This is a genomic window from Chryseobacterium sp. ERMR1:04 (assembly GCF_001297705.1).
Classification (GTDB): domain Bacteria; phylum Bacteroidota; class Bacteroidia; order Flavobacteriales; family Weeksellaceae; genus Chryseobacterium.
Genome location: NZ_LIRF01000003.1, coordinates 1,499,460 through 1,614,802 on the forward strand (window position 1 = coordinate 1,499,460; position 115,343 = coordinate 1,614,802).

General features: G+C 33.3%; 103 protein-coding genes and 1 pseudogene (1 of these 104 only partly in view). 29 read left to right on the forward strand and 75 right to left on the reverse strand.

All coding sequences use genetic code 11. The features are described from left to right. On the forward strand, positions 1 to 661 hold the 3' portion of the coding sequence (locus tag AMQ68_RS06810; RefSeq protein WP_054509815.1) for an aminopeptidase C. Its footprint begins 542 nt before the window's first position; the window shows 661 of its 1,203 coding nt (coding positions 543-1,203); its start codon lies beyond the left edge, outside the window; it ends in the stop codon at positions 659 to 661. A 491-nt stretch (positions 662 to 1,152) separates the two neighbouring features. Here AMQ68_RS06810 and AMQ68_RS06815 read toward each other — a convergent pair whose 3' ends face one another. Further along, a complete protein-coding gene (locus AMQ68_RS06815) occupies positions 1,153 to 2,214 on the reverse strand; it encodes an NADH:flavin oxidoreductase (RefSeq protein WP_054509816.1) in 1,062 nt (353 codons plus the stop codon). Positions 2,215 to 2,580: 366 nt separating this feature from the next. On the opposite strand from AMQ68_RS06815, the gene AMQ68_RS06820 reads away from it, so the two are divergent. After that, positions 2,581 to 2,970 (forward strand): helix-turn-helix domain-containing protein, encoded by a 390-nt coding sequence (locus AMQ68_RS06820; RefSeq protein ID WP_054509817.1) that lies wholly within the window; start codon positions 2,581 to 2,583, stop codon positions 2,968 to 2,970. Positions 2,971 to 3,027: 57 nt separating this feature from the next. On the opposite strand, the gene AMQ68_RS06825 is transcribed toward AMQ68_RS06820, so the two are convergent. After that, on the reverse strand, positions 3,028 to 3,741 hold the full coding sequence (locus AMQ68_RS06825; protein WP_054509818.1) for a lipopolysaccharide assembly protein LapB: 714 nt from the start codon (positions 3,739 to 3,741) through the stop codon (positions 3,028 to 3,030). 101 nt (positions 3,742 to 3,842) lie between these two features. Further along, on the reverse strand, positions 3,843 to 6,275 hold the full coding sequence (locus AMQ68_RS06830) for a thiamine pyrophosphate-dependent enzyme (RefSeq protein ID WP_054509819.1): 2,433 nt from the start codon (positions 6,273 to 6,275) through the stop codon (positions 3,843 to 3,845). 836 nt (positions 6,276 to 7,111) lie between these two features. Here AMQ68_RS06830 and AMQ68_RS06835 point away from each other — a divergent pair. The 3 genes from AMQ68_RS06835 to AMQ68_RS06845 all read left to right on the forward strand — a co-directional run bounded on the left by AMQ68_RS06835 (position 7,112) and on the right by AMQ68_RS06845 (position 9,945). Further along, positions 7,112 to 7,897, forward strand: a complete 786-nt coding sequence (locus tag AMQ68_RS06835; RefSeq protein WP_054509820.1) for a hypothetical protein — start codon at positions 7,112 to 7,114, stop codon at positions 7,895 to 7,897. A gap of 528 nt (positions 7,898 to 8,425) precedes the next feature. Continuing rightward, positions 8,426 to 9,118 (forward strand): hypothetical protein, encoded by a 693-nt coding sequence (locus AMQ68_RS06840; RefSeq protein WP_054509821.1) that lies wholly within the window; start codon positions 8,426 to 8,428, stop codon positions 9,116 to 9,118. A 125-nt stretch (positions 9,119 to 9,243) separates the two neighbouring features. After that, positions 9,244 to 9,945: a hypothetical protein gene (locus tag AMQ68_RS06845; RefSeq protein ID WP_054509822.1), complete on the forward strand. Its 702-nt coding sequence runs from the start codon at positions 9,244 to 9,246 to the stop codon at positions 9,943 to 9,945. 82 nt (positions 9,946 to 10,027) lie between these two features. Here the strand turns inward: AMQ68_RS06845 and AMQ68_RS06850 are convergent, their stop codons facing one another. The 5 genes from AMQ68_RS06850 to queA all read right to left on the reverse strand — a co-directional run bounded on the left by AMQ68_RS06850 (position 10,028) and on the right by queA (position 15,367). Continuing rightward, positions 10,028 to 11,005 carry a polyprenyl synthetase family protein gene (locus AMQ68_RS06850; protein WP_054509823.1) on the reverse strand — a complete coding sequence of 326 codons (978 nt, stop codon included), beginning with the start codon at positions 11,003 to 11,005 and terminating at the stop codon, positions 10,028 to 10,030. A gap of 72 nt (positions 11,006 to 11,077) precedes the next feature. Beyond that, on the reverse strand, positions 11,078 to 11,956 hold the full coding sequence (locus AMQ68_RS06855; RefSeq protein WP_054509824.1) for a hypothetical protein: 879 nt from the start codon (positions 11,954 to 11,956) through the stop codon (positions 11,078 to 11,080). Between the two features lie 254 nt (positions 11,957 to 12,210). Further along, the gene (locus tag AMQ68_RS06860) at positions 12,211 to 13,143 is read right to left on the reverse strand and encodes a sterol desaturase family protein (RefSeq protein WP_054509825.1); all 933 of its coding nucleotides are present in this window, start codon (positions 13,141 to 13,143) and stop codon (positions 12,211 to 12,213) included. 74 nt (positions 13,144 to 13,217) lie between these two features. Continuing rightward, positions 13,218 to 14,252 (reverse strand): 23S rRNA (adenine(2503)-C(2))-methyltransferase RlmN, encoded by a 1,035-nt coding sequence (rlmN, locus tag AMQ68_RS06865; protein ID WP_054509826.1) that lies wholly within the window; start codon positions 14,250 to 14,252, stop codon positions 13,218 to 13,220. 65 nt (positions 14,253 to 14,317) lie between these two features. After that, positions 14,318 to 15,367, reverse strand: a complete 1,050-nt coding sequence (gene queA, locus AMQ68_RS06870) for a tRNA preQ1(34) S-adenosylmethionine ribosyltransferase-isomerase QueA (RefSeq protein WP_054509827.1) — start codon at positions 15,365 to 15,367, stop codon at positions 14,318 to 14,320. A 180-nt stretch (positions 15,368 to 15,547) separates the two neighbouring features. Between queA and AMQ68_RS06875 the strand changes: the two genes are divergently transcribed. From AMQ68_RS06875 to AMQ68_RS06895, 5 genes are all read left to right on the forward strand, one after another. Continuing rightward, complete coding sequence (locus AMQ68_RS06875; RefSeq protein ID WP_054509828.1) at positions 15,548 to 16,240, forward strand: AIM24 family protein; 693 nt, start codon at positions 15,548 to 15,550, stop codon at positions 16,238 to 16,240. A gap of 26 nt (positions 16,241 to 16,266) precedes the next feature. After that, on the forward strand, positions 16,267 to 17,340 hold the full coding sequence (locus AMQ68_RS06880) for a serine hydrolase (protein ID WP_054509829.1): 1,074 nt from the start codon (positions 16,267 to 16,269) through the stop codon (positions 17,338 to 17,340). A 194-nt stretch (positions 17,341 to 17,534) separates the two neighbouring features. Further along, positions 17,535 to 18,926 carry a Gfo/Idh/MocA family protein gene (locus AMQ68_RS06885; protein ID WP_054509830.1) on the forward strand — a complete coding sequence of 464 codons (1,392 nt, stop codon included), beginning with the start codon at positions 17,535 to 17,537 and terminating at the stop codon, positions 18,924 to 18,926. Further along, positions 18,916 to 19,824 carry a sugar phosphate nucleotidyltransferase gene (locus AMQ68_RS06890; protein WP_054509831.1) on the forward strand — a complete coding sequence of 303 codons (909 nt, stop codon included), beginning with the start codon at positions 18,916 to 18,918 and terminating at the stop codon, positions 19,822 to 19,824. The genes AMQ68_RS06885 and AMQ68_RS06890 overlap by 11 nt, the downstream gene beginning before the upstream one ends. Beyond that, complete coding sequence (locus AMQ68_RS06895; RefSeq protein WP_054509832.1) at positions 19,815 to 20,855, forward strand: phosphotransferase enzyme family protein; 1,041 nt, start codon at positions 19,815 to 19,817, stop codon at positions 20,853 to 20,855. The genes AMQ68_RS06890 and AMQ68_RS06895 overlap by 10 nt, the downstream gene beginning before the upstream one ends. Before the next feature lie 232 nt (positions 20,856 to 21,087). On the opposite strand, the gene AMQ68_RS06900 is transcribed toward AMQ68_RS06895, so the two are convergent. The 9 genes from AMQ68_RS06900 to AMQ68_RS06940 form a co-directional block, all read right to left on the reverse strand. Further along, positions 21,088 to 21,576 (reverse strand): DNA-deoxyinosine glycosylase, encoded by a 489-nt coding sequence (locus AMQ68_RS06900; protein WP_054509833.1) that lies wholly within the window; start codon positions 21,574 to 21,576, stop codon positions 21,088 to 21,090. Positions 21,577 to 21,688: 112 nt separating this feature from the next. After that, positions 21,689 to 23,683: a S9 family peptidase gene (locus AMQ68_RS06905; RefSeq protein ID WP_054509834.1), complete on the reverse strand. Its 1,995-nt coding sequence runs from the start codon at positions 23,681 to 23,683 to the stop codon at positions 21,689 to 21,691. Between the two features lie 190 nt (positions 23,684 to 23,873). Then, positions 23,874 to 24,218: a phage holin family protein gene (locus tag AMQ68_RS06910; protein WP_054510047.1), complete on the reverse strand. Its 345-nt coding sequence runs from the start codon at positions 24,216 to 24,218 to the stop codon at positions 23,874 to 23,876. Between the two features lie 211 nt (positions 24,219 to 24,429). Further along, positions 24,430 to 25,326, reverse strand: a complete 897-nt coding sequence (locus AMQ68_RS06915; protein WP_054509835.1) for a glycerophosphodiester phosphodiesterase family protein — start codon at positions 25,324 to 25,326, stop codon at positions 24,430 to 24,432. An 18-nt stretch (positions 25,327 to 25,344) separates the two neighbouring features. Continuing rightward, positions 25,345 to 26,745: a RagB/SusD family nutrient uptake outer membrane protein gene (locus AMQ68_RS06920; RefSeq protein WP_054509836.1), complete on the reverse strand. Its 1,401-nt coding sequence runs from the start codon at positions 26,743 to 26,745 to the stop codon at positions 25,345 to 25,347. Positions 26,746 to 26,787: 42 nt separating this feature from the next. Continuing rightward, the gene (locus AMQ68_RS06925) at positions 26,788 to 30,000 is read right to left on the reverse strand and encodes a TonB-dependent receptor (protein ID WP_241775068.1); all 3,213 of its coding nucleotides are present in this window, start codon (positions 29,998 to 30,000) and stop codon (positions 26,788 to 26,790) included. 101 nt (positions 30,001 to 30,101) lie between these two features. Continuing rightward, a complete protein-coding gene (locus tag AMQ68_RS06930) occupies positions 30,102 to 30,923 on the reverse strand; it encodes a FecR family protein (protein ID WP_054509838.1) in 822 nt (273 codons plus the stop codon). 111 nt (positions 30,924 to 31,034) lie between these two features. Further along, entirely contained in the window at positions 31,035 to 31,517 is a 483-nt protein-coding gene (locus AMQ68_RS06935; protein WP_054509839.1) for an RNA polymerase sigma factor, read from the reverse strand. A 195-nt stretch (positions 31,518 to 31,712) separates the two neighbouring features. Continuing rightward, a complete protein-coding gene (locus AMQ68_RS06940) occupies positions 31,713 to 32,738 on the reverse strand; it encodes a LacI family DNA-binding transcriptional regulator (RefSeq protein ID WP_054509840.1) in 1,026 nt (341 codons plus the stop codon). A gap of 181 nt (positions 32,739 to 32,919) precedes the next feature. Between AMQ68_RS06940 and AMQ68_RS06945 the strand changes: the two genes are divergently transcribed. From AMQ68_RS06945 to AMQ68_RS06955, 3 genes are all read left to right on the forward strand, one after another. Beyond that, complete coding sequence (locus tag AMQ68_RS06945) at positions 32,920 to 34,350, forward strand: mannitol dehydrogenase family protein (RefSeq protein WP_054509841.1); 1,431 nt, start codon at positions 32,920 to 32,922, stop codon at positions 34,348 to 34,350. Between the two features lie 11 nt (positions 34,351 to 34,361). After that, positions 34,362 to 35,708, forward strand: coding sequence for an MFS transporter (locus AMQ68_RS06950; RefSeq protein ID WP_054509842.1), 1,347 nt, complete (start codon positions 34,362 to 34,364; stop codon positions 35,706 to 35,708). An 80-nt stretch (positions 35,709 to 35,788) separates the two neighbouring features. Further along, entirely contained in the window at positions 35,789 to 36,526 is a 738-nt protein-coding gene (locus AMQ68_RS06955; RefSeq protein ID WP_054510048.1) for a hypothetical protein, read from the forward strand. A gap of 117 nt (positions 36,527 to 36,643) precedes the next feature. On the opposite strand, the gene AMQ68_RS06960 is transcribed toward AMQ68_RS06955, so the two are convergent. Together AMQ68_RS06960 and AMQ68_RS06965 are read right to left on the reverse strand one after the other, a co-directional pair. Further along, positions 36,644 to 37,066: a PaaI family thioesterase gene (locus AMQ68_RS06960; RefSeq protein WP_054509843.1), complete on the reverse strand. Its 423-nt coding sequence runs from the start codon at positions 37,064 to 37,066 to the stop codon at positions 36,644 to 36,646. Positions 37,067 to 37,345: 279 nt separating this feature from the next. Then, positions 37,346 to 39,466 carry a type IA DNA topoisomerase gene (locus AMQ68_RS06965; protein ID WP_054509844.1) on the reverse strand — a complete coding sequence of 707 codons (2,121 nt, stop codon included), beginning with the start codon at positions 39,464 to 39,466 and terminating at the stop codon, positions 37,346 to 37,348. Between the two features lie 176 nt (positions 39,467 to 39,642). Here AMQ68_RS06965 and AMQ68_RS06970 point away from each other — a divergent pair, with 176 nt between their 5' ends. Then, complete coding sequence (locus tag AMQ68_RS06970; protein WP_054509845.1) at positions 39,643 to 41,274, forward strand: DUF262 domain-containing protein; 1,632 nt, start codon at positions 39,643 to 39,645, stop codon at positions 41,272 to 41,274. Continuing rightward, positions 41,267 to 42,640, forward strand: coding sequence for an ATP-binding protein (locus AMQ68_RS06975; protein WP_054509846.1), 1,374 nt, complete (start codon positions 41,267 to 41,269; stop codon positions 42,638 to 42,640). Before AMQ68_RS06970 ends, AMQ68_RS06975 begins: the two co-directional genes overlap by 8 nt. Before the next feature lie 61 nt (positions 42,641 to 42,701). On the opposite strand, the gene AMQ68_RS06980 is transcribed toward AMQ68_RS06975, so the two are convergent. The 22 genes from AMQ68_RS06980 to AMQ68_RS07085 all read right to left on the reverse strand — a co-directional run bounded on the left by AMQ68_RS06980 (position 42,702) and on the right by AMQ68_RS07085 (position 60,435). Next, entirely contained in the window at positions 42,702 to 43,400 is a 699-nt protein-coding gene (locus AMQ68_RS06980; protein ID WP_241775069.1) for a M17 family peptidase N-terminal domain-containing protein, read from the reverse strand. 229 nt (positions 43,401 to 43,629) lie between these two features. Further along, on the reverse strand, positions 43,630 to 44,505 hold the full coding sequence (locus AMQ68_RS06985) for a pirin family protein (protein WP_054509848.1): 876 nt from the start codon (positions 44,503 to 44,505) through the stop codon (positions 43,630 to 43,632). Positions 44,506 to 45,254: 749 nt separating this feature from the next. Beyond that, entirely contained in the window at positions 45,255 to 45,833 is a 579-nt protein-coding gene (locus AMQ68_RS06990; protein ID WP_054509849.1) for a Crp/Fnr family transcriptional regulator, read from the reverse strand. Positions 45,834 to 45,842: 9 nt separating this feature from the next. Then, a complete protein-coding gene (locus AMQ68_RS06995) occupies positions 45,843 to 46,154 on the reverse strand; it encodes a hypothetical protein (protein ID WP_054509850.1) in 312 nt (103 codons plus the stop codon). Between the two features lie 241 nt (positions 46,155 to 46,395). Further along, on the reverse strand, positions 46,396 to 47,751 hold the full coding sequence (locus AMQ68_RS07000) for a WG repeat-containing protein (protein WP_123905631.1): 1,356 nt from the start codon (positions 47,749 to 47,751) through the stop codon (positions 46,396 to 46,398). Positions 47,752 to 47,847: 96 nt separating this feature from the next. Further along, complete coding sequence (locus AMQ68_RS07005; RefSeq protein ID WP_054509852.1) at positions 47,848 to 49,458, reverse strand: Na+/H+ antiporter; 1,611 nt, start codon at positions 49,456 to 49,458, stop codon at positions 47,848 to 47,850. A 498-nt stretch (positions 49,459 to 49,956) separates the two neighbouring features. Further along, entirely contained in the window at positions 49,957 to 50,583 is a 627-nt protein-coding gene (locus tag AMQ68_RS07010; RefSeq protein WP_054510049.1) for an alpha/beta hydrolase, read from the reverse strand. 4 nt (positions 50,584 to 50,587) lie between these two features. Next, on the reverse strand, positions 50,588 to 51,541 hold the full coding sequence (locus AMQ68_RS07015; RefSeq protein WP_054509853.1) for a VOC family protein: 954 nt from the start codon (positions 51,539 to 51,541) through the stop codon (positions 50,588 to 50,590). 290 nt (positions 51,542 to 51,831) lie between these two features. Continuing rightward, positions 51,832 to 52,128, reverse strand: coding sequence for a GNAT family N-acetyltransferase (locus AMQ68_RS07025; RefSeq protein WP_054509855.1), 297 nt, complete (start codon positions 52,126 to 52,128; stop codon positions 51,832 to 51,834). Positions 52,129 to 52,226: 98 nt separating this feature from the next. Then, positions 52,227 to 53,159: a ring-cleaving dioxygenase gene (locus tag AMQ68_RS07030; RefSeq protein WP_054509856.1), complete on the reverse strand. Its 933-nt coding sequence runs from the start codon at positions 53,157 to 53,159 to the stop codon at positions 52,227 to 52,229. A gap of 558 nt (positions 53,160 to 53,717) precedes the next feature. Then, positions 53,718 to 54,341 carry a hypothetical protein gene (locus tag AMQ68_RS07035; protein ID WP_054509857.1) on the reverse strand — a complete coding sequence of 208 codons (624 nt, stop codon included), beginning with the start codon at positions 54,339 to 54,341 and terminating at the stop codon, positions 53,718 to 53,720. Positions 54,342 to 55,215: 874 nt separating this feature from the next. Next, entirely contained in the window at positions 55,216 to 55,740 is a 525-nt protein-coding gene (locus tag AMQ68_RS07040) for a hypothetical protein (RefSeq protein WP_054509858.1), read from the reverse strand. Positions 55,741 to 55,871: 131 nt separating this feature from the next. Next, a complete protein-coding gene (locus AMQ68_RS25810; protein ID WP_262483893.1) occupies positions 55,872 to 56,006 on the reverse strand; it encodes a hypothetical protein in 135 nt (44 codons plus the stop codon). Positions 56,007 to 56,115: 109 nt separating this feature from the next. Continuing rightward, entirely contained in the window at positions 56,116 to 56,460 is a 345-nt protein-coding gene (locus AMQ68_RS07045; protein ID WP_054509859.1) for a hypothetical protein, read from the reverse strand. 83 nt (positions 56,461 to 56,543) lie between these two features. Continuing rightward, positions 56,544 to 56,954, reverse strand: a complete 411-nt coding sequence (locus AMQ68_RS07050; protein WP_054509860.1) for a hypothetical protein — start codon at positions 56,952 to 56,954, stop codon at positions 56,544 to 56,546. 201 nt (positions 56,955 to 57,155) lie between these two features. Then, a complete protein-coding gene (locus AMQ68_RS07055) occupies positions 57,156 to 57,542 on the reverse strand; it encodes a hypothetical protein (RefSeq protein ID WP_054509861.1) in 387 nt (128 codons plus the stop codon). A gap of 178 nt (positions 57,543 to 57,720) precedes the next feature. Continuing rightward, positions 57,721 to 58,041, reverse strand: coding sequence for a hypothetical protein (locus AMQ68_RS07060; RefSeq protein WP_054509862.1), 321 nt, complete (start codon positions 58,039 to 58,041; stop codon positions 57,721 to 57,723). Positions 58,042 to 58,284: 243 nt separating this feature from the next. Beyond that, a complete protein-coding gene (locus AMQ68_RS07065; RefSeq protein WP_054509863.1) occupies positions 58,285 to 58,674 on the reverse strand; it encodes a hypothetical protein in 390 nt (129 codons plus the stop codon). A gap of 153 nt (positions 58,675 to 58,827) precedes the next feature. Then, positions 58,828 to 59,361, reverse strand: a complete 534-nt coding sequence (locus AMQ68_RS07070; RefSeq protein WP_054509864.1) for a hypothetical protein — start codon at positions 59,359 to 59,361, stop codon at positions 58,828 to 58,830. A gap of 48 nt (positions 59,362 to 59,409) precedes the next feature. Continuing rightward, positions 59,410 to 59,652, reverse strand: a complete 243-nt coding sequence (locus AMQ68_RS07075; RefSeq protein ID WP_054509865.1) for a hypothetical protein — start codon at positions 59,650 to 59,652, stop codon at positions 59,410 to 59,412. Between the two features lie 64 nt (positions 59,653 to 59,716). Beyond that, entirely contained in the window at positions 59,717 to 60,001 is a 285-nt protein-coding gene (locus AMQ68_RS07080) for a hypothetical protein (protein WP_054509866.1), read from the reverse strand. A gap of 161 nt (positions 60,002 to 60,162) precedes the next feature. Further along, positions 60,163 to 60,435, reverse strand: a complete 273-nt coding sequence (locus AMQ68_RS07085; RefSeq protein ID WP_054509867.1) for a hypothetical protein — start codon at positions 60,433 to 60,435, stop codon at positions 60,163 to 60,165. A 494-nt stretch (positions 60,436 to 60,929) separates the two neighbouring features. Here AMQ68_RS07085 and AMQ68_RS07090 point away from each other — a divergent pair, with 494 nt between their 5' ends. From AMQ68_RS07090 to AMQ68_RS07110, 5 genes are all read left to right on the forward strand, one after another. After that, positions 60,930 to 61,928, forward strand: a complete 999-nt coding sequence (locus tag AMQ68_RS07090; protein ID WP_054509868.1) for an EamA family transporter — start codon at positions 60,930 to 60,932, stop codon at positions 61,926 to 61,928. Between the two features lie 25 nt (positions 61,929 to 61,953). Further along, entirely contained in the window at positions 61,954 to 62,982 is a 1,029-nt protein-coding gene (locus AMQ68_RS07095) for a methionine ABC transporter ATP-binding protein (protein WP_054509869.1), read from the forward strand. Beyond that, positions 62,975 to 63,631, forward strand: a complete 657-nt coding sequence (metI, locus tag AMQ68_RS07100) for a methionine ABC transporter permease MetI (protein ID WP_054509870.1) — start codon at positions 62,975 to 62,977, stop codon at positions 63,629 to 63,631. Before AMQ68_RS07095 ends, metI begins: the two co-directional genes overlap by 8 nt. A gap of 261 nt (positions 63,632 to 63,892) precedes the next feature. Beyond that, the gene (metQ, locus tag AMQ68_RS07105; RefSeq protein WP_054509871.1) at positions 63,893 to 64,702 is read left to right on the forward strand and encodes a methionine ABC transporter substrate-binding lipoprotein MetQ; all 810 of its coding nucleotides are present in this window, start codon (positions 63,893 to 63,895) and stop codon (positions 64,700 to 64,702) included. A 312-nt stretch (positions 64,703 to 65,014) separates the two neighbouring features. Further along, positions 65,015 to 67,273, forward strand: coding sequence for a glycoside hydrolase family 3 C-terminal domain-containing protein (locus AMQ68_RS07110; protein WP_054510050.1), 2,259 nt, complete (start codon positions 65,015 to 65,017; stop codon positions 67,271 to 67,273). A 276-nt stretch (positions 67,274 to 67,549) separates the two neighbouring features. On the opposite strand, the gene AMQ68_RS07115 is transcribed toward AMQ68_RS07110, so the two are convergent. The 8 genes and pseudogenes from AMQ68_RS07115 to AMQ68_RS07150 all read right to left on the reverse strand — a co-directional run bounded on the left by AMQ68_RS07115 (position 67,550) and on the right by AMQ68_RS07150 (position 80,629). Further along, positions 67,550 to 68,509 (reverse strand): Fic family protein, encoded by a 960-nt coding sequence (locus AMQ68_RS07115; protein WP_054509872.1) that lies wholly within the window; start codon positions 68,507 to 68,509, stop codon positions 67,550 to 67,552. Positions 68,510 to 69,613: 1,104 nt separating this feature from the next. Then, positions 69,614 to 71,788, reverse strand: coding sequence for an outer membrane beta-barrel protein (locus tag AMQ68_RS07120; RefSeq protein WP_054510051.1), 2,175 nt, complete (start codon positions 71,786 to 71,788; stop codon positions 69,614 to 69,616). Positions 71,789 to 72,017: 229 nt separating this feature from the next. After that, complete coding sequence (locus tag AMQ68_RS07125) at positions 72,018 to 72,578, reverse strand: DUF2652 domain-containing protein (RefSeq protein WP_054509873.1); 561 nt, start codon at positions 72,576 to 72,578, stop codon at positions 72,018 to 72,020. 58 nt (positions 72,579 to 72,636) lie between these two features. Further along, entirely contained in the window at positions 72,637 to 74,055 is a 1,419-nt protein-coding gene (locus AMQ68_RS07130; protein WP_054509874.1) for an efflux transporter outer membrane subunit, read from the reverse strand. 18 nt (positions 74,056 to 74,073) lie between these two features. Then, positions 74,074 to 77,246: pseudogene (locus AMQ68_RS07135) on the reverse strand (efflux RND transporter permease subunit). Positions 77,247 to 77,255: 9 nt separating this feature from the next. Continuing rightward, complete coding sequence (locus AMQ68_RS07140) at positions 77,256 to 78,404, reverse strand: efflux RND transporter periplasmic adaptor subunit (RefSeq protein ID WP_054509875.1); 1,149 nt, start codon at positions 78,402 to 78,404, stop codon at positions 77,256 to 77,258. A 377-nt stretch (positions 78,405 to 78,781) separates the two neighbouring features. Next, complete coding sequence (locus tag AMQ68_RS07145; protein WP_054509876.1) at positions 78,782 to 79,696, reverse strand: AraC family transcriptional regulator; 915 nt, start codon at positions 79,694 to 79,696, stop codon at positions 78,782 to 78,784. Between the two features lie 135 nt (positions 79,697 to 79,831). Then, positions 79,832 to 80,629, reverse strand: a complete 798-nt coding sequence (locus AMQ68_RS07150; RefSeq protein WP_241775070.1) for a metallophosphoesterase — start codon at positions 80,627 to 80,629, stop codon at positions 79,832 to 79,834. Between the two features lie 99 nt (positions 80,630 to 80,728). On the opposite strand from AMQ68_RS07150, the gene AMQ68_RS07155 reads away from it, so the two are divergent. After that, complete coding sequence (locus AMQ68_RS07155) at positions 80,729 to 81,496, forward strand: methyltransferase domain-containing protein (protein ID WP_054509877.1); 768 nt, start codon at positions 80,729 to 80,731, stop codon at positions 81,494 to 81,496. 53 nt (positions 81,497 to 81,549) lie between these two features. Here the strand turns inward: AMQ68_RS07155 and AMQ68_RS07160 are convergent, their stop codons facing one another. The 3 genes from AMQ68_RS07160 to AMQ68_RS07170 are packed head-to-tail and all read right to left on the reverse strand — an operon-like array spanning position 81,550 to position 84,779. Then, a complete protein-coding gene (locus AMQ68_RS07160; RefSeq protein WP_054509878.1) occupies positions 81,550 to 82,806 on the reverse strand; it encodes a hypothetical protein in 1,257 nt (418 codons plus the stop codon). Then, entirely contained in the window at positions 82,806 to 83,747 is a 942-nt protein-coding gene (locus tag AMQ68_RS07165; RefSeq protein ID WP_054509879.1) for a hypothetical protein, read from the reverse strand. The genes AMQ68_RS07160 and AMQ68_RS07165 overlap by 1 nt, the downstream gene beginning before the upstream one ends. Positions 83,748 to 83,750: 3 nt before the next feature. After that, a complete protein-coding gene (locus AMQ68_RS07170) occupies positions 83,751 to 84,779 on the reverse strand; it encodes a hypothetical protein (protein ID WP_054509880.1) in 1,029 nt (342 codons plus the stop codon). A 770-nt stretch (positions 84,780 to 85,549) separates the two neighbouring features. On the opposite strand from AMQ68_RS07170, the gene AMQ68_RS07175 reads away from it, so the two are divergent. Continuing rightward, the gene (locus AMQ68_RS07175; RefSeq protein ID WP_054509881.1) at positions 85,550 to 86,293 is read left to right on the forward strand and encodes a sensor histidine kinase; all 744 of its coding nucleotides are present in this window, start codon (positions 85,550 to 85,552) and stop codon (positions 86,291 to 86,293) included. Beyond that, positions 86,274 to 86,954 carry a response regulator transcription factor gene (locus tag AMQ68_RS07180; protein ID WP_054509882.1) on the forward strand — a complete coding sequence of 227 codons (681 nt, stop codon included), beginning with the start codon at positions 86,274 to 86,276 and terminating at the stop codon, positions 86,952 to 86,954. Before AMQ68_RS07175 ends, AMQ68_RS07180 begins: the two co-directional genes overlap by 20 nt. A gap of 102 nt (positions 86,955 to 87,056) precedes the next feature. On the opposite strand, the gene AMQ68_RS07185 is transcribed toward AMQ68_RS07180, so the two are convergent. The 10 genes from AMQ68_RS07185 to AMQ68_RS07230 form a co-directional block, all read right to left on the reverse strand. After that, positions 87,057 to 87,785 carry a hypothetical protein gene (locus AMQ68_RS07185; protein ID WP_054509883.1) on the reverse strand — a complete coding sequence of 243 codons (729 nt, stop codon included), beginning with the start codon at positions 87,783 to 87,785 and terminating at the stop codon, positions 87,057 to 87,059. A 100-nt stretch (positions 87,786 to 87,885) separates the two neighbouring features. After that, complete coding sequence (locus tag AMQ68_RS07190) at positions 87,886 to 88,152, reverse strand: RebB family R body protein (protein ID WP_054509884.1); 267 nt, start codon at positions 88,150 to 88,152, stop codon at positions 87,886 to 87,888. Positions 88,153 to 88,243: 91 nt separating this feature from the next. Next, entirely contained in the window at positions 88,244 to 88,510 is a 267-nt protein-coding gene (locus AMQ68_RS07195; RefSeq protein WP_054509885.1) for a RebB family R body protein, read from the reverse strand. A 90-nt stretch (positions 88,511 to 88,600) separates the two neighbouring features. Beyond that, positions 88,601 to 88,867, reverse strand: a complete 267-nt coding sequence (locus tag AMQ68_RS07200) for a RebB family R body protein (protein ID WP_054509886.1) — start codon at positions 88,865 to 88,867, stop codon at positions 88,601 to 88,603. Between the two features lie 92 nt (positions 88,868 to 88,959). Next, the gene (locus AMQ68_RS07205) at positions 88,960 to 89,226 is read right to left on the reverse strand and encodes a RebB family R body protein (RefSeq protein ID WP_054509887.1); all 267 of its coding nucleotides are present in this window, start codon (positions 89,224 to 89,226) and stop codon (positions 88,960 to 88,962) included. A 274-nt stretch (positions 89,227 to 89,500) separates the two neighbouring features. Then, positions 89,501 to 89,755, reverse strand: coding sequence for a RebB family R body protein (locus tag AMQ68_RS07210; RefSeq protein WP_054509888.1), 255 nt, complete (start codon positions 89,753 to 89,755; stop codon positions 89,501 to 89,503). Positions 89,756 to 89,781: 26 nt separating this feature from the next. Beyond that, complete coding sequence (locus AMQ68_RS07215; RefSeq protein WP_123905632.1) at positions 89,782 to 90,162, reverse strand: hypothetical protein; 381 nt, start codon at positions 90,160 to 90,162, stop codon at positions 89,782 to 89,784. Between the two features lie 52 nt (positions 90,163 to 90,214). Next, the gene (locus AMQ68_RS07220) at positions 90,215 to 91,030 is read right to left on the reverse strand and encodes a hypothetical protein (protein ID WP_054509890.1); all 816 of its coding nucleotides are present in this window, start codon (positions 91,028 to 91,030) and stop codon (positions 90,215 to 90,217) included. Positions 91,031 to 91,136: 106 nt separating this feature from the next. Beyond that, the gene (locus AMQ68_RS07225) at positions 91,137 to 91,640 is read right to left on the reverse strand and encodes a hypothetical protein (RefSeq protein WP_054509891.1); all 504 of its coding nucleotides are present in this window, start codon (positions 91,638 to 91,640) and stop codon (positions 91,137 to 91,139) included. A gap of 17 nt (positions 91,641 to 91,657) precedes the next feature. Beyond that, entirely contained in the window at positions 91,658 to 91,873 is a 216-nt protein-coding gene (locus AMQ68_RS07230; RefSeq protein ID WP_054509892.1) for a RebB family R body protein, read from the reverse strand. A 366-nt stretch (positions 91,874 to 92,239) separates the two neighbouring features. On the opposite strand from AMQ68_RS07230, the gene AMQ68_RS25295 reads away from it, so the two are divergent. Continuing rightward, positions 92,240 to 92,938: a hypothetical protein gene (locus AMQ68_RS25295; RefSeq protein WP_054509893.1), complete on the forward strand. Its 699-nt coding sequence runs from the start codon at positions 92,240 to 92,242 to the stop codon at positions 92,936 to 92,938. A 19-nt stretch (positions 92,939 to 92,957) separates the two neighbouring features. On the opposite strand, the gene AMQ68_RS07240 is transcribed toward AMQ68_RS25295, so the two are convergent. The 11 genes from AMQ68_RS07240 to AMQ68_RS07290 all read right to left on the reverse strand — a co-directional run bounded on the left by AMQ68_RS07240 (position 92,958) and on the right by AMQ68_RS07290 (position 108,454). Continuing rightward, on the reverse strand, positions 92,958 to 94,397 hold the full coding sequence (locus AMQ68_RS07240; protein ID WP_054509894.1) for a hypothetical protein: 1,440 nt from the start codon (positions 94,395 to 94,397) through the stop codon (positions 92,958 to 92,960). Further along, entirely contained in the window at positions 94,398 to 96,389 is a 1,992-nt protein-coding gene (locus AMQ68_RS07245; protein WP_241775071.1) for an AAA family ATPase, read from the reverse strand. Positions 96,390 to 96,483: 94 nt separating this feature from the next. After that, positions 96,484 to 97,443 carry an HNH endonuclease gene (locus tag AMQ68_RS07250; protein ID WP_054509896.1) on the reverse strand — a complete coding sequence of 320 codons (960 nt, stop codon included), beginning with the start codon at positions 97,441 to 97,443 and terminating at the stop codon, positions 96,484 to 96,486. Further along, entirely contained in the window at positions 97,427 to 99,322 is a 1,896-nt protein-coding gene (locus tag AMQ68_RS07255) for an ATP-binding cassette domain-containing protein (RefSeq protein WP_054509897.1), read from the reverse strand. Before AMQ68_RS07255 ends, AMQ68_RS07250 begins: the two co-directional genes overlap by 17 nt. An 18-nt stretch (positions 99,323 to 99,340) precedes the next feature. Beyond that, positions 99,341 to 101,506, reverse strand: coding sequence for a DNA/RNA helicase domain-containing protein (locus tag AMQ68_RS07260; RefSeq protein ID WP_054509898.1), 2,166 nt, complete (start codon positions 101,504 to 101,506; stop codon positions 99,341 to 99,343). 15 nt (positions 101,507 to 101,521) lie between these two features. After that, positions 101,522 to 101,842: a nucleotide pyrophosphohydrolase gene (locus AMQ68_RS07265; RefSeq protein ID WP_369678621.1), complete on the reverse strand. Its 321-nt coding sequence runs from the start codon at positions 101,840 to 101,842 to the stop codon at positions 101,522 to 101,524. Positions 101,843 to 102,241: 399 nt separating this feature from the next. After that, positions 102,242 to 103,627, reverse strand: a complete 1,386-nt coding sequence (gene mnmE / locus AMQ68_RS07270) for a tRNA uridine-5-carboxymethylaminomethyl(34) synthesis GTPase MnmE (protein ID WP_054509900.1) — start codon at positions 103,625 to 103,627, stop codon at positions 102,242 to 102,244. 399 nt (positions 103,628 to 104,026) lie between these two features. Further along, the gene (locus AMQ68_RS07275) at positions 104,027 to 104,605 is read right to left on the reverse strand and encodes an NAD(P)H-dependent oxidoreductase (RefSeq protein WP_054509901.1); all 579 of its coding nucleotides are present in this window, start codon (positions 104,603 to 104,605) and stop codon (positions 104,027 to 104,029) included. Next, positions 104,602 to 105,627, reverse strand: a complete 1,026-nt coding sequence (locus tag AMQ68_RS07280; RefSeq protein WP_054509902.1) for a saccharopine dehydrogenase — start codon at positions 105,625 to 105,627, stop codon at positions 104,602 to 104,604. Before AMQ68_RS07280 ends, AMQ68_RS07275 begins: the two co-directional genes overlap by 4 nt. Positions 105,628 to 105,680: 53 nt before the next feature. Beyond that, positions 105,681 to 106,247 carry a Crp/Fnr family transcriptional regulator gene (locus AMQ68_RS07285; RefSeq protein WP_054509903.1) on the reverse strand — a complete coding sequence of 189 codons (567 nt, stop codon included), beginning with the start codon at positions 106,245 to 106,247 and terminating at the stop codon, positions 105,681 to 105,683. A gap of 437 nt (positions 106,248 to 106,684) precedes the next feature. Beyond that, positions 106,685 to 108,454, reverse strand: coding sequence for an aminopeptidase P family protein (locus AMQ68_RS07290; protein ID WP_054509904.1), 1,770 nt, complete (start codon positions 108,452 to 108,454; stop codon positions 106,685 to 106,687). Between the two features lie 426 nt (positions 108,455 to 108,880). On the opposite strand from AMQ68_RS07290, the gene AMQ68_RS07295 reads away from it, so the two are divergent. Further along, positions 108,881 to 109,318, forward strand: a complete 438-nt coding sequence (locus AMQ68_RS07295) for a DUF6526 family protein (protein ID WP_054509905.1) — start codon at positions 108,881 to 108,883, stop codon at positions 109,316 to 109,318. Between the two features lie 206 nt (positions 109,319 to 109,524). Continuing rightward, positions 109,525 to 110,628, forward strand: coding sequence for a DNA topoisomerase IB (locus AMQ68_RS07300; RefSeq protein ID WP_054509906.1), 1,104 nt, complete (start codon positions 109,525 to 109,527; stop codon positions 110,626 to 110,628). Between the two features lie 203 nt (positions 110,629 to 110,831). Here the strand turns inward: AMQ68_RS07300 and AMQ68_RS07305 are convergent, their stop codons facing one another. Next, positions 110,832 to 111,338 carry a hypothetical protein gene (locus tag AMQ68_RS07305; RefSeq protein ID WP_054509907.1) on the reverse strand — a complete coding sequence of 169 codons (507 nt, stop codon included), beginning with the start codon at positions 111,336 to 111,338 and terminating at the stop codon, positions 110,832 to 110,834. Positions 111,339 to 111,473: 135 nt separating this feature from the next. Here AMQ68_RS07305 and pruA point away from each other — a divergent pair, with 135 nt between their 5' ends. The 3 genes from pruA to AMQ68_RS07320 all read left to right on the forward strand — a co-directional run bounded on the left by pruA (position 111,474) and on the right by AMQ68_RS07320 (position 114,149). Then, entirely contained in the window at positions 111,474 to 113,099 is a 1,626-nt protein-coding gene (gene pruA, locus AMQ68_RS07310; protein WP_054509908.1) for an L-glutamate gamma-semialdehyde dehydrogenase, read from the forward strand. 349 nt (positions 113,100 to 113,448) lie between these two features. Then, positions 113,449 to 113,670, forward strand: coding sequence for a hypothetical protein (locus tag AMQ68_RS07315; RefSeq protein ID WP_054509909.1), 222 nt, complete (start codon positions 113,449 to 113,451; stop codon positions 113,668 to 113,670). Positions 113,671 to 113,951: 281 nt separating this feature from the next. After that, positions 113,952 to 114,149, forward strand: a complete 198-nt coding sequence (locus tag AMQ68_RS07320) for a hypothetical protein (RefSeq protein WP_054509910.1) — start codon at positions 113,952 to 113,954, stop codon at positions 114,147 to 114,149. 107 nt (positions 114,150 to 114,256) lie between these two features. On the opposite strand, the gene AMQ68_RS07325 is transcribed toward AMQ68_RS07320, so the two are convergent. Then, positions 114,257 to 115,150: a hypothetical protein gene (locus tag AMQ68_RS07325; RefSeq protein ID WP_123905633.1), complete on the reverse strand. Its 894-nt coding sequence runs from the start codon at positions 115,148 to 115,150 to the stop codon at positions 114,257 to 114,259. Between the last annotated feature and the right edge of the window lie 193 nt (positions 115,151 to 115,343).

Sequence of the window (115,343 nt, forward strand, 5' to 3'; positions counted from 1 at the left end):
AGATGAATATTTAGGAAAAGTTCCTGCTAACTTTACGTATGAAGGAAAAAACTATACTCCGAAAACTTTTGCTAAAGAAGTTGTAGGAATTAACCCAGAAGATTATGTTGAATTATCTTCTTACAAAGATTATCCGTATTACCAGAAATTTGTAGTTCCAATTCCTGATAACTGGAGTCATGACTCTGACTGGAATGTTCCAATGAAAGATCTAACAGCTATCGTTGACAATGCAGTGAGCAAAGGATATTCTGTAGGTTGGGCAACTGATGTTTCTGAGCCTTATTTCTCATACAAAAATGGGGTGGCCTATGTTCCTGATGTAGATCTAGACCAGATTAATGCAGAAAACAAAAAAGACTTGTTTACTGAGCCTAAAAAAGATAAAACGATCACAGAAGATATGCGTCAGAAAGCGCTTAACAACCTTTCTACAACTGATGATCATGGAATGCACATCGTAGGATTGGCAAAAGATCAGTCTGGAAAAGAATATTATATGGTTAAAAACTCTTGGGGGGTAACCAATGATTTTGAAGGATATCTTTATGTAACAAGACCTTATGTTGAGTACAAATCAACGGCAATCTTGGTTCACAAAAATGCCATTCCAAAAAACATTTTAAAGCAACTGAAACCTAATCAAAATATTGGTTTATAAGAAATCACTGTTGTCATTTATTTGGCAATTTTAGATATTTAAATCTGTTAATAGACCGTTTCCATTTTTTGGGAACGGTTTTGTTTTTAAACTATTTAAACTTAGATAAAAATTAAACCACAAAAGGCACAAAAGATTTTAACACTTAAGTTTTTTTAAGTAAAAATCATTCTGTTCAAAAGTACACTTAAGTTTTTTTGAAAATCAAAGATTTTCATATTATGTGGACTTTACTATTTTCAATATTTTAAACTCTTACAACTAAAGTGATCTAAAGTGTTTAAACATTTAAATGGTTCCTTTTAGAATTTTCAAACATAGGAGATCAAATTCAAATATAAAAATTAAAACCCGCTTCCAAAAGATCTGAAAGCGGGTTTTGTTTAAAAAATAAATAGGTTGAAAATTTAATATAAATAAGTGAATTGTCAATTGGTTTACTACGCCGGTAATCTAACAACAAAGTAAATCAACAACTCATAATTGTCTTTTTAGTAAAGAACTCCTAAACTTTCAGCCGAAAAATTTAAAAGGTCGTCTGTATTTCCTTCTTTTACTTTTTTCACCCATTCTGGGTCTTGTAAAAGGGCTCTTCCAACTGCAACAAGATCGAAATCTCCTCTTTCCAGTCTTCTGATTAATTCTGATAAATCTGCTTTCTCCGTTCCCTGTCCTGCAAATGCTCCCATAAAATCTCCTTCAAGACCTACAGAACCTACCGTAATTGTTGGCTGACCCGTAATTTTTTTAGCCCAACCTGCAAAGTTTAAATCAGAACCTTCAAATTCAGGTTCCCAGAAACGACGCTGTGAACAATGGAAAATATCTACGCCAGCTTCTTTTAAAGGTAATAACCATTCTTCCATTTCTGCAGGTGTTGTTGCCAATCTGGATTTATAATCCTGTTGTTTCCACTGAGAAAGACGGATAATTATCGTGAAATCTTCTCCTACAGCTGCTCTCATTGCTTTAACGACATCAACTGCGAATTTACTTCTTTCTTTTAAGGTTTTCCCACCGTATTCATCAGTTCTTGTATTGGTTACTTCCCAAAAGAATTGATCAATCAAATATCCGTGCGCTCCGTGAATTTCAAGAACATCAAATCCTAAATCTTTAGCTGATTTTGCAGAAGCTGCAAATTGTGCAATCGTATCCTGGATATCTTCCAACGTCATGGTAGAAGCTTTTTCCATATCAACCAATGGATAATCTTCAGAACTTCTTGTATCTCCTACATGCCAGATCTGAGGCCCCATTTTTCCACCATTTTCATGAACGGCATCAATTACGTTTTTCCAACCGTTTAATGCTTCAGTTCCGTAAAAATCAGGAATATTCTGCATGTTTTTTGAACCAGGTCTGTTGATTACTGTTCCTTCAGAAAGGATCAACCCTACTTCTGAAGCCGCTCTTCTTGCGTAATAATCTGCGATTTGCTGAGTGGGTACTCCGTTATCAGATTGAGCTCTTGTCATCGGAGCCATTACCACTCTATTTTTAAGTTGAAGATTTTTATAACTAAATGGACTAAATAATGCGTCTATACTCATTTTGCAATTATTTTATATTTAACATTTTTAAATTGTTACACAAAGTAACTAATAATAGTTCATATTTGTATCTTATGCAGGGAAAAAAGTGGTAACTTCGCAGTAACTTACATTAGTAACTTAAAAGTAACGTATGAAAATCTAAATAAGTGGATGCTATTTTAACCACAAAAGTCACAAAAGATTAACATATAAATTATTTTAAGTTTATTCATAAACCGCATAATATAAGAACACATAAGTTTTTAAAAATCTTTGATTTTTATTTTTGTGAACTTCTTTTTTTCAAAATAAGAAAGCTTAAAAGATTATAACTTTTGTGTCTTTTGTGGTTTAATTTTTAATTAGTGTTAAATAAAATCTACCATGAAAAAGAATGAATTAATGAAATACAGCTGCCCTCTAGGTAAAGCAATGTCTGCTTTGGGAAGCAAGTGGAAACCAATCATTGTATTGGTGATCAAAGACCGTAAACTTCGTTTTGGAGAGCTTGCCGTACGAATTAATGTCATCTCAAGAAAAGTACTGACCGACCAGTTAAGAGAAATGCAAACCGACGGATTAATCATCAGAGAAGAGTTTAAGGAACTTCCTCCAAGAGTTGAATATTCGCTGACAGAAAAGGGATTAGCATTGTTGCCGATTTTATATCAACTGGAAGAATGGGAAACAAAATATCATGTTTATGATCCTGAGAAAGAAAAAGACTGTAAAACTCTTTTAGAGCAAAAGAATGCAAAAAAAGCTGTCGTTTGACAGTCTTTTTATATTTAATAAAATCAATTTTGAATTTTACTAAGTTTTTTAAAGAACCTATTTACAGTACTTTTCTAAGTAACTCTTTGCTTTAAAACCCACCTTTTCTGCATTATGAAAATCTTCACACGCTCCTAATTTATCATTTATTTGTAATTTAAATGTACCTCGATAAACATAAGCCATTCCATTATTTGGATTTAATTTTAAGGATGTTGATAGGCTTTTAACAGCATTTTCTAAATCGTTATTATTTCCCTGTAACACGCCTTTAACAAAGTATGAAACAGAACTTTTAGGTTCGAGGTTGATTGCTTTATCAATATTTTTAAGAGCATCATTGTAATTAGAATTTTGACTTTCAATATTAGCTAATAATTGATACGCAGAAGATAATTTATCATTCAATTCAATAACTCTTTCTATATCAGCTTTGGCATTTTTTAAATTTCCATTAATAAAAAAAATATTTGCTCTTCCATAATAAGCCAGTGTAAAGTTTTCATTCAATTCTATAGCCTTAGAATAGTTTTTTATTGATTCTGTAGTATTTCCCTCCAGAGAATAAGTATAAGCAAGTCCGTAATATGCATTTGCATTTTCAGGATGAGATCGTATGGAATTTTCAAACTCTTTTTTCCCATTTTCAAAATCGGAATTCAAAACAAAATTATTTCCACGAATAAATGCATCATCACAAGGCTGTTCTGTTTTCTGCGTGCAGTTTGTAAGCAAAATACAAATTGTTATTAAAAAGTATATTTTTCTCATAGTTAGGTTTTAAGTTTATCTATAAAATAATTTTCAGTTTTCTAATATAGAAAAAAACCGCTTCCAAAAGAAAGCGGTTTCAATTTTATCTAAAATTCCAATTAAAATATCGCAGGATATTTCTCAGGATTTGTTTCATTAAATAGTGCATAAATTCTTTCAACCATATCGTCTGAAGATGGCTTGCTGAAATAATCTCCATCACTTGCATACGCAGGTCTGTGATCGTTTGCAGCAATCGTTAACGGATCAGAATCTAAAAATCTGAATGCTTTTTGCTTTTCTAAAATTTGTTGAAGAATAAACGCTGAAGTTCCTCCTTCTACATCTTCGTCAATTACGACCAATCTGTTGGTTCTCTTTACGCTTTCAGCAATTTCGTTGGTTAAATCGAAAGGAATCAATGACTGAACATCAATAACTTCTGCAGAGATTCCTAGTTTTTCTAGTTCTTCTGCTGCCTCCATTACCACTCTCCAAGTTGAACCGTATGTTACCAACGTAACATCTTTTCCTTCTTTAGTTACTTCAATTTTTCCTACAGGAACAGTGAATTCACCTAAGTTATCTGGTTGTTTTTCTTTTAATCTGTATCCGTTCAGACATTCAACAATCACCGCTGGATCATCACTTTGAAGCATCGTGTTGTAGAATCCGGCAGCTTTCGTTAAGTTTCTTGGAACTAATACCAAGATTCCTTTTGAAAGGTTTAGAATTCCCGCCATTGGAGAACCTGAATGCCAAACTCCTTCTAATCTGTGACCTCTTGTTCTGATGATTACAGGAGATTTCTGACCTCCTTTTGTTCTGTACTGAACTGTCGCCAAATCATCACTCATTCCCTGTAAACAGTACAAGATATAATCTAAATATTGGATCTCAGCGATAGGTCTTAAACCTCTCATCGCCATTCCGATTCCCTGACCTAAAATGGTTGCTTCACGGATTCCTGTATCAGCAACACGAACGTCTCCATACTTTTCCTGCATTCCTTCTAATCCTTGGTTTACGTCACCGATATTTCCGGCATCTTCACCAAACACTAACGTTTCAGGATATTTTTCAAATATTTTATCAAAGTTATTTCTAACTACTACCCTTCCGTCTACATCTTCCGAAGCATCAGAATAAACGGGTTTGATCTCTTTAATATTTTCAGCTTTCCACTGAGACTGAGAATATAAGTGAGAAGAATAATTATCCTTTTCTACCTCAAAAATCTCATTGTATTTCTGCATCAACTGATTTCTTTCTGCAGAATTTGTTCCTCTTGTCGCCAATAAAGATCTTCTCACCAAATGGAAAACATCTTTCTTAGCTTTTGAAACTAATTTATTGAACTGACCAATGTAATTTTCAATCTCCGTATTCTGTCCTTTTAGATTTTCAACTAAAGGCAATACTCCATGAACTAAATCAGTAATTGTTTTCTGGTAACTTTCCCAAGCAATTTTTTGCCCTGCTTTTACCGTTTTCTTTGTTTCTTCATCTATCGCATCCAATTCTTCAACCGTTGCAATGATCTCTTCTTTTCCTTCAATTTCGATGGAATAATTTAAGATCCATTCTCTGAATTTCACCAATCCGTCAAACTGAGATTCCCAAGCTAAACGCTCTTCGTTCTTATATCTTTCGTGAGATCCTGAGGTAGAGTGACCTTGGGGCTGAGTAACTTCAATCACGTGAACCACTACAGGAACGCTTTCCATTCTTGCAAATTGTTCAGCTCTTGCGTACGCATCCAATAATGCAGGATAATCCCAAGCTTTCACCTGAATAATCTCACAACCTTGGTTTTCGCCTTCATTTCTCTGGAAACCGCTTAACATTTCAGCAATGTCAGCTTTTGCTCTCTGATTTTTAGTAGGAACAGAAATTCCGTATCCGTCATCCCAAATAGAAACAATCATAGGAACCTGAAGCGCACATGCCGCATTCAAAGTTTCCCAGAAATGCCCTTCTGCTGTAGAAGCATCTCCGATGGTACCAAAAGCAACTTCGTTACCCTCTTTTGAGAATTTCTCAGAACCTTCAAATTTTACTGATTTATAAACTTTCGAAGCTTGTGCCAACCCTAATAATCTAGGCATTTGTCCAGCCGTTGGAGAAATATCAGAAGAAATGTTTTTCTGTGCTGTAAGATCTTTCCAGCTTCCGTCTTCATTTAAACTTCTTGTTGCGAAGTGCCCATTCATCTGTCTTCCCGCTGATGCAGGTTCTCTTTCAACACTTGTATCTGCGTATAATTGTGCAAAGAAACTCCCAACTGTCAAAGCATCAATCGCTAATGCAAAAGTCTGGTCTCTGTAATATCCTGAACGGAAGTCTCCATTTTTGAAAACTTTCGCCATTGCCAACTGTGGTAACTCTTTACCGTCACCAAAAATACCAAATTTAGCCTTTCCTGTAAGAACTTCTCTTCTGCCCAAATAAGACATTTCACGAGAGATTCTCCCTAACTTATAATCTTCAAGTATCTGATTTTTAAAATCTTGAAAGGAAATCTGCTGAGTTTCAATATAGGTTGTTTGCATAGCCAATATAAAAAAAATTTTAGTTTTTGAAGTATTTTGCTAATATACACTTTTTAAATTAATTTTAATTTTTATTAATCTTTTTTAAAAATTTGATAATGAAGGAAATTCTGGTTTAGTTTGATTAAATTTACAATTATGGAAAAAAAGTCGCCTCATATCCTCAATGCATCAAGTAATTTGTTAGGGTTTTCCCTGCTTATAATTACTTCTTTGAAAATTACTAAAATAAGTGGCAATACTTATTTAGACGAGTTTGCAGCTGTTTCATGTATCCTTTTTGCCTGTAGCTGTTTCTTCTCTTTTCTGTCTATCCGAACGAATAATGAAAAGCAGGAAATTAAATATGAGACTATTGCGGATTATTTATTTTTAATCGCTTTATTTTGCGTCGTCTTGGCTGTTATTATTGTAACTATTAGGATTATTTGATTGAAAATTTCTAATAAATTAAATGATTTAACATAATAATTCTCACTTTTTAGCTACAAATACTAAGATATTATGATAAATTCAGGCTACCAAACTCAATTATTAAAAAAATATTCATTTTTTTTTCAATCCTATTCTTACACAAATACTGTTTTAATTTCATAGGTAGGTGATAAATACACATTCCATTATACTATCGTGAGCTACTCCTGATAAACAAAACAATAATAAAACAATTCATCGCTTGATGAATTAAATTATCAAATAAATCATTTTTAAGTGAAATCATTGAATTATATGTAAATAATTAACTTAAAATAAACTTAAAACGTATTTTTTACCGAATTTTTCTATTAAGTTTGTAAAATATTATCAATAAAAAAACATTTTACAAAACGCTCAAAATGAAAAAAATTATTTTAATTGCTCCTCTATTAGTGAGCAGTATCTATTATGCGCAAATTGGGATTAATACCAGCAATCCTCAAACAGCCTTTCATATAGACGGGGCTAAGGACAATGCAACATCTGGCGCACCCACCGCTACACAACAGGCGAATGATATTGCTGTAACTTCTACAGGAAATCTAGGTATTGCAACCATATCTCCTACTGAAAAGCTGGATATTGCTTCCGGAAACGCCCGTATTAGGGGAATTAATGCAAATATAGGGGTAGGAGGTACAGACAGAGTGGTTGTCGCAGATGCTACCGGTGTGTTGAAGACGATCAATTTTAATGCATATGGTTTATTTCATGCACGTTTAACGGGATCGCAAAGTCTCGCTGCTAATACGTTAACCACTTTATTATTCAGTACTCCGCTATCCACTTCTCCATATTATAACTACAACACAACTACCGGAACACTAACGTTCAATCAACCAGGAAACTACATCGTTACATTACAGGCAAGTTTCTCTGATTGTGCTGCCGGAACCCAGTTGGTTTTGGGGATAAGACCGATACCTGATGCCGCTTATCTGGGAAGAGGAAGTCATTACACAGGTGCTGCAACTGCCGGAACCATTGGAGAATTAATGAATTACACAACCTTAATAGTTGTACCGGCTGCTGGCTATCAAGTTCGATTAACTGCAGCTTCCAATGCAGCCTCTACCGTCTTAGCCACCGAAACAGGAGCTACAGGAAGTGGAAATGTAACCAACGTAACTATACAAAAAATTTAAAATCTGAAACAACATAAGTAAAAAACGGAACTTTATAAAGTTCCGTTTTTTTTATGATAACAATGTTTTGAAGCTAAATAATACTCTACTTCTATTGAATAGCATTTTTAATCGTTCGCTCGTCAACTGAGATAGGAATGGCAGTATATTAAAACATATTGTGCTTCGTATGAAATTCTATTTGCAATTTTCAATCATATCATTTTATTTATGACAATTAATGAAACTATGCAAAACATACTTATTTAGCTCTTATCGTTAAAAAAAGATACATTTCTCTACTTTTTAACAAAAATTAAATATAGATTAAATCTAAAACATGCATATTTAATAAATAATTTATTTCCCTACTTTTGCAAGCATAAACAAATGTAGAAATAAAACACTTTTATAATGAATTTCGAAGTTCTCTTAAAAAATTCCCCTCCCTCTTCTTGCACTCTTATAATTCCCTCTATTTCTATTCGTTTATAAAGATCTTTCTAATAATCGTCTCGATTAATTATAACATTTAAAAAAAACATTTTTATGAAAAAAATTCTCTCATTAGGAGCTTTAGCAATGATTTTATTCACTAAAGCTCAAGTAGGGATAGGAACGCCTACTCCCAACAATTCTGCTATGTTAGATATCCAATCTAGCAATAAAGGTTTTCTCCCTCCAAGAATGTCTCTTCTGAATGAAACTGATGGAACAACTATTCCTACACCGGCTAATGGTTTACTGGTTTTCCACACGGGAACAACACTTTCCGGTCCGGGTATTTATACTAATTTAGGAACACCATCATCACCCAAATGGTCTTTATTACAAGCACAAAACTCAAATTCTGGATCTACAGCTAGTAAAATGTCATATAAAGGCGAGGCAGATCCTAGCAAAACAGTCTCTGCAGGAAATCTCGAGTTTAGAATAAGATTTCAATCAGGAAGTGTTTATCTTGAAGCAAGAAGAAAATCTGCGCCAGCAGCTACAATAATTTATTATTCTACTGTATTTAATGGTAGTGGTAATTATACCATGACTTTTACTCCTGCTAACTGGAATACTTGGCAAACTTTTGATATTGCCGGAGGAAATGGAGCTTTACAATCACAAGGATTCTTGATTTATATCAGTTCTCTTGACGATCGTTTATTTTATCATGTAGAAATGAATTCAAGATATGGCAATGCAGATGCCAGTCAAAAATATTGGGCATTTGTTGTCGTACTATATTAAGAAGGGTCCTATTTAATTGTAAAGCATCATATACTGTACTTAAACTGGTGCTAAAAAAACGTTCTCTTTATTTTACGAGTCTCAATTTATTACGTACAATATTAATTACATTTTAAAACATTTTTATGAAAAAATACTTCTCTTTACTAGCAATCATATTAGCTACTTTTACACTAGCCCAAGTAGGCATAGGAACAGCTGTTCCCAACAATTCGGCTATGTTAGATGTACAATCTTCCAATAAAGGCTTTCTACCTCCAAGAATTTCTCTACTGAGCGAAACTGATGGAACAACGATCCCATCACCCGCCAATGGTTTAATCGTTTTCCACACAGGAGGAGGATTAAATGGTTCTGGTATTTACAGTAATTTAGGAACACCATCGTCACCCAAATGGTCATTATTGCAAGCGCAAAATTCTTCATCAGGTGCTACAACTGCTAAAATGTCATATTCTGGTGAACCAGATCCTACTCGAACGGTTACGATAGGAAATTTAGAATTCAGAATTAGAGCTAACGTTTATTTTGAAATGAGGTTGAGAAAAGCACCTACAGAAAATATAACTTATAATAGCAACAGATTGTCCTGGTATAATAACAGCGCAAATAGTGCACAAGCTTCAGTTACTTTCACCCCAGCCAATTGGAATACATGGCAAGCCTATAATACTTCGGGAAGTGGTGGATCATTTACAGTAGGCTATCAAGTCTATGTGAATTCATTACAAGACCCTACATTTTATGAAATAAAGTTGAATACAAGGTATGGAACTGGTTATGCGAGTTCAGATAAATATTGGAACCAAGTGTATATAGCCTATTAAAAATTGTATTTGATAAACTATAAAACTGAGTGCTAAGAACACTCAGTTTTATTTTATATACAATCGATGTAAATTAGTAGGATTAGAATTTTCTTTCAATTACATAATCCAACATATTATGCAAAGATCTTCTCACTTCCGTATCTGGAAATTCATTCAAAATATCTTTTGCTTTCTGTTGAAACTCTTTCATTATTTTAACAGAATACTCCAACCCTCCCGAGCTTTTAACAAAAGCAATAAGCTCTTTTACTCGTTTTTGGTCGTTGTTATATCGTTTTATGGTATTGAAATAGTATTTTTTGTCTTTTTCGTTGGCAATTGTCAGGGTATAAATTAAAGGCAAGGTCATTTTCTGTTCTTTAATATCAATCCCAACAGGTTTTCCAATAACGTTTGAACTTAGGTAATCAAACAAATCATCTTTAATTTGGAAAGCCATTCCTGTATAGGTTCCGAAATCCTGCATTTTCTTAGCCAATACTTCATCAGCATTATTGGATAAGACCCCGATTTCACAACATGCAGCAATTAAAGTCGCTGTTTTCTGACGGATAATTTCGTAATACACATCTTCTGTAATATCCAGTTTTCTGGCTTTCTCCAATTGAAGAAGCTCGCCTTCAGACATTTCACGTATCGTTCTTGAAATCACGGCTAATAAATCGTAATCTTTATGATCTGTAGATAATAAAACTGATTTTGACAACAGATAATCTCCTACCAAAACCGCAATTTTATTCTTCCACAACGCATTAATAGAGAAAAAATTACGTCTTTTAAAACTTTCATCTACCACATCATCGTGAACAAGAGTTGCCGTATGAATCAGCTCTATCATGGAAGCTCCACGAAAGGTCTTTTCATTTACATCTCCTATTAATTTTGCACATAGGAATACAAACATAGGACGCATTTGTTTTCCCTTAGTTGTAACGATAAAGCGAGTTACCTTATCTAATAAAGGGACTTTACTCTGCATAGATTCATAAAACTTTTGCTCGAAAAGTTTCATTTCCTCATTGATCGGTTGTTTGATTTCTTCTACAATATTCGCCACAATCTGTGTATGATAGATGTATAATTATTAATAATCACAAAGATAATTTTTTTCAGTCAATTTTAAGAGAAATTAATCTTTGAGTTTCTCTTTTGGAACAAAATAAAAACTCTGCTTTGCTCCTCCCAATGGAGAATTGAATTTTTCTCCGGAAATATAGATTCCTTTTTCATCCACAGCAATTCCTTCAATCTGCCCAATCGAGAGCGCACTTCCCAAATAATAATGCGTTGGCTGTTGTTTAAAAAAGACGCCAGGCTCAGTTTCATCAAAGATATCCAAAAACACTTCTGTTTTCTTTGTATACCCTATTAAATAAAGCTTTTTATCAAAATAAGAAGCGTCTGTAACCACAAAATTGGTCTTATAAGATTCTATTTTTTCAGCTTTTTGCTTTTCTGAAATTTCAGGATCTATGATATAATGCGAAGTTGATTTTGAAGCCCATTCTTTGGTGAAGACATGCAGCTTTCCGTTTAAATAAATCATCGCTTCTGCATCGAAGTCATTATTGGTATACTTAGGAATAAATTCCGTTTGTTCCGGATAATAGAATGAAATTATTTTTACCGAATCATTCTTTATTTCACTATTCTGAAAAGGAACTTTATAAATTTCTAAATCTCTTCTGGTTCCTCCATTATTTCCGAAATCTCCGATGTAAAAATTCTTTCCATCATTCGTTAACGCTTCCCAGTCTTTATTTTTAGCATTAATTTTAATTATATTGAGAATATCCCCAGTGTTTTTATCGATCTCAAAAAGTTCGGGAGCGTTTCCGCTGTCATTGAAACTGTATAACTTTCCATCAAAGAAACTTAATCCTGAGGTTTCTTTTAATTTCTCATCTAGATAATTGATTCTGTACTTTCTTATCTTAAGAAAATCAGATTGTTGGGAAAACGAGAGTGTGGAAACGGTTATCGTTATAATCAGAAGAAGCTTTTTCATACAGTAAAAATAAATCTTTTTTTAATTTTTATTTGAACACAAATTTATGCGTTTACTTTATCATTCCGCAGGAATCAAAACTCTACAATTCGTGTTGAGATTCTTCCTTCGTCAGAATGACAAACTGAGTGTTATTATAAGCGTCTAGAGTCATTCAGGTTTTAACTAAAGATATTCTTAAAACAAAAAAAATGGGCTAAAGCCCATTCCTATTGATAATTAATATAAGGTTATAATAGATTATATTTATTACATTAAGCCGATTTCTTATGCATCAGTTTTCGATTTTTCTTTTCCAAATGCTCTCTCTGATATTGTCTTACCGTCTTCCCCGTTCCGTCATGTCTCCAACCTGGAGAATTGAAAAGGTAATTAATTCGGTCAGAAAATTTAAGATTCGGTTGTTTGATGTCTTTCCAGATTTTTCGCCATTCATAGAAAAGAATGGTATCCGGTTTATTATCCGGCATTTTCGGGTAAATTCCATATTTTACAGGAACATTTGGATCTTCTTTTTCAAAGGTTCCAAAAATTTTGTCCCAAATAATAAGGCACATTCCCATATTACGGTCCAGATATTTTATATTACAAGCATGGTGAACACGGTGATGAGAAGGGGTAACCAAAATATATTCTAAAATCCCCATACTTTTTACCGTCTGCGTATGCACCCAGGTTCCGTACACTTGCCCAATTGCATACACTACCATAATATGCCACGGATTAAACCCTAAAAAGGCCAATGGAGAAAAATATAAATATCGGTAAAGTGGCTGTAAAACAGGACTTCTGAAGCCTGTGGTTAAATTAAAATATTCAGAACTGTGGTGCGTAATATGTACCGCCCAAAATGCTCTTGAATGATGGTCTACATAATGCAATACAAAATAGGCAAAATCTGTTACTACGAAACAAATCAACCAATACCAAATATTAAAATCCCAAGAAAACAGTCTGTGATTATAAAAGAAAAACATCACGCCCATGGCAAAGACCTTCATGATAAAGTCTAGCCCAAAGTTCATTAATGCAAGCAAAACACTGGTTGCTACATCTTTTCCATTATAAAGTTTAGCCTCGGAAACGTGGCTATAGATCATCTCAGCTAAAATAACACCGGCAATAAGCGGAATTGACCACGCATACACATTCTCCAACCCATTTTCGCCCAAAAAGTAATCCATCATTACTTATTATTTTTGGTGCAAAGGTAAGATATTAAGAAATCGTTAAGATAATTTTTTATTTTTTTAATAAAATTTTAATCAGCGACTTTATTAGCCAGCTGCCCGCATGCTGCATCGATGTCTCCACCTCTACTTTTTCGGATCATAACGGTAATTCCTGCATTCTCAAGCTGACGAACATAATTTTCTTCTGCCTGTTTGTTGCATTTGTCGTATTTTCCGTCTCCGATTGGGTTATATTGAATTAAATTAACTTTAGAAGGAACTTGCTTACAGTATCTGATCAAAGCTTTAATATCTTCATCACCATCATTAATACCTTTCCATACACAATATTCAAAAGTGATAACAGAACCTGTTTTTTGGTACCAATACTGAAGAGAATCCATAATATCTGTTAACGGAAACTTATCCGAAAACGGCATGATCTCATTACGCTTAGATTCAATAGCAGAGTGAAGGGACAACGCCAATTTCACACGCAATTCATCATCAGCCAACATCTTGATCATCTTTGGAATTCCTGATGTAGAAACGGTAATTCTTCTTGGAGACATTCCCAAACCTTCCGGCTGGGTGATTTTTCGGATGGCTTCTACTACGTTTTTGTAATTCATCATCGGCTCTCCCATTCCCATAAAAACAATATTGGAAAGCGGTCTGTCGAAATACATTTTACTCTGGCTATCAATCAGGGCAACCTGATCTACAATTTCAGCAACTTCAAGATTTCTCATTCTTTTCAGTCTTGCCGTAGCGCAGAATTCGCAGTTTAACGAGCATCCAACCTGTGAAGAAACACAAGCTGTAGTTCTTGTTTCTGTAGGAATCAAAACAGATTCTACCAATAAACCGTCGTGAAGCTTCACTCCGTTTTTAATGGTTCCGTCTGTACTTCTTTGAAGCTGATCAACAGAAACAGGATTAATAGTATATTCTTCGGAAATTCTTTCACGAAGAGTTTTCGAAAGATTCGTCATTTCATCAATCGAATGGAGATTTTTGCTCCACAACCAGTCATAAACCTGCTTAGCACGAAACGGCTTTTCTCCTAATGTCAAAAAGTAGTCATTAAGCTGGTTCAGGGATAAAGTACGGATATCTTTCATTATAGGGTTTAGGTATTAGGATCTAGGGACAAACTAAGCCCTAAATCCTATTTCCTATTATCTTTTTATAAAATTAACATGGCATCGCCGTAAGAATAAAACTTGTATTTTTCTTTTACAGCTTCTTCATAGGCATGCATAATAAACTCTCTTCCAGCAAACGCTGCAATCATCATTAGTAATGTAGATTTTGGCGTGTGGAAGTTAGTAATCATTGTATTAGCAACTCCAAAATCGTGAGGCGGATAAATAAATTTATTTGTCCAACCATTGAAAGCAGAGATTTTTTTGTTTGAAGAAACAGAAGTTTCCAATGCTCTCATTGTAGTTGTTCCTACCGCACAAACTCTTCTGTGCTCGTCTACCGCTCTGTTGATGATGTCTGCATTTTTCTCATCAATGATGATTTCTTCAGACTCCATTTTATGCTTAGAAAGATCTTCAACTTCAATTGGGTTGAAAGTTCCTAAACCTACGTGAAGCGTAACCTCAGCAAAATCAATTCCTTTGATTTCTAATCTCTTCATTAAATGTCTAGAGAAGTGTAAACCAGCAGTTGGTGCCGCTACCGCTCCTTCAATTTTAGCATAGATCGTCTGATATCTTTCAGCATCTTCAGGTTCTACTGATCTTTTGATATATTTTGGAAGTGGAGTTTCTCCTAATTCTTTTAATTTAGTTCTGAATTCTTCGTAAGAACCATCGAATAAGAATCTCAATGTTCTTCCTCTAGAAGTCGTATTATCAATAACCTCAGCTACCAAAGATTCGTCTTCTGTAAAGAATAACTTGTTACCAATTCTTATTTTTCTTGCCGGGTCTACCAAAACATCCCAAACACGAGTTTCTTTATCAAGCTCTCTTAAAAGGAAAACTTCAATTTTAGCTCCTGTTTTTTCTTTATTTCCGTAAAGACGTGCAGGGAAAACCTTTGTATTGTTGAAAATAAATAAGTCTTTTTCATCAAAATAATCAACCACATCTTTAAATAATTTATGTTCGATAGTTTGTGTTTTTCTGTCAAGAACCATTAATCTAGACTCATCTCTGTGCTCTGATGGGTGTTCTGCCAATAATTCCTCAGGAAGATCAAAATTAAAATCTGATGTTTTCATTTTTTAAATTACGGTTTAAAAATTTAATGAAATTACAAGGTGTAATTTTCGAGTTGCAAATATACGACATTGAATACCCCTTTGTCAAGTATTATTTAACAAACCTGTCAAATGGTTAAATATCAGTAGTCTTTTGAATGCAAAAAAGATGTAATTTGGCTCTTTAAAAATCAGTAATACATGAGTAAATATTCACTTGAAGCTTTCGTCAACGAAACAAAAGAAAATCCTTTAGAAAGAGATTATTTCGAACTTGAAAAACCTCAGCTTTTGGAGATTAACCTTAATAACCAATCGGTATGGACAAAAAAAGGAAGCATGGTAGGCTATGTTGGAAATATCAACTTTGAAAGACAGGGAATGATGTCTGGAGGATTGGGAAATATCCTGAAAAAAGCCATCAGTGGAGAAGGTTCTAAACTGATGAAAGCAGAAGGCTCAGGAAGATTATATGTAGCTGATGCAGGAAAAAGAGTTCGCATACTTTATTTAAACAATGAATCTGTTTGCGTGAACGGAAATGATGTATTAGCCCACGAATACAATATAAAAAGTGATATTACTATGCTAAAAAGTATCGCCGGAGTAATGTCAGGTGGATTATTTCAAGTGAAACTATCAGGAACCGGACATATTGCGATCACCACTCACGGAGATCCTATCACTCTATTGGTTACTCCAGACGCTCCCGTTTTCACAGATCCTAATGCTACAGTTGCCTGGTCCGGAAATTTAAAGCCGGAATTAAAAACAAATATTTCTTTTAAAAGTTTGATAGGAAGAGGAAGCGGAGAAGAATTCCAGATGAAATTTTCAGGAAACGGATGGGTTGTTATTCAGCCTTACGAAGAGGTGTATTCAATCGACAAGTAATTTACAATGATATAAAAGGTGCACTCATGAAAAATATATTCATAGCCTTAGTTTTATTAATCGCAAATACAGCGCACTCACAAATCCAGAATGTAGAAAAGGTAATCGATTCTTGTGTACAAAAAGATAATTTCAATGGAAGTGTATTGCTCGCAAAAAACGGTAATATTGAATTATTAACGTATAAAGGGTTGGCCAACCGACATTATAATATCAGCTTTTCAGACGAGACACGATTTCATATTTTCTCCTTAACGAAAACTTTTACCGCTGTGCTTATTATGCAACTGTATGAAAGAGGAAAAATCAATCTGGATGCTACGATTTCAACGTATTATCCCGAATATAAAGGAGAAGCGGCAAAAAAAGTAACCATAAGAAATTTATTGACCTACAGCAGCGGAAGAGATCATAAAGACATCAGCTCACCGGAACTCATTCATCAGGCTTATGATAATACCATTTGGGATCTGGATACTTTTATCAGCACTTTTTTATCTGAAAAACTGATTGATAAACCAGGAACAAAGTTTAGCTATAACAATGGAGATTTTATACTGCTCGGAAAAATCATCGAGAAGATCTACAACAAACCGTATGAACAGGTTTTAAAAGAACAAATATTAGATCCTCTGAAAATGCAGAACACCGGATTTTTGCATCATAATGATATCATTAAGAATATTGATGAAGGCTACACTGCTGATGAGTCTGATGCTTTTGCCCTGCATATGCCCACTAATGCCTATATAGACAATCTGTATTCGGCCGGAGCAATGTATTCAACTCCAAAAGATCTTTTGATTTTTGATCAGGCTGTATTTAACCATACTCTGATTAAAAAAACAACGTTGGACACTATGCTGACTCCCAATAAAAAGCTTGGAGATGTAGCTTTTGGTTTTTGGGTGTATCCTAAAAAATTTGGTTCAGTAGATACTTTATTTGCAGAACGCCAAGGCGAAGGCTACGGACACAGTGCTAATTGGGTACATCTTATCGACAAAAATGTTACGTTGATTATTTTATCCAATACAAAAGATATTAAATATTTAAACAAGATGAGAGAAAAAGTGATTGCAGCATACTATGGTCAATGATTGTGCACCGAAACAATAAGTTATTTAAATTTTTAAGCAAAAAGGTCTGTTTTATAATATAGAACAGACCTTTTGTTTAAAATAAAATAAAAACATTCACAGATAGCCATTAATTGCTTTATCCATGGTCATAATTTGATCCAATCAGCTTTTTACTATTAAAATTTTAATATCTTTAAAATAAAAATACATAGATGGATAATTCCCGTAGAAACTTTATTAAAACTACCGCATTGGCCACTTTTGGAGCCCTTGTTTTACCTAATTCTTTATTCGCTTATTCTGAAACTTTTACATCCGACAAAAAAATCCGTGTAGGTTTTATCGGAGTCGGACTGCGTGGGCGTGAGCATGTAAAATTATTGGCCAAACGCAATGATGTTGAAATTATAGCCTTTGCAGATCCCAGTAAAATCATGTTATCCGAATGTCAAAAAATACTGAAAGAGAATGGTAAACCTGTCGCAAAAGAGTTTTCTAATGGTGAATATGACTATCGAAATTTATTAAAGCTAAACAATATAGACGCCGTAGTAATTGCAACGCCTTGGGAATGGCATTTACCACAAGGTGTAGAAGCCATGCGTGCCAAGAAAATCGTGGGAATGGAAGTTTCCGGAGCAATCAAGCTGGAAGATTGCTGGGAGTTTGTAAAAGCTTACGAAGAAACAAAAGTTCCTATCTATATGATGGAAAACGTATGCTACCGCAGAGACCTCATGGCAGTTCTCAATATGGTTCGTAAAGGAATGTTCGGGGAACTCGTGCATGGAAGAGGTGGTTATGAGCATGATTTGCGTGGCGTCTTATTTAATGATGGAGTTACTCCGTATAACTCAGGAGTGGAATTTGGAGCAAAAGGATTCAGCGAAGCAAAATGGAGAACAGAACATTATGTGAAAAGAAATGGAGAACTCTACCCTACTCACGGACTAGGGCCAGTTTCTATGATGATGAACGTTAACCGTGGAAACAGATTAACAAGATTATCTTCATTTTCATCAAAATCTGTAGGACTTCATAAATATATTGTAGACCATGCAAAAGGCGGAGAAAATCATCCGAATGCCAAAGTAAAATTCAATCAGGGAGATATTGTAACCACCCAAATCGCCTGTGAAAACGGAGAAACCATTCTTCTGACTCACGATACAAGCTTGCAGAGACCTTATGATCTGGGATTCAGAGTACAGGGCACAGAAGGACTTTGGCAGGATTTCGGATCCGGAGAATTTAATGATGGACACATTTATTTTGAAAAAAAAATGAACCACAGTCATAAGTGGGACAATCCTGAAAAATGGCTCACCGAAAACGATCATCCCATGTGGAAGAAATATGAAAATATGGCCAATGGTGCGGGCCATGGCGGAATGGACTTCTTTGTGATGAATACTTTTATAGAATGTATCAAACAAAATATAGAATTCCCAATGGATGTGTATGATCTGGCGACATGGTACTCTATTACTCCATTAAGCGAAAAATCCATCGCACAGGGAGGTCAGGTAGTTGACATTCCTGATTTCACAAAAGGACAATGGAAAAATCGTAAACCTATATTCGGAATGACAGATGATTTCTAAAAAAACACTTCTTATATTGGCCGGAGGCTTAGGAAGCCGATACAAAGGTCTGAAACAAGTAGACGGAATTCTAGAGAATGGCTCACCTCTTATGGAATATTCTCTCTATGACGCTTTGCAAGCAGGTTTTAATAAAATAGTGGTCGTATTCAACCGCTTTATTCCTGAAAGTTATATTGAAAGACTTGAAAAAATATCGAAAAACAACCATTTCGAACTGCATATTGTTTATCAGGATCAGGAAATGTTTGTACCCGAAAGTTATAACCATTCTACCCGACAAAAGCCTTGGGGAACGGGGCACGCTATTCTTTGTGCAAAAAATGTCATCGATGAAACGTTCACCGTCATTAATGCAGATGATTTTTATGGAAAGGAAGTTTATCAGCTCGCTTCAACAGAAATTGATCTTGGAAATATCTCTGACTCACAATTTGAAATTGTTGCCTATCCATTAGCAACCACATTGAGTGAAAACGGGACAGTTGCAAGGGGAATTTGCACCCTGGATTCTGAGAATTATCTGATAAAAGTTGAAGAACAAACCTCCATTCGGAAAGAAGGCAATACCATTATTTATATTGAAAATGGAAAAGATATAAAAGTAGATCCTGAAACTTTGGTCTCCATGAACTATTTTGTATTTCATCCTACCATTTTCGATTCTTTGGAGCAGTATTTTAATGATTTTATTCAATCCGACCCTTTACCCAAAGAAGAATTTTATATTCCTTCTGCTGTTCAAAGAATGATGGATGAAAACAAAGTAAAAGTTCTGGTAAAATCTTCACCTTCACAATGGATGGGAATGACGTATGCAGATGATAAAGAAATTATTAAAAACTATCTTGAAAAAGAAATTCAAAAAAACCGATATCCTCAAAATTTATGGAAGTAGACCATATTGTTAAAAAATTTATTGCTACCGAAAACTATACGCTTACTCCTATCATCAACGGATTAATCAATGTAACTTTTATTGTAGAAAATAAAGACACTCATCAAAAATTTATCTTACAGAATATTAATAATCAAGTATTTAAGAATACAGATTCCATTATCATTAATCATTTACAGGTTAATTGTTTGCTACAATCCAATGACTATCAATTGGATATCATCAAACCTATTCTTTCGCTGTCAAAAGATTTTTTGGTACAGGATGAAAATTTACAACCCTGGAGAATGCAAAGCTTCGTGGAAGACAGTGTGACTTTTATTAAAGTTCCTTCATCGGATATTGCCTTTGAAGCTGCCAAAGCATTCAGTCATTTTCTTGACGTTGTAAACACAGGCACACTTCCCAATATTGAAGATACGTTACCCAATTTCCTTAATTTTGAGAAAAGAGTACAGGATTATAAAGAAGCATTGAAAAATGCAGATCCTCAATTTTCAGAAAAGGCCAGCGCTGAAATAGAACTTACCAACCAATTTTTGTCTTTACCCAATAAGTGGATTGAAATGGTGAATAATAATCAGCTTCCTAAAAGAATCATTCATGCCGATGCTAAAATCAGCAATATTCTTTTTGATGAAAATCATGAGGCATTGGCCGTTATTGATCTTGATACCGTGATGGTTTCAACCATTCTCTATGACTTCGGAACAATGATCCAATCTTACACCAACATCACCAATGAAGATGACGGAAGTGCTGAAAATAATTTTAATCCCGAAATTTATAATGCGGTTAAAAACGGATTTTTATTTCATTTAAAAGAAAAGCTAAGTCCGGAAGAATCTGCCCACCTTGATTATGCAGCTCAAGTTGCCATTTATATTCAGGAGATTCGTTTTCTGACGGATTATTTAAATGGAAGTATTTACTATTCAACCCAATATTCTGAACATAATTTGGATCGAACGAAAAATCAATTGGAACTTTTGAAAGGACTGAATGAGTTTTTGGGCCGAAGAGTGTTTTAGTGTTTTAGTGTTTTAGTGTTGGAAAGTTATAAAATTTTAAAGATGCTTCGACTTCGCTCAGCATGACATTTCTAATACTAACCGCCTAATTTAGCTGTAAATTTTTAGCGCTGTCATGCTGAGCGAAGTCGAAGCATCTCTACAAAATAAATCTAAATTCCTCTGGAATCACAAACTTACTGTTAAATTTCAACTATTTAACAGTAAGCTCAGCTCAGTATAGTTTAATCATTTATAAAAAATTCAAAATGGCCTTCCACTCTTCATACTTTTTTTCAAAAGAAACCGTGTGTAATGGGCTTGTTGAAGGCAATAAAATAATAGGAAGTTTATAGTTCTTTCCTAAAATTTTCTGCAGGTTTTTATAGGATTTTCCACCATTACAGAAAATGGCTTTTACGTTTGGATATTGTTCCAACAGTTCTCCAATTTGATTGGCTTCTTCGTTTTTTATTTCAGAGTCAAGGCTTCCTTTTCTTTCGCAGGAATCAATGACATCCCAAATAGCAATATGATGCTTTGTTAAGGTCGCAACTCTTTCAGGATAATTTTCTGTAACCTCTTCACTGAATAATTCAAAAATAATTTTCCAGAATTTATTTTGAGGATGCGCGTAATATTGTTGTTTTTCTAACGATTTCACACCGGGAATGGAACCTAAAATTAAAATCTTAGATTGATCGTCAATGAAGGGTGGAAATGATGAGATTCTGTTTTCCATGATTCAAATATATACATTTTGGCTAAAGCCAATCGATTACCAACAAACAAAAAGCGGGCTAAAGCCCGCTCCTATTGATATTTTTAAATAATTAAATTCGATTACAATTTAATTATAACGTTTCTTTCAACCAATCAAAGAATTCTCTCTGCCAAACTAAACCGTTTTGCGGATGTAGCACCCAGTGATTTTCGTTAGGGAAATAAACTAATTTAGATTTCAACCCTCTTAATTTAGCCGCTTGGAAAGCTTCCTGACCTTGTTCGTAAGGAACACGGAAATCTATTCCACCCTGGAAAATCATAATTGGCTTATTCCATTTGTCTACAAAATTACTTGGGTTAAATTCTGTATATGCTTTTGGAAGTGGCTTTTCCCATGGAGAACCTAAGTCCCAATTCGCAAACCAAAGTTCTTCCGTTGTTAAATACCAAGATTTCATATCAAATAATCCATCGTGAGCGATGAACGTTTTGAATCTGTTTTCGTGAATTCCAGCCAACATAAATACGCTGTACCCACCATAACTAGCGCCAACCGCTGCTACTCTACTTCCATCAACATATGGTAACGTTTTCGCATAGTCTGTTGCTGCTAAGTAATCTCTCATCGGTTGTCCGCCCCAGTCTTTAGAAATTTCTTCATTCCATTTTGTTCCCCATCCCGGCATTCCGCGACGGTTTGGTGCTACCACGATATATCCGTTCGCTGCCATTAAAGCAAAGTTCCATCTTGTGCTGAAAAATTGTGTTAATGCAGATTGAGGACCTCCCTGACAATATACTAATGTTGGATATTTTTTATTAGGATCAAAGTTTGGCGGATAATGGAACCATACGCCCATTTCTTTTCCGTCTGTAGTTTTCACCATCTTCAATTCAGATTTCCCCTGAGCCAATTTAGAATACATGTCTTTATTAGCTTCGGTAACCTGCTTCATTTCACCATTTTTCAGATTAACTGAGAAAAGGTCTGTTGCATGGTTTACATCTGTTCTTCCAACAACCAAAGAGTTTTTGTTATCTGCAAAAATCTCGTTGACATCAAAATCTCCTTTTGTAATTTGTTGAACTTTCGCATTTTTAGGATCTAAAGAAAACAATTGTTTTGTTCCTCTGAAAGCTGCTGTGAAGTAAATTACTTTAGAATCTCCACCCCAGAAAACATCTCCGGAAACACTTTCGTCCCAACCGCTTGTAAGATTTGAAGTTTTACCTGATTTCCAGTCCATCAATTTGATGTCATTTTTATCAGCCTCATATCCGTCTCTTTCCATACTCTGCCAAACCAACGACTTTCCATCCGGACTGAATTTTGGATTTACATCATATCCTTTATTCGTTTCCGTTAGGTTTTTAGTTGCTCCAGAAGCCAGATCGTAAGCGAAGATATCGGTATTGGTACTTGTTGAATATTCTTTACCACTTTTCGGTTTTGTAACATATAAAAGTTGAGAAGAATCCGGGCTCCAGATAAAATCTTCTGCACCACCAAAAGGTCTCTGAGGAGAATCCCAAGCTTTACCATCCAATAAATCTTTTGCAGCATCTGCTTTATCAGAAGTATTTACTACAAAAACGTGGTTATATTTTCCTTCATTAAAATAATCCCAGTGTCTGTGGTTTAGGTCTGTATAAACCTGCGCAGTAGTTTTTGGAGTATCAGCATATTTATCTTTCCCCATTAATTTTTCCACTAAAACCTGCTTGCTGAAAGCAATTTTCTTTCCGTCCGGAGAAATTACAATATTATCAGCTTCCCCGATCGTATAAAACTCAGTCCAGGTTTTTCCGCTGTCTTTTGAAAGATAGATAATATCTCCTTCCTGAGCGTAAATACCGTTCTTATCCCACTGAATAAGAGCTTTTTTACCAAAATCTATTTTAGAAGCTTGATTATTAAGAACATTTAGAAAATAGTTCTCACTTTTTGTTTTTTCCGTTTTTAGATCTACCTGCCCTACTTTATAAATAAGTGAAGACTGATCTGGTGAAACAGCCTGTACTCCTACTTTTTTCAAAGTCCAAAGAATTTCAGGCGTCATTAGTTGTTGTGCATTCATTAAAAGCGGAGCTGCCAAAGCCAGCAGACTGTACTTAAGTTTCATATATTGATATTCATTTTTGTTACGGACTTATGAAATCGCATCATGATTTCAGTAAATCCCTATTAATTCAAAGATGCCCAAAGTTAATGTTTATCTTAAAATTAAGCGAAAGAATTAACGTTTATGTTTGAAACAAAAAAATCCGCCAATAAAAAACTGGCGGATGTATATTTGATATGAATTTATTATTTTAATCCTTATCTGCAAACATTGAATTTGCAAGAGAGGTAATAAAGGAAAGCAAGATACTGAAAATAAATGCCCACCAGAAACCTTTTACATGCATACTGTCAATAAAATAATCAGTCATTAAAATCATAATCGCATTGATCACCAAAGCGAAAAATCCTAATGTTATAATCGTAAGAGGAAACCCTAATATACTTAATATTGGTTTAACGATAATATTAAGAACCCCTAAAACAATAGCAAAAATAATGGCCGTTGAAAAGCTTTCAAAATATACTCCCGGTAAAATTTTAGTTAACAGAAATGCAACGATTGCCGTTATAAAAAGTCGAATGATTAAATTCATAATAATTAATTTTAAAGTTGCCATTTAGCTTGCAAATGCTGTTCCATTCAGGATAAACATCTTTAATTAAATAACTTTTTTAACGAAAAACTAAAGCTTTTTAATTGAATTTTAAGTAATAATATTTTGATTATCAATTCAATTTATTAAAATACAAATAAAAACATTCATTTTCATTATTCAATCATTTTTCAGTGAAATACTCAATCTTTTATTGTACAGGAGAATATTTATTTATTTTTTTCAAATATTCTATTAATTCTTTAGGTCTGTCTGTCTGAATAATGTTGATATTATTTTTTATATACCACTCATACGCGTTGGGATTTTCAAGTACTAAATCATCATTATGCCCTGCACTGAGATTTGGCCATAAAGAGTTTATCCATACTTTTGCTCCTTTTTGCTGTACTTCTTTAAAATTGATTAAATGGCTTTCATCTAGCCCTAACGTAAATTCAAAACCATAAACCTTGTAATTTTTATAATACTCATTGATCTTGTCCCACCCTTCATTGGCTTCTAATTTTACAATGGGCATAAAGTGAATTTCATTTTTAAATTTCCCATATTTTGTATTGAATTCATTATAATCTACAGCACCTTTAAAAAGAATCTGATCTAATAGATTTCTTTTTTTAAGAATAGGATATACCAAATCAAAATAATCAAAAGCTTTATCTAAATTGATGAATATTTTATCTTTCGTTACTTCCAAAACCTCATCTAGCGTAGGAACTTTCATCTGAGTGGGTACTCCTAAACCGTCACGTAAAGTAAACTTCTTCATTTCTTCTAAAGTATAATCAGAAGGTTTCCCTTTTCCTGTAGTTGTTCTGTCAATGGTTTTATCATGCATTAGAATCAGAACATTATCTTTGGTGAGCGCTAAATCTATTTCTACCATATTTACTCCTTTTTCCATTGCTTTTTTTATAGCCATTATGGAGTTTTCGGGCGCTTCTCTCCAGTCTGCTCTATGAGCAACAACCATGATTTTATCACCTGGAAATTTACTTAGTGAAATCTGAGAATACCCAATTCCGTAGAGCAAGATGAAAAGTAAAGAGAAAAGATATTGCCTCTTATTTAAACTGTTTTTTTTCATATCGTTATATTTTCAATTTTAATAGCCGGGATTCTGTTTAATCGCCGGATCTGTATTAATTTGATCCTGAGGAACAGGCATGATAAGGTTATAGTTTTTAATGACAGCCGTATTGTATCCTAGTGTATGTTGGAAATAGTTGGTCATTACAGAAACAGCTTTCCCTGTTCGAACAAGATCAAACCATCGATGTCCTTCTCCCACAAATTCTTTTCTTCTCTCGACTTCTATTTCATCAAGCAACTGTTGTTGGGTTGTAATATCCACCGAAGCAAGTCCTGCTCTATTTTTAACCTTATTTAAATATAAATTTGAATTGGCAAAATCATTTGCTTTTGCATAACATTCTGCCATCAGAAGATACACATCTGCCAAACGAAGGACAACAACATTGCTACCACCATCTGCCACTGCATCAGAAGTTTTCACCAACTTTTTGGTATAGGGAATATCGTTTGGCGTAAGACCAATGTAAGCATCTCTTCTGCCATCTCCTGCTGTAAAAAGGTTGTAAATTTCTTTGGTGGGTAAGTTGTGTCCTTTTGCACCCGGAACAAATCCTGAGGGACTGAACATTTGATAGGCCTGGCTTCCTTCTGTATTGCCATTAAGTCCCGAACTAAACTGAACATCAAATATAATCTCAGCATTATTTTTATTCGTAACATCAAATATTTTGGTAACATCCGGCAATAAGCTATATCCCAAACCTTGCACCTGCTGCAAATAGGGTAAGGCTTCACTAAATTTACTTCTGGTTATTAATACTTTACCTAAAATTCCTAAAGCTGCACCTCGCGTCACTCTTCCTTTTTGGGAAGCTGTTATGGGTAGCAGATTAATAGATTCTTTTAATTCAGATTCAATAAAGCTGTAAATAGTTTCCACGGAAGTTCTTCCCTGCCCAAAATATTCATTGACATCTGTTGTTTCCTTTGTTGCTAATGGTACATCACCAAAAATTCTTACTAAATTGAAATACATAAGTGCTCTTAAAAATTTCACTTCACCCATCCGTGCATTTTTAAGTGATTCATCCATAGCCACAGCGCCTATTCTATTCAGAACGATGTTTGCCTGCTGTATCCCAATATAATTTTCTTTCCAGGTGCTGGACAGCAAAGTATTATTAGGCTGAATGGTAAAAAAATCAAATTCACCGTATGTAAAACTGTCGTTGGCAGGAACCTCATCATAGGTGTTATCTGATGGAAGCTCACCAATGGCAAGCATTGCCAATTGATATTGTCCCACATATTGTAATGATCCGTAGACGGCATTGACTCCCTGCTCCAACTGTGCCTGATCTTGGTAAAAAACAGCCGTTTGTTTAATACTTTCGGGTGAGGTGTTTAAAACATCTGAAGAACAAGATTGTAATAAAAACAAAGCTATAAAAGGTATATATATTCTTTTCATTTTGTAAATTTTATAAGTAGATATCAGATAAAAAAGGATTGGTTAAAATTTCATATTCATTCCGAAAGAATAAGTTTTGGCAACCGGATAATAGCCATTATCATATCCTTGTGTTAATATATTGTCTGAGTTGGCATCTAAATTTGCACCTTTATATGATGTGAGCGTCAGCAGATTATTTCCTACAAAATATACCTGTATGGCTTTCACTTTTAAGGCTGAAACTACATCACTTGGGAAATTATAGGCTAATTTTAATGATCTCAATCTTACATAATCTCCGTTTTTAAAGAAAATACTAGACGTTCTGGCTTCTTTTCTATTGTTTGAGAAGTTCATATTTGGCATTCCATAAAAACCATTAGGATTGGTTTGTGGGTTATATCTATTATCAAAATAATATTGTGTTGGCACCCCGAAACCTTCTCCCGATTCGGTATTATTCATTTGGCTGCCATTGTATATTTTTTTTCCTAGCTCGCTGTATAAAGTAAAATTCAGTTCAAAATTTTTATATCTAAATGAATTGGTAAAACCCATGATGTATTTGGGTATCCCTGAACCGAAACTTTTCTTATCATTGGTATCAATTTTACCATCCCCGTTCAGGTCTTCCATAATATAATCTCCAACTAAAGTTCCTGCAATATGTGGTGAATTGTCAATTTCTTCCTGACTTTTATAAACCCCAAGAATGTTATAGCCATACATTTCGCCAATAGAACCACCTACCTTTGTTACCGAAAAATTATTTACCCCTGTCACAATCTGCGTTTGGTTATTCCCTAGCGCTAAAACTTTGTTTTTATTGGTAGAAAAGCTGAAATTACTAGAATATTCAAAGTGCTCTCCCATATGAATAGGTCTTAAAGATAATTGTATCTCCAAACCATTATTCCTAATTTTACCAATATTTTGAAGGGACGTGGTGTATCCAGACTGCTGGGGAACAGGGACCTCCAGAAGCAAATCTTTCCTATTTAAGATGTAATAGTCTGCAGAAATATTCAGATATTTATTAAACAAAGAAAAATCGATCCCGAAGTTGGTAGATTCAGACTTTTCCCAAGAAAGATTCTTGTTAGCAGGTGTAGAAGACCTGTATCCCGGAGCTAAAATTCCTCCAAAAACATAATACTCTTTTTCCATTAAAGACATGGATCCAAAATTGGGAATCTGATTATTTCCATTGGTTCCCAAGCTAAATCTTAATTTCAAAGGATCCAACAATTTATTTTTGGGAAAGAAACTTTCATTACTTACCGTCCATCCTAAAGACAATGCATAGAAATTGCCCCATTTAGAATTAACTCCGAATCTTGAAGAGCCATCTCTTCGGTAAGAAGCCATAAAACTATATTTGCTCTGATAGCTATAATTAAATCTTGTAAAATAGGAAAGTAACGTCCATTTATATTGATTAACATCAATTTTAAAAGAGGTTCCTCCCGCTATATTTTCAATACTGTTATCCGGAAAACCTGTTGCTAAAGTAGTTATCTGATTAGATGATTCTTCCTGATAAGATTGTCCCGCTATCGCATTAAATGAATGATCATTGATCTTTTTATCATACGTGAGTAAATTTTCTATCAGATAGTTTTTAGTAATATACTCTGTTCTGCTTCCACTCGTCACGTCATTAGGAACAGGGGTTCTGTAGCTTCCTACCGTTGAAGGTTTAAAGAAATTATATTCATAACTCGTATAATCTCCTCCTGCAGAAGCTTTATATTTAAAATCTTTTAAAAATTTCCATTCTCCAAATATATTTCCAAAGGTCTTGAACAAGGTATACTTTCGTTTTGTCATCTCTGCAATCGCAACAGGATTTTCAACCAAAGCAGCATCTGTAGGCGTATTCATTTTTATCTGCTGAGAAATAAGAAGATTTCCGTTAGCATCTCTCGGTGCAAAAAAAGGATACATTACGGTAGAAGCCAGCAATGGATTATAGGTATTTCCACCATTCACCATATCAAACAATTCTCCTTTTGCAAAAGATGGAGTCATAGAGATCCCAAACTTCAGTTTATCCGTCACATTAGTAACTAAGTTGATATTGCCTGAATATTTTTCGTAGCCCGTACCAATCAGGATCCCTTTTTGATTCAGATAACTTCCTGTGAATGAATATTTAGTTTTTTCATCACCTCCTAAAATATTCAATGAAGTATTGCTTATTGGAGCGGGCTTTAAGACTGTGGAATACCAATCTGTATTCGTTAATCCAGGTTGTTTATTTAAGTAAGGAATAATATAATCCGGGATAAGTTCTCTTAGCGAAGCGCCTTTGGCAATTCTTGTGGCAGTATCATCAGAAGCACTTCTGTTAGGCCCTTTTGAAAGATAATTATTATCTCTTGCCTCTTTCATAAAAGTGGCCATATCATACGCGTTAACAAGCTTTTCGTTATCACTCCTGGTCTGGATTCCGTAATAAGAATCAAGCGTAAACTCCAACTTTCCCTTTTTTCCTTCTTTGGTTTGAATAAGAATAACTCCATTGGCACCTCTTGAACCATAAATAGCCGTAGAAGCAGCATCTTTTAGCACATCAATAGAAGCAATTGAATTCGGATCAATTGAATTTAGATTTGTTCCTTCTGTTAAAGGAAATCCGTCTACCACTATTAAAGGATTAGCTCCTGCCGTTAAAGTTCCGATCCCACGGATTCGAATACTTGGCGATGCACCAGGGTTTGCATTGGAAGAAGTTATCTGAATGCCGGTTGCTTTTCCTGCAATCATATCTCCGAAGTTTCCAGAAGCCACCCCTTTCAGATCTTTATCACCAATAGACGAGATAGACCCTGAAATATCTTTTTTATTCTGCTTTCCATACCCTATCAATACCACTTCTTCAATCTTTTTTTCTTTCTCCGGGATTGTATCGTTCTTGGAAAGATTGGAAAAGCTACTTTTAATTACTTTTTTGGGAATTACCTCGTTCTTATTAGCCGTTCTTCTTACGGTAACCGTATTATTCTGAACATTAAATTCTACAGGATAATTTTTTTCTAAATAACTTAAAGTTTCGCTCAAAGATGCATAATTGATCTTGTCATCATCTACTAAAATATCTTTTAAATCTGAAACTGAATAGAAGACCTGTGTTTTTGTTATTTTGCTCAGTTTTTCCAGCACTTTTGTTATGGGCCGGTTTCCAGTATAGGCTACATAGAAATCTTTTTGTATTTCTGAGGCATAAGATAATTGTGACATGCACAAAATACCAAGTACAGTAGCGCTCATCAATGTTTTTTTCATAAATTCGCAAATGTTAATTTGTTAAACTTTTATCGGTTTTATTTAAATTAATTTTCAGCATCGATAACCCCCATTATCGGTGCCTTTTATTTTAATTCTATTTGTTCTTCATTTATAATATCTGGTTTTAAATGAAATGGAAAACTTATTACAGAAAGAACCTCATTAAGATTTCCCGTAAAAGATCCGCTCACTTTTTTATTTTGAAATTGGTCAGGATACTTTATTTTTATGTTGTAAGTCTCTTCTAGCTCCTTAATGGCTTCAGAATAATTTTCATTACTAAAGGCAAAATGTTTTTCTTTTTCTTTATTAAAATAATGATGTTCTCTGTTTTGCTTATCATTCGTCCAAATCTCTTTTGGTAGCAAATAGGTTATATTTTTCTTATTTTCAATTTTTACTTTTCCTTCAAATAATTCTACTTTCTTTTCGGGAGATCTCTGATCTAAAAAAAACTGAGTGCCCAAAACCTGTACATGAAAATCTCCGGCATTAATTCTAAAAGGTTTGGTTTTATCTTTCGTAATCTTAAAATTTCCCTGCCCTGTAAAAATCACCTCTCTATTGCGCGCTCCAAATTTTTTGTTCAGAGTAAGTTTACTGTTAGGTTTTAATTGAATAATACTTCCATCCGGCAATGTAAAAGTTTTTGATTTCTCGAAAGTTTCAAATACATATTCTGATGCTGCTTCCGATTTTTTTTTTTGTGTTGATGAGTAGAAAAATAACATCGTCAACAAAGGAATAAGCACAGCCGCAGCCCAGTACATTTTCTTTACTGATCTTTTCTTGTTGATTTTATTTTCAATGCCACTCCAGATTCTTTGATCTGTAGCATCATCTATTCTCTTTTGTTCATCACCAACAGAAATCCATATTTCGTGATCTTCTTTTTCTGAATTCATAATCTGTCTAAAGCCATAAAAGCTCTTTATTAAGTAATACGCAGAAAAGTAAAATCGTAAACCTTAGAATTTAAGATTTAATATTTAGTTCATATAGAGAACTCAAAGAAATTATTGTAGGTTGATTTTTAGATAGCTAATAACCTTATTGACTTGCTTTCCAATAGCCGTTTTAGAAATATTATTTTCTTTGGCCAGTTTTGAATAGCTCAGATTTTCAATCTTATGTTGAATAAAAAGGTCTTTTGCTTTTTTAGGTAATTGATCCAATAGCATTTCTATTTTCCGGATCTGCTCTTCTCTTGATACTTCATCAAGAGTTTCATCCAATTGCTCAGGGTTATGGTTCTCTTCTGAGATGGTAAAAGCTTGTTTAGTTTTACGGTAAAAATTGGCGACTTCCTGTTTACAGGTTTTAAAAATAATAGCCTCAATGGGAATGTTCTGATTGTCATTCTGAAGATATTTCCAAATATGAACAAAAACATCCTGAACAATATCTTCTATATCCTCATCTCTCTGGACATATTTTTTTACATAGAAATAAACCCTATGCTTATATTCAGAATATATTTTTTTGAAAGACTTCGTCATTGTGATTCCTAAAACAGCCTCGCAAAAGTATTTATTATTAATTCTTTGTTGATTAATACTATATTAATTTTAGCGATTGTGCCTGAGATAAATATAAGAAAAAAACAACTAATAATCAATAAAAAAAGGAATCCTTAGAACAACGCAAACAACAGTAAAACAATTACAAATCAACAACTTATTCAATATATTATCCTACAATTTATCAGATTCAGAAAAAGTAGAAGCCCGGTATATTAATTCAGTATCCATCACAATTGTTTGGTTCGGCGCTGAAATATCTTTTATTTTTTCTAATATTAATTCTGCTGCGGCTTCCCCCATTTTCACCAAAGGTTGCTGTACACTGGTGAGTTTCGGATGAACGATGGTTGCCAATTCGGTTCCAGAAAAGCTTGCTACAGCCACTTGTTCGGGGATCTTTATTCCTTTCTCCAAAAGATAGTTCATGGCTCCGATTGCCAATGTATCACTGAATGCAAAAATACTGTCAAATTCAATTTTCCTGTCCAGTAGATGTTTTGCGGCATGCTCCCCTTCTTCGAACATCATTCCGTTTGTTTTTATGATCAACTCAGGATCAAAAATATTGTGTTTCTTTAAAATACGTTTGTAGCCCATTTCTCTTTCAACCGCATTACGGATCGTAGAGGGTCCCATGATATGGACAATTCTTTTTCTCCCTGTATTAATCAAATGTTCAACCACCAAAGATGCCTTGATATTATCATCTACTACCACTTTTGAAACCTCCAATGTTTTACTCGGAATTCTATCAAAAAAAACTAGCGGAATTCCCCTATCCATCATCTCTTTATACACATCTTCATTATAGGTTTCATGACAGAGATTAATGATAATTCCATCTACATTAAACTCTTCTAAAAGCTGTAGATTTTTCCTTTCAATTAAAGGGTTTTCGTCGGATTGTGTAATGATGACCCGATAGCCTAACGGGTATAAAATATTCTGAATTCCCTGCAATACTTTTGAAGAAAAAGGCGTGATCATTTCGGGAACCACAAGACCAATATTCTTTGTCTGGCCGTACTTTAAACTTAATGCCGTAGTGTTTGGCTTATACCCTAATTTTTCGGCTGCTTCCAATACTCTTTTTTGAGTTTCGGCATTGATATTTTTATCATTTAATAGCGCTCTTGATATCGTAGAGGTGGACAAGGATAAGAATTTGGATAAATCTTTAAGGGTAATTCTACTCATCACGTGTCTTTTTTAGGTATATTTTCATCAAAAATACATAAAAAATATGCAAATGGGAACGTTCCCAAAGTTTTGGGAACGTTCCCATAAAAAAAAATCAAATAAAAAACATTATCAACAAACAATTTAATATAAGTTTGAGAAATCGACTAATATTAAAAAAATATATAAAATTTTTCACATGAGTATACAAGCTTACCAATACGATTCCAAAGGCATACAATCAGGCATTCTGCACATTGGTGTAGGGAATTTCCACAGAGCTCATCAACAGTTTTATACCAATGAATTATTGAAGCATGAAGACCAGCAGCATTGGGGAATCTGTGGTGTTTGCCTACTCCCTTCTGATGAAAAAATTGTAACCAATTTGAGGTCACAAGATCTTGATTATACTTTAACGATCTGCGGAAGAGATGGCAAAGATGAAATATACAGCATCGGTTCTTTAACAGAATTAATCTGGGGTGTAGAAGACCCAAAAGCGGTGATCAATAAAATTGCTGATCCTGCGATTAAAATTATCACCTTAACGATTACCGAAGGAGGATATAATTTGGATAAAGAAACGAATGCGTTTAATCTAAATGATGAAAAAATTAAACATGATCTGGACAACCCGAACAGCCCAACAAGTGTTTTCGGATTTGTAGCAGAAGGACTTCGTAAAAGGAAAACAGATGGAAGCGGAAGCATTACCATCCTTTCTTGTGACAACCTTCAACACAACGGGAATACTGCAAAAAGAGCTTTTACCACTTTTATTGAGGCGCAGGATAAAGAGCTGGCAGAATGGGTAAAAACCAACGTTACTTTCCCTAACAGTATGGTAGATAGAATTACGCCGGCCACCACTCCGGAAGATGTTATCAGATTAAATGAGAAAAGCGGAACTGAGGATAAAGCGCCCGTTTACTGTGAAGATTTTACGCAATGGGTAATTGAAGATCAATTTATCGCGGGAAGACCTGCCTGGGAAAAAGTTGGGGTAGAATTTACTCAGGATGTAACCGCTTTTGAAAATATGAAATTAAGCCTTCTGAATGCTTCTCATACCCTACTTTCTTATCCGTCATTTTTAAAAGGATACCGAAAAGTAGATGAAGCTATGCAGGATCAGGACATTATCAAATTGGTTCGCAATTTTATGGATATTGATATCACTCCTTATGTTCCCGCTCCTGAAAATACCGATTTGGAAAAATATAAACAGACTTTGATAGAGCGTTTTTCGAATCACAGTGTGAGCGACCAGGTAAGCAGATTGTGTTTTGATGGCATTTCAAAATTTCCGGTTTACATTCTCCCGAATCTTACTAAAATGATTGGTGATGATAAAGACCTCATCCGTATTGCTTTTCTGTTTGCAGCTTACAGACATTACTTAAAATATAAAGTGGATGATAAAGGACATTCTTATGAAGTTGCCGAACCGTGGATCACTGAAAATGATGAAAAATTAATCTCAAGTGATGATCCTATTGATTTTTTACAGGTATCCGCATTTAAAAGTATTGATCTCTCTTCATCAGAAAAATTCACAGAATTATATATTAATTTCGTGAAAAACATTAAAAATGAAGGCGTTACAATCGTTTTACAATCTCTTTAAATACTCCTATTATGATCGTAAATTCAGATATAAAATCCCTCGATAACAAGACCAATAACAGCATATTTCCCTTTGCTATTATTACTTTTATCTACTTTATTGTCGGTTTTTTAACTACCGTCAATGAACAGTTGCAGGCTCCTTTGAAATTCACTTTCCTGTCTCATGCAGGAAGTTTAAAGAATACTTTTACCACCTTAATTTCCTTTTTTTTCTTTTTAGGATATCTTCTGAACGGAACACTGGGAAGTAAATGGGTAAACGCTTTTGGATATAAAAATACTATTCTGAGAGGACTTTTATTTATGATCTCAGGACTTTTCATGTACCTTTTTTCGTCTTGGTTTGGGTTTAAATTTCCTGATCTTGACTTTAGTATTGCTGATGCAGTGATCCCTTTTGGATTTGTCATTTTCGTAATAGGATCTTATTTAATGGGAACCTCGGCGGCGATCATTCAGGTGGTAGTGAATCCTTATGCAGCGTCTTATCAATTAAAAGGAACACAACCTGTACAGCGATTAAATATCTTAACAGCGATCAATTCCATCGGAACGACTTCTGCTCCGTTTTTCGTGACCGTTGTGATGTTCAGTGGAATTTCTATTGAGAATATTGAGATCAAACAATTATTATTGCCTCTTTCTGTTTTAATTGCCTGCATTTTAACTGTTATGCTCATCACCAGAAAACTGCACCTTCCGGATATTGAAAACACGAGAGCTGTGGCGGGAGAAAAACTGGAAAGAAGCATTTGGTCATTCAGACATTTTGCACTGGGCGTTGTGGCTATTTTCTTTTATGTGGGAACAGAAGTTGCTATCGGAGCCAATATCAATCTTCATGCTTTTGAATTAATGGAATCTGGCCATCCCATCACGTTTTTTGGAAAAACAGATATTATGATTGGTGGAATGGACCTAGGAATCCACGCATTATTGTCCACTTTATATTGGGGCGGATTTTTAGTAGGAAGATCTATTTCAAGCTTTCTGAGCCACATTTCTGCTAAAACACAGTTGGCTACCACCACTATCCTTGCAACCATTCTTGCGATCGCCTCCATGATCACTCAAAATCTTTGGTTCCTTGTTGCCATCGGACTTTTACATTCCTCTATGTGGAGCTGCATCTACTCTCTTTCTATAAAAGGATTGAATAAATATACTTCAAAAGCATCCGGCGTATTCATCTCAGCGGTATTTGGCGGAGCTGTATTCACGCTTGTTCAAGGTGGACTGGCAGATGCTTTAGGATCTTGGAGATGGACCTGGATATTAACTGTAGTTTGCGAATTACTGATGTTATCCTATGCCTTATTCGGATCTAAAATCAGAGAAAAAGACTTACTTACCTAACCTTTTAATTTTCAATTGCACATTCTATAATCCGGTATTGATGTATCGGATGTAGAATGCTACAACCAAAACACAATATCATGATCAGAACTCAATTACTGATAATCTTTAGCATTATCATGGGAAGCTCATTGCTGTATAGCCAAAAAATTCATTCTGCATTACAACTTAGAAACAGCCATTTGTGGCGCGGTTTGGAAGTTTCTTCAGGCTTAGTTTACACAGGAGATATTCATGTAGACGGCAAAAATTTCTATGGCGGATTTTGGACAGGAGGAAATGTAGACGGCTCATACAAAGAATTCAACAATTACGTTGGCTATAAAAATAAGCACCTTACGGTAGAACTTTGGGATATTTATAATTTCTCGCCCAATGCCACTTACAATAACAAAGAATTTTTCAATTACAATGCCAGCGAAACAGGCCGTTTCTGGGATTTAAGGTCTTTTTACACCATCAGTGATAAAATTCCTTTAACCTTAAGTGCCAACACCGTCGTTTTCGGTAGAGACAGAAATAAAGACAACACAGAAAACAAATATTCGTCATTCATTTCCGCAGAATATCCTGTTTATAAAAAAGAAGATGAAAATCTGGAAGTCCGCACAAGGGTTGGCTATGGTTTTGCCTTAAATCATGCCGGAGAAGAAAGCAATTTTTTCGCTAAAAAAGATGGTATTACTGAAGTAAGTTTAATCGTCTCTAAAACGTTCATGATTGCTGGTTACAAACTTCCTGTCGGAATTTGGGGAATGTGGAATCCTGTTGGGAATAATGCGTATTTGCAGTTTTCTGTTCAGGCTTATTCGTTTTAGAGGAGAGGTCCTACGATAAAAAAACCTAACAGGTTTTAAAAACCTGTTAGGTTTGAGCTTTTCCGAATACTATATTATTAAGAAAGAGCATTTAGTAGCATCTCTTTGAATAGATTTTTATTTTATCTTCATCATCGTAACCAATGAAGTGGCCACATGACTTTCTGATTCTCCATTTTCATCAACAACATAAATTTCTGTTCTGATGACACTGATCTTTGCCCCTCCTTTCACCACATACGATTTTGAAACCAAAGCCTCTCCAATCGCAGGACGAAGATAATTCACTTTTAATTCCACTGTGACTACATAACAATCTTTTTCATAGTGGCTCACCGCCGCATATCCTGAAGAAACATCCACTAAAGAAGCAATCATTGCCCCGTTGAACATTCCTGCTTTTCTGGTCATTAATTCCATTTTTGGAATTTTCATGGAAATGAAATCGGTGTCGACTTCCAGTAATTCTGCTTTGTAGAATTTTAAGGTTTCAGAGCGATTGAAACTATCGGTGATGAGTTGTTTTTTTTCGGGAGTCATTGATTATTATTTGAAGGGTAAAGATAGTGAAAAGTTGTTTAGACGCTTCGACTCCGCTCCTGTGACATCGCGACAAATTTGCGGTTAAATAATACGGTTAGTATTAGAAATGTCATGATGAGCGAAGTCGAAGCATCTCATTTTATTTACAGTAAGTTTTGGCTAAAGCCAATTGAAGGTATTTAAAATGAAAACGGGCTAAAGCCCGTTCCTATTGATATTGTTGAAAATAATATTGTGTTATTCGTGAAGAACATTCGTGTTATTTGCGTTTAAAACTTAGCCAAGCTGAACCTGAAAATCATCAGACAACAATAAAACTCCTTCTGCTAAACTTTCCGGATGGGTTGTAAATCCTTTCAATTTTGAAGTTTTTCCTTTTAACACTAAATCGAGTAGCTGCTTATCTGAAATCTTTTTCCCGAAAATATCGAAAGAAATCTTAAAGCCACAATTTTTAAAATCAGAACAGCCGACAGCGGTTTTTCCTTTAATTAAATTATGTTCTTTACACTTCGGGCACTTGGTTTCTTCCCAAGTCTGAAGTTCTTTTTTTACCGCAGGTTCTCTCTTTTTCTTTTCAACTACTTTTTCTTCTTCCTGCAACATGATGACCTTTCCTTTTCCGTCCACCACTTTTTTGGTCAGTTCTGTTACCATTTGGATCAATTCTTCTTTAAACTGATTGGCTTCATATTCACCACTTTCAATCTTACGAAGTTTTAATTCCCATTCCCCCGTTAATTCAGGACTTTTCAGCAATTCATCTTCAATCGTATCAATCAATTGAATTCCGGTCTGCGTGGCAATTAGATTTTTTCTTTTCTTTTCAATATACTGTCGTTTGAAAAGTGTTTCTATAATGTTGGCTCGGGTGGATGGTCTTCCGATCCCGTTATTTTTTAAAAGTTCACGAAGTTCTTCGTCTTCCACCTGTTTTCCTGCAGTTTCCATCGCTCTCAGAAGCGTTGCTTCTGTGTAAGGTTTTGGCGGTGACGTTTTACCCTGGTGAATCATCGGATCATGGGGTCCGGTTTCTCCGGCAACGAATTCAGGAATGGTTTGTTCCTCTTCCTTATCTTTTTCTTTATCAGCCGGTTCTTCTTTGGCGTCTTTTGCATAGACTGCTCTCCAGCCGGGTTCAAGGATCTGCCTTCCACTTGTTTTAAACGGAATGGTTCCTACCTTACCTTCAACCAAAGTATTTGAAATTTTACATTCAGGGTAAAATACCGAAATAAAACGTTTGGCAATCAGGTCATACACCAATTTCTCTTCCCTGCTCAAGTTTTGAGAAGGCGGAACTTCCGTTGGAATGATCGCATGGTGATCCGTTACTTTTGCATCATCAAAAACTGCTTTCGATTTTGGAATTGGCGCTTCTAATAAAGGGGTAATCAGTTCCTGATAGAAATACATTTTTCGAAGAATCCCTTCAATTTTCGGATATAAACTTTCCGATAAATAGGTTGTATCAACACGCGGATAGGTCACATGTTTTTTCTCGTAAAGACTTTGAATATATTTTAAGGTACTGTCTGCAGAATAACCATATTTTTTGTTGGCTTCCACCTGAAGTCCGGTCAGGTCAAAAAGCCTTAGATTCTTTTCTTTTCCTTCTTTAATTTCAAAAGAGACGATCTCAAAAGGATTTACTTTAAGATATTCCAAGCCTTTTTCTGCGCGGTCTAAGGTTTTTAAACGGTCAATTGCCGCGTTGAAAATAACGTCACGGTATTTGGTTTTCAGTTCCCAATATTCTTCCGTATTAAAAGCCTCGATCTCTTTCTGACGCTGAACCAACATCGCCAACGTCGGAGTCTGCACTCTTCCGATAGAAAGGACTACTTTATTTCCTCCAAACTTTTTGGTGAAAAGTCGGGTCGCGTTGATTCCCAATAACCAATCTCCTATCGCTCTTGCATTTCCTGCGAGATAGAGATTTTTGTAATCTTCGGCCGGTTTTAGGTTTTGAAAACCTTCTTTAATGGCTTCTTCGGTAAGAGAAGAAATCCATAAACGCTGAATGGGTTTGTTGCATTTTGCTTTCTGCAATACCCAACGCTGAATGAGTTCTCCCTCCTGCCCGGCATCCCCGCAATTGATCACCTCATCACATTCTTCCACCAATCTCTCAATCACTTTAAACTGATTTTCAACGCCTTTGTTGGGAATTAGTTTGATCCCAAAATTATTTGGAATAATCGGCAGTAAAAATAAATTCCAGGATTTGTACTGAGGACCGTAGTCGTGAGGTTCTTTTAGGGTGCAAAGATGTCCGAACGTCCATGTTACACAATAGCCGTTTCCTTCCATATACCCTTGTTTAGGCGTGGTTGCTCCCAATACTTTGGCGATATCTCTGGCAACACTGGGTTTTTCGGCAATACAAAGTTTCATGAATTTCGGGGATTATTGAAAGGGTTGCAAAAATCGGGATTTTTTTTGATATTCTCTAAACGGATTAAAAAATATTTTTGATATAAAAAATATTACAAAAATTAATCTAAGTTTTCTATCTTTACTGTTATTAAAATCTTTATAAAACTAGGATTTAAATTACAAAAAATATTCGAATGGCTCTTTCATTAAATGCTGAACAAAAAAATCTGCTTAAACTATTTAAGATTGAAGAACAATATATCATTCCTACATATCAAAGACCTTATTCTTGGGAATATGATCAATGCTTTCAATTATACACGGATATTTTAAATTCATTTAAAAGTAATGAAGATTATTTCATAGGTAATATAATAATAGCAAAAAGTGAGAAGACTCAAAACTCATTAGAAATTGTAGATGGACAACAAAGGCTTATTACATTATTGTTACTTATAAAAGTATTATCTCTTTTTCAACCTGAATTAAAAATTTTATCTCAACTTTTGGAAAAAGAAGATTGGGAAGGATCAAATAATATTCCCAGAATTAAATCCAACATTTTTGAAGCCGATGATAATGAATCCTTACAAAATGTATTAGCTTATACCTTAGAAAATCTAATAGATACTTTTAAAAAAAATTCTGATAAACATAAGAGAATAATTGAAAAAAAAAACAGAAATAAATTTGAAAAAAATATCTTGTATTTTTATTCTTGGATTAGCTTCTATAAATCAAATAATGATAATTTAAAAGATTTCATTTCTTATTTACTTACTCAAGTTTATTTATTACCAATAGAATTAACTGGAAAAACTCAAGACGAGGCTAATGAAAAAGCATTAACTATTTTTGAAACAATAAATAATAGAGGTCTAAACCTAGAAGATGCTGACATTTTTAAAGCTAAATTGTATGATAGAGCAAAAAAAATAAATGAACAAGAAATTTTCATAGACTTGTGGACCGATTTCAAAAGTGGTTGTGATAATTTAAATTTAAAGATTGATGATATTTTCAGATATTATTCTCATATTATTAGAGGAAAAGAAGCTATAACATCTGGTGAAATAAATTTACGAGAGTTCTTTATTAGAGAAAATTACTCTCCCTTTGAACTGAAAAAGTATAAAGAAGTTTTGACTGATTTGTTTAAAATTGTAGAAATTTTAGAGTTTTTAAATAAAGAAAAAATAATTGAAAATGAATCAGCAACTTGGTTACAAATTATTGACGCTTATACTAATCAGTACCCTAAATATGCTATTGTAAACTATTTATTTGTTAATGACATAAAAATTAATCCGAGTTTTATAGATTTCATTAAATCATTAGTAAGATATATTTATTATCAAGGTTCAACAACTTCTGTGAAATTTGAAATTTATAATATAATTAAACAAATATCCTTCAAACAAGAAATTAACAATTATTATCAAGATGTTCCATTTAACCTTTTTGACTATTTAGGAAGGTTGAAAAAAGGATTCTCGTTATTAGCTTTTTATTTATTGTACCCTAAAGCAATATCATCTTATAATGTTGATAGAATTGTTACTTTAAAAGATAAACCATTATTAAAAGGGGATTGGGAAAATGCTAACTTATCCGAAATAATAGAAAATTTAGGCAATTCTATTATTTTAGATATCCCAAAAAAAAGTATAGATATTAATAGAAAGAAAGAATATTATTCTACATCAAATATACATGAGGTTAAAACTCTTTTTTCAAATGGAGATTATACATTTTTAGAATTTTTGGAAAGAGACATTAAAATAAAGGAAACCCTAATAAATTTTTTCGAAGGTAACCATGAATAAAATCAAGTTTGAAAAATTTAAAGCTTTTCAGCAACAAATAACATTAGAATTAAATAATAAAAATATTTTATTATATGGAGAAAATGGATCAGGTAAAAGTTCAATTTATGAATGTCTAAAAATCATTTTTTTTAAAGACAGAATTGAGAAAAATTTATCTACTGAAATAACTCCTGAAGAATATGAACAAAATAAAAGTGATTTATGGGCATCATATAATAATAAAATTAATAATCAGAATTTTGAAATTATAGTTAATGAAATAAATCATAATACTTTTGATACGAAAAATTATCAAGCTTTTATGATATCTCTTGAAGAGATTTTCATTGAAAATAATATAAATTTAATTAGTTTATTAGAAAAACTACATTTAAATATAACAGACATTAGAAATCTATGTAATGAGCATTATTTACAAGTCCAAGAAAATGTAAATGAAACTTTATTACAGTTTAAAGAAGACATAAAGATTGAAATAGATAATGAAGATGATTTTGCTATCAAAATAATAGATCCAAAGAAAAATCTTGAAAGGAAATCGGATATAAAAAAATTTTTCAATGAAGCAAAACTTAATTTAATTGTTTTATTATTAATTTTCAATGTAATTTTAATTGCTCAAGATACTTCAAAAAAAAGAATTTTAATATTAGATGATTTTATAACTAGCTTAGATAGTTCAAATCGTACTTTTATTGCTAAATATGTATTAGAAAAATTCTCGGAATTTCAATCTTTTATTTTGACACATAATATTAGTTTTTTCAATCTGATAGTTTTTCTAGTAAGAGAAATTGTAAATAATCAAAATTGGATATTTGGAAATCTTTATGAAATAAATAATCAACATAAGTTATATTTAAAAAATAATATTGAAAGAGTTAGTAAGATTAAGGAAGACTATCTTAGTACTACACAAGATATAGAAGAAATTGGAAATAGAATCCGTAAAAAATTTGAAATTCTTCTTTATGAGTTCTCTAAAATATTAATGATAGGAGCTGTAGAAGATAGTAAAAAAATTTTAGAAAGATTAACAAATGGGAAGCCTGTTTATTATAAAGATGGGAACACAGCTTCTGATTTAATTGATGAATTACAAAACATTATTACAGTCAACAATAATTTATCTGCTAATTTAAATGTTAAAATTTCTCAGTATAAAAATGCTGAATTTAGTAATTTTCAACATATTCTCAAAGAACTAAAACTTTATCAAAAAGTTACGATGCATCCCATGTCTCACGGCACCCTTGGTATGGTTACATTTACAACTAATGAAATCACTCAATCACTAGAACTTTTAGAAAAAATGGAGAAATTTTTAAAAGATTTTGTAGAAAAAAACATTACTACAATTTAAATGTAATACGAGCCCGCCTTAAAAAAGAGAACTGTCAACAATATTAATGAATCTAACTTCATTATTTTTTATTCACTTCTACAATAGCATCTTTAATTCCGCCACCTGCCACTTCAAAGAAAGACGGACCAGCCAACAGATATACTTTTTCTAATTTCTTGGTATTTGAAAGTTTGTGTTCTTTTAAATAAGTTTCAGAACGGTTGGCCAATACAATCCCTTTGACTACATTTCCGGCTACCAGAGCGGTTGGAGAATCAATTCCAGCATCTTTCAGATCACTGGCAAATGCGAAATTGGTTACACCTAATCTCATTGCTTCACGAGCGGCCACTTCACCTACGGAAGTCATCAGTTCGGGAGTGAATTTATTTCGGTCACCCAAGCCAATCAACAACAGCTTTTTTGCTGATAGAGAACCTACGGGAGGCGTAATTAAAATCGTTTCCAATGAATGTCCATGAAATTGCCCTGACTGTCTGATCTTGGTGAACTCACCTTTCAAAGCCTCATCCAAATGGACTAATCCATTCAAGCTTGCGGGCAACGCCTGAGCGCTATGAATGTCATTTTCTGTATATTCAAAAACACAGGCAACCTGTAGTTGAGCATCCGCGGAAGATGGTCCCTGCACCAATCCAATCATTGAAATTCCGTCAACGGAGCCCCAGTTTTTTGATGTTCCGACAGGTGTTGTATTTTGGGCAGTTAATGTCAATGATAATAAACCAACTGCAAATGATAAAATGAAATTTTTCATGATTTTAATTTTTAGCATTAATTATTTTTGAGTGTCATTTTTAATAGAATATTTAGGTTCATTAAAAATTTAACCACAAAAGGTTTTAACACTTAAGTTATTTTTAAGTTAAAAGCATTCTATTGAAAAGTTCACTTAAGCTTTCTGAAAATCTTCGATTTCAATTCTTATGTGAGTTTTATATTCTCCATCTGATGAATTCAGATTGGGGATGAGCCTTGGAATCAAATTACATTGTCATTGGAACTTCCATTAATAGAATCTCCGTATTTTCTGCTGTTGCTTTAATATTCAAATCTGCAATATCCCAAACTCCAAAACCATCCTTCGTTTCCAATTGCTGACCTTCGATCTCTGCGCTTCCTTTTAAAATAAAGGCGTAGACTCCATTTCCTGTTTTCTTGATCTGATAGTTGGTTTCAATAGCATTTTCAAAATTCCCTAAGTGAAACCAAGCATCCTGATGAATCCAAACACCTTCGTCATCAGCATTTGGAGATAATATCTGCTGAAATCTGTTTTTACTTTTTGTTTTATCTAATGTGATTTGATCATATCTTGGTGCTACATTTCTCTTATTTGGATAGACCCAGATTTGAAGAAATTTAACCAAGCTATCTGTATTTTTATTGAATTCACTGTGCATGATTCCTGTTCCGGCGCTCATCACCTGGATATCTCCACTTTTGATAATAGCCGAATTTCCCATGCTGTCTTTATGCTCCAAATCGCCTTCCAACGGAATGCTGATGATTTCCATATTATCATGAGGATGTGTTCCAAAACCTCTTCCAGCTTCCACTTTATCATCATTAAGGACTCTCAATACTCCGAAATGCATTCTTTCCGGATTGTGATAATTGGCAAAGCTAAAAGTATGATTGCTTACCAACCATCCATGATCTGCCTTTCCTCGTGATTCCGCTTTATGAATGACTGAATTATCTTTGATTTTTGACTCAGGATTGGGTAAATGATTGTATCCGATGGGCTCTAAGGGTTCGATCTCGTCAATCTCATTTTTCATTGTATTTCCCAATGAAGCGGATGCTACAAACATTCCTGTTCCTAATAATCCTTTCTTTAAAAAATCTTTTCTGTCCATATCTATTCGTTATTTGTTCGTTATTGATAGGACAAATTTAGGGAGATGGAAAATGCTGGGCATTTAACTAGTTTAATAAATTACTTTTTTAAAGTATTTTTATGTGATTATATTCTTTGTTGGAATACGCAAAGGCGCAAGGGCATTATTTATAAAGCATAGATAAGGCGCAAGGATTTTATCTGCGATAAAATTAATTATGGATAATGTGTTGAAAATCTCTGATTTTCTTGCGCCTTAAAAACGTTTTTAATTGTAAAATTTTGCGTCTTTTGCGTCTTCCAACCAATTAAATTTCTTTTGTCTTGAAACCGAAGATTCGACGTAGTCAAACAAAAGGACCAAAAGTTCAAGACTTGGAAACTTCCGCTAAAAATAAATTCTGTTCTCTAAAAATTCTAAAACTTGCGCGAATTCACTGTTTGTTCTTCGATTCAATATTTGTCTCGCGCTTCAAACAGTAGAATTTTCTTACCGTTTACAGTATTTATTTTGCCTCAATATATTATATTTTTTTTATTTGAATCGGCGAACCTCTTCGAGGTTTCTTAACGCTCCATTTTCCTATGTCGATTTTATTATCGTTTTCAATTAAGTTTTGGCTAAAGCCAATTATCGAATGTATACTTGTTAAACAGGCTAAAGCCTGTTTCTATTGATCGGAAATTGGTCATTATTTATGAAAACAGTTGTAGAATTGAGGGTGAAAAATCAACTCCATTTGTGAAATGAAGGAAACAAAACCATTTCTATTTTGAGGCTAATCTTTTTCGGATCGTGCTTACAAATTCTTTTGAAACCCCAAGATAAGAGGCAATATAATACTGTGGAACTCTTTGTGGGATCGTAGGATATACTTTTACAAATTCTAAATATCGGTCTGATGCAGTTTTTGAAATGGTATTCACCAAACGGTTTTGAAGCGTTGATAAATTTCGTTGCACCAACATTCTGAACACTCTTTCGAATTTTGGATATTCTTTTAATAATTTTTCTTTTGCAGTGGGAGTCAGCATATAAATTTCTGAATCTTCCAATGTTTCAATATATAATTTGGATGGTTTCTGTTCCTGAAATGAAGCAATATCACTCGTCCACCAATCTTCAATGGCGAATAAAATAGTGACTTCAAAACCATTATCATCAAGGTAAAATACCCTCACACAACCTTTTTGAATATACCCTTCAAACTGGCAAATTTCTCCTTCTCTTAATAAAACCGTTTTCTTTGGAACAGTCTCGCAAGTGAGTAAATCTGTGAAAAATTTTTCTTCATCTTGACTAAGAGCAATGAATCGTGTTACGTTTTTGATGATATTTTCAAACATATAATAAGTTTACGGCTGCAAATTAGGGAAAAGCGCGTAAACTTCATTCTTTAATAATCCGCTTCCTCCGCCATAATGGTCGATTACCTTTACATCCTGATTCAAATTTTCACAAAAAACTTTGATATCTTTTTCAAATTGTTCCTTTAACCCTGAACTTAACAGCACAATATCAACCTGATTTTCTTTGAGATAATTGTAACAAACGTTTTCATCACTTTGAATCTCTGCTTTCCAACCTTCATTATTTTCAATGATTCTTTTTAAAGTATCCAGTATTTCCTGATTTTTTCCGATCACTAGGAATTGTAGTGTTTTCATTATTTTTTAATTATTTATTTTTTACTATTTTCATTTTTCATACCTTTAATAATGAAGTTAATAGCCTCTCTTTTAACACGAACTTTATTCAGCTTGTACAAAATTTTTAGCAATATTGGGAATCTGAGCTTACAATTATTTTAGTTCTTCAAATGTTACAATAAAACCTGTAATTCAAATCATTGACTTGTCGAAAATACAACAGTCCCCTTTATAAGCACATTGTTTTTATTCTATTAACCTACAACCCCTTATACAATTCCAAACCATTTCTGTATACCCATATTTTTTTGTTTTCTTTATTCAAAACTTCAAATACAAAAGTCTTCCCTTTAGGTAAAGAAATCTCTTTAATAAGTTTAGGTTTTGAATGATACTTAGGAGCTATATGAACCATTCTAAAAGGAGTATTATCCCAAATTCCGAACATTTTATTTTTGATTATAATATTCCGATCTATGATGTCATCATATTCAAAAGGAATCATATTAAAAAGCTTAATATTAAAATTATCCGCCCCATATTTATTTTTTTTACTGAAAACTAAATAAGGCATTTCATATGGCGGGGCAGAAGAATTAATATCATTTGCTGTATAATATTTCTGCTCTATTAGATCATATTGATCAGGATAAGGTAAATATTTATTTTCAGATCGATCAAATAATCCATAGCTATTCCCTTTTTTAAAGGCATAGGCTTTATATCTTTCTTTCTCACCTGATACATGATATTCTACAGCAAATATATCATCATATAGAAAATCTATTTTTTCAGGTTTAAAAGTAGCTACAATTCCAAACTTCTCACTGTTATTATCTTTTACTATAGCAGGTATGCGATCTCTGTAATAATAAACATGTTTATAGTTAATAAGATTATAAGACTCCTTATATAGCGCATCCATCTCTTTTCTTTCCAAAAGATTAGCATTTTTGTTTTTTAAAATTCCGGGAGGCGGAGGAAGGTCTATTCTTTTTGTATATTTTTTTGTCTGGGTAATTTTTTTGCTTCCATCTAATTGATAGGCACTAAATTCCCATACGTCCTGAGATTTTGTATAAGAAATCGAATCGTATTCCACAGGAATGATGATCTCCCCATTATAAAACATTAAGCCCTCCTTTTTATTGATTTCAACAAAGGTGAATAATGAATTAGTCTGCGGATAAGTGTAAATATTGTCATATTTATATGATGAAGGATCTCCCACAAGCTTCCATTTTCCATCTTCAAAAAAGGGACTTTGGATACCTATTTTCCCATTTTTTTTGAAAAATACTCCCCTTTCATTATTTTGAGATTTTACGATTTCGTAATCTTTAAAATATCTATTATTTCCGGCATCAATAAAAAATATTTCATTATTTTTTCTGACATAATAGAAAGAATATGGAGGTGTATTTCCATGCTTACGAGGCTCAATACTAAAGTCTATCATCTCATCATATTGAGGTTTTACCTTAATATTTCCCAAAGTATCCGCCAATCCCCATTTATCTCCAACTTGATATGGAAGCAAGAAAAGATCTTTTTTATTTTGTCCTTTACCAAAAAGGAACATAATCATTAATAAACAATAAATAATATTTTTCATTTTTCTATTTGCTGTTAAGTACAAACATGCTGATTTACTTTTTAATCCTTATATTTTTAGTCAATATCTTTATATTCTTTTAGCTCCCAAATTTCTCTAAAAATGCTTAGTTCCCGTGATTTTCAATTCATTTAAATCCAATTGAGATTCTGCTTTTCGAATTTCGTCATCACTGAAAACCTTCTCTCTTTTCATGGTAAATAATTCCTTTCTCTGCATGGCAAAAATATCAAGCATAATCTGATGGTACTCTTTCAAATCATTTTGTCTGTTGGAACACATTTCCAATGAACTTAAGTGTCCTTTATGTAATTTGATATCGTTTTGTAAACTGTCTTTGAAATTTTCAACCAAACTATTGCTCGTTACGCTCTTCTCATATTTTTCATTCAACCTTTCAACTGCCAGACTATCCAATCTTATCTGAATTCCAGCCTGTTGCTCATGTGAAGGTAAAATATCATCAATCTCTCCGATTTTGGTTAATTTAATAATCAAAGGAAGCGTTAAACCCTGAAAAACCAAGGTCACAAAAATAACAATAAACGTAATGAAGATTATTAAATTTCTCATTGGAAATTCGATCTGATCATTCATCATCACCGGAATCGACAAAGCCGTTGCCAATGAAACCACGCCACGCATTCCTGCCCAACCGATAATCAATGGATTTTTCCATCCCGGACTTGGATCTCTTCGTACTTTTTTACTCAACCATCTCGGAATATGTGCCACCGGATAGATCCATAATAAACGGACTACAATCACAATTAAACTTATGATTAACCCATATTTAATTCCTTCCATTAAAGAAGTCTCCCCCAACCCATTGATAATCTCCGGCAATTCTAATCCTATTAAGACGAAAACCAGCGCATTCATCACAAAAATCAACGTATTCCAAACGCCTGTCATATTGATTCTCGTAGTTCCTGTTTTAAAAATTTCATGGGAACGGAAAGACATGAATAATCCACCGCTTACGACTGCCATTACTCCTGAAAAATGAAAATGTTCAGCACTCAGAAATAAAATATAAGGGGTCGTCACCGTTAATGCTGCATCTATCGCTGGAGTTGTTGGTAAAAACCTATGAATGGCGTAGAAAATGTGAGCCCCTACAATTCCTACTACAATTCCCATTCCTGCAACGAGAAAAAATTGCCCCGTCGCTTCCTGCACTGAAAAAGCTCCTGTCGTCACCGCTACTAAAGCAAATCGGAAAACAATTAATGATGATGCATCGTTGATTAAACTTTCGCCTTCCAACATCGCAAGGGTTCTCTTTGGTACTTTTAATCCTTTTAAAACCGTTGTTGCAGCAACCGCATCGGGTGGTGAAACAATTCCGCCCAACAAAAAACCTAATGCCAACGTAAACCCCGGAATTAAAGATTGAGACGCAAAAGCCACAACAATAGAAGTCAGAAATACCAACCCAAAAGCCATTAATGAAATTGTTCTTTTCCATTTCCAGAAATCATTCCAAGACGTGTACCAAGCTGCTTCGTATAAAAGTGGGGGTAAAAAAATCAGGAAAATAATCTCCGGATCCAATTTCAAAATCGGAACTCCCGGAATAAAACTAATCCCCAATCCTGCCAATACCAAAAATATGGGATATGCAATTTTGATACGCTGTGCCAGCATAACGAGGAGCATGACGAGTAATAAAAGTCCGAGTATTAATAGTAAATGTTCGTGCATAATTAGTTTTATTAATTTTTCTTTTGTCTTGACACAAAAGAAAGAAAAAGTCAAGACTTGGAAACTGAATGCTAAAAATTAAAACTTAATCCTAAAATCCCCAAAACTTGCGCGAATTTTCTGTTTGTTCTTCGATTCAATATTTCTCTCGCGCTTCAAACAGTGGGAATTTTTTAACGGATTAATTTTTAATTTTATTAACGCTTCAGCTTCCTGTGTCGGTTTTAATTTATGAATGAAAAATGAAATTCACATTTTCCATCGCTTTATATTTTTTATGTTTTATTAAAATTTCTTTTGTCTTGAAACAAAAGAAACAAAAATTCAAGACTTGGAAGCTGAATGCTAAAAATAAATTCTGTTCTCTAAAAATTCTAAAACTTGCGCGAATTTATTGTTTGTTCTTCGATTCTAAATTTGTCTCGCGCTTCAAACAGTAGAATTTTCTTAACGTTCACAGAATTTATTTTCTTAACGCTTCAACTTCCTATGTCGATTTTAATTGTGTTTAAAAATAATTGAATTCGCCAATTCCATTTCTTCCTGGTTAATGGAATGACCAAAGTTAGCATATACTTTTTCGGTAACATCAGCATTCATTTCTCTTAAAATATTGGCAGTCGCATACACTCTTTCCACAGGAACATGGAAATCCGGATTGCTCGTTCCCAAGAAAATTGGAGTTTGGGCAAAATCTCCTTTGTAGTTTTCACGATTGATTTTATCACCGATCACACCACCAATAATCGCTACTGCTCCACCGAATTTCTGTGCATTTCGAGCTAAAAATTCCAATGTAAGACAGGCGCCTTGAGAAAATCCAAAAAAGTAAATATTATCCGGTTTAATTCCTGCTTCTATAGCAGTTTTTACGGTCTTGCCAATCGTTTCAATTGCTGATGATAACCACGGCTCGTTTTGTTCGACAGGAGCGATAAATGAAAGAGGATACCAACTTCCATTCGTTGCCTGTGGTGCTAATACTGCATACTCTTCAACGTTTAAATGTTGTGATAAGCTTAAAATATCCTGTGCACTTCCCCCTCGACCATGAATCATAATTAAAGCTTTTTCGGCTTGGTCTAGAGGTTTTCCTGCTGTCTTTATATCTAAAATATGACTCATTATTTTATCTGTATTTTTCTGTTGGATAATTAATTTTGGGAAGAACGTCAATCAAATGTTCTCTTTTTTCTTCAAACTGTTCAGGAAGCATTACATCTTCTCCCAGAGAGGCCAATTCTTCATCGATATCGAATCCCGGACCTGAAGTCGCAATTTCAAATAAAACCCCTCCCGGTTCTTTAAAATACACGGAAGTGAAGTACTTTCGGTCTTTCACTTCGGTATGCTCCAAGCCAAATTTGTTTAATTTTTCAATCATTTCAAGCTGAGATTGTGCATCGGGAGTCGCAAACGAAACGTGGTGAACCGTTCCTCTTCCGGCTAATCCCTTTAACGCATTGGGTGTACAAACCAAATCAACATATTTTCCAGGCTGATCATCTGTTCCGAATCTGAATCGATCTGAACTTTCAGCAATTAATTTATGATCCATTTGGGTTGTCAATAAAGCTGCGGTTCTTTCATAAGCATCCAACCAAATTTCAACATGATGAATTCCTTTGATGGTATAATCTTTTGGAATATATTCATTATCATAGCCTTTTCGAACATCTTTATCATTAAAAACCAACTCTAATCCCAATCCGTCAAAATCTTCAAGATAAATAAAAGCTTCCCCAGAAAACCTTTGCTGTGGCTGCTTGTAGGGAATATTAAATTGATCAAGTCGATTCAACCAATAATCCAGTCCATCCATTGAGATTGAAAAAGCCGTTGTATTCAACATTCCTTTTCCATGTCTCCCGTTTACCAAGCCTTTTCCATAAGGAAAAGTGGTCATAATCGTTCCCGGAGTTCCGAATTCGTCCCCGAAATAGAAATGATAAACATCAGAATAATCAAAATTGACCGTCTTTTTTATTAATCGAAGTCCTAAAACTCCAGTGTAAAAGTCTATGTTTTCCTGTGCATCGCCTGTGATGGCTGTAACGTGGTGAAGTCCTGTGATAAGTGGCATTTTTTTGTTGTTTGTTGATGGTTTCTAGTTGATGGATTCTAATGCGAAGACGCAAGATTTTTATTTTACCGTGCATATTTTTCGTTCACACAGCTATTTGAATACCTTGACATCCGATTTCAATCAGCAATGTCACGTCTGGTTTGTCATTCTGAATGAAGCGAAGCAAAATGAAGAATCTCTATTAATTATAATGAAATTTACTTTATTTATTGAGATTCTTCCTTCGTCAGAATGACAAACTTCATGGTATCGTATTGCGTTAAAACTTTGATTTTGTAAATTATTTTTTACAATTCTTCTTTCAACCAAACATCATTATATTCTTCCGGATTGCGTTTGAATTGGGCGTGAACGTATGGACACAACGGTACAATTTTCAACTCATTTTCTCGTGCGTAGGAAACCAATTTTTCTAATAATATTTTTGCGAAACCTTTTCCAGCGTATTCTTCATTAACTTCTGTATGATATACCGTTAATTTTTTTCCAATTACCGAGATATCCATTTTCCCTGCTTTGTTATCGTCTGAGAACAATTGAATTTCTCCTCTTACATTTCCTAAAACTACTTCTGTTCTTTCCATTGTATTATTTTTTGCTTGTTGCTTGTTGCTTGTTGCTTGTTGCTTGTTGCTTGTTGCTTGTTGCTAAGATATACCGTTTACTAAATTTGAGTAATGACCTATGATAACTTCGGTAAAGCTTCTGCTATTTTATTACGTAATCCTTCGTGTTGTTTTGGAAGTTTTAAGTTAGTTCCTAATTCATTTAAAGGCTCATCAACGGTGAATCCCGGATTATCAGTTGCCAATTCGAATAAGACTCCACCTGGCTCACGGAAGTATAATGAGTAGAAATAATCTCTGTCGATTTTTGGAGTGATGCTTAATCCTGCAGACATTACTTTTTCACGATATTCCATTAAAACATTGTCATCTTTTACTCTAAAAGCGATGTGATGATTGGTTCCTGCAGCATTTCTTCCTGTTATAATTTTATCATTTTCAATAATGTCAATTAAATTTGCAGTTTCTATTGCATCAGTTGTAAAACGGTATCTTTCACCTTCCTGTTTTTGAAGATCGTAACCTAAAATATCTGTCAGCACTTTGATCGTTGGATCTGCTTTTTTCAATGTCAATGTTACATTATGGAAACCTTTCAACGCATTTTCATCTTTAATATCATCAGTTGTCCAAACTTTTCTGTCATCCGGAGTTGATGATTCGATGAACTGTAATTGTAATCCGTCCGGATCTTTAAAAGAAATCATTTTCTCACCAAAAATCTCTCCCTCTTCAATATGTACATTGAACTGTTGAAAACGGTTCTTCCAAAATTCCAAGCTTCCTTTTGGAACAGAATATCCAATGTGTGTTGCCAATCCGCTTCCGTTTATTCCTTTTCCAATTCCTTCCCAAGGAAAGAAAGTTAGAATTGTTCCCGGTGTTCCGGTTTCGTTTCCAAAGTAAAAGTGATATGTTCCTGGATCATCAAAGTTGACGGTTTTCTTTACCAATCTCAGTCCCAAAACCTGAGTATAAAAATCTAAATTTCTTTTTGCATTGTCAGCAATTGCTGTGATATGGTGCAGTCCTAAAATTCTATTTTCCATTTTTTCTATTTGTTTAATTTTGATATGACAAATTTAGGGTGATGAGAAATACTGCACATTTAACTAGTTTAATAAATGATGGAAATTTATTTCGACAAAAAAAGATAATATCTAGAATTTTATAAAGAACTGGACTGAGTTTTAAATAACTCTTTAGAAAAAATAAAAACACCAAATTAATCTTCTTCTATAAGCGCAGAGGATAACCTCGGGTAAGATTTGTGCTTACAGGTGTTTGATTTGACATAAAAAATATTTTGTGTTGGGGGTAGTTGGAAGCTTTGCGTACAAAGCCCCATTAAAGTAAAAGATGACTTTAATTTAACCACAGTATTACATTTTCTCTAGAATCTTTCGGTTGTGAATCACCTTAGAATAGCAAAATTTTTAGTTCTGTAAAAGCATGAGGGTATAACCTCAGGTAATTTTGAGGATTATTGATCCTTGAACTGTATAGAAGGAATACTGAAGATTTTAGTTTTAACTATTTTATATTATTATCTATAATCTTTTTAATCTAAGATTTATAGCAATAAAATAAAGACCTAATTTATTTTATTATGGTAATAAATTACTATTTTTATAATAGTCAATGTTTATAGTAAATAAATCCTGTAAATCTTGAAAATTAGCAAGAGTATATTTATCCCAATTTTTATGATTACTAAAATCCGGTGTCATATCTATTGCATAATCTAAATTACCATCATTTTTGTAGAAAAATTCAACTCCAACCTCTTTTACTCCATTTTCATCTGTAATGTACCAATATTTTTTAGTTTTTTCATGTATTGGCTGTAAAGTATTACTATCTAAGGATTGTGTACATATTGGATATTCAGAGGCGTCATTCTTAAAGACAGATTTATAACTCAACAGAAATGTAGAATTAGGCTCTATAGCATATTGTTTATACGTAATTATTATAAAATTACTAACAAATTCTTTATTACATATAACAAACGAATTTGTTTTATTTTTTAAATAGTTATAAACCTCATTTTCATTTTCAGAATCAACTTTATAATATTCTATCCTAGTAATTGTATTATCAATTATATGATGTTCCTCCTTTACTGTATTCGTAATTTCATCAAATAAAAGTACATTGTATTGATTAATCTGTGTGGCTTGTTTTTCAGTAATTTTATTACCATAAATATTTTTGTATTCTCTTATCATAATATTAGTTTTTAAAATTGAATCTGAGTTTCTGGTGGAATACTTCTTCCATTTCTGGCAGCTTTTTGTGTCATAAAAACAAAATCTAACCTACATCTCTACTTGTAGATGTATCTACCTCAATAAATCAAATATATTTGTAGGAGTTCCTGTAATATTAGTAATCATTCCTAAGCTGTTATATTCATTTCCCATATTTAGTACATTAGACATCTTTCATAATTGAAAGTTGTCTACTATTTGATAGTCTGTATGATACTCATTTTATTTTATCATTTAAAAATCCGTAAGATAAATATTATTTGTTTCTATTGTTTTAGAAACCCTTTGTCTTGAGAATCCATTCCAACTTAAAATTTTAGTCTCAAGCTTTATATTATATGAATTTATAATATTCTGATTCATCATTTTAATTGTCTAAAATAACATTCCATTGTTGTAAAACATCTATAAACTCGTCCAATGGCAACTGTATAATGGGCAAATTGCTTAAAATAGAATTTTCTAAATAAAAGACTTTAGTATCAGCATTTACATATCCGTTTAGATCATCATAAGCAATAACTGAAAACCAGTTACCCGTTACATTATATGCATTTAGTCCTTCTCAATCCCAAAAACCACCTAAGTGATTTTCAACATAAGAATTTCTTATCTAAATATTATTCCAATTATCTTTTAAATATGATAACTGATTTAAGTAACTATTAAGTGTATTAATTTTATTAAAATTGGAATTTAATAGATTTTGCAAATTATTATATTGAGGATTATTAAAGTTAATTTTATGATTTACGATTGAATAATTGCTTAGATTCATTTTTTTATAAGAGTAAAGGTTCATTATTAATTAAATCATTCTTCATACATACAATTAAAAATTAGTATTAAGTTGATTAACATACTCATTTGAAGATAACGTAAAATCATTTACTTCTAAAACTAAGATAATATTTATATTGTTAATAGTAATAGTGTAGTGATAAATTGAATTTGAAGATATTTTATGGTTATTTGGATTTAATTTTATTGCTGAAAACGCTTGTCCAATAATATTCTTCAAGTTGTCTACGTCTTCATATTGCAATTTAAAATTTTTGATTTCGATTAATAAATCCCTTATTACATTAGTAGCAATATCAGCAGTTTCAATACCATTAATATTAGTAAATAAACTTCCTTCATGATCTGAATCTACCATACACCTATCAACTCCCCACGTAATAACACGGTTAGACTGTGTTATCACTTGATTAAGATCATTAATTATCTTAGTTATTGAATTTACCGATAACTCTGACAAACACCCTGAATTAGGAACTTCTTGATAACCTAAAGATATATTTGCACTTCTAGTAATATATTTTTTTGAAATTGAAATTGATTTAGAAATTATCATAATTTTTTAATATTAATTAGTGAAAAAATTATGGAAATGCTGATATAAGGTAGAGAGCTAGGAACAGAGCCAAAAGTGTAATCAATACCTATATACATCGCAACTTTAGTACCTTCACTGTTCATTCCATTTCATTCATTTGACCTTTCAACAGCATAATCTGTAAATAGCTCTTCATTATATCCTAATAATTCATCGGCTGTATTATTAGCCTGAACTAAGTTATCGAAATTAACTCTTACTTTTTCCGGTTGTTTTAATAACATATTTATATTCTTTCGATTGATTATTTTAAAAATATAATATTGGGCTTTGTAACACAACTGATATCCAACTTGATATAAATCATTAAACAATATATCTCATCAAAATTCATTAACTTTTAAGAAAGTTTACCCACTCTATACAGAGTAATTTAAAATCCTCTAAAGAGCATGTAACCGGATACTTATTTTGAGCATCTTGATCCCAGTATTCTATACCATTTGGTTCAATAAAAGCTATATCATCATATTTGTTTGTAAGGCCTGGATTATTAATTTGATTATATTGACCTGCAATTGCTAAGTTTAATTTTGCAATAATTTCTTCCAAAATTTCAATTGAGGTAAAAGCTGAAATGTGAGCCATATCCCAATCCGAAGTTTCTACATCTTTAAAGGTATATCCGTTAACGGTCTTTTTCACTAATTTGATACCTCTTTGTTCTAATATTCCCATATTTTAAAAAAAAATATTTCCAACTTAAAATTTAAATCTCAAGCTTTATATTATATGTATTCACAATATTCTGATTCATCATTTCAATTGTCTAAAATAACATTCCATTGTTGTAAAACATCTATAAACTCCTCCAATGGCAACTGTATAATGGGCAAATTGGTTAAAATAGAATTTTCTAAATAAAAGACTTTAGTATCAGCATTAATATAACCCGTAAGATCATCATAACCAATAATCATAAACCAATTACCTGTGACATTATTATCATGCAATGTTTCGCCATCCCAATACCCATTTAAATTATTTTCAATATAAGAGTTTCTTAATGAGATATTATTCCAATTCTTTTTTAAATATAATAATTCGTTTAAATAGCGATTAAGAGTTCCTAGATTATTGAAATTTGAATTTAATAAAGTTTGTAAGTTGATATATTGAAAATTATTAAAATCTATTTTATGATTAATTATATTGTAATTGTTAAGATTCATTTTTTTATAAGAGTAAAAGGATTACTTTAATTTGACCACAGTATTACATTTTTCTCTAGAATCTTTAGGTTGTGAATAACCTTAGAATGGCAGAATTTTTAGTTCTGTAAAAGCATGAGGGTATAATCTCGGATAATTTTAAAATTACCGATACTTGGTTTGACATAAAAATTATTCTGTGCTTTGGTGTTATCTTATAACTTAGGTTAGCAACCCACCATTACTATTGTCACTATTTACAAAATTTCTCCAAGCTTTTACGATCTCTTTAAAATCTGCTGTAGGCAAACTATAGTCAGGTGTAATATTTGGATTTGAATCGTATGCAACAGAATCATGATATATTTTAGTTGTAGTATATGAAATTGTTATAAGCTGTAAACTTTGAGTTGGATAAATTATATCTCCATTTTGAGATATATTTGATCTTCGACCAATTGCTTCTAGTAAATTATCACAACTAGTAATACTTACAAAATCAGCAATAATCGATTCTAAATAAAAATTACTGGAATGCATAAATTTGATATAAAAATTATTAATTTTTTTCATTTCAAAACTTACATTATAATCTGTTAAAGTACTCATATTATTTCATTTATAATATTGATCAACAAGTTCATAGGTTATTAACATAATAATTATATTTTTCTAATACTCTTTTGATTTGAAATTTAAGAGTCGATGAAACTAAGTAAAAAATTTCAAGGCTGAAAATCTTCCACTAAAAATAAACTACAGAAAATGGATTGCGCAATTTTAGAATTTAGGTTAACAACCCACCATTAGCATCATCACCCTTAACAAAATTTCTCCAAACCTTTACGATTTCCCTAAAATCTGTTGTAGGTAAAGTATAAGCAGCCGCAATATTTGGATTTGCATCATATTTATTTTCATCATGGTACAATTTAGTCTCAGAATATCCTATTTTTATCACCTGCAATCCTTGTGTAAAAATTAAAACATCTTCTAATTGTGGGGAACTATCAAGTACAAGACCTGTTGTTCTTATTAAACTATCACAACTCGTTAAACTACTAAACTCAAAAAGAATAGCATTTAAAGATGGGCTAATTGATGACATAAATTTAAAATCCGTGTTATGAATTTTTCTAATTCCAAAAAACTATTTGATAGTCTGTTATGATACTCATTTTATTTCATTTATAATGTTGGTTAAAGTTGGTAAATTATTTATATAATTATATTTTCCTAATACTATTTTGATTTGAAATTTAAGAGTCGATGAAACTAAGTAAAAAATTTCAAGGGTGAGAATCTTTCACTAAAAATAAACGATAGAAAATGGATTGCAAAATTTTAGAATTTAGGTTAACAAACCACCATTAGCATCATCACCCTTAACAAAATTTCTCCAAACCTTTACGATTTCTTTGAAATCTGCTGTAGGTAAAGTATAAGCTGCCGTAATATTTGGATTTGCATCATATTTATTTTCATCATGGTACAATTTAGTCTCAGAATATCCTATTTTTATCACCTGCAATCCTTGTGTAAAAATTAAAACATCTTCTAATTGTGGGGAACTATCAAGTACAAGACCTGTTGTTCTTATTAAACTATCACAACTAGTTACACTACTAAACTCAAAAAGAATAGCATCTAAAGATGGATTAATTGAAGATATTAATTTGTAATTCATATTATGAATTTTTCTAACTCCAAAAACTATTTTATAGTCTGTTATAATACTCATTTTAGTTTAGTTTATCATTTTAAAATCCTTAAGATAAATATTATTTGTTTCTATTGTTTTAGAAACTCTTTGTCTTTAGAATCCTTTCCAAATTAACACTTTAGCCTCAAGCTTTATCTTATATAAATTTATTAAAATCTGATTTATATTATTTTATTGAAAATCATTCTTTAATTGAGCTACATATTGTCCCTCAGATAAATTAAAATCATCCCCTAACAATACTAAACTAACTTCTATATTATTCACAGTAATATAATAATAATTAGACCATTTTTCATATTGAGACCGATTTGCTTTTATTTCCGTAAATGCCTGACCAACTATCGTTTTATAATAGCCTCCTGCTTTGCATTGCTGCTTGAGATTTTTTAGCTCAATCAAAAAATTTCTTAACCCAGTAGTAGGCACCTGTATTCTTTCTACTTTATCATAATTTCCATAGCGAGATACAGTAGCTTCGGAAGATACATAAAATAAATCCGTTCCCCAATCCAAGTAATCTAACTGCCCTGCAATAACAGCATTTAATTCAGTTAATGTTTCTGTTATCTCATTTAAATCCATATCGGACAAAGCTGATGCTTGATCCATATCTGAGGTGCTCACTCTAATAATTGCAGATCTGAGATGTGTAACGTGTATATGATATTTGTATGACATAGTATATTTTCTTTTATTGATCATGGTATTTATTTTACTAGTAGTTCTTATGAAAGAAAATTTAGTCTTTCACTACAGCTTATAATGGTCTATCAGATTTCCGTGATCATCAAATTTATATACTTCCTGAGTGGTTTCTCCTACTGAATAACATGAATAAATAAGGATACCAGCTTGATTATATTCATTCTCCCAACCTATATGGCTACCTGATTTATATTCAATTTCCGATTTTATCGTACTTTTTGGATGCTTTGAATAAACTACATAACCTGTGTATAATTGGCCATTACATAACAAGACTACTATCAGCATAATGTCCCCATTGTATATTACTCAAACATGTAAACTGACAATAAAAATAATAGTAAAAGTCTTTTCATATATATTTATTATCAAATACGGATAATATTTTTTCAATAGTTTCAGGCCTCTTAAGATCTTTGTTTTTATAAAATTTTTGCAAATCTTCAGGTAAAACAACTTTTTCACTGATTTTATTTATAGCCACAGTTTCATTTTTTATCATTATATAGTTATTACTATTTCCTATATTATAATATTTGGGCAAACCATCATTATTTAATTCTTCATTTTTTAAACAAAGAAGATAGGTCCCTGTTCTAAATTCTAAATTATCATAATAAATATTTGTATTTAACATATAGCTATTATTAGAAAATGGATTACAAATATTATTTATATGAAAATAAATCACCATATCCTCACTCCCTTTTCTAATTTTCGTAACATAATATGTATAATCAAAGAATGAAAAATTAACCCATCCATCATATAAGCCAATTATATTTTTATCAATATCTTCTAAATATTTTTTTCAAACATAATAAGTTTAGTATCTATAAAATAATCAATACTAATACTATCTATTTTCTTTGATACAGCAGCATACGAAGGAAATATTGAAATATCATTTTTTAACAATACACTATCTAGGCTCTTTTTATTTTTTAATAAAATCAGGGATTCATTATTTAATATTTTTGTAACATCTACATGAATTGATCCATGAGGAACCTGACCGAACTGTATTCCAAAAGTTAAAAAAATTGATAATAACAATAGCTTTTTAATCATAATGCTTCTATGTATTTCCTATTACAATATTTCTCATCCATTTATTTTAATTTAATTCACAATAATATGTAATTCTATATTAAAATAGGGTCACTACTCTCTGTCTCCTGCATATTTTAATGAATTAAATGATAATATTTGATTTTCATGTGCAGTCTCTGAATAAAAAACCATAATCAAACAATTGAAAAACAATATGTTAAATGCCAAGTAAAAATTATTTTTCAAAAAGTCTATAATTTTAGTAGACTAATAAGATATATGTTTTATATTTGCAACATATTAAGAACAAAAAATAAAATGAAGACAGAATTACAATATAATTCTTTACAGAAACATAGCATCAATACCATGATGATGGATTGTTGTATGCCTATGCTTTATCTAAATTCCTGTGGTTGACCTTACTTTTATATGACATATTTTTAAAGGCCTTACCACGTTGTAGGGCCTTTTTTATTTCTAAAAACAACATCAAAAAAACATAACTCACAATGACTCACTCAAAAAATAACTGGTTAGTCCCCGTCGCATTTGCCAACATATATGTAATCTGGGGAATTACATTTTTAGCCATCTCTTTCGGATTAAAAGGCTTTCCTCCTTTTATCCTTTCGGGGTTCAGATTTTTAGCTGCCGGAATATTAATGATTGGTTACTTAACGGCAAAAGGAGAAAAAGCCAATTCGTTGGTTAATTGGAGAAAAAATGGAATCACAGGAATTCTTATTCTTACCGGAGGAACCGGGCTGGTAGCTTGGGGAGAGCAATACGTCTCTGCTTCGGAAGCTGCAATTACGATTGCAACAGGACCATTTTGGTTTATTGCCATCGACAAGAAAAACTGGAAATACTATTTCTCTGATAAATTTATTCCTATAGGTTTAGCGATAGGTTTTATCGGATTGATTTTATTTCTGAAAGGAAGTGTAAATTCTAACGCCCATCATCCGGCAATAAGCGATTCTATTCGGGTGACCGCATTTATTGTTTTAGCCATAAGTTCAATAGCATGGGTACTGGGTTCTTTGTATTCTAAGAAAAATCCTGCCAGCCATTCTACTTTTATGAATATTGCGCAACAGCTCATTATTGCAGGGATTGCTTCTTTTATCATCGCCTTTTTCAGAAAAGAATGGAACCAGTTCTCAATCAGTGAAATTCCACTCTCAGCATGGCTGGGTGTAACATTCCTGATCTTCTTCGGTTCTATTGTGGCCTATCTTTCGTATATTTGGCTTTTATCTGTAAAACCGGCCGCTTTAGTAAGTACGCACACGTATATTAATCCCATCGTGACCGTAATTGCTGGCTGGATTATTGCTAATCAAACGATCAACGGAAATCAGCTGTATGGTCTTTCAGTAATATTAATTGGAGTTCTCCTCACCAATATTACCAAATACTTCAAACTTTCCAAAAGATCAAAAGTAAAAATAAGAAGGGTAATGAGGCATGTAAAGAAAAACAACAGACCTTATCAACCCGTATAAAGTGTAAGTAAGTAGCTTAAATATAATGATAGAAATTAAAAACATTTCAAAAACATTTCACCAAAAAAAACAGTCGTTTAAAGCACTGGATGATGTGAGCCTGACTCTTGAACAAGGAGATATTGTAGGAATTATAGGCTTTTCTGGTGCCGGAAAAAGTACTTTGATACGTACTGTGAATTTATTGGAAAGACCCGATCAGGGACAGATTATCATCAACGGAAAAGATTTCACCCAATTAAAACCTAAGCAGCTTGCTCATGAACGCAAAAAAATAGGGATGATCTTTCAGCATTTTAATCTGCTTTCTTCAAGAACTGTTTTTGAAAATGTAGCGCTTCCTTTAGAATTAGATAACAATAACAAATCGGATATCCAGAAAAAAGTCAATGAGCTGCTGAAGATCGTAGGATTGGAAGACAAAGCCAATGACTATCCTAAAAGTCTTTCTGGCGGGCAGAAACAAAGGGTTGCTATTGCAAGAGCTTTGGCTAATGATCCTTATCTCCTACTTTGCGACGAAGCCACAAGTGCATTAGATCCGGCGACCACTCAATCTATTTTACAATTATTGAGAGATATTAATCTAAGGTTGGGAATTACCATTTTACTGATTACCCACGAAATGGAAGTGATCAAATCAATCTGTAACCACGTCGCTGTGATAGACAAAGGTAAACTTTTAGCGAAAGGAACTTTAAGCGAGATCATCTCTAATAAAGAAAATCCGATCATCAAACAATTTTTAAACTCAGGTGTTATGACTATACCACAAGAATTAAATAAAAAACTACAAAAAGAACCACAAGCGGGATTATTTCCACTTGTTGAAATAGAAATTGACGAACATATCTCTGTGGAAAAATTACTCTCCGTTATTTATGATCAATATAAGATTCCATACAAACTTCTGAAAGCAGATGTAGAATATCTTGGAGAATCAAACTTCGGGAAATTATTGCTGCAGCTTCAAGGAGAAGAGGAAGAAAACCAAAAAGCGATCTATTATTTCAATCAAAATAAAATTCAAAATACAGTAAAAGGTTATGCTTAGTGATACGGTAATTTCGCTTTTGTCGAAAGGAGTTTGGGAAACAGTTTATATGACTTTTGTTTCAGGATTTTTCGGCTTCGTGTTGGGACTTCCTGTTGGAATTCTTTTATTTATGACCAGAAAAGATCAGTTGCTGGAAAATGTATATTATAATAGAATACTCTCTATTTTGGTTAATATTTTCCGTTCAATTCCCTTCATTATTTTGATTGTCTGGATGATCCCTTTTACAAGAACTTTGGTGGGAACATCTATTGGAGTCAATGCAGCATTAGTTCCGTTAAGTATCGGCGCTGCACCATTTATTGCAAGATTGGTAGAAAACAGTTTGCTTGAAGTTCCGGCTGGGTTAATTGAAACCGCAAGAGCTTTAGGTGCTACTCCATTTCAGATCATTAAAAAAGTATTGCTTCCTGAGGCACTTCCTTCGTTGGTTAATAATGCAACCATCACTTTGATTACCTTAGTAGGATATTCTGCAATGGGTGGAGCTGTTGGTGCAGGCGGATTAGGACAAATCGGATACCAATATGGTTATATCGGCTATGACGCTGTAATTATGAATCTGGTATTAGGTTTATTGGTGGCTATCGTATTTATCATTCAGTTTTCTGGTGATAGATTGGCTAAAATATTTGATCATCGCTAATTTTAGTTAATCGCTAAGGCGCAAAAAATTGAATAATGATGTTTTTAAGGCGCAAGGATTTTATCTTCGATAAAATTGATTGTGTATAATTGAATATACACTTGGTCATTCCGGAGGAATCTAAACTATTAATTATAATTACGATGTATAGATTCCTCCGGAATAACAAAAAGAGCTTTAAATAATTTATATAAATCGAAAATCTTTGATTTTCTTACGTGTTTGCATTTAAAATAAAATTAATTATAGAAACAATTTACAATGAAAAAAATAAAAATTTTAAGTTTCCTGGCAGCTGGTCTATTATTATTCACAGCTTGTAACAAATCAAAAAAAGAAGATCCTAATCATATTAAAGTCGGTATCACAGCAGGGCCTGAACAGGAAATTGCTGAAGTAGCGAAAAAAGTAGCAAAAGAAAAATACAATCTCGATGTTGAGCTTGTTTCTTTCAATGATTACGTCGTTCCCAATGAAGCGTTGAACAATGGAGATATTGATGCCAATGCTTTCCAACACCTTCCGTATTTGGATGAGCAGTCAAAACAGAGAGGGTATAAATTAGCCGTTGTAGGAAAGACTTTTCTTTATCCTATCATAGCGTATTCAAAAAAGATTAAAAACATCAGTGAACTTAAAAACGGAAGCACGGTTGTAATTCCTAATGACCCTACCAACGGTGGACGTTCATTGCTTCTTTTACAGAAAAACGGATTACTAAAATTAAAAGATGGTATTGGTTTACTTCCTAAAGTAACTGATATTGTTGACAATCCAAAACAACTGAAAATTGTAGAAATTGAAGCTCCACAATTGCCAAGAGTTTTGGATGATAAGGAAGTGGTTATTGCGATTATCAATAATAATTTCGCTGCACAGGCCGGATTAGATGAAGCTAAAAACGGAATCTTTAAAGAAGATAAAGATTCTCCTTATGTAAACCTTGTTGTGGCAAGAGAAGATAACAAAAATGATGAGAAAGTGAAAAACTTCCTTAAAGCCTATCAATCTGATGAAGTGGTAAAAAAAGCTGAAGAGATCTTCAAAGGAGGCGCTGTTAAAGGTTGGTAATGAAAAAGTGAATGATCAATGGTCAATTGTGAAGGGGTAAATTTTACCCACGCATGAGAAAAAATTGATTATTGACAATTTATATCAAAACAATTCTATTATTTTATATCGGGACATCATTTCGGAAAATTTACAATCTGAAATGGTGTCTTTTTATTTTGTCTTTTTTTTATTAGAAATTCTATTACCCAAACCCGCATTTTTCTTACTTACAATTGGTTATTAATGACCAATTATGCAAAAATCACATTTTCTCAATTTGAGATAATAAAAATTTTTCTTAATTTTGTTACGAATCAAAAAAAGGTTTTTATGTTAAAGAAAACTGCCATCATAAGTTTATTCACACTTATTTCTGCTTATTCTATGGCTCAAAATACTACACCCGTTTATTTAGACGAATCCAAACCCGTTGAGCAACGCGTTAAGGATGCACTTTCCAGAATGACACTGGAAGAGAAAGTAGCAATGCTTCATGCACAATCGAAGTTTAGCTCTCCCGGAGTTCCTAGATTGGGAATTCCTGAATTCTGGACCACAGATGGCCCTCACGGTGTCCGTCCGGAAGTAATGTGGGACGAGTGGAACCAAGCCGGCTGGACAAATGACTCTATCATCGCCTACCCTGCTTTAACCGCTCTTTCTGCAACATGGAATAAAAAAATGTCATGGAATTACGGTAAAGCTTTAGGAGAAGAAGCCCGTTACAGAAAAAAAGATATCCTTTTAGGACCTGGAGTAAACATCTACAGAACGCCATTAAACGGAAGAAATTTCGAATACATGGGTGAAGATCCTTTTTTAACATCTAAAATGGTGGTTCCTTATATCAAGGGAGTACAATCAAACGGTGTAGCGACTTCTGTAAAGCATTATGCTCTTAACAATCAGGAAATGTTCCGTCATACAAGTAATGTAAAGATAGATGACAGAACATTGTATGAAATTTATCTTCCGCCTTTCAAAGCTGCGGTTACAGAAGGAGATTCATGGACAATCATGGGTGCTTATGACATGTACAAAAACGAATATGCAAGCCAGAACCAATACCTTCTAAATGATATTTTAAAAGGAGAATGGAAATACAAAGGCGTTGTAGTTTCAGACTGGGGTGCTGTAAACAATACAGAACAGGCCATCCATAACGGATTGGATCTTGAATTCGGAAGCTGGACCAACGGACTTTCTGCAGGAACCAAAAATGCATACGATAATTATTATTTAGCTCAGCCTTATTTAGATTTAATTAAATCCGGAAAAGTAGGAACAAAAGAACTTGACGATAAAGTAACAAGAATTTTAAATCTTGCGTACAAAACGACAATGAACCGAAACAAACCTTTCGGAAATGTTGCTTCTGAAGAACATAAAGCGGTTGCTAAAGAAATCGGTGAAGAAGGAATTGTTTTGTTGAAAAACCAAGGAAACGTTCTTCCAATTGATATCAATAAAGCTAAAAGAATTGCTGTTATTGGTGAAAACGCCATTAAGATCATGACTGTTGGTGGAGGTTCATCTTCATTAAAAGTGAAATATGAAACACTTCCTTTAGACGGAATTAAAGCTAGATTCGGAAAACAATCTGACGTACAATATGCAAGAGGTTATGTAGGAGATATTGGTGGAGAATATAACGGCGTAAAATCCGGACAAGACTTAAAAGACACCCGTTCTGAAGCTGAATTATTAAACGAAGCCGTGGAATTAGCAAAAAAATCTGACTACGTAATCTTCGTTGGAGGATTAAATAAAGCAGATTTCCAAGACAGCGAAGGAAACGACAGAAAAAGCTACGGATTACCATACAATCAGGATAACGTGATCTCTGCTTTAGCAAAAGCGAATAAAAATCTTGCTGTAGTACTGGTTTCAGGAAATGCAGTGGCAATGCCATGGGTAAAAGAAGTTCCATCTATTGTTCAGTCTTGGTATTTAGGTTCTGAAGCTGGAAATTCTATCGCTTCTGTATTGGCAGGTGACGCCAATCCATCAGGGAAATTACCGTTTACTTTCCCTGTGAAATTAGAAGACAATTCTGCTCATGCACTAGGAGAATATCCTGGAAACAAAGAAGAATTAGCAGCCGGAAAAGGAAAAGATCAGAAAAACCCGATCAATATTACTTACAACGAAGGAATCTTTGTGGGGTACCGTTGGCACGATACAAAAAAGATCAAACCTTTATTCAGTTTCGGTCACGGTTTAAGCTATACTACTTTTGAATTCGGAAAAGCGAAAGCCGATAAAACAACGATGTCTCAAGAAGACAAAATCACGTTTACCGTTACGGTAAAAAATACAGGAAAAAAAGCAGGTGCTGAGGTTGCTCAATTATACATCAGCGACTTGAAATCATCTGTTCCACGTCCTGCAAAAGAATTGAAAGGTTTTGAAAAAGTATTTTTAAACCCTGGAGAAGAAAAAGAAGTGACTTTCACAATTGATAAAACAGCATTAAGTTTCTTCGATGCAGCAAAACACGACTGGGTTGCAGAACCTGGAGATTTTGAAGCATTAATTGGTAATTCTTCTGATGCCATTAAAACGAAAGTGAAGTTTACGTTGAAGTAATCTTACTTATATATTTCTAAAATGAAATGCCTGAATCTGATTCGGGCATTTTTTGTTAGGTTTGTTTAAATTAATGAAAATTTAACCGCAAAAGGGACAAAAGCTATCTGCATATCCAACCATTATTTAATTATTAGAAAACAAAAGCCACTCCAAAGAATAAAATCAAATATTTTTAAAAACTTATATGATTTTATTAGCAGTTTAATAATTAAGTTAAAATACTAATATATCTAATCTTTTGTCCCTTTGTGGTTGAAATAAAAGGCTAAACATTTAGTCTTTAAATTGATATTCCGTTAATCTTTGTTCTCCAAATTTCATTAAAATACTTTGTCCTACAGCCCATTTTAAATCTCGGCTCGCGGTTGGTGCAGAAATACTTTTAAAATTTTCTAAATAATCTTTTCTGCTAAATTTTTTACTACCAATTTTATCCTTAAATAAAAATAACCTATCCTTTATACTTAAATTGATATTTTGAGATTGTAAAAGTTGTTTCAAAGACTCCAATATGATGGCTAACATAAATTCAATAAAAGGAGTAGACTGTCCTATTTTATCAGATTCTGAAAGCTTATTATAATATTTTTTTTGATTTTCTTTAATGAGACTTTCAACAGGTAGAAATTCAAAAACAGGATATTGCTGCATTAAAATTAAGGTCTGCCACAACCTTCCCATTCTACCATTTCCGTCTACAAAAGGATGAATAAACTCAAATTCATAATGAAAAACACAACTTTTAATTAATATCAAATCTTTATCATTTTTCAAATAAGTAAAAAGATCATTCATTAAACCTTTTACCATAGTACCACCAGGTGCAAGATGTTCAACTTTTGAACCTTTAACAATTCCAACATTAGTTGTTCTGAATTTTCCTGCGTTCCTAATTAAGTCTTTCATTAAGATAGAATGTGCAAATTCTAAATCTTTAATTTTATTTACATTAAAACGTTTCAAGTCATCATACACTTCAATAGCGTTCTGAACTTCAAGAATATCCTTAGCCGGAGCAATAATTCTTTTATTCTCTAACAAAGCGGTTATTTGTTCTTCTGACAGAGTATTCCCTTCAATTTCCAATGAAGACTGAATCGTTTTGATACGATTTTTCTTCCGAAGTTCAGTGGTTGGTTTATAAAGATGATTAGCATTAATCTCTCCTATTTTCTCAGAAATAGCAACAACTAATTCTAATATTTTATCTGTAATAGTATAGGGTGGTTTCAAAATTTGATAGTATCATATGATACTATCAAAGATAGTATTTTTTAATTTAAACAAAAAAGATCAATAGAAGTAAAAAATCATCTTTGTCATTCTGAGAAGAATCTCAACAATCCAATTTAAAAGCTAAGTCTAAATTCCTACGGAATGACAAACTATATGAATAAATAAGATTAGACATTTTCAAAAACTTGGGGATTTCTTAAATTTCGGCTAAAGCCCAGGTTATGATGCAGAAGAAAAGCGGACTAAAGTCCACTCCTATTGATAGCATCAGGATAGCAATTTTGAATCTAAACAGAAAAAAACAATAGAAGTAAAACAACATATTTGTCATTCTGAAAGAATCTCAACAATCCTATTTAAAAGCTAATTCTAGATTCCTATGGAATGACAAACTATATGAATAAATAAGATTAGACATTTTCAAAAACTTGGGGATTTCTTAAATTTCGGCTAAAGCCAAGGTTATGATGCAAAAGAAATGCGGACTAAAGTCCGCTCCTATTGATGACATCAGGATAGCAATTTTCAATCTAAACAGAAAAGTTTCAGTAGAAGTAAAGCGACATCTTTGTCATTCTGAAAGAATCTCAACGATCCTATTTAAAAGCTAAGTCTAGATTCCGATGGAATGACAAACTATATGAATAAATAAAATTAGAGCTTTTCAAAAACTTGGGGATTTCTTAAATTTCGGCTAAAGCCCAGGTTATTATGCAAAAGAAAAGCGGACTAAGTCCACTCCTATTGATAGCATCAGGATAGCAATTTTGAATCTAAACAAAAAAGATCAATAGAAGTAAAGCGACATATTTGTCATTCTGAAAGAATCTCAACAATCCTATTTAAAAGCTAAGTCTAGATTCCGATGGAATGACAAACTATATGAATAAATAAAATTAGAGCTTTTCAAAAAACTTGGAAATCTCTTAAATTTTGGCTAAAGCCAAGGTTATGATGCAAAAGAAAAGCGGACTAAAGTCCGCTCCTATTGATACCTTGATCGTATCATATGATACGATCAAAACTATTAGTCAAAACAAAAAAAAGCGACCGAATTACTTCAGTCGCTTTCAAATTCGAACTATATTAAACTAAAAACAATTACTTTCCGCCACCGCCGTTTTTCTCAACATCGGTTTTGATATTGTCTTTTACTTTTTGATTTCCGAAACGTTTTACGAAAGACAATGAAACACCATACCAGTCCCATTTTGAATAATTTTGAGTGGTCCCCATGTTACTAAATGTTGTTCCGTCATATACTGGTCTTTTAAAGATATTCATCAACTGTACGCTGGTTTCAATCTGTGTTTTAGGAAATATTTTGGTCATAGAAATTGTATGGAAAACGTTGGCTTTATTCGCATAAGAATTTCCATTATTCTGGTTCGAAATTTCTACCCATGCACTTAGATTGATGTTCTTGTTAAAAAGATTCGTGTACGATATATTCGTAGAAGCACCAATATAACTTATATAATCCTTGGCACCCACTAAATCATTTTTAAGATTAAAATCACTGTTGTCATTATAATACCATCCAACTCCAAGATTTACACTCAATTTATTCTTCAGGAAGGTCTGATTGGTATTCGCATACAGGTAATATTTTTCAATTTTCCCTGTGAAATTCCCGGGATATGTCACCGTTTTTCCATTTTCAGTTGCAAAGGTTGTCCAATAATCCTGATTGGTAAACATATATCTTGCAGAAATAAAATACTTTTTGAAAAGCCCTAATTTCATTACAATCCTATCACTCGGATTAGGATTTAGATCCATATTTCCACGGGAATATATTCCTTCGTTATTAGGAATAAGGAAAGGATTAAACTCTGTATACCACGGACGCCAAACATTGCGGTTGTACGTCAGACTCAAATCATATTTATCCGAGAAAGAATATTTCACCAATATATTGGGAAGGAAATTTCCGTATGATTCTTTTCTTTTGGTTCCGGCAACGTCTTGTTGTATTTTGAAATCAATGTGCTCATATCGAAGTCCGACTCTTGTTTCCAGTTTTTTGAAGAACGTTTTGCTATAATTCAGATAAACAGAATTTACGTTATCCTTATACCTGAAATTGTCATTCCTTCTATCTGTATTATTTACATCAGGATTAAAACTGATAATATTTTCGTAAAGATCATAAGGAACTACGTTATTATTAAAATCCATTTTACCACCAAACTCCAACGTACCCCCAGATCCAGAGGTCCCAAGAGGCTGTGTATAATCTACTTTTAGGTAATAATTACGGGTTTGATTGTAGTAGGAAATTGAGGTTTCATTAAACGTTTTAGCAGCCTTGAAATCAATTCCATTTTTTATAAAAGTATTATCTCCTGACTGGGATTCATAATTAGAACCAATATTAATATCTAAAATTCTGTTTTTCTCTTTATCATAGTATTTATAGAAAAAATTGGTTCCCAACATCCGGTTAAGTCCCGATGAATTTTGATTCTGAATATAAGTTTGAAGATCATTATTAAGAGAGATACTTCCGTCTGCATCTGAAAAAGAGGAAACTTTACTTTGATAATATTCCAGAATAAGCCCGATGGTATTTTTATCGTTTAACGCATATTCTGAGGTAGAAGAAACAGAAGGGCTTTGGCGTTTATTGGTATCTACACTGTTAAAATTACTAATCTGCTTATCTGAATACCGAGTATAGAGATAGCTGTTTTTCTCAATGTGCGTATTGTCATTGTAACTTCCGATTAAGGTCTGCGTAAAGTTTTTCTTATGATAATTCAGATTGAGGTTGCTGTATTGTGAGTTTTTGGTATTTTGTTTGTTATTCAGCGTTACACTTCCTTTCATTCCTTCATCATCACGTTTTTTAAGGACGATATTGATGACAGATCCTGCACTTTCATACCTTGAAGACGGACTTGTAATGACCTCAATTTTCATCAGATTATCCGCCGGAATTGTTGCCAAATATTCCTTTAATTCTTTCCCTGTAAAAACAGATTTTCTATCATTAATATATACCGTTACAGATTCCCCTTCTGCTTTGATAGCATCATTATTATCAATACTTACCAAGGGCGTCATTCTCAAGACATCCCAAGTGGTATTTCCTGCTAAAATGGAGCTGTTGGCAACATTAAAAACAGTTCTGTCTGCCTTAGATTCTACAGTTGCCTTTCTCACTGTTACGGTAACAGCTTCTATATCTTTTCCTTTAATAGAATCGTTCTTTACCTGAGCAAAAGTTAAGGTTCCTATTAATAAAACAATTGTTGATATAATTCTTTTCACGAAATTTAGTTTTTCACCTATAAGACACTTATCATACAAGGTATGTTACATCTAATTTTGAAAAAAATTAAAATAATTTCTCTTTATTCTAATTAAGCATTATGTTATTATATCTCATTGATATATTATGATAAAACATTCATAAAAACAACCAAATTTCCCACCATAAAAAACAAAAAACGCCCGAATTTCTTCGGACGTCTGCAAAAAAGCAAATTACAAGGAAAATTTAAATATGCTGATTGAGTTTTTCAAAATACTGAACAACACCTACCTCCGGAACATATAACTGACCATTGGAACCATTCTCGAAATCATTCGTCTTATCCAAAAAAGAATTACTGAATAAAGCGTAAGAAGGCTGTTCTGCAAAGTCATTTTTAAGCAATTGATGTGCTTCTATTACCGTCGGACCATAGAGTTTCTTGAAGTTCCCGAGAGTATATTGTGAAAACTTACCATAATTAACAATGAATTTTAAAGACAGATCAATAGACGTATTCAGAACCTCACTTAATTCTTTCACCTTTCTGTTAAAAGCATTCCTCATTGTATTAAGCAGTCTTGAAACCGTTTGAAACGATGGTTTCGAATCATATTTATAAAACAAAATAGCATCCCCTTCGATTTCTGAAATATCAAAATGCTGATCATTCACCTGAAGCAATGTAGCAAGCAGTTCTCTTACAATATATTGCCCTGTATACAATTTTGTATTGAATACAAATTCTGTAAATCCATTGAAGTCCGGAATAAGTATGATCCCCTCGTGTATGTTTGTATTCTTCATGTCCTATTGGATTAAAAACCTGTTGTATCCTAGTAGACGCAACAGGTTTCATTTTACTTTATTGCCAACCTCCACCTACAGATCGGTAGAGCATCGTAATTGCATTTAATCTTTGTGCTTTCAGAGAAGCGAGATCTAATTCTGCCTGAAGTTTATTGCTTTGAGCCAAAATAACTTCAATATAAGTCGCTGAATTATATTTAAATAAAATATCTGCTTTCTTAACGGCTTCATTAGATTTCATCACCAACCCTTCTGCAATTTTTTGCTGTTCTTCCAGTTTTTGAATCTGAATTAATGCATCAGAAACCTCTCCCACTGCTTTTAAAACCGATTGTTTAAAAGTAATTTCAGCTTGCTGTGACAACACTTTTGATTGCTCGTATTGCGTTCTCAATTGTTTTCCGTTCAAAAGAGGTTGAGCGATTACCCCTGCTACCATTCCGAAAAGTGATCCCGGAACACTAAACCAGTGGCTCGCCTGAAAAGCATTTAGTCCACCCTGAGCGGTAATACTGAACGAAGGATACATACTCATCTTCGCCACATGAATTCCGGAAATACTTTTTCTCAGATCCAATTCAGCACTTTTTATATCGGGTCTGTAACTCAATAATTCTGCTGGAATTCCTGACGCAATGGCTTCAGGCGTCTGAACAGTATTCAAACTTGCGCTTCTTTCAATTTTATCAGGCATTGAACCTGTTAAAAGACTTAATGCATTTTCCTGAGTCGCAATAGAACTTTCAATGGCAGGAATTGTTTTTAAGATCTGATCTTTCACAATTTCCTGTTGCTGAACGGCCAAAGCTGTTGTTAATCCTACTTCCTGTTGCTTCGTCAAGAACTTCAATGTCGTATCTGAATAAGCTAAATTAGATTTTGTAATTTCCAACTGCATATCCAACATCAATACATTATAATACCCTTGAACCACGGAAGCCACCAACTGTGTTCTCACGGCTTTTGCAGCTTCCTGAGTTTTAAGATATTCGGTTAAAGCCTGTTCTTTTCGACCTCTGATCTTGCCCCAAATATCCGCTTCCCAAGAAATATTAACAGACGTTGTATAATCTTCGGTATACTTTCTTCCCATAAACTGGCCAGCCATCATTCCGTTCATACTGTTGTCTGAAGGCCGGCTGAGACTTGCATTAGCAACCGTTGCGCTTACCGTCGGCACATTGGCCCACTTGCTTTGATTGTAGGCCAAAGAAGCAAATTCTATCTGTTTTAAAGCCAGTTGAAGATCATTATTCTGAACAATCGCTTTATCGATCAATGCTACCAAAACAGGATCTTTAAAAAAGTCTTTGTAGCTGATCTTTGCAATATTTTCGTTGTTGTCTGTAACGATGGTATCACTTCTAAAAGCTTCGGGCATTTTTATTTCGGGACGTTCATATTTCTGAACTTTACATGAAACTGCAACCCCTGAAATTAATGCTAAATATGCTATGTTTTTAATTGAATTCATTTTTAAATATCATTAGAATTAATATTCCCAATCGGCTTCTGTCACCTCTTTACCATTGATTCTTTCATGCAAAGACTGGAATACCACAAACAGTACTGGAACCACAAAAATTCCTAAAACAGTTCCGAAAATCATCCCTGAAATCGCTGCATATCCGATGGAAAGATTCCCCATTGCAGAAGGACCAACCACAAAAATCAACGGAATTAACCCTGTGATAAAAGCCAACGAAGTCATTAAGATCGGACGAAGACGAGCCTTGGCTCCTTCCACCGCAGAAGCAATTAAACTCTTCCCTGCTCTACGTCTTTGGATGGCAAATTCTACAATCAGAATTCCGTTTTTCGCTAATAATCCAATCAACATCACCATCGCGATCTGAACATAAATATTATTTGAAAGATCGGCCAATGTAATGCCTACAAATACTCCCGATAAACCAACAGGAATCCCGATCAATACAGCAAACGGAAGAATATAACTTTCATACTGTGCCGATAACAGGAAGAATACAAATACGATACATAATCCGAAGATCATTACAGATTGCGAACTTGAAGTAGCTTCTTCACGGCTCATACCTTTATAATCATACGTAAATCCTGGAGGCAGCACTTTCTTGCTCACTTCTTCAACCGCTGCCATTGCCTGACCAGAACTGTATCCCGGAGCTGCCATGACCGTTAAATTAGAAGAATTAAACAAATTAAAACGATCTACCACTTCTGCTCCTGTTACTTGTTTTAAGGTGACCAACGTATTGACAGGAACCATTTGACCCGCATTATTTTTAACGAAAATACCATTCAATGATTCTTTATCCTGTCTCGTTTCCGGAGTAGCCTGCACCAATACTCTGTAATATTTCCCGAATCTGTTGAAATCCGAAGACTGAATACTTCCGTAATAGCCTTGCATCACGCCCAACACATCAGAAACACTCACTCCTAGCTGCGCTGCTTTTACCTCATCTACCAAAACTTCATATTGAGGATAAGAAACATCAAAAGTGGTAAATGCCACCGCAACTTCCGGTCTTTGCATCAAAGCACCCATCATTCCGTAAGAGATATTTCCTAAATTCTGAAGCTCTCCGTTTGTTCTGTCCTGAAGCACAAGCTCCATTCCACTCGTATTTCCGAAACCATCAACTGTTGGCGTATTAATTACCAAGAAATTAGCTCTCTTATCCTTAGAAAGCATTCCCTGAGTTTGCCCGATAATTTCATTGATATTATTAATCTTTCCACGTTCTCCGCCTTTCTTTAATTTAACGAAAATAGAAGCTGCTGAAGAAGACATTGAACCACTGAAAAGATTCAATCCATCCACAGAAATCACATTGTCAACCGCAGGATTTTTCATTAATAAATCTTCTGTATCAGCCACTACTTTTGACGTTCTGTCTTTTGATGCTCCAGGCGCCAAATTAGCCGTCACGATAATGAAACTCTGATCTTCATCAGGAATAAATCCTTTTGGTGTAGTCATAGACATCCAAGTAAATAATCCGCCAAACACAATGATAATAAGGAATGCGATCCATTTTCTTTTCAATAAGAACAACACTGCTTTTCCATAACGGAATGTCAGTTTATTAAAACTTGCATTAAAACCAGCGAAGAAACGGTCTTTGAAATTCATTTTTTCATGAGAACCTCCGTGATTTTGTTTTAAGAATAATGCACATAAAGCCGGACTTAATGTCAATGCATTGACCGCAGAAATTACAATCGCTATCGCCAATGTCAAGGCAAACTGCTGATAAAATAATCCTGTAGAACCACTCATAAATGCTACCGGAACGAATACCGCAGACATGATCAACGTAATCGAAATAATGGCTCCTGTGATCTCACTCATCGCCGACATGGTTGCTGCTCTCGCATTGAGTTTTTTATGTTCCATTTTAGCATGAACTGCTTCCACGACCACAATGGCATCATCCACCACAATTCCGATGGCGAGTACCAAAGCAAATAGCGTTAAAATATTAATTGAGAATCCGAATATATTCATGAAGAAGAACGTTCCCACAATAGAAACCGGCACCGCAATCGCCGGAATTAAAAATATAATCAATAAGCAATCGCCGGAATTAATGTTGAACGGAAATCCTGCAAGAAGATATAAACCACGATGAATACAAGAATAAATGCCTCTATCAAGGTATGAATTACCTGCTCGATGGATTGATCTAATGCATCTTTTGTTGCATACGGAATTTCATACGCCATTCCTTCCGGAAAGGATTTCTCTAGTTCTTTCATTCTTTCCTGAAGCGCAATCTGTACTTCGTTGGCATTCGATCCTGCCATTTGGAAAATCGCCATCGTTACGGATGGTTTTTTGTTGAAATTTGAAGAAACCGTATAGCTGTACGCTCCAAACTCAACTCTCGCAACGTCCTTTAATTTTAAAACAGAACCATCGCTTAACGCTTTGATCGTAATATTTTCATACTGCTCAGGCTCCGTGAATTTTCCTTTGTAACGAAGGACATATTCCATTGATTCTTTACTTCTTTCCCCGAATCTTCCAGGTGCCGCTTCCAAGTTTTGAGATTGAATTGCGCGAGAAACCTCCGCCGGAGTCAGGTTATATGAAGTCAGTTTATTCGGATCCAGCCAAACACGCATCGAATAATCTTTATTTCCATACACCATGGCATCCCCTACTCCTTTTACCCTTTTCAAATCCGGAACAATATTAATCTTTGCATAATTCTCCAGGAAAAGATCGTCCATTGTGCCGTCTTTACTCGTTAGAGAAACCATCGCAATCATACTGTTCTGTCTCTTCAACGTAGTAATTCCCGCCTGAACCACCTCCGCAGGAAGCTGATTGGTAACCTGAGCGACCCTATTCTGCACGTTGATGGCTGCCTGATCGGGATTAGTTCCTAATTTAAAGATCACCGTGATACTTAGCGTACCGTCATTACTCGCTGTAGACGTAATGTAATCCATATTTTCAACTCCATTGATGGCGTTTTCCAATGGTGGCGCTACCGATCTCGCAATTGTTTCAGCATTAGCTCCGGGATATGCTGCCGTTACCATGACGGTAGGCGGTGCGATATCCGGAAATTTCGTAATCGGCAGATTGAGCATACCGACAACCCCCAAAATAACAAGCAATACGGAGATAACCGTTGCCAGTACGGGTCTTTTTATAATTTTCTTTAACATGATCTTTTCTTACGATTTTTTCGGTTGAGCATTCTTTTGCTTTTGAGCAACAACAGGAGTTCCCGGCTGTAATCTGTCGAAACCGGTAACGATGTACTGATCTCCTGCTTTTAGCCCTTTAGAAATAATGAAATTGTCTCCTGCTTTTCCACTTACTTCAATCGGTAACTGAGCTGCTTTTCCGTCTTTTATAGTGAATACAAAAGTTTTATCCTGAATCGTTCTTGTAGAAGCAATCGGAAGCAAAATAACATTGCTGTAAAACTGTTCCATCACAATTTTTCCGGTGTTTCCACTTCTTAATAAGTTATTCGGATTGTTGAACTTTGCTCTTAAAGTAATAGAACCTGTTGTTTTATTAAACTGACCTTCCACAGCATCAATTCTCCCTGTTTCAGCATATTTCTCCCCACCCGAAAGCAATAGAGAAACTGCAGGCGTATTTTTAATGATCTCATTAATATTGCTTCCAACTGTCTGTTTCTGGAAGTTATTAAAATCATTTTCACTCATGCTAAAATAGGTATACACCTGATGAATGTCTGATAAAAGCGTGATCGGATCCTGATTGGTTGGCGTTAATAAACTTCCCAAACGATAATTGAATCTTCCAATATATCCACTTACCGGAGCTTTAATTGTAGAAAAATTAAGATTGATCTTTGCCGATTCAATAGAAGACATCGACTGGCTTACTGCTCCTCTTGCTGCATTATAATTAGCCTCCGCCTCTTTTACCTGAATATCAGAAACCATTTTATTTCTGAATAATTCTTTCTTACGGTCTACATCAATTTTCGAAGTTGAAAGATTCGCCTGTGCTGTAATCAACGCTGCCTGCGCACTTTTCAATTGTTCACGGAAAATCTGATCTTCAATTTTAAATAAAGACTGGCCCGCTCTCACATAATCTCCTTCATCTACAAAAATTTTGGTTAAATATCCCGTCACCTGAGGTCTGATCTCCACATTGGAAACTCCTTCCACAGAAGCCGCATATTCTCTGGAAACAGAAGCATCTCCCTGTTTTACTATATCCACAGGAAGTTCCGGTGCCTGTTGCTGATAAGATTGGTTTTGATTATTTTTCCTGCACCCCGCCAAAACGATCAGCGAGAGGAAAAGTATAGTCGATTTCTGAATAAAAAATCTCTGCATAACAATAATTCCTTTAAATTTTACGGGGCAAAATTCGTTCGAAAAAAGTTGTACAGAAATATTCAAAAAACCTCTTGATTTGTCAAAAAGACTCCTTATTTTGAGTAAGTATGAGAAATGTCAGGTTATTTTATTTTTTATACAGATTATTTTTTGTGAGTGTTTTTTATTTTTTTGAAAATTTAGTATTTAAGTTTTGGCTAAAGCCATTGATTTTGGTTTATTGATTAAACGGACTAAAGTCCGTTCCTGTTGATTTAGTTTTGTGCTGATTTTTCTTTTATCTTAACACAAAAAGTCAAGACTGGAAACTTTCGCTAAAAATGATTTTGATTCTCTATAAGATATCAAAGGGAGTTATCAAAAATATTTAATCTTTAATACAAATCATCTCTCTTATACTCCAAAGGAGATTTACCTACATGTTTTTTGAAAAATTTGCTAAAAGACGCCTGATCAGAAAACTTCAATTGGGTAGCTACTTCATTTACGTTGGCGGTCGAGTTTTTAAGCAACAATCTGGCTTCTACAGCCAACACTTGGTGGATAATATCTCTGGGAGATTTAAACATGGTTTTATTGATGACTTTCGTTAAATATTTTCGGCTGATGCAAAGTTCATCCGCATAAAACTGAACACTATGCTGATCTTTAAAATGTTCCCGAACTAAGGTAAAAAAGCTCGTGGTGATTTCATCTTCTCGAGAGGTAACCTGATGAGATTTTTCTGTTTTCTTGAAATAATTATCAACCTCATAAATAACCAGCGAAAAGTGATGCCATATCATTTCGTTGAAATAATAATTCTCTTTTTCTGTGTTATTCAATACCTTCAATTCATCCAGATGAAATTCCATCTTGCGAAAAAGATCAGGTTCATTTTTAATTACATTGGTGTCTATTGATAGGCTCCTCAATATATCGCTCGATCTATAATTAAAACCGGCATTCGAAATAAAGTCTACCGAAAAGAAAATGTACTTTCCTACGTAATCATCCGAAACTTCTTCTATCCAAAAGGTTTCAGACATCGGACAAAAGATAATATCTCCTGCCGAACTTGTATAGCGTCTATCATCAATTCTGAACTGCTCGTGTCCTCCTTTCACCAAAATCAAGCAAAAATATTCAGCACGGTTCGGAACATTCAGGTTCATCGCATAGTTCGCACTGTCAATCGTCATGACCACAAACTCTTTAATTCTGAGATCAAATTCTACTTCTTTAAGAAGTTCTTCAAAAGTGAAATTGGAGACAAAGTCAGAAGGCTCAACAGTGCTTTTCTTAGGCATTTCGATGAAAATTTTGCACGAAATTAGTGAATAAAATCTGTCAACTATTAAATACTCTATTGAAAAACTGAATCATCCTTTTTCAAATTGTTTAACAACAAGCCATTGCTTATTTTACAAACTTCGACGTAATTTTTATATTTCAATAATCAATTCCTTCTCGTATCCATTATACTTTTCATCGATGTAACCATGAGGATTACAAATAACTTCCGTTTCTCCAATTGTATACCTACAAGGCGTGTGAATATGCCCATGAATCCAATACAAAGGTTGATATGCAAGAATAAAATCTTCAAGGTTCGAGGCATATGCTGAAGTGAGTGGATCGTTTTTATATTTCTCCGGAACAGACTGAATACTTGGTGCATGATGTGTAACCACAATATTTTTCATGCCTTTTGAATTCTCAAGGCTTTCCTGCAGCCATAATTTGGAGAGCTGATGAATTTTAAAAGTATCAATCGTTCTCATTTTTGAATAAGAAGGATCTCGCGTTATCTTTTTATAATCATTCATTTTCGGCTGGCAAATCATTCCGTAATGCATTGGATTTCCAAATATTGAAAAATCTGTCCATAATGTTGCACCATGAAAACGAACTCCCTCAATATCTACAAAAGAATCTTCCAAAACAAAAACATTGGAACTCTGAGCAGCAGCCTTTATTTTATTCAATGTTTTCGGATATGAACCTTTATAATATTCATGATTGCCCAACACGTAAATCACCGGTTTATTCGGAATTTTAGATTTGATCCATTCAATTCCTTTGGTTCCTAGATTTACATCGCCAGCAAGCACAACCAAATCAGCATTATCAAAAGACAGATCGGTTAATCCAAATTCTTGATGAAGGTCGCTGATGATTTGTATTTTCATTTTGCTAAAATAAGAAAGAATCATAATTCTTACCCCATTTTCCGTGTACACGATTTTAAATTAAGGATTAATTTAAGTCTTTTTTAATATTTAAAATTATTAAATTCATAGCAAAATTATTAAATTTAATCCACCTAAAAATTACAAATTATGCCTTGGAATCCTGAGATTTATAATCAATTTAAAAATATTCGTTTCAAACCATTTTTTGATCTTGCCGAGCTGATTAAAGACGAAAAGCAGATGAAAGCGATTGATCTGGGTTGTGGAACAGGCGAACAAACCGCCATTCTTACGGAGAAATTTCCGGATGCTACATTCATTGGAATTGATTCATCAAGTGAAATGCTTGAAAAGTCTAAAACGTTGGAAAATGATCGAATGCATTTCCGACAAGCCACAACGGAAGAAATCCTGAATAGTGATGAAAGCTGGGATCTTATTTTCAGTAATGCGGCTTTACAATGGTCTGACGGTCATCAAAACCTGTTTCCGAAATTAATTTCTAAGCTAAAAACTGATGGCCAGTTAGCCATCCAAATGCCGTATCAGCCAGGTAATATTCTGAATCAAATTCTGTTTGAACTTGCCAATGAAGAACCTTTCAAATCACAACTCAACGGCTGGAACCGACCTTCTGCAGTTCTTACGATAGATGAATATGCTCAAATCTTATTCGATAACGGGATTGAAGAGTTGAATCTTTCTCAAAAAGTCTACCCTATTATTGCGGAAGACCATGAGACTTTATTTAATTTTATTTCAGGATCGGCTCTGATACCTTATTTGGAGAAATTGAATGAGGAACAGAAAATAACTTTTACAACAGAATTTAAGCACCAAATTGCAAAGAACTTTCCGAAGCTTCCGGCGATTTATTCTTTTAAGAGGATTTTGATGTATGGGAGAAAAAAATAATTATAAAATCGGCTTGAACTCAAACTTCAAGCCGATATCATTTATGTAAGACGCTACCAATTTGTAATTCCTCCAACTTGAATATCAAAGTCTTTCCCATTATAGAAAAATGCAAAGTAACAGGCATAAGATGCGATCAAAACTAACAACAATATAAATGTGGCTATTTTATAGCCTCCTGATTTCGCTTCTTTATCTCTACTATTTGGGTTATATCTGTTAAAATCTGAAAAATCATTTCCGTATTTTTGATTTGGTCTTGCTTTATCATTTACATTACCGCTGGATGTTGAAACGAAGCGTAAAGAATCTACATTTTTATTTTGATTAATTGTATTTGAAAATACTCTTTTATTTTCCTGATAAAGCTTTTTCGCCGACTCCACATTGCCTTCAGACTTTAATTTCTGAATAACATTCTCAATTTTTTTTGAATATTGATCATATTCTTCTTTGATCATTTTTATTCCGCCCTCAGAATCTTTGATCTTTTTATCATTTTCCTGATGTCGGATTTTGTTTTGCTCAATCTGTTGAGTAATATCATCAATTATTTTTTTCCGGTCTTCAGTTAATTTTTCTTTTTCCTTTTCAAATTCATGAATCAAGCTTTGAACGAGGCGTAATTTTTCTTCCTGAAGCTTCTCTATCTCTCTTGTAAATCCATTGGCATCTACAATTTTAAAAATACCTTTTTGCTTTACAAACTCGGCAATCTCATGACTTTCAGTAAAATAAATAGTATCATAAACATTAAGAAGATCGATCGCTTTATTAAAAAGTTTCTGTAATTGGTCAGGACTTGTTTCGTTGTAAACAACAAGATATTTATGGGTATTCTGAACAAAATTAAGATCATTAACATCCTTTAGATTAAACCCGATCTTATCAAAATCCTTAGGCTTATTAATCGAAAACTTATCCGAGTGATTTGTGGTAATAATGCTTTCTGAAACATTATTATTTTCCAAACTGTCCTGAAACTCATTTAATACATTTATAACCAGACTTTCAGAGCCTATTTTATCTATGAACAATAGACTTGAGCCAATAAAGGTTCCGCCTCTGTGAGAATTCTGTTCTTTTGCAAATGTATATACCGAATAAGAGATGAGGTTGCATCCCGCAGCAGAATCTTTACGTATTGAATAGATTTTACTTTTGGGAAAGAGCATAATAGCATCCGTTTTCAAATCAAATGTTCGGATATCTTTTACGATAGCAGCATTTCCACCCAGAAAAAAAGACTGTCTGAAGCCATTCGGATTTCCAAAAGTTCCGAATGCAGAGAAAAAATAAGTAGTGCTCATTAATTCGTAAAACTAAATTTTAAACGTTCCCAAAATGTTCCTTCATAATCTAAATCATAGCCTACAATACTTCTGTACAGCCATTTTGCCAACACCTCAGCGGTAGAAAGATTCAGTAAATTAATTCTCTCTTCTCCCGTTGCATTTTGCACACTTCCAACCGTATAATAGGTTTTGCTTAAACCATAAGTATTAATTCGCTGTGAAGTCATTGGTAAACGATCCAATATAAAATTATCAAGCTCCTCAGCACTTTCTACATCCATTCTTCCGGATTTGTCCCACTTAGAAATAACAAGAACCGCATTTACCGATTTTAGATTTTTACCTTTTCGTTCGAGTTCATCTAAAAATTCATTGATTAAACTGTCATCTTTATAAGCAGATTCATAGCTCGTTACAATGATAAAAGTAAGTGGTATATTGGCATTCAGAAAAGTTTCAATACTGCTGTGATAGCTTCCGCCACGCTTAATATCCTTATGATTTTCGCCAGAAGTTTCTAAAAAAGTAAGATCAATGGGAGTTACTTTCTTGGATTTATTATTAGGTTCAAAAACCAAATCCATCCGGGTCACCTGATCTTTTGTTGTTCTGTTAGGCAAAATACCCTGTCTTATATTTTCAAAAAAGTCAGATAAAAGAACATTTGCTTCCTTTGTATTAGGAGTTCCCAATTTAGGTCTCAAAACTCCTGCATACGATCTCAGATAATATAACATTGAAGAAAGTATAACCGATTTTCCGGATTCTGCCGTTCCAAAAAAGAATACAAAATTGCTTTCTTTATTTTTTATATCATTGGAAATTGTTTTCGCAATCGGAACATAATCATCATGAGTATCTTTATTAAATTCAAATGAAAGAGGCTTTAAAGTTTCTTCCATCTCATTATCGTTTTCAAACAACAATGGTTTTAATTTTTCATTACTGCTTTCCATAGCTTAGTTATTAGGAATTAAAGTGTTCCCCTTTCTTTTATTATTAAATACGCTGCCTCCATTATTTCTCCCGTTATTATTAGAATCTGTTACCAATAAAATGATAATTACAATCACAAAATCCAATAAAATACATCCTGCTAACACCACAAACTGGTACATCCCAAAATTTTTAATGGCATGTTCAAAAGCAAAACCTATTTTTCCGACTTGCTGAGTTTGTGATACAACCGGTTCAAAATGAATTTTTTCATTTCCTAAAACAGTCTGCGCACGGCTTCCTAATTTATTGTATTCAGAAAGAGATTCATCAATTAGACCTTGTGACATATCATCTTTTTCCTTCTTAGATAAAAGCAGTAAATCCTGAATATTTTTATTCCATTTTAAAGTCGCATTATTGATATCTGTTTTCAATGCTCTTTCTTCAGGAGATAAATCCGAGATCATATTATCAATCTGTCTTGCCATTCTTTCTGAAAGATCTTCATAATCGGTCCCAACCGGAGTTAATAGATCAACTTTCTGTCCTGTCAGTTTCTCAATATCTCGGATCAATGACTGAGCGCGGGTTCCGATTCCTTTATTTCCTGGATCTTTAATCTGCTCCATCAACTGCTTTTTCTTGATTTCGATATTCTGAGTGGTTACTTTATTGTATTTGTAACTCAGTTTTGATTCTACATCGTTTTCAAGATTTGTGAAATTTTTATTGATTTCACGAAGTTCATCTGTATAAATATCAGTTCTCATAAATCTTGTATACAGCGCATTAAAGTTGGCGATAAAACAAAAAGAGGCAATAAAAATATAGATTCCTACGAGACTTCCTGTAGGCTTCCCATCTAATTTTGCGTTTCGAAGCATCCAACACAAAAACAAAAGTAAGAGCGATAAAACCAATGCGATGACAAACGATGCAGGTCCGAAGATTTGCTGTAGTCCAAGCCAGGTCTGGTAAAAACTTACGCTAATAAGTAATACTGCAAGAACACCCAAAAACAGGTCTGCAGGAGTAATTTTTTTATTCATAATGATTGAGTTATTGTTTTAGTTTTTATAATGTTCAAAACTATAAACAACCTCAAAAAAAAAATTACGGCTTCCCGTAATTCCTGTTTTTATCTTTACTTCTAAAAAAAACACATTATATTTCACTAAAATTTGATTTAAAATAATAAATAAAAGCTTTTTTTGTAAATTTATACATCATAAGACCTTACCATTCACAAATACCTAATGCCATGTTAACTCATACAATCTACAGAGCCCTAAAAACTTGGGAAATATCAAGCAATATTTATAAAAAGAGATTCTATCTGAATTTATATTAGAATTATTTGATCTTGTATCCTGGCTTATGAAAATATATATACCCAACACTTATCATTATTCAATGAGCCACTATTTTTGTTTTGCAGTAATTACAAAAAATTATGCTACTTTTTTAAAGGCCCTTACCCTATTAAAGTTTACCATTTATTATATCACATTTTCATATTTCATCCTAGAATATCTATACCAATACAACCTTGAATCCGATATTTTTTACTTGAATCATATCTGTATTTTTTCAGACATTTATTTTCTTATTCCTCATGCATTGGAGGAAAGAAGATTGTTTATTTCAGTTGTCTTCATCTTATTATTGTTTTTAATCCCAACCTTGATTCTTATAAGATCCAATTCATTCATTAGTAAAATTCGTATTTATCTTTTTAGAGGTCTTTCATTATTATCTTTCTATATTTCTTTTATTAATTCGGGATGCGGCATTGATAAAATAAAAATCAACTAGCGATATGATACGGATAGGTATTGGGATGCTGTTCTTAATTACGCTATTTATATCATTATTAATTATCATTTATTTAAAAAACAGCAAAAATAATAAGCAAAAAATAATGCAGCTCATTCGGAATACTCAAACAGAATGTTGGGAAAATACATTGTATTTACAAGAAAAAGACCGGGAACGCTTGGCAGAAGAGCTCCATGATAATATTATATCACGTCTTAATCTTATCCGATTGAATACTGATTATAAAAATATGAATGAATTAAGTGTAGACTTAAAAAATTCAATGCAAATCATACGCGAACTATCACATAATCTTACACCTCCAGATCTGGAGGAAATAGAATTAATTGATCTGATTGCAGATTATCTAGAACAAATTAATAAAAATATTGAAGTTAAATATTACCATCATATTTCTAGAAATACCCCAATAAATACACAAACGAAATTAAATATTTTTAGAATATTACAGGAATTGATTAATAATATTTTAAAACATGCCCATGCTACTCAAATTGATATTTCTCTAAGAATATCATCAAATCACCTCATCTTAACAGCAAGAGATAATGGCTGTGGTTTCTCTATGGAAAGTAGCTGTAGAGGAATTGGCTTAAGGAGTATTCATTCAAGGGCAAAGCTAATTAAAGCCGTTTATAAATTCAAAACTACATCCGAGAAAGGAACAAATTTTATTATCTGTGTATCAATCAAAAGTAACAAAAATGAAAAATATAAAAATTAAAATTGGAATTGTAGACGACGATTCACTTTTTGTGCAACTCTTAAAAAACTATATGGAAAGAGATGAACGCTATGAAACTGTTCTCACCTCAAAAAGCGGGAATCTCTTTCTTAATAAAAATACAATAGATTCTGTTGACGTTCTAATCTTAGATCTGAGAATGGCAGATGGCGACGGCCTAGAAGTAATGTCTGCCTTATCCTCAAAAAACAGCCATATCAAAATCATTGTTCTCTCTAGTTTTTACCGACGGTCTTTTATGGGACAAATGCTAAAATTGGGTGCCCATGCTTTTCTCCCAAAAGAAATTGAAATGGATGAACTTTTAACCGTTATCAATGCAGTATATTCTAATGGTCATTATTTTTCCGATGAGCAACTAGCGGTCATGCGTACACAATTATCCAACAAGCTCCCTCACTTTCACGCTTATTCTAAAGACGATCTTACGGACCGTGAAACAGAAGTTTTACAATTGATTTGTCAGCAATTTAACACCAAAGAAATAGCAGATCATCTTTTCATTTCTCCTAAAACGGTGGAAACCCATAAAACGAATCTTATGATCAAAGCTGGAGTGAAAAATATGGCAGGACTTGTGATTTATGCTGTACAGAATAATATTGTAGATGCAAATGAAATTGTTTTATTTGACAAGTAAAAAACTCTTAATTCAAAAATATTAAATATTTTATTTTCAATCAGTTAGAAATAAAGTCTAGAATTCAATTCATGAATTTTGAGAATGCTCTCTCGCTATTATCTAGCCTCTTGTTTTGATATAGTTTTTTTTATTGATCTCCATCAATTTATAAAATAGAAGATAACCATATTTTTCGTTAAAATAGGCAAAGTTTCCGGTTCCCGTTCCTACAAGGTGGAGATAAAGTACCCCATTTTCTTCTTCCAACGTTATGGTCACCTTACCATCATCCAGCAGGTGCCTTTTTTTAGTTTGATTAATCATTTTGTAGCCTTGGTTAAAATTTGATGTGATAACATCACCCACTATAGCAGCGGTTGCTGTTGCCCCATGTACTCTTTTTCCACCAAATTTTCCGTCTCCTCCCATCAATGCAAATGGTACAGTACGATAAATATGTTCATTTAAATAGCTCGAGAATGTATCTGCATTAATATCATCGGTAATTTTACCTATCTCTATTCTGAACTTATATTCATGCTTTCTTTTATCCAATGCCATTCCGTATTCAAGAACCATAGACCGAAGACCACGGGCGGGCAACCAACCTCCGTCTCCATTATAAAAATGTTGATTTAAGAAATCCTGTTTACCCTCAGAAAGAAACCAAGACGTCAATATAGCTCCGGAAAGGAACAAATAGAAAGGTTTATTTGAGGGTTGTCGACTGTTCTCTGAATCAGGCTTCTTGGAATAAGATATTTTGGAAATAATAGAAGTTGTCTTGGAAGAATTTAGCACTAATCCCGTGCTTTTTCCTCCTAACTGTGTTGTTAAACGTCTAAACATTGTCTTCACTTTTAAATTAACATTATTTTTTTATTTAAAAATCAGGGAGAACATAAGATATGTTCTCCCGATTTATTAAAACTCTAAAACACACCATGAATTAAGAAGCGCTTAGCATTTTCGAAATAGCAATGGCATCTGATACCGTATCTATACTGTAGATCTGCATCACTCCCTGTGTAGTGGCTGCCTGACCTAAAATATTCTGTTGGTTTTGTGTATTCACTGCATTTTCAAACATAAGCCCTGTAGAATGTGCTGCTGCCTGATACACATTTCCTAAAGCCATTGCCGGAGCTTCTGCTACCACTTTTACATTAGATTGCGTTACCGCATCTGTAATTTGTTGATTAACTGTTTGTGCCATGATTTTAATTTTTATGAGATCAATCTCTGTTAATAATTACTTTACAATAAAGCATCATTCCTGATAGTATGGGTTTGATGCAAAAAATTCTTTAGGAAGCTCCTAACATTTTAGCAATAGAAATAGCATCTGCAATAGTATCTATGCTGTAAATCTGCATCACTCCCTGCGTTGTGGCTGCCTGCCCTAAAATGTTTTGTTGATTTTGTGCATTCACTGCATTTTCAAACATAATTCCTGTAGAATGTGCTGCCGATTGATACACATTTCCTAATGCCATTGCTGGAGCCTCTCCTACAACTTTTACATTGGATTGGGTAACAGCATCTGTAATTTGTTCGTTGACTGTTTGTGCCATGATTTTAATTTTTTATTAAAGTTTAATTTGAGTGAGTGAAAAAAACAATCGGGATTTCCCCGATTGCGAATGTTGCTGTTGGGTACCCTTTTACGAAGCACTTAGCATTTTAGCTATAGAAATGGCATCCGCCACTGTATCTATGCTGTAAATCTGCATCACTCCCTGCGTTGTGGCAGCCTGCCCTAAAATGTTTTGTTGATTTTGTGCATTCACTGCATTTTCAAACATAATTCCTGTAGAATGTGCTGCCGATTGATACACGTTCCCTAATGCAATAGCCGGAGCTTCTGCTACTACCTTCACATTAGATTGTGTAACAGCGTCTGTAATTTGTTCGTTGACTGTTTGTGCCATGATTTTAATTTTTATGAATTGGTAAAAAAGCAATCAGACTTTCCGATTGCGGTTAATCTTTTTTATTGATGATGAATCAAAAAGGTTTTCTATTAAGAAGCACTCAGCATTTTAGCTATAGAAATAGCATCAGCCACTGTATCCATGCTGTAAATCTGCATGATGCCTTGTGTTGTTGCAGCCTGTCCCAAAATATTCTGTTGGTTTTGTGCATTTACTGCATTCTCAAACATAATTCCTGTAGAATGTGCTGCTGCCTGATAAACGTTACCTAATGCCATTGCCGGAGCTTCTGCTACCACTTTTACGTTGGATTGCGTAACGGCGTCTGTGATTTGTTGATTGACTGTTTGTGACATAATTTTAGTTTTTGTGAGATCAGATCTCGGTGAATAAATTAATATATTGTTGTTGGTTATAAGTGATATGGTGTTTCGGAAAAAGGATGCGGTTAGGATATAAGATATCGTGCTACTATACTTTCGTAATGAGCATATTAACCAAAGGAACTTTTATTTTGCTTTTACAGCAAAGAACCAGGGCGAAGTAAGATTGTTGACTCAATAAATGATGATGAGGATATCACCCAGCCTTTGTATAGTAACAAAAACCGCATCCGAATATTTTCGCGATTTATTCCAGAGTATCAAATCGGCTTTTTTTCAATGCCTTCGCTACTTTGAATTTTAATTTCTTTTCTGCCAACTTTTTTACACCTATTACAGAATTACTTATTGTCAGCTGAAAATCTCTTTGTTGATGCAATACCGATTGTTCGTACATTAAACCTGTAGAATGCGCGTTCACTTGCATAGAAATAGCACCCGGCACAGAGGTAGCATCCGCTACAACTCCTACATTTATGATTTCATTTTGGTCTTGTTCCATAAAATATCAGTTTTTTGTTAGACTTATTATTTACGCATGTTCCCCATTCTGATTTGTAGCTTATTAAATCTTTCCGCTACTTTTAATTCTTTAGCTTTTATTTTTTCTTTAGAAATTTCCTGTAAACTTTTCAGTTGTTCCTCATAATTTACCATAGTAGGATTTACAATAGAACTTTGGGGAGGACTGATTTGTTGCTGTTGCTTAACCGCTTCTTCCAGTTTTTCTAATAAAGGGGCTAATGATTTCATCGTTTCCTTAGTCGCTTTATCTTTGATATACTGAATGATTTCATCTTCATTTGTGAAAATAATGGATGACATTATTTCATCTTCAGAAGGATCTGTATTGGGCGCCGAACTTTCGGGCTCTGATGGAGGAATATTATTTTGTTCTTCTGTATTCATCGTCTTATTTTTTGTATTCATTATAAAATCTACCTTTCGTAAACAATTAAATTCAAAGAATATACTCTATAAAAGCACTTGCAGATGTCCAGTCTCTATTCAGATCTTTAATCACATTACTTCCAACAATTTCTAATGAAATATTTCCTGAAATTACGTTCGCAGCAAGCAGTTTCTTGAGCGCATTGCCAGGCAACTGCAGAACATAATCTTCTGAAAGCAATGGAAGTAAATTACCAGTGGTTACAGAGTTTTCATTCATGATAATGTCAAGAATTTCCTGAGTATAATGCGCTATCAATTTTGCTCCCTGAAATTCTAATTCTCTTTTTAATTCCGTTATTTCAGCATTTGTGATGAGGTCTGAAACCGCGTTTACATCAACATCGTGCGTAGAATACATCGCTTCTCCCGTATTGGATGGAGTGATTGTAATATCCGTTTTTAAAATATAATTAGCTTTTTCAAGATTTACCGTAAGAATGGGTGAATCGGCTTCTTTGTCTGCGATATCATTTAATGTGTTGAGAGGAAGTATCCTTACATTACAATAAAATGTTTTCTTATCATCCAGCTTCATCATTATGATGGCTATTCCCGTTGATTTATCTTTAGGTTCTACAACAAAAGATTGATAAGCAGCATATTTTTTATTTTTGTTGATACAGTTCACAATCCGTATTGTTGGACCAACATTAATATCAGAAGTTTGCAGACTGAAAACAACACGGTTAACATTATTTTCAGGCTTTTTTATACTGAAATATGCCGTATCATTATCTCTCTGAAGAAAAAAACTTTCATTCAGTTCTTCTAAAGATCTTACATTTAATATTTGAGCAGGTTTAATTTCGTTTGAATAATTCATCTCTTATCTATTTTAAATTTATCGAATAGTTTTGTTATTAGATTTTTCTTAGCTTCTATGGTTTTTTCCACTTCTGCAGAAAGTTCAGAACCCTCATCTGATATTGTCAAAAGTTTTTTTTTTCAGGATCTTCTTCTGGAAGATCAGCCGGTGTAGGAACCGGACTTGGACTGGGTTTTTCATTGGTATTAAAACTCACAGCCGGAGCAGCGAAAGAAGATATTTTTGTTTTAACTTCAGCATAATCACTGATTATTTTAAATAAATCTCTTATAGCATCATTTCCTTTTCCAATATCTTCGAATCCAGCTTCACTGGCTTTAGGTTTATCATGAGTAGATGGATCGTGATGATAGCTTCCATAGGTTAAAATATTATTCGCTAATCTACTTACTGCTATTAAGCCCAACTGCTCAAAACCTTTTAAAAAGGACTGTAAATCCTGTACCATCATTCCTGTCGCCTGGTCAATCATAATCTTTGAAGCGCCAGTCATCGGAGTGGTAGTGGGCACTGCCAACACTTCATTGTTTACAAAGATTACGGCCTCCTCACTGGGCGTTGCAGATGGATTTGTAGTCTGAATTTCTGTACTCGTATTAGTATCCATTTTGGCGAAGTTTTAGATTATCCTTTTAAAATTTTAATGGCGTCTGCCACAATTACAGGGTTTAGCTGATTCAGATTTTGCTGATTGGTCACCGAATTCTGAATTGAAATTCCACTCGCATGAGTTGCCATTTGATACAGCATACTCATTGCCTGCGCCGGAGATTCACCAAGCACCGTTACATTAGTTTGAGTAACTGCATCTGTGATCTGACTGTTTACTTTATCTGACATATACTTTGTTTAAATGGTTATTAAAAATTGAGTTTTCGAGGCATTCTACATTCAACTATTTTTCACTCACCCTATCATCTATCCATCACAATTGAAATCCCTTATCATTCTTTACCTTTATGATTTCTTATACAAATTTCATCTTTACAAATATATCAATCATAAGGGAATTACCTGAATTTTAGAAACTAAGCCCAATTTCTATAGAATAGAGAATTTGGAAATTACATACTTAAAGAAGGGTTATCCGCAATGGAATTTACCAGAATCAGTAACTGACAAAAACACATGTCATCTTAGCATGAACTTCTCCCCTTATTCCGTATTTTTGTACAGCATTTAACAACGAGGTACTTTATTAAAAATATGAGCAATATATTTTCTGACAATAGCCAAATTGGAGTTGTTTCTACTTTTTCTGAACTTGTAAATACCCATTTTCACGGAGCGATGAATGCCATGTGTTGGCACAGAGATTTAGTGGGCAATTTTAAAGAAATTGTATCTCAACTTCAATTAAAAGAAAATATTACAGAAGTTTCCATTGAAGATCTTTTAGCACTTCAACTCTCGGAAAAAGGGAATCTAGCAAGAGAAATTATCTTACATGATATACAGTTATTAACAGATTTCGGAGCATCGCCTTCTCTTAATTTACTTAAAAGTTACGAACGAGATGAGGAATTCAACTTCATTTCAACCGATGTATATTCCTTTCATGTAGATCGCTCCCCCATTGGAACAGATACTTTTTTATGTACCTACCATGGTGCTGCAAGTGATATCATCCCCAATGATCAGGTTGAACAAAAAATATTAATTCCTGAAATTCGTGAAAAGCTTAAAAAATTACATGACGGTCCGGAAGCAGAATTTGAAACTTTCTTACAAGACTATTTCTTCGATCTGCATTATCAACCTAAGCCCAATGCCCAACCCGTTAACTTAGGATTGGGGCATCTTTGGCGCCTTGCGGTAGATCATCCTGAACAAGAGGTTTTGCCTTGTGTGCATAGGGCTCCTGTTGAGGAGGATGGGGAGTTTAGGTTGTTGGTGATTTGTTAGGTGATTGCTTAACGAGTTACTAAATAAACGGTAAAGTCACTCCCATTTTATAGACCTTATGATATGCTTTTATTTCATTGTCTTCACATAGTTGACGTTGAATTTCTTCTAAAGAAAAATTCTTTTCTACTTCTTCGAAAATTGGATAAATAATCAAACATTTAATATGACTATCATCTGTAATACCACATTCGCTACGAACTTTCTTTAGTCTGGCGTAACCTGAAACTTGTCTGATATCTTCGTGGATTTGACTGTAATTATACTTAAGTTTATATTTAGTATCAATTATTATTTTAATACTATCTGTATTAATTAAAAAATCCAAAGAGTTTCCGTGTGTTGAAAATTGATAATTGAGATGATCAATATTAAGTTGAGGATTATCCCTTAGTAACTTTGAGAACACAAACAATTCAAACATTTTAGGCATATCAATCCAGAAAGGAGGCGTTGAAATACTTTCTTCCGCTGTTTTAGTAATATTATAGGAAAACCTTTTTAAAATAAGATTACCCGTTTTAATTGCATTTTTATATTCCTTAAAAAATGGATTATGCTTATAATGTTTAAGCTCCTCTATATTAAGCTCCGAACTAATATGCTCAAATACAGGTCGGATATAATTAATCATCCAAGAAATATCATTTTTGTTTGTAAAGAAATGCTGGTGATTCTCTACATATCGAGTACAAAATTGAAATACTTTCTTCAGAAAACTGTTTTCAACAGAATCTTCTCCAAAAACCTGATATTCACAAACGGTATTGGTGAAACGATTCTTCAATATATTTTGTTTGATCTGCTGACCAACCAAAATTTTACCCTTTACTCTATTGGTTAAATTCTTCTGAACCTTATAATACGATTTCTTTAAACCTTTCTTGACAATATCTTTTAACAGATTAAGAAACTTTACAACTAAAAAAGGAGTCAGTAAATCTTGCTTTTGATGAATTGGAATTTCTTCCATGTTCCAATCAATCAAAATTAAATTATCTGAATGATAAGATAAATCTGTATTAGACATTATCTCTATAAGTATTCCAATAACATCTACTTCTTTTTCATTTGTAACGTCCTTTGCTTCTCTTTCTGCTTTTTCATTAAAGTTGATTATTTCTTCTTCCGAAATATTCTCATCATCAACATCTCCGGCTTTTTCAAAGATTTCAGTAACGGATGAATTCAATTTCGGTTCCACATGAATATATCTATCATTGATCAACCAGTCGACACCTACAAAATAATCCGATTTAAGTTCAACTTCCGTATTTGAAGCTGTAAAATAAAAACAAGAATAATTCTTACCTCTTTCAAATTTAAAGTTCCGAGGTTGTATTTTTATATTCTCAACATCAACATTCAAAAGATACTCTTCTTTTCTTTCAATATAAAGAAGAGTATCTGACGTTATTAATAGTTTAGTTGAGTGATGTTCTTTTAAAAGAATTCCCATTTAAAGAGTTTTTATGTAATCCTCAATAGCTTTTCCATCAACTTTTCCAATCAGTATTCCATCTTTCACATATTCTAATAAAATTGGCTTGATTTCATAATCAATACGAATTCTAAAATCTTGTGGCTCTAAACTATCATCTTCTAACTTCTTCTGAATAAAATAAGAATGACCAATCCACACATCTTCCGGTCTAAATTCTCCAGAAAGTGTTTTAGCCCGTTTTAATATTGTGTCCTCATTAATAACATATTCATCATAGTTTTCAATAAATAACTCACTTATTTTCCTGAACCAATCTTTATGGAACACAATTTTATCATCATTTAACTCTTTAGGCAAAACGTCTACAAAAGCAAACCTTCTTCTAATAGCATAATCTATATGTCCCACCGATCGATCAGCTGTGTTCATTGTACCAATGATGTAGAGATTTGGAGGAAGTATAATTTTATTCCCTTCACCCTCTATTTCATACAGACTTTCTACTTCCTTTCCTCTATATTCCAATGCATAGATTAACTCTCCTAAAACTGAAGAAAGATTGGTACGGTTAATTTCATCGATAATGAGAACGTAGTTATTATTAGAATCATCATCTCTAGCATCATTTGCTAACTTTACAAGCAACCTATCTTCTGCTTTGTAAATTATCCCTTCTCCTTTCTCATTGGGTGTTGCAACAATTCCCCTTATAAAGTCTTCATAAGTGTAGCTTGGATGGAACTGAATTAAACTAGGTTTTCTAGAAATATCTATTTCATTTGGATCCTCATACAAATTTCCATCTTTCTTCAAATCAAATTTGGAATATAAAAAATGCATAAAATCTAAAGTTGATATATCTGATGGATATTTATCTTTATATTCATTGAAAATATTTTGAATAGCTCCATTTAAATCAATTGTAGCAATCTTTTCAAAAGGCATGTCAAAGATCTTCATTAAATTGACTAATGATGTTCTTCCATTAATTGGAAAGTACTTGTCAGGATAATACGAATTAAGAATTTTTATAATAAAGCTATCGCCAAATAATTTTGATGCCTCTACTATATTTTCTTTCTCAGCCAAATCACTTAAAGCATTTTGTATATTAATTAAAATATCAAAAATATTTTCATTAGGAAATTTAGTTAATCGGTAATCCTCATCACCTTTACTGTAATATATTAGATAATTACCAGAGTTACCCGGTGTAAATTTCCCATATTTATCTAAACCTTTTTCAATCCACCAACAAAAGTTTGTATTATTGCTTTTTCCTATACAATAATCATCTAATTCCATTTTAGAAAACTGATTCTTAGAAAAGTATTCATAAAACTCTTCTAATCTGCTTTTAAAATTCTCATTATATTTTTTATCGGATTTACCTAACTTAAAAAAATTCTCAATCAGTTCCTTTGGTGATAAATTTTGAGGATTATTATTCATAAGGTCATTAGCAATTATTTTTGCTAACCTTGTTTTTCCAGTACCTGGAGGACCTTGAAGAATAATTTGCTTTTTGTACTCCAAAATTTTTTTTAAATTTTCCATCTTTCCTATTGTAGTTTCAGAGTATAATAAATTATAAAGACTATTTGTTTGTGAAATTTCAGTGATTTTTTTAAATCCAAATTCAGGTGTTATTCCTTTTACAGTTCCCATTTGTCCAGATCCCGGTATCGTTTCCCACTGAACACCATAAGAAGGAACTCCTTTTTTTTGGTTACTTTCATCAAAATAATACCATTTTTTAACAGGAGTAGTTAATGACCATCCATCATCACTTTCAATAATTTTGTTACCTAGGGACTCCCCGTAAGCTATATAATTTGAGTTGTATTTAAGAATTAATACATCATTTGCTCTTATTTCATTGTACAGACCTTTTTGGGTTGTTCCATCATGCATGAAGAAAGCTAATTTCGAAGATATTCTATTAAAATTATCTTCTACATAATCTTCACCTGGTTGTCCCACGCTACATACAAAATATTTTCTCATTAATTTATTTTTAATATTCCAATAACATTCTTTTCAAGCAAATGGATTGCGTATTTTATGATTTTATTTATTATTATTCTATTATTTATAGATATTAAATCAGTTTTAGCTCCTTCCCAATATCTTGATACAATTTTGACAATGGTCTTTTATGTTGTTCACTATCTAAAGTATAATTTCCCAAAATCATTCTATCAATTTCTGATTTACTGAACTTAAGTCCTTTGTAAGAACGCAGGTAAGCTTTATATTTTTTTGAATATTTAATTTTATTCTTAATTATTAATTCTAAAGCATGATCATGATGCAACTCATATAAATCATTTAAATTAAATACATCTAAATGTCCTTGGTGAAATTTTTTGAAATGAATTTGTACATCAGATTTATTTGATAAGGGGTTTATTACTGAAATATTTTTTATTATATGAGTAAATATAAAATCATCATTTTTCAGAAGATATGGATTTATTAATCCATCCTCCAAAGGGTCTTTTTCTTCTTTTGCTCCAAAACCATTACAAGGTTTACAAGAAGGAATTAGATTGTAATAACTTAAAGCTAACAAAGGATATTTTGCTTTTGGATAAAAATGATCAATTTCGGGCTTTATTTTTTTTGTTTTTGTTGTTGTATAGATATAATTCCTATTACAATAAGTACAAGTATCAATTTTAATTCTATTTATAAATTCCCATTTATCTAATTCTTTCTCATAACCATGACTTACAAATATGTTATATATTATTTTATAATCATTAGTACTACTATCTATGAGTGGGCTATTAGTATTAACTAAATTAGTTGCTTTATTTAAAAGATCTGAACATTCTTGTTTAATTAAAGGTTTTAAATATAAATCTGGTTCATTTACAAAATCATTAAGCTGAGTTTCAAGATTATTAGAATAATTTAACAATATTCTTGGTTGTCCTTTTGGGTTTTTAAAAATACCACCATCCTTTAAAACTCTATTTATTTGATTTAAAATAAAATCTCTAATAGCTAAATAATGCGCTTCAACAAATGAGTTATTTTTAATAATTGGAATCATTTTTAAGCTGATTTAGTTTTTCTTCCAGTCTTTTTATTTCGTCATCTTTATATTCGGGAAAGGCTTCCATAAACATATCATTCAATTTATCATTTAAATAAGGTTCACCTATTTGGTTAATAACTTTAAGTGCAATATTTGGCGAGCTAATCCATTCTATTTCACTTCTTTTTTCTTTGATATTTATATAATCGATTATATTTTGAATTTTATTCATTGCAAAATCACCGATTAAACCGTTATTAACAAAGAAAGAACTTGCCAATAAATCATTAATATTAGCACCAAATGATTCAATTGGTCTAGATTCATCGTTTAAAACAATTTGATTATTCGATTTATCTAAATACACTACATTATAATTTAGAATATCAGATAATGTTAATGGGTCATGAGTAGTAAATATAATTTGAACATTACTATTGAAATCATTAAAATACATACTAAAAAACTCTAGTATTGTACTTACATACTTTTTTTTCCATTGTGGGTGAAATCCTAAATCAGCTTCATCTAGCAATACAAAGTTTACAGTATCGATAGTTTTTTTCGTAAAGTCTTTGAATACCTCGTGAAATCTAGAAAACAAATTAAGCATTGCATTTTCACCAGAACTCAAATTTCTTTCTGAAGGCTGAAAATTTATAAAATCTTTAATTTTAGAAAATCTTACATTTATAAGTTCATCGATTTTTTCAGTTTTATTACTGTAATATTCTTCCACTACATTTAAAAACCTATTTTGAAGTTCTAATAACTCAATTGCTTTATTGTGTTCCAAATAGATTGCTTTATAATTCCATTCAAAATTTTTATTATCTCGGTCATCTACAGCTTCCGCAGCATCAATAAAACTATATACCTTTTCAATCAAATCCTTTGTTTCCTGTATTGGAAGTAATGTAAACTCATCAGAACTCATTTTATAACAATGATCGTCTAAAAAATCATAAAAAGCCTCAAATGCTGAAGAATTGTAGTTTTCCTTAATAAAATCTCTTTTTTCTCTTTTTAGAAATCCTTCTCCCAAATAATCATTACTTCTCTCCATTTGTATAATAAAAAGGCAAATAAAGTCCATTAAAAAGTAATTTTTCAACAAATCCTTTTGGAGTTTCACTAAACTATATCCCTTTGGCCTATTATTATTAATTTCATTTGCTTCTTTCTTTATTTTTTCATATATAAATTGAAGCTCATCACGAAAGCCATATGGAGTATTGTGAAATTGAATTTTATCGGTTTCTCGATCCACATCAATCATATAACGTGTGAAGGTAATTTTATTTAAGTGATTTGCTGGCAAATCAAATAGTTCAACAAATTTACCACCAATATCTGAGTTGGTAAAATCCATTTGCCTGATCGAGTTTCTCATTTTAAGATGTTGAAGAGGCTCAACGTTTTCATTCCCTTTTCTAATATCATTAATGTTTTCCAAATCTTTTTCTATAGTATTATCTAAGCTAAGATCAAAACCATTTCTATCAGATTTAAAATCTAAATATGGGGAATAGTATAAAGTAATAGCATTATTACTAAAAGTTTCAAATTCAAAGCCAAATTGTACCCTTGATCTATTTCTTATTAGAACATCATTATCCTTTTCAAAAATTAAAGCTGATTGTAAGCCATACTCATTATTTAGAACTTCAATCAACATATTTAATAATGAACTTTTACCTGCACCATTACGTCCAACTATAGCACTAACTTGGCTAATTACATTTTCACAATAAAAATTTGCTATGTAATTTTCATTTCCTTTTCTACTGATAAAATTATTTTCTAATGAATAAATAAATCTTCCTCCCAAATTAATTATCTGAGGTTCTTCGAACAAATAATATTCTTTGATGTATATTGCAGATAAAATCATATTATTTCTATTTTAAATTTATAAAATCTTCTCAAATACCCCAATCACTTTAAAATTTATCGTCTCCTCATCTCGTAAAACAATAGATTCATAAGGTTTTGTTGACATCGCTTTTAAAGTAATTTCCTCGTGATGCCATCCATCATCATCGGTGGCTTTTTTACTAAAGTATTTTTTTATGGTATAATTGGCTCCTGTTTCGCTATCAAAAACATCACTGCCCTCAACCAAAGTAATCAAACCATTCCTGCTTCCTCCTGTATATTTTTTAAACAAACAGAAACTGCCATTGGGAATCACTTTGTTCATGGATTCCCCAACAACCTTGCAAATAAAATAATCCTGTGATGAACCTAAATGAGGGATTTCAATATACTTTGCTTCTCCTGCAGACTGTAGATCTGAAAAATTACCCGCTGCAATTTCTAAATCATAGAAAGGAACAGTATATTCATTAGGCTTGTCTAAAATTATTAATGGTTGTTGTTGATGATCTTTTTCTTGATGAATAGGAATTAGTTGAGAAAAATATTTACGAAGATTAGGGTTACATACATAGATGTAAGTCCCTTCTATTCCACGTAATAAAATAGTTTTATAAATATTGATAACATAATCCAGTAAAACCTGTTCATCTTTAATGGTATTTTTACCACCTTTATCTTCATAATTATCTTTATTGACAATAAATTTATTATTGATGAAATCATAATCAAACTCAGGCCCAAGGATGACTCCTGTATAATTAAGATCATAGCCTTGAGTAGTATGAATACAGCCAACTTCATTAATAGCATTGGTAGAATTTACCCAATCAATTTCTGTACTGTTCCATTGTAGTAAAGTATCATTAATTATAATATCGAACTTTGATTTATCTTTTTTAGAGATCCATTTCCAAGCAAATCCGGCAACCATTCTGGACAAACCCTTTTGATTTTCTTTTATTTTTATTTGATTAATCATCTCATTGAGATCATCAAACAGTTTAAAATCATAAAAACCAAAAGTAGATTTTATATTTTCAGATTTTATATTGCCATCAAACAGTTGATGAATAAACTCTACATATTCATTTCCTCCTTTAACTCTAAATTGAGTTTTCAATTTCCTAACAATCGTGCTGTCTTTATTTTTTAATAATTCAAATTTTTCTGTCAATACATCAGTAGGTTTTATAGATTGAAATGGATCATAGAAGACAATAGCCTTTTTTGAACAGTAATCTACCAAATCTAATTCATCATAACCATTGGGATCAAAACAGACTCTTTTCATAGCATCATCGAAAGATTTATAATTAACAAGATTTTGCCTTCTTCTCAAACGATGCCCTTCATCCACTATTAACAAATCATATTTCTGTTTACTTACATCAGAAGGACCAATCACCATTTTATTAGACAGTCCTTTTATATTTTTGAATACATTAGAGATAGTTTTTCTAAATGAAGTCATCGGGATAACCAAAGCCATCTTAAGGTTTCCATACTTGTCTTTTACTTGATTTAGCAACAGAAAAATATCTTTATCATCTTCATCAAAATCAGATGTATTGAAATCATCCAGATTGGTTTTTAAAAGTTTAAAGAGAAAAATTGCAAGAATAGACTTCCCTGTTCCTGCACCACCTTGTATTAAACTCACTTTTGTCTTATCATCAAGAAGACAATCCAGAATCATTTTCAGTCCTGCTATTTGTTCTTTGGACAATGATTTATAAGGTGAATATTTAAATAAGTCAGAATTATCTATATCTTCAAGAGAACGCCTTGCAATTCCCATACTTTGTAGCTCAGACCAAATATTTTTAAACTGTTCCCAATAAACTTCTTTTTGCTGATAAAATTGATGATTAGATATACCTAGATTCCCATTTTGTAAAGAATACATTCCGTCTGCAGAAATGTACTTGATAAGATTTGATTCAACATCCAAAGTCGCAGATTTATTAAACTTATCGCTTAAAATTAAGTTAACAGTGCTTAGTTTTTGTTTTTTTTGAGTTTTAGAATGTGTTTTTAATCTGTTAAGAACATCTGTTGTTTCACCTACATACGCTTCTTTAGTTTTATTTTCTTCTAAAAAATAAACTAATGGCCAATTAAGAAAATCACGATGATTTTCTGTAATATTAGATTCTAAAGTATGGTCAAATGGATATTGTTGTATAGAAAAATTCATTATTAAAAGCTGATACTACAATTCGTTATACTTAGTTGCATTCCCTTTTGATTTATCAACAGGATATTTTTCTGCATTTTTCTGCATTTTCTCCTGAATGATTTCAGCAATGTTTAAATCGTGTTTGTTTGCTATAAGAAATGCGTACATTAACACGTCAGCTAACTCTTCTTTAAGCTTATCAAGCTTGAAATCTTCGCTATCTTTCCATAAAAATAATTCAAGGAGTTCGGACGATTCAATAGACAAAGCTAGAGCTAAATCTTTTGAATTGTGAAACTGTTCCCAATCTCGCTCATCCCTGAATTTTACGATTTCGTGTATTAATTTATTTATGTCACTCATAGTTTAGTTTTTTACTATCTAATTTTCAAAAAGTAGTAATAAATTCAAAGATATTAAAAATAGTCTTCACATTGAAGTGAACATCCATGAACATTCAGCTTTTATAAATATTGATATCATCATGTATTTGTAATTGAATATCTAACCGTCTAATCTTTTTAATATTATTTATATTAAAAAGATTATTTCCTACTTCTAAGACTATGAATACTAATTTTTAATTTAAAATATTAATCAAATATAAATAGTTATTAGTTTTTTAAATTATGGAAATCCGTAAATAAAAAGGGTATATTAAAGAAAAAAACTCCGATAACAATGTTATCAGAGTTTTAAAAGATGTATTTTTTTATGTTAAATATTAAGAATATAGTGTATTGAATTTCTTTATTACTTCCCGATACAAAACTTAGAAAAGATATTCCCCAACACCTCATCATTGGTCACTTCACCAGAAATCTCACCAAGATGTTCCAGCGCATTTCTTAACTCATATGCTAATAGCTCTGTTGAAATTTGGAACGTAATCGCTTCCTTCACTTTATTCACCGCATCCAAAGACTTTCCTAACGCTTCAAAATGACGCTGATTAGTAATCACCACGTTATTTTCTGCAGATTTTAACTGTTCAACGTAAGAAGATAATTCGTTTTTAAGGTCTTGTATATTTTGATTTTCGACGGCAGAAATTTTGATAAAATCAAATTCCTGAGAGATTTCGTTTCTGAAAATAGACTCTACTTTTTCGTAGGTGGCTGGAAAAACTTCATCAATTTTTGTGGCGCAAATAATCAATTTTAAATCATCGCGTTGCAACGATTTAATCATTTCAATATCTTCAGAGAAGTTTTCTGTTGCAGCATCAGCTAAGTAGACTAATATATTAGCATTTTCTACTTTTTCCTTGGCTTTCTTAACGCCGATGGCTTCAATTTCGTCAACGGTTTCACGCAGTCCAGCGGTATCGATTAGACGGAACGCATGACCTTTAATGTGTAAAATTTCTTCAATGGTGTCTCTCGTTGTTCCGGCAATACTGCTAACAATCGCTCTTTCTTCTTTCAATAAAGCATTCAGTAAAGTCGATTTTCCCGCATTGGGTTTTCCAATGATCGCAACGGCTGTTCCATTTTTGATGGCATTTCCGTATTGAAAACTTTCGATCAGAGAATTGAGTTTTAATTCAATTTTATCAAGCAATATATTTAGTGCAGATCGGTCGGCAAATTCTACATCTTCTTCCGCAAAATCAAGTTCTAATTCAACTAAAGAAACAAAATTCAATAAGTCGGTTCTTAAAACAGATATTTCATTTGTAATCCCCCCCTTCAACTGATTAATAGCCACTTTTCTGGAAGCTTCATTTTCCGAAGCAATCACATCAGCAATCGCTTCAGCTTGAGAAAGATCAATTCTTCCATTGATAAAAGCTCGAAGCGTAAATTCTCCCGCTTTTGCCATTCTGGCACCGCTTTTAATCAGGGTTTCTAAGATACGTTTTCCAATGTGTGGAGAGCCGTGAAAAGCAATTTCCACAGAATTTTCAGTCGTAAAACTTTTTGGAGCCAGGAAAATAGACAACATCACCTCATCAATCGCTTCATCGCCATCCATAAAATAGCCATAATGAATCGTATGAGACTTTTGTTTCTCCAATTTTTTCTTGGGAAAAGATTTTTGAACGACAGATAAAGCATCGTTCCCTGAAACTCTGATAATGCCTAAAGCACCTACTCCATTGGCCGTAGCCAGTGCACAAATGGTATCGTTATTCATGTAGCAAATTTACGATTTTTAATCGCATTGAACCATATGGTTTATCTATTGTGCTTATTTTTTGGAGCTATTTCCCGCTTTCCATTACAATCTTTTTTTCAAAAAGGATTTTCTCTACAACACGAGGAACGAGTTTCGACGATTCAATAATTATAAATATAAAAATTGAGTCAATCGGGGGCTAGGGTATTCGTCGCAAACATTACTTTTTGTCATTGTGAAGAGCGAAGCGACGAAGCAATCTCTTTTACATCATTTTTGTCATTCAGAGCGCAACGAAGTGGAGCGTGGAATCTAAACTGATTTTGTTATTCGTGTTGAGATCCCTCCGGAATGACAAACTTTATGAGATTTTGAGATTGCTTCACCTTCGGTTCGCAATGACAATTTCCAGTAAAATTACTTCTGTTTAAGCCCCAATAATCTCACTTTTTCAAGCCATTTTTGACGCTGCTTATCATCCGAAGTTTTTATAACGCCTACATAGGTAAGTTTCACAGGTTTTATTCCACAAAATTCTAGCACTGATTTTCTAAGTTGATTCACACTGGGTCGACCAAAGAAAAATCGGTAATAAAAACCTGGTTGATCTAAGGTGGTAATAATATGTGCCGTCTTTCCTTTCAGTAATTTATCCCACCAAACAGAGTTTTCTCGGTATTTAAAAGCCAACCCTGGCAAGAAAAGTCGGTCAATAAAACCTTTGGTAATCGCTGGCAAACCGCCCCACCAAACAGGATGAATCCAAACCAAATGATCAGCCCATTTAATCTTTTCCCAAGCATTAATTAAATCCGGTTCCAATTCCATTCTTTTCTGGTATCCAAACTGCAGATTCGGATTGAAGTCTAAATCTGCAATTACAATTTCCTGAACTTCTGCTCCTGACTGCAATGTTCCCTCTTTATAGACTTTTGCAATTACAACGTTGAAGGAATCTTTGTTGGGATGCCCATTAATGATCAATATTTTTTTCATTCTGATATTTGTATATTGATGGTTTCATAAGCCTTCAGTGAATCATACAATAAAGAACCTTGGTATAGCTCATGACTGAAATAGATCTTATTTTCATGGCTGTTTTTCAATAATTCTTCTCCATGCAAAACAGCAGATAATGCTGTTAATTCAGCTTGTCCTTTTGTGCTTTGCAGACTTATTTTTTTGCTGCCATTTTTAGTTTTTACAATAATTTCGAAAATGGATTGATCTCCATTTCCACTGGAGGCGAAAACCATTTTCCTTTCCTTTAAAGATAAGATATTAAACAGTTTTATTTTCTGAAATGTGCCCAATAACCAGGTGATAAATTTTGAATTATAAGTCATTTTCACACTGACGTTTGGCACTTTCTCTATTTGATTTAAAATATATAAATCTGGAACATCAAAATTATAGGCCTGTCTTTTCCCAATTCCAAAAGAAAATTCAAACGGCTCGGCATCTAGAAAGTGTTTGATAGAAACCGGTTTATTATTTTGATAATTAACAAAAGGTTTAGCCACGTTTTCTGCCATAAAATGAGCCGAACTTTCTCCCGCCAGATCTTTCACAGAATAATAAACAAAAAGCTCAACCGTGTGAATATCTTTCATCTGGTCAGAAAAGGAATTAATCAATCCACTTACAATACCTCCCATCCATCCCGAACTGAAAACAATTCGACTGTTGATCTCTTGTTTTTTAGCAAAATCATAGGCCTTTGTAAGATCAGGCGTTGGTTTGGTAATATCCAGATAATCTATTTTATTTTCAATCGCAAAACGAAGAACATGATCATCTTTATCATTCACAGAAAGAACGATCACGTCTATTTTATGATTAAGAATGGTTTGAAACGTTTGAGGTTTTGTAACATCAATTATGACATCATTTTCCGTTTTCCCTTGCTTTCTTCCTCCGATGAAAATATGGGTATTTGGATTTCTTGATGCAAAAATTCTCGCAATGGTTTTTCCGACCATTCCATTGCCTCCGATAATTAAAATGTTTGACTTCATCTATTTTTTTCACAAAACTATAAAGCCCGTTCATCACTATATAGGACAAATGTCTAAAAAGAAATTTCTTTCCGAATTCTGCTTAAATGTCTTTGCGTAATACCTAAATAAGAAGCCAGATATTGCAATGGAATATCCTGAATATAATTGGGTTGATTCTCCAGTAAAGTAACATACCGCTGTTTGGCATTATCTCTTTGCAACTGGAAAAAACGTTTTTCCAATTCAAGATATTCCTGCTCCGCAATGATTTTTAAAAATTCCATCCAATTCGGATGAGTCTGAACTAACTCTTCTATCTTGGTCTTCTTTAAAATCAATACATCAGCATCAGAAATAGCCTGTATGGTTTCCACGCTTGGAGTATCCGAAATAAAAGAAGAATACGATGCCATAAGATCATTAGGAAACCGAAAACAATAGGTGCTCTCTTTTCCTTCATCAGAAATATAATAGGACCGGAAAATACCCGACTGTATAAATGCAATTTCTTTACATCGCTCACCTTCTTGGATAAAAGTATCATTTTTACTGATTTTTCTCACTTCAAAAAGTGGTAAAAATGCTTCAATTTCCTGTTCTGAAAATAACGTAAAACTGCGAAAGAAATCCTGTATCATGCGAGGCGTGTAAGTTTCGACAAAAATAAGGAAAACCCAAAGGTTTATTAGAATTTTGATACTAATAAAATCTTAACCTCAAAAGATGTAAAAGTTATGAGTATCCTGTTAAATTTTCAGCTATTTAGAACACAAAAAATCACAGGCTCTTAAAAAATAAAATCATCTCAGGACGAGATGATTTTACTACTTTTGAATTTACTTAGTATATATGAAGATATGAATGATGTCTTTTGTTGATACAAAGATAGATCTCATCCTGCTTCATCTTCTCAGGGGAATCCCTAAAACTCTATCCGTAAAAATACGGTAGTCTCCATAAAAAAGCCTTGTAACAACTGTTACAAAGCTTTTCTAAAATGTATCTAACAACTATTTTAATTAGTTTAATCTTTAGATTGCTTATGATAAACACCTAAGATCAATCGTTACTTTTATTATAATGGACTTACCAATTCTAAGAACCATTCTTTAACATCACCTTCCAGGAATGGAGAAATTTTTTCTTCACATGTTTGGTGATATTGGTTTAACCAAGCAATTTCCTGCTCTGAAAGGATTTCTTTTACAATGGTATCTTTAAAGAACGGACAGAACGTTAATGTTTCAAATTCATAGAAAGTTCCGTGAATGGTTGTTTCTGCTTCTTTTACAGCAATTAAGTTCTCGTGACGGATTCCATAGTCTCCTTCCAAATAATATCCAGGTTCATTAGAACAAACCATTCCTACTAAAAGATCCTGAGGATTCAGGTCTTTTCTGATATTTTGAGGACCTTCATGAACGTTCATAAAGCTTCCTACTCCGTGACCTGTTCCGTGGTTGAAGTCTTTCCCTTCCATCCATAACGGAAGTCTTGCAATCGCATCCAAATGAACACCTTTTGTTCCTTTCGGGAATTTCACCATTGATAAACGGATCAATCCCTGAAGAACTAATGTTGAATTTCTTTTAAAATCATCAGAAACGGTTCCTAAAGAAAAAGTTCTTGTAATATCTGTAGTTCCTTCAAGATACTGACCTCCTGAATCTACCAAAATACTTGAATCATTGGTAACCTCTTTGCTCCCTTCGCTTTTTGCAGAATAGTGCATAATGGCCCCATTATCTTTATATCCAACGATGCTTCCGAAACTTTCTCCGACAAAATTTTCACCTTCTGCACGGAAACCTCTCAGTTTTTCACCGATAGAATATTCAGTCATTCCTTCTTTTCCGGCAGTGTTTCTTAGCCAATACAGGAATTTCACCATCGCAACACCATCTCTCACCATTACTTTTCTGAAGCCTTCCAACTCAGTTTCATTTTTCTGAGCTTTCATTAAGTTTCCAGGAACCGGAGCTTTGATGAATTGATTAGAAGATTTCAATGCTTCATAAATAGATTGATTACCGTTTGGAGAAACTAAAACCTTTTCGTTTTTAACCGTATTCAAGTGATTGTAGAATTCTTCGTAAGGCATCATTTTCACAAATGAATCATCCATTTGTTTTCTTGCCTCTACCTCTAGTTTCTCAAGACCTGTGAAGAAAATTGCATCATTTTTAGTGATAATGATGTATCCTAAAAACACAGGATTGCTTTGAACATCACTTCCTCTAAGGTTCATCGTCCAAGCTACATCATCCAAACTTGAAATAATATGAACGGTTGCTTCCTGATCTTCCATTTTCTGACGGATGGCAGAAATCTTGTCTGTTACCGATTTACCAGCCCACTTTATAGGATGTACAAATATTGGATTTTCCGAAGGCGCTCCTCTGTCTTTCCAAATTTCTTTTAAAAGAGGAAGATTAACGATCGTTATATTTTTTGAATTTAATTTTTGAGAAAGCAATTCCCAGTTTGCGTGAGAAGTTGCTACTGCATTTACCGCTACTTTTCCGTTCGTTGGAATTTCTGAAATAATCCAGTCGATATAATTAGGCGTTCCTTCCATACCGTCTTTGAAAAGATCGATTCCTGAACCTTCCAATTCTATTGCAGCTTGTGTGAAATATCTTCCGTCTGTCCAAAGTCCCCCTTTATCTTTAGTAATCACCACAAAACCGGCGGAACCTAAAAATCCAGATAACCAAGATCTTTCCTGCCATTCTTCGGGCAAATATTCACTCATATGCGGATCTGCAGAATATACTATAAATGCATCAACATTATTTTTCTGCATTTCTTCACGAAGCGCAGCTACTTTTTCCTTTGAAGTCATTTTCAAATAATTTTTTAAAGACGTGAAGTTACAAAATTTTTGAGGTTTGGAAGGGAATTATACAAGTTTTTTAAACGCAATATTTATACTGTTTTTTTACATAATTACTGTTTTTAAGTTCATGAGGACGTTCTAGGCAGTAATTGACGTTGCATGGCAAAAATTAAATTGAGCTTATTTTCGTTGTTCAGATCCTTCCAGGATGACAAACATAGTGTGAAATTTTTGTTGATTAAATAATAAAAGAGGTTCCTTCAACTTCATTCACAATGACAATTTTCTTGTATTATTTTTCTCAAAAACAGGCCGTAATACAAATAAAAAAAATCAATCATTTAAGATGAATTAACAACATTTAGATACCACAAATATCAATTATTATTAAAATATTAACCTTTTGGAAAGATTCTTGCTATATTTTACATTATGGAGATACAGAATTATAAAAATCACAGGAAATTTTATCCACCTCATCATTTCATTTATCTTCCCTTATTATTTCTATTGGAAGTTTTTGGAATCTATAAAGTTTTTAGTGACAGGGAAAACAAGTTGACCTGGACCTTATTTTCGGTGGTCATCTTTCTGATTTTATATCTGGCTATTATGACGCGACAACATTATGCGCTGGGACTTCAAAACCGTTTGGTAAGGCTTGAATTTAAACAAAGGTATTTTGAGATCTTCAATAAAAGATCAGATGAAGTGGAAGGAAAATTAAGTTTCAGCCAGATTGCAGCGCTTAGATTTGCGTATGATGATGAGTTTAAAAATCTTTTAAACAAAGCGCTTGAAGAAAATTTTTCAGGAGATCAAATAAAAAAATCCATTAGGAATTGGCGACCAGACCAACACAGAATTTAAAATAATAGACATCAAAAAAATAAATTATCATGAAAAAGTTATCATTATACAGTATGACGATATTCAGTTTGTTATTGCTAACAAGCTGTGAAGCAGTAGAGACAATTTTTAAAGCAGGAATGTGGTGGGGAATTATTTTAGTAGTAGGCGTAATAGCCCTTATCATATGGCTATTTTCTAGGGGTAAGAACTCGTAACCAGATTTTATGGACAATTCAGACTTAGACATCATTTCTCACCTTAAACCTTCTAAAATTGTCAAAATTATGAAAGATCCGGAGGCTTCTGCAAGGGCGGTAAATCTAATTTACACGTCCGACGCAGAATCTGCGGGTATTATTCGAAAAAAAAGAGGTAAAAAATACGCTTATTTCAAAGACGGCGAAAAAATCAAAGACAAAGAAGAAATCAAAAGGATTAACGGATTGGTTATTCCCCCAGCTTGGGAGAATGTATGGATTTGTGCTTTGGATAACGGCCATCTTCAAGCGACAGGCTTCGATGCAAAAAAAAGAAAACAATACCGCTACCACCCTCTTTGGAGCGCGTTAAGAAATCACACTAAATTTTACAGAATGTTGCAATTCGGGTATGCATTACCTGAAATACGCCTTCATATTGAACAGGATCTGGCCTTAAGAAATTTCGAAAAAAGAAAGATCTTAGCCCTGATCGTGAGTTTAATGCAACGTACCAATATCAGAATTGGAAATAATGCGTACGAAAAACTGTACGGTTCTTTTGGACTAACCACGTTAAAAGACAAGCATGTAAAAATTAAAGGACAAAAAATGACCTTTTCATTTAAAGGTAAAAAAGGAATTATGCATAAAATTGATCTTAAAAGCAGAAGACTTTCAAGATTGGTTCAGAAATGTAAAGATATTCCGGGAAAAGAACTTTTTCAATTTTTGGATGAAGATGATAATCGCCACTCTATAGATTCTGGAATGGTAAATAATTACATCAAAGAAATCAGCGGTGAAGATTTTACAGCGAAAGACTTCAGAACTTGGTCTGGAACCGTGAATGCTTTAATTGCTTTTAAAGAAATCGGCTACGCAGAAAGCAATACCGAATACAAAAGAAAAGTAAAAGAAGCCTTAGAAATGGTAGCTTCTCATCTAGGAAATACAAGCACGGTTTGCAGAAAATATTATGTTCATCCTTTAGTGATCAATCTGTATGAAAACAATTCGATCAAAAAATATCTTGATGAATTAGAACAAATTGAAGAAAATGATGGGAAGGCTGATCTTACTCAGGAGGAAAAATTGGTGCTGAAAATTCTGGAAACGGAAAAAATGTAGTGCTAAAAGTGAATGGTTAATTCGCTTCGCTGTCAATTTTTACAGATTTTCTCATATTAACAGCTGTTACCCATTATAAAAAACTGAAAATTTAGATTTTGGCTAAAGCCAGATTCGTTTATTCAAAAGAGAAAATGGGCTAAAGCCAATTCCTATTGATGTTTAAAATTGTTTTTTAATTATTATAAAATCAGTTCAAAATATTAATACCCAGGAACCGTTGGTGGAAAATTTTCACCTTCTTTCATTTCAATAATTTGTCTATTTTCATCAACAGAAATATCAATCGCTCCGGACAAAAATTCATATAAATCAGCAACACATTTTTGAGAAGGTGATGTAATTTTAAAAGGATGATGACCGAGTTGTACTGTTGTACTCCCATCGTTCATTTTCTTAATTTCATACGTCCCTTTGATTACACTTTTACAGTTTCCCTGATTTATAGTAATCTGAAATCGTTTACCATCAACAAAATTTAAAACATCCGGTTTTCTATTGTCTTTATCTAAATACAGCTCAGCTTCCTTATCATTTTTCATATCAAAATACCACTTTGAGCCTTTTAAAGTACCATTCAATAATTCATCTTCAGGAATCTTATATTCTTCTATTTGCTGTTTTAATGGGATTTCTTCAACCGTTTTTTTCTTGCGCTGTGCAAAAACAGTTTGTGAAAAGCATAAAAGAATGAGAATTATTTTTTTCATTTTCTAATGTTGTAAGAACAAATCAAATATAATCATTCTCATAGATTAATAAGATCAAGTATTTTTATCAGAATTGTTCTTTTCAAAAGGAAAGCGTAAATTTGTATAATAGTATTTAAATTAAAACATATACATATGTCAAAAGCAATTTCGCAAGTACCATTTGCAGTAAATGAGCCGGTAAATTCTTACGCGCCGGGAACTTCAGAAGTTAAAAGCCTTATCGCTCAATACAAAAAAATGTGGGCAGAGAAAATAGAAATCCCAATGGTTATTGATGGTAAAGAAGTAAAAACTGGTGATACAGTTCAGCTTCAATCGCCTCAGGATCATGCGCATGATTTCGGTTTTTACCACAGAGGTACCATGCAACATGTAGATGATGCAATTAATTCTGCATTGGCTGCTAAAAAAGAATGGAATGAGCTAGGTTGGGAACACCGTGCTGCAATCTTTTTAAAGGCTGCTGATTTATTGGCTGGACCTTACAGAGATGTGATCAACGCGGCTACCATGATCGGACAGTCTAAGAATGTTCACCAAGCTGAAATTGATGCAGCTTGTGAGTTTATCGATTTCTTGAGATTCAACGTAGAATTTATGACAGAAATGTATTCTGAGCAACCGGTTTCTGATGCAGGAATCTGGAATCGTGTAGAATACAGACCATTAGAAGGATTCTGTTTTGCGGTAACTCCGTTCAACTTTACGGCTATTTCAGGAAACTTGCCAACGTGTATGGCAATGCTTGGAAACGTAGTGGTTTGGAAGCCTTCTGATAAGCAAATTTATTCTGCAAAAGTAATCATGGACGTTCTTATTGAAGCTGGTCTTCCAAAAGGAGTTATCAATATGGTTTTCACAGACGGAAAAGAAACTGCTGAGAAAGTATTGGCGCACAGAGATTTTGCTGGACTTCACTTTACAGGTTCTACAAAAGTGTTCCAGGGAATGTGGAAAATGATTGGTGATAATATTCATAACTACAGAACATATCCAAGAATTGTTGGAGAAACTGGTGGAAAAGATTTCGTTATCGCTCACCCTTCTGCTAACGTAGAAGCTGTTGCAACTGGTTTGGTAAGAGGTTCTTTCGAATACCAAGGTCAGAAATGTTCTGCTGCTTCCAGAGCTTATATTCCTCAATCTCTTTGGGCTGAGGTAAAAAAAGTAATGGAAACTCAGATCGCTTCTATTAAAATAGGTTCTCCAGAAGATCCTTCCAACTTTGTAAACGCAGTTATCGACAAAAATTCTTTCGAAAAATGTAAAGGATATATCGACAGAGCGAATGCATCAAACGAAGCAAACGTTGTCATCGGAGGAAAAGTAGATGATTCTAAAGGATGGTTTGTAAGCCCAACAGTGATTGAAACTACAAACCCTCAATACGAGAGTATGGTTGAAGAAATCTTCGGACCTATCTTATCTGTTTTCGTTTACGAAGATAAAGACTGGGCAGAAACGTTGAAAGTTGTTGATTCTTCTTCTCCTTATTCATTAACAGGTTCTGTGTTTGCACAAGATCGTTACGCAGTAAATGAAGCGTTCAAAGCGTTGGAAAATGCATCCGGAAACTTCTATATCAATGACAAACCAACGGGTGCTGTTGTTGGTCAACAACCTTTCGGTGGTGGTAGAGCTTCAGGAACAAATGATAAAGCAGGTTCTAAAATGAACTTACTAAGATGGACGTCTGTAAGAAGTATCAAAGAAACTTTTGTTTCTCCTAAAGATTACAAATACCCATATCTTGGATAATCATGAGTAATCAGTAATGGGCAATGAGTAATTTGTTCATTCATTACATACAGCCTCGGAATTTCGGTTTCGGGGCTTTTTTATTTTCATGGCGAGGAGCAAAGCGACGAAGCAATCTCTGACTATTTTTGATAGGATTCATCCTACCCTAATTTTAATCGCCACTCTGTAGCTTCCCTGAGAATTAATGATCACATGCTACATTTCCAACGTCTACCCTAAGCCTCCATTCCTCCCATCTCATCAACTTTTAACAAAATTTAAGCTATATTGTTGATAATTTAGTAATTAATAAACCTAGTTGGGAATAGTTATTGAATATTTACCAACACACTAAAGGATAAATATTATGAAAAAGTTTTTGTTACTAAGTATAGGTTTAGGATTAATTGCAGTGAGCTGCGGAACGAAAGAATCATCAATGTCGTCTAATAACTCCGATTCAGCTGCGGTAGATAAAAATAAAATGCAATCTTCAACATCTACTACAGACTCGGCAGTTACATCAACAACAAATCCTGATAATATCAAGATGAAGATGGATAGTACTACTGCTCCTGCAACCCAATAAAGCAAAACTAGAAAGTATAACTTTAATAGGGAAAATCCACAGATGAAAGCTCTGTGGATTTTTATTTGTTGGTTATTCTTATATGTGTTCATCATTCAAAGCGACGAAGCAATCTCTGACTATTTTTAATAGGATTTCATCCTATTCTAATATAAGTCGCCACTTTGTGGCTCACGTACCATTTTCGAAATTACAAGAAACATCTTTTATCTTTTATCTTTTATCTTTTATCTTATTAATCGTTATATTTGATTAATACTAAACATTAAAAACAAATTATTATGAAAAAATTATGGATCGGAGCCGTTTTAGGTTTACTTTTCTTAGGAAGCTGTGCAGATAAAAAAGCCAACAGAGAAGAATTTAAAAAGGAGCACGATAAAAGCGCCATGAGAAATGATATGGGAGATTCTGCCGTTGCTAATTCTGAACATGCTCCTGCTGACACCGTAAAAGTGAAAGCTGAGAACACAAAATAAAAAAACAAAACCGCAGAAATTCTGTGGTTTTGTACTTAAAAAAACTTGACTGAAAAAACCGGGCAATCATCCCGATTGTACTGTATTAATTAATATTTTCACTCTATTTATTCTCCTAAATAGATAAAAGTATTCACTACCAGATAAGCAGATCTGTTATCCAAAGAATTTCCTTCACCTCCTGAAGCTACGGTAGCAATTCCGGCTAATGAGTGAGTGTGGGCACCACTTGTTGCTGTATTGTGAAGAGTACCAACTCCACCCCATGAAGAAGGGCTTCCGTTACCCGTATATTCACCACTTCCGTTATTTCCTACAGAAGTACCTCCTAATAGGAAACCTCCCTCTCCTGCAGCGTGGGTATGTGCTCCGCCACTTTCAGCGATACCACTTACAATACCTGCAAAAGTAACATTAGGTAGATTAGATCTTGTAAGCGTTATTGAGTTCTGACCTCCTTCACTTCCTAATGGCTCTGTACCACGTCTGGTTTTTAATACTCTATCTGTAGCATCCGGTAAAACGCTTGTAAAACCAAGGGTCTTTGCAAATAGCTGTGCTTCTAGCGAAAGCGTAGAAACATTTCTACCATTCAATAAGTACCATCCATTATGATCTGCTGTTCTTACTGAGTTTTTGATATCACCAGCTATTTTAACGCTTAGTGTTTTTTCATCTCCTTGTGTCATTTTTTGCCAGATCTTTCCGTCAAAAACGTAAAGTCCTGGAGAAGTAACATTGGTTGTTTTTGAAGTGATTCCATTTACTGGAGCCGTTACATAAACAATAGTTCCAGCATGCATGTCTGAGTATTTAGCATCTCCTGCTTTAATTTGTTCTCCTGTGAGTCTTGGGGGCAGTATACCCTCCGCTGTAGATCCATCGCGCATTTTCGCGCTTACATCCAAACTCGTTATTGGGTTAGCTGTATTAATACCTATCTGCGCAAAGGCAAGATTTGATAACACAGAAGCCATAACGACTGTTAAAGTTGTCTTCATCCGTTTAATTTATTACTAGTTTAATGGTTATTATAATGCAAAATACTCCTCAATATTTTACATCAGCTAGTAGTTTTTAGTTTTAGTGTTTAGGTGTGGTGTTACAAGACTAATTATTATCTATAAAAATTGTGCTAAAGAGCAGTATAAATACCTGTCCCGCAAAACCGAAGCAAATATATGAAAGTGACCA

Bases quoted from the DNA above. Each gene is read 5' to 3' on its own strand.
- AMQ68_RS06960 (WP_054509843.1), bottom strand. From the start codon at position 37,066: ATGACTCCCGAAAAAAAACAACTCATCACCGATAGTTTCAATCGCTCT.
- AMQ68_RS07205 (WP_054509887.1), bottom strand. From the start codon at position 89,226: ATGTCACAAACAGTCAATCAACAAATCACAGACGCCGTTACGCAATCC.
- AMQ68_RS06970 (WP_054509845.1), top strand. From the start codon at position 39,643: ATGGCTCTTTCATTAAATGCTGAACAAAAAAATCTGCTTAAACTATTT.
- AMQ68_RS07040 (WP_054509858.1), bottom strand. From the start codon at position 55,740: ATGATAATTTCTAAATCAATTTCAATTTCAAAAAAATATATTACTAGA.
- metQ (WP_054509871.1), top strand. From the start codon at position 63,893: ATGAAAAAAATAAAAATTTTAAGTTTCCTGGCAGCTGGTCTATTATTA.
- AMQ68_RS07170 (WP_054509880.1), bottom strand. From the start codon at position 84,779: ATGAATAAAAAAATTACTCCTGCAGACCTGTTTTTGGGTGTTCTTGCA.
- AMQ68_RS07090 (WP_054509868.1), top strand. From the start codon at position 60,930: ATGACTCACTCAAAAAATAACTGGTTAGTCCCCGTCGCATTTGCCAAC.
- AMQ68_RS07015 (WP_054509853.1), bottom strand. From the start codon at position 51,541: ATGCCACTTATCACAGGACTTCACCACGTTACAGCCATCACAGGCGAT.
- AMQ68_RS07045 (WP_054509859.1), bottom strand. From the start codon at position 56,460: ATGGGAATATTAGAACAAAGAGGTATCAAATTAGTGAAAAAGACCGTT.
- AMQ68_RS06940 (WP_054509840.1), bottom strand. From the start codon at position 32,738: ATGAGTAGAATTACCCTTAAAGATTTATCCAAATTCTTATCCTTGTCC.
- mnmE (WP_054509900.1), bottom strand. From the start codon at position 103,627: ATGAATAACGATACCATTTGTGCACTGGCTACGGCCAATGGAGTAGGT.
- AMQ68_RS07220 (WP_054509890.1), bottom strand. From the start codon at position 91,030: ATGAATTATTCAAACGAAATTAAACCTGCTCAAATATTAAATGTAAGA.
- AMQ68_RS06905 (WP_054509834.1), bottom strand. From the start codon at position 23,683: ATGAAACTTAAGTACAGTCTGCTGGCTTTGGCAGCTCCGCTTTTAATG.
- AMQ68_RS07320 (WP_054509910.1), top strand. From the start codon at position 113,952: ATGAAAAAATTATGGATCGGAGCCGTTTTAGGTTTACTTTTCTTAGGA.
- AMQ68_RS07190 (WP_054509884.1), bottom strand. From the start codon at position 88,152: ATGGCACAAACAGTTAATCAACAAATTACAGATGCGGTAACGCAATCT.
- AMQ68_RS06855 (WP_054509824.1), bottom strand. From the start codon at position 11,956: ATGAAAAAGCTTCTTCTGATTATAACGATAACCGTTTCCACACTCTCG.
- AMQ68_RS07215 (WP_123905632.1), bottom strand. From the start codon at position 90,162: ATGAATACAGAAGAACAAAATAATATTCCTCCATCAGAGCCCGAAAGT.
- AMQ68_RS07030 (WP_054509856.1), bottom strand. From the start codon at position 53,159: ATGGAAAATAGAATTTTAGGACTGCACCATATCACAGCAATTGCTGAC.
- pruA (WP_054509908.1), top strand. From the start codon at position 111,474: ATGTCAAAAGCAATTTCGCAAGTACCATTTGCAGTAAATGAGCCGGTA.
- AMQ68_RS06835 (WP_054509820.1), top strand. From the start codon at position 7,112: ATGAAAAAAATTATTTTAATTGCTCCTCTATTAGTGAGCAGTATCTAT.
- AMQ68_RS07260 (WP_054509898.1), bottom strand. From the start codon at position 101,506: ATGAATTTTTCTATACAACAATATCCATTTGACCATACTTTAGAATCT.
- AMQ68_RS06975 (WP_054509846.1), top strand. From the start codon at position 41,267: ATGAATAAAATCAAGTTTGAAAAATTTAAAGCTTTTCAGCAACAAATA.
- metI (WP_054509870.1), top strand. From the start codon at position 62,975: ATGCTTAGTGATACGGTAATTTCGCTTTTGTCGAAAGGAGTTTGGGAA.
- rlmN (WP_054509826.1), bottom strand. From the start codon at position 14,252: ATGAAAGATATCCGTACTTTATCCCTGAACCAGCTTAATGACTACTTT.
- AMQ68_RS07240 (WP_054509894.1), bottom strand. From the start codon at position 94,397: ATGGGAATTCTTTTAAAAGAACATCACTCAACTAAACTATTAATAACG.
- AMQ68_RS06820 (WP_054509817.1), top strand. From the start codon at position 2,581: ATGAAAAAGAATGAATTAATGAAATACAGCTGCCCTCTAGGTAAAGCA.
- AMQ68_RS07060 (WP_054509862.1), bottom strand. From the start codon at position 58,041: ATGTCATCAATTAGCCCATCTTTAAATGCTATTCTTTTTGAGTTTAGT.
- AMQ68_RS07195 (WP_054509885.1), bottom strand. From the start codon at position 88,510: ATGGCACAAACAGTCAACGAACAAATTACAGATGCTGTTACCCAATCC.
- AMQ68_RS06825 (WP_054509818.1), bottom strand. From the start codon at position 3,741: ATGAGAAAAATATACTTTTTAATAACAATTTGTATTTTGCTTACAAAC.
- AMQ68_RS06915 (WP_054509835.1), bottom strand. From the start codon at position 25,326: ATGAAAAAAAACAGTTTAAATAAGAGGCAATATCTTTTCTCTTTACTT.
- AMQ68_RS06860 (WP_054509825.1), bottom strand. From the start codon at position 13,143: ATGATGGATTACTTTTTGGGCGAAAATGGGTTGGAGAATGTGTATGCG.
- AMQ68_RS06815 (WP_054509816.1), bottom strand. From the start codon at position 2,214: ATGAGTATAGACGCATTATTTAGTCCATTTAGTTATAAAAATCTTCAA.
- AMQ68_RS07075 (WP_054509865.1), bottom strand. From the start codon at position 59,652: ATGCTGATAGTAGTCTTGTTATGTAATGGCCAATTATACACAGGTTAT.
- AMQ68_RS07140 (WP_054509875.1), bottom strand. From the start codon at position 78,404: ATGCAGAGATTTTTTATTCAGAAATCGACTATACTTTTCCTCTCGCTG.
- AMQ68_RS07085 (WP_054509867.1), bottom strand. From the start codon at position 60,435: ATGATTAAAAAGCTATTGTTATTATCAATTTTTTTAACTTTTGGAATA.
- AMQ68_RS06900 (WP_054509833.1), bottom strand. From the start codon at position 21,576: ATGGAAAACAGAATCTCATCATTTCCACCCTTCATTGACGATCAATCT.
- AMQ68_RS07300 (WP_054509906.1), top strand. From the start codon at position 109,525: ATGGACAATTCAGACTTAGACATCATTTCTCACCTTAAACCTTCTAAA.
- AMQ68_RS06935 (WP_054509839.1), bottom strand. From the start codon at position 31,517: ATGACGAAGTCTTTCAAAAAAATATATTCTGAATATAAGCATAGGGTT.
- AMQ68_RS07010 (WP_054510049.1), bottom strand. From the start codon at position 50,583: ATGAGTCATATTTTAGATATAAAGACAGCAGGAAAACCTCTAGACCAA.
- AMQ68_RS07175 (WP_054509881.1), top strand. From the start codon at position 85,550: ATGATACGGATAGGTATTGGGATGCTGTTCTTAATTACGCTATTTATA.
- AMQ68_RS25810 (WP_262483893.1), bottom strand. From the start codon at position 56,006: ATGTTATTAAAACAACCGGAAAAAGTAAGAGTTAATTTCGATAACTTA.
- AMQ68_RS07245 (WP_241775071.1), bottom strand. From the start codon at position 96,389: ATGAGAAAATATTTTGTATGTAGCGTGGGACAACCAGGTGAAGATTAT.
- AMQ68_RS07155 (WP_054509877.1), top strand. From the start codon at position 80,729: ATGCCTTGGAATCCTGAGATTTATAATCAATTTAAAAATATTCGTTTC.
- AMQ68_RS06910 (WP_054510047.1), bottom strand. From the start codon at position 24,218: ATGAATTTAATCATTCGACTTTTTATAACGGCAATCGTTGCATTTCTG.
- AMQ68_RS06965 (WP_054509844.1), bottom strand. From the start codon at position 39,466: ATGAAACTTTGTATTGCCGAAAAACCCAGTGTTGCCAGAGATATCGCC.
- AMQ68_RS06945 (WP_054509841.1), top strand. From the start codon at position 32,920: ATGAGTATACAAGCTTACCAATACGATTCCAAAGGCATACAATCAGGC.
- AMQ68_RS07070 (WP_054509864.1), bottom strand. From the start codon at position 59,361: ATGATCAATAAAAGAAAATATACTATGTCATACAAATATCATATACAC.
- AMQ68_RS07165 (WP_054509879.1), bottom strand. From the start codon at position 83,747: ATGGAAAGCAGTAATGAAAAATTAAAACCATTGTTGTTTGAAAACGAT.
- AMQ68_RS07080 (WP_054509866.1), bottom strand. From the start codon at position 60,001: ATGTTAAATACAAATATTTATTATGATAATTTAGAATTTAGAACAGGG.
- AMQ68_RS07225 (WP_054509891.1), bottom strand. From the start codon at position 91,640: ATGGATACTAATACGAGTACAGAAATTCAGACTACAAATCCATCTGCA.
- AMQ68_RS25295 (WP_054509893.1), top strand. From the start codon at position 92,240: ATGAGCAATATATTTTCTGACAATAGCCAAATTGGAGTTGTTTCTACT.
- queA (WP_054509827.1), bottom strand. From the start codon at position 15,367: ATGAAAACATCAGATTTTAATTTTGATCTTCCTGAGGAATTATTGGCA.
- AMQ68_RS07095 (WP_054509869.1), top strand. From the start codon at position 61,954: ATGATAGAAATTAAAAACATTTCAAAAACATTTCACCAAAAAAAACAG.
- AMQ68_RS07005 (WP_054509852.1), bottom strand. From the start codon at position 49,458: ATGCACGAACATTTACTATTAATACTCGGACTTTTATTACTCGTCATG.
- AMQ68_RS07230 (WP_054509892.1), bottom strand. From the start codon at position 91,873: ATGTCAGATAAAGTAAACAGTCAGATCACAGATGCAGTTACTCAAACT.
- AMQ68_RS06895 (WP_054509832.1), top strand. From the start codon at position 19,815: ATGGAAGTAGACCATATTGTTAAAAAATTTATTGCTACCGAAAACTAT.
- AMQ68_RS07295 (WP_054509905.1), top strand. From the start codon at position 108,881: ATGGAGATACAGAATTATAAAAATCACAGGAAATTTTATCCACCTCAT.
- AMQ68_RS06980 (WP_241775069.1), bottom strand. From the start codon at position 43,400: ATGAAAAATTTCATTTTATCATTTGCAGTTGGTTTATTATCATTGACA.
- AMQ68_RS06925 (WP_241775068.1), bottom strand. From the start codon at position 30,000: ATGAGCGCTACTGTACTTGGTATTTTGTGCATGTCACAATTATCTTAT.
- AMQ68_RS07110 (WP_054510050.1), top strand. From the start codon at position 65,015: ATGTTAAAGAAAACTGCCATCATAAGTTTATTCACACTTATTTCTGCT.
- AMQ68_RS07180 (WP_054509882.1), top strand. From the start codon at position 86,274: ATGAAAAATATAAAAATTAAAATTGGAATTGTAGACGACGATTCACTT.
- AMQ68_RS07065 (WP_054509863.1), bottom strand. From the start codon at position 58,674: ATGAGTATTATAACAGACTATAAAATAGTTTTTGGAGTTAGAAAAATT.
- AMQ68_RS07035 (WP_054509857.1), bottom strand. From the start codon at position 54,341: ATGATAAGAGAATACAAAAATATTTATGGTAATAAAATTACTGAAAAA.
- AMQ68_RS06920 (WP_054509836.1), bottom strand. From the start codon at position 26,745: ATGAAAAGAATATATATACCTTTTATAGCTTTGTTTTTATTACAATCT.
- AMQ68_RS06950 (WP_054509842.1), top strand. From the start codon at position 34,362: ATGATCGTAAATTCAGATATAAAATCCCTCGATAACAAGACCAATAAC.
- AMQ68_RS06985 (WP_054509848.1), bottom strand. From the start codon at position 44,505: ATGGACAGAAAAGATTTTTTAAAGAAAGGATTATTAGGAACAGGAATG.
- AMQ68_RS07250 (WP_054509896.1), bottom strand. From the start codon at position 97,443: ATGATTCCAATTATTAAAAATAACTCATTTGTTGAAGCGCATTATTTA.
- AMQ68_RS07185 (WP_054509883.1), bottom strand. From the start codon at position 87,785: ATGTTTAGACGTTTAACAACACAGTTAGGAGGAAAAAGCACGGGATTA.
- AMQ68_RS06995 (WP_054509850.1), bottom strand. From the start codon at position 46,154: ATGAAAACACTACAATTCCTAGTGATCGGAAAAAATCAGGAAATACTG.
- AMQ68_RS06930 (WP_054509838.1), bottom strand. From the start codon at position 30,923: ATGAATTCAGAAAAAGAAGATCACGAAATATGGATTTCTGTTGGTGAT.
- AMQ68_RS07210 (WP_054509888.1), bottom strand. From the start codon at position 89,755: ATGGAACAAGACCAAAATGAAATCATAAATGTAGGAGTTGTAGCGGAT.
- AMQ68_RS07160 (WP_054509878.1), bottom strand. From the start codon at position 82,806: ATGAGCACTACTTATTTTTTCTCTGCATTCGGAACTTTTGGAAATCCG.
- AMQ68_RS07025 (WP_054509855.1), bottom strand. From the start codon at position 52,128: ATGGAAAGAACAGAAGTAGTTTTAGGAAATGTAAGAGGAGAAATTCAA.
- AMQ68_RS07305 (WP_054509907.1), bottom strand. From the start codon at position 111,338: ATGAAAAAAATAATTCTCATTCTTTTATGCTTTTCACAAACTGTTTTT.
- AMQ68_RS07285 (WP_054509903.1), bottom strand. From the start codon at position 106,247: ATGATACAGGATTTCTTTCGCAGTTTTACGTTATTTTCAGAACAGGAA.
- AMQ68_RS07255 (WP_054509897.1), bottom strand. From the start codon at position 99,322: ATGATTTTATCTGCAATATACATCAAAGAATATTATTTGTTCGAAGAA.
- AMQ68_RS07055 (WP_054509861.1), bottom strand. From the start codon at position 57,542: ATGAGTACTTTAACAGATTATAATGTAAGTTTTGAAATGAAAAAAATT.
- AMQ68_RS07200 (WP_054509886.1), bottom strand. From the start codon at position 88,867: ATGGCACAAACAGTCAACGAACAAATTACAGACGCTGTTACACAATCT.
- AMQ68_RS07275 (WP_054509901.1), bottom strand. From the start codon at position 104,605: ATGAAAAAAATATTGATCATTAATGGGCATCCCAACAAAGATTCCTTC.
- AMQ68_RS07325 (WP_123905633.1), bottom strand. From the start codon at position 115,150: ATGAAGACAACTTTAACAGTCGTTATGGCTTCTGTGTTATCAAATCTT.
- AMQ68_RS06890 (WP_054509831.1), top strand. From the start codon at position 18,916: ATGATTTCTAAAAAAACACTTCTTATATTGGCCGGAGGCTTAGGAAGC.
- AMQ68_RS07280 (WP_054509902.1), bottom strand. From the start codon at position 105,627: ATGAAGTCAAACATTTTAATTATCGGAGGCAATGGAATGGTCGGAAAA.
- AMQ68_RS06840 (WP_054509821.1), top strand. From the start codon at position 8,426: ATGAAAAAAATTCTCTCATTAGGAGCTTTAGCAATGATTTTATTCACT.
- AMQ68_RS07050 (WP_054509860.1), bottom strand. From the start codon at position 56,954: ATGAATCTTAACAATTACAATATAATTAATCATAAAATAGATTTTAAT.
- AMQ68_RS06885 (WP_054509830.1), top strand. From the start codon at position 17,535: ATGGATAATTCCCGTAGAAACTTTATTAAAACTACCGCATTGGCCACT.
- AMQ68_RS06990 (WP_054509849.1), bottom strand. From the start codon at position 45,833: ATGTTTGAAAATATCATCAAAAACGTAACACGATTCATTGCTCTTAGT.
- AMQ68_RS07130 (WP_054509874.1), bottom strand. From the start codon at position 74,055: ATGAATTCAATTAAAAACATAGCATATTTAGCATTAATTTCAGGGGTT.
- AMQ68_RS06830 (WP_054509819.1), bottom strand. From the start codon at position 6,275: ATGCAAACAACCTATATTGAAACTCAGCAGATTTCCTTTCAAGATTTT.
- AMQ68_RS06875 (WP_054509828.1), top strand. From the start codon at position 15,548: ATGAGTAAATATTCACTTGAAGCTTTCGTCAACGAAACAAAAGAAAAT.
- AMQ68_RS06845 (WP_054509822.1), top strand. From the start codon at position 9,244: ATGAAAAAATACTTCTCTTTACTAGCAATCATATTAGCTACTTTTACA.
- AMQ68_RS07290 (WP_054509904.1), bottom strand. From the start codon at position 108,454: ATGACTTCAAAGGAAAAAGTAGCTGCGCTTCGTGAAGAAATGCAGAAA.
- AMQ68_RS06955 (WP_054510048.1), top strand. From the start codon at position 35,789: ATGATCAGAACTCAATTACTGATAATCTTTAGCATTATCATGGGAAGC.
- AMQ68_RS07125 (WP_054509873.1), bottom strand. From the start codon at position 72,578: ATGAAGAATACAAACATACACGAGGGGATCATACTTATTCCGGACTTC.
- AMQ68_RS07145 (WP_054509876.1), bottom strand. From the start codon at position 79,696: ATGCCTAAGAAAAGCACTGTTGAGCCTTCTGACTTTGTCTCCAATTTC.
- AMQ68_RS06880 (WP_054509829.1), top strand. From the start codon at position 16,267: ATGAAAAATATATTCATAGCCTTAGTTTTATTAATCGCAAATACAGCG.
- AMQ68_RS07000 (WP_123905631.1), bottom strand. From the start codon at position 47,751: ATGAAAAATATTATTTATTGTTTATTAATGATTATGTTCCTTTTTGGT.
- AMQ68_RS07315 (WP_054509909.1), top strand. From the start codon at position 113,449: ATGAAAAAGTTTTTGTTACTAAGTATAGGTTTAGGATTAATTGCAGTG.